Source organism: Falsiroseomonas frigidaquae (assembly GCF_012163145.1).
GTDB lineage: Bacteria > Pseudomonadota > Alphaproteobacteria > Acetobacterales > Acetobacteraceae > Falsiroseomonas > Falsiroseomonas frigidaquae.
Map to the genome: position 1 here is coordinate 1 of NZ_JAAVTX010000008.1, position 110,447 is coordinate 110,447.

The window sequence follows — 110,447 nt, forward strand, 5'->3', positions numbered from 1 at the left end:
CGTCCGCCAGGTCAAACCGCGCCATCCCAAGGCTCCCACCAATCAGGAGCCTTGAATCAACCTGGCCGCCGCGCCGCAAGCTTTATGAGTGCAGAGCCTAGCGCGCGGTTTGCGCGCCCGCCTCACCCAAGCCCGTCAGCGGACCGGCGGCGCGTACATCAGGCCGCCGCGGGTCCACAGATCGTTCAGCCCGCGTTCCAGGCCGATCGGCGTGTTCTCGCCCAGATGGCGGGCGAAGATCTCGCCATAATTGCCCACGGCCTTGATCGCGTTGTAGGCCCAGCGGCGATCCAGCCCCATGAACGGGCCATGGTCGCCGGTGACGCCGAGCAGCCGGCGGATGTCCGGGCGCGGGCTTTCCAGCATCTGGTCCACATTGGCCTGGGTCACGCCCAGCTCCTCCGCCTCGATCAGCGCAATGACGGTCCAGCGGACGATGTCGAACCACTGGTCGTCGCCCTGCCGCACCGCCACCGCCAGCGGCTCCTTCGAGATGCGGTCGGGCAGGATTACATGCTCCCGCGGGTTCTGCATGGCCGAACGCGCGCCGGCGAGCTGCGAGGCATCGGTGGTGAAGACATCGCAGCGGCCGGACTGGTAGGCCAGCCGGGTCTCGTCATTCTGCTCGAAGACGACGGGACGGATCGTGACGTTGTTGGAGCGCGCCCAGTCCGCCAGGTTCAACTCGCTGGTGGTGCCGGAGGTGACGCAAAAGCTGGCGCCGTTGAGGTCCACGCCGCGCGTGACGCCCAGGCTGCGGCGCACCAGGAAGCCCTGGCCATCGTAGAAATTCACCGCCGTGAAGTTCAGCCCGTTGGCGGTGTCGCGGCTATGCGTCCAGGTGGTGCTGCGCGGCAGCACGTCGATCTGGCCCGATTGCAGCGCCGTCATGCGCGATGCCGAGTTCAGGATGGTCCAACGCGCGGCGCCGGCATCGCCCAGCACGGCGGCGGCGACGGCGCGGCAGGTATCGGCATCCAGCCCGGTGAAGATGCCGCGGCTGTCCATCACGCCGAAGCCGGGCGCGCCGGGGTGCCCGCCGCACAGCACGGTGCCGCGGCTACGCACGGCCTGCAGCGTTGGGCCGGGTGCCGCCACGCTCTGCGCCATCGCCGTGCCGGCCAGCGCCAGCAGCAGGCCGGCGGCCGCCATCGTCCTGGTGATCATGCGTTCTCTCCCCGAATGCGGCGCGCGGTTCGTGCCGTCGCCATTTGCCAGGCCGCCACCGCACCCAAGGACAGGAAGGCGATGGCGAAGCGCCCGGCATCAGGGATCGCATGCAGGAAGGCCACCGCCAAGCCCAGCGCCCCGAGCAGAAGGCGCAGCGGCCTGCCCATCGGCGCCAGCAGGAAGCCCGCATAGGAGGAGGTGAACAGCACCAGCGCACCGGCCATGATGCCGACCGAGCCGATGATCTGCACCAGCCCGCCCCGCATCATGATCCCCGGATCGTAGATGAAGGCGAAGCCAACCGCGAAGCCGGCGATGGCGAAGCGGGAGGAATGCAGCGCCGTCATCAGCGGGCTGGAGCGCGCGATCGCCGCCGCGGCGAAGGCGGCGGCCGCCACGGGCGGCGTGGTATCCGCCAGCACCGCGAAATAGAAGACGAACATGTGCGCCTGCAGCATGTCCACATCGAGGTAGGAGCCGAGTTCCAGCACCTGCGGCACGCCGATGGCGGCGGCGATGATGTAGCTCGGCGTGGTCGGGATCCCCATGCCGAGGATCAGCACGGTGATCGCCAGCAGCAGCAGTAATATCGCCAGGTCGCCGCCGGCGAGTTCCTTGATGATGCCGCCGAAGGCCACCACCATGCCGGTGGCCGTCAGTGCGGAGACGACGATGCCCGCCCCCGCGATGGTCGCCGCCAGCGGCGCCATGGTGAGCCCCGCGCTCGCCAGGCTGTTCAGGATCTGCATCGGCGTCATCCGTGTCCGCCGCCGCAGGAAGGCCACGGCCACCATGGACAGCGTGGCGCAGAAGGCGGCGAAATTGCCGGACCAGCGTTCGGTCATCAGCCAGACCAGCACGCCGATCGGGATCACCAGATGCGCGTCGGCCAGCACCTCCCGCCACGCCGGGATGTCCTGCGCCGGCACCGGCTCCAGCCCGAGCTTCTTCGCCTCGAAATGCACGGCGGACAGGATGGCGAAGTAGTACAGCACCGCCCCGGCGGCGGCGGCCACCAGGATGTCGCCGTAGGGGATGTTGGTGATCTCCGCCATGACGAAGGCGGCCGCGCCCATCACCGGCGGCATCAGCGCGCCGCCGACGCTGGCCGCGCTTTCGATGCCGCCCGCCACCGCGGGGCGGTAGCCGACGCGGATCATCAGCGGGATGGTCATGGAGCCGGTGGTGATGACGTTGGAGACGGAGGACCCGCTCATCGTGCCGAACAGGCCGGAGGTCACCACCGCGACCTTGGCCGGCCCGCCGGAATAGCGCCCGGCGACCGCGGTGCCGAAATTGGAGAACAGCCGGCCGGTGCCGCTGCCCTGCATGAAGCTGCCGAACAGGATGAAGACGGCGATGATGGTGGCGACGATGCCGGTCAGCGGGCCATAGACACCACCCGCCGTCGGGACCAGCCAGGCGGCCTCGACGATTTCCTCCGGGCTGAAGGGCCGGGCATTGAGCATGCCGGGCACCAGCCAGCCGAATTGCATATAGGCCAGCGAGACGGCGACCATGATCGCCAGGCCGGGTTCCACCGCGCGGCGGATCGCCTCCAGCAGCGTGACGATGGCGACGACGCCGAGCGCCATCATCGTCGGCGTGAAGGGGTCGACATATTCCATGCGGTCGGCGACCGCCATCCAGTTCCACATCACCCAGGCATGCGGCACGCCCGACGCCACCGCCCAGATCCAGTCGAGCACCGAGGGCCGGTGCCGCGGCGACCGGGTCTTCGATGCCGGGTACAGGATGAACAGCAGCGGCGTGAACACCAGCAGGTGAAAGCCGCGCATCTGGATCGGCTCGGGAAAGCCCGTGCCACCGAAATACAGGTGGACCGCGGCAGCCGCCGCGGCCCAACCCCAACAGACCCACTTCAGCGGGCCGGCGAGTTCACGCATTCTTCCGCGCCAGCCTTCCCGACATCGGCAATACATCGAAACCTGCGGCCGGCAACACCGGCCGAGGCCGCGAACGCGGCCCGCCGCTTATGCGGCGAGCCAGGCGAAGCGCCGGCGACTGAGGCGCGGATCGCCCAAGATCCGCGAGACCGGACATCACTCTTCAGGCCGGCATCACGCCGGCTTCACGGAAGGCGCGCGCGGCGCCCGGGTGCAGCGGCACGCCATTGTACTTCCAGGCCACCGCCGGGTCGAAGGCGCCCATGCTGGCATGGATCTGCGTCAGCCGCGTGCCGCGGTTCTTGATCAGCGTTCTGGTGATGCCGTAGGCGACCTCGTCCGGAACCGATTCATGCGCCAGGATGACGCTGTCCATCGTCGTCACCTTCAGGTCCGTGCTCTGCAGCTGCGGATAGGTGGCGGCGGGCAGCACGCCCTCGGCGTAGGCGTAGGTGTCGATCAGGTGCTTGCGGACATCGTCGGGGAAGCCGACGAGCTGCGACGGGCGGCGGCCCTGGCCGATCTCGGTCAGGATCGCGGCCGGCTTGGCGAGCGCGGCATACAGGTAGTCCACCTGGCCATCGGCATAGGCGGCGCCGATATCGGCGTAGCTGCCGTTCAGGTAGCGGCCACCCTCGCTGCGGATCTTGTCCGGGCTGGTGCCGAGGAAGCGCAGGATGCGCTGCAGCGTCATCTCATCCGTGGAAGACCGCTGCGGGCAGGCGATCTTCAGGCCGCGCTGGGTCAGGATCTCCCGCATCCCTTCCGGCCCGGTGCCGACGGCGCGGACCAGATTGTGCTCGGTCGGGCTGTAGCCGGAGCCGAGGCTCCGCAGGTTCTCATGCTTCGCCCGGTAGGGCTCCTCGCCCCGGGCGGCCGCGGCGGTGAAGGCATCGATGCCCCAGCCGAGCTGCGACTGGCCGTTGTTCACGCGGGTGGAATTGGCCAGCCCGCCGCCCGGCACCACGCGGATGCGGATGTTGGGGTTCTCCTCCCCGATCAGCGAGGAAAGGCCGGCGGCCATGGTGTACCAGCCGCCGCCGACCGAACCGGCGACCCATTCGAAGGTCTGCTGGGCCTGGGCGGTGCGGATCGCCGGCGTGGAAAGTGCGGCGGCACCGAGCAACAGCGCGCTGCGGCGCGGAATCATGATGGCCATCGAGGGCCTCCCCGTTTGTCTGCCGGGGGATCATGCGCGCCGCGCCGCCCGGCTTGCAACCGGGCCGGCACCGGGTTTTGCCGGTCGCCGTGCGGCGCCTGCTCAGCTTCGCAGCAGAAACGGTCGCGCCGCCTGCATCGCCGGGCCGCAACGGGGCGCCGCCTCGCCCAGCACGGCGTCGGGCTGGACGGTGCCGATCCAGGCGGCGAATCCGGTGCGGATCGCCCACCAGGGGTCCTCCGTCGCGCGCTGCAGCAGCACCGGCGCCGCCGCCGCGCCGCAGGCCGCGACCTGGGCCACCACGGCCGGGGGCGCATTCGCCTCCGCCAGGCGGGACTGCACCTCCGCGGTCAGCGGGTTGACCAGGAAGGCGACGACCAGCCAGGCGATCAGGTCCCCGAACATGCGGGCCTGCTGGCGATGGGATGGGACGGCATGGGCTGAAACCTCCGCGCGGGGAGGTCCGACATCACGCGGCTGCGTCAGAGGGGCCCGGACCTCCGCCGCATCTGGCCGCACGCGGCATCTCCTGCAAGATGCGCACCCACTTCAACTACGGTTGCATCGCATCCGCGCCCGACCGCATGCTGCGGCGACCGCAATCGATTGCCGGAGAGAATCATGCACCGCCGCAGCCTGCTGACCGGGATGGCCGCCGCCGCCCTGCCCGTCTCGCTTCCGGCTCCTGCCCTCACCCAGGGCACGGCCGCGCACACGCTGCGCTTCATCCCGCAGGCGGATGTCACCAGCCTCGATCCGATGAGCACCACCAGCTACGGCGTCCGCAACCACGGCCACATGTGCTGGGACACGCTGTACGGGCCGGACACCAATTTCGTCATGCGACCGCAATTGGCCGAAGGCCATGTGGTGGAGGATGACGGGCTGCGCTGGGTCTTCACCCTGCGCCCCGGCACGAAGTTCCACGACGGCACGCCGATCCGCGCGCAGGACGCCATCGCCTCCATCGCTCGCTGGTCGGCGCGGGATACGCTGGGCCAGACGCTGCGCGCGCGGACGGAGGCGATGACCGCGCTGGACGACCGCCGCTTCGAGATCCGCCTGAAGCAGAAGTTCGGTCCCATGCTGGAGGCATTGGGAAAACCCTCATCCTACCCCTGCTTCATCTTCCCCGAACGCTTCGCCACGGTCGATCCGACCACCCCCTTCACCGAGGTGGTGGGCAGCGGCCCCTATCGCTTCGTGGCGAGCGAGCGCCTGTCCGGTGCCCGTGTGGTCTACCAGAAGTTCGCCGACTACGTGCCGAACCCGAACCCGCCCAGCCTGCTCGGCGGCGCCAAGCACGCGCATTTCGAGCGGGTGGTGTTCAACATCATGCCGGATTCCGGCACCGCCGCGGCCGCCATCCAGGCCGGCGAGATCGACTGGTACGAGCAGGTGGCCCCCGACCTGCGCCCGGTGCTGGCGCGCAACCGGGACATCACGGTGGAGCGGGTGGATTTCGGCGGGCTGATGGCGCATCTCCGCTTCAACCACCTGCATGCACCCTTCGACGATGTGCGGGTGCGCCGCGCCCTGCTGCATTCGATCAACCAGGCCGATTTCATGACCTCCATCATGGGCACCGACCGGGCGCTATGGTCGGATGGCATGGGGGTCTTCCCGCGCAGCTCTCCGCTTGCGAATGATGAGGGGCTTTCCGTGCTGACCGGCCCGCGCAGCTTCGACCGCGCACGCGCCGCGCTGCGGGAGGCCGGCTACGCCAACCAGCCGGTGACGGTGCTGCACCCGACCGATGTGGTGAACAACAACACCATGACCACGGTGCTGACCGATGCGCTGAAGCGCTCCGGCCTGAATGCGGAGAGTGCGACCAGCGACTGGGGCACGGTGCTGCAGCGCCGCGGCCGGATGAACCCGCCAAGCGAGGGCGGCTGGAATGCGCTGATCGTGCTGTTCGGTGGCGTCGACCTCGGCAATCCCGGTGTGCACCCGCTGCTGCGGGCCAATGGCCGCCAGGCCTGGTTCGGCTGGCCCACCAGCCCGGCGCTGGAAAGCCTGCGCGACGAATGGCTGGAAGCGCCGGACCTCGACACGCAGAAGGGCATCGCAAGGCGGCTGCAGGCGCAGTTCTGGCAGGACGTGCCCTTCATCCCGCTCGGCCAGTATTTCGTGGACAGCGCCTGGCGGAAGGATATCTCGGCACCGCAGAAGGGCATGGCGCTGCCGATCAACGTGCGGCGCGTCTGATGCCGTGATGGCCGCAGGTATCGCGGCCAGCTGAGAACCGTTTGCAGCTTGGGCATGGGGTGGTGTATCGCCGCCCCATGCTCCGACAATTCCTCCGCTTCTATCGCCCGCATCTGCGCCTGGCGCTGATCGCCTTCGGCTGCGCCGCGCTGTCCGGCGTGCTGGAGCTCGGCTTCCCCATGGCGGTGCGCGCCTTCATCGACCACCTGCTGCCGCAGCAGGACATGGGCATCATCGGCTTGGCCGTGGCGGTGCTGCTGGCCATCTACCTGGTCAATGCCGGGCTGATGGCGGTGGTCACCTATTGGGGCCACGTGCTCGGCATCGCCATCGAGACGGAGCTGCGGCGCAACGCCTTCGACCAGCTCATGCGCCTGTCCTTCCGCTTCTACGACAACCAGAAGACAGGCCACCTGGTCGGCCGCGTCACCAAGAACCTGGAGGATATCGGAGAGGTCGCGCATCACGGGCCGGAGGATCTGCTGGTCGCGGTGCTGACCTTCCTCGGCGCCTTCGCCCTGATGCTGCTGGTCAGCCCGGCGCTGGCCCTGCTGACCGCGGCGATCGTGCCACTGGTGGCCTGGGTGGTGGCGCATTACGGCGGGCGGATGACGCAGAACTGGCAGGCGCAGTTCGGCCGCGTCGGCGCCTTCAACGCCCGCATCGAGGAAGCCGTCGGCGGCATCCGTGTGGTCAAGGCCTTTGCCAACGAGGCGCATGAGCGGCAGCTTTTTGCGGCCGACAATGCGCAGTACCAGCGGACCAAGCTGGAGGCCTACCGCATCATGGCCGTCAGCATGACGCTGAACTACCTGGGCATGCGGCTGGTGCAATTGGTGGTGATGCTGGCGGGTGCCGGCTTCATCGTCGCCGGAAGCCTGTCCATCGGCGACTTCGTCGCCTTCCTGCTGCTGGTCAACGTGTTCTACCGGCCGCTGGAGAAGATCAACGCAGTGATCGAGACCTACCCCAGGGGCCTCGCCGGCTTCCGCAGCTATCTCGACCTGATGGCGACGCAGCCGGACATCGCCGATGCGCCGGATGCCACCGCCGCCCCGCCGCTGCGGGGCGCCGTGCGGTTCGAGGGCGTGACCTTCGGCTACACGCCGGACCGCCCGGTACTGCGCGACCTGGAGCTGGAAGTGGCGCCGGGGCAGACCGTGGCGCTGGTCGGGCCCTCAGGGGCCGGCAAGACCACCATCTGCTCGCTGCTGCCGCGCTTCTATGAGGTGCAGGCCGGGCGCATCACCATCGACGGCATCGACATCCGGTCCATGACCCTCGCCTCGCTGCGCGGGCAGATCGGGCTGGTGCAGCAGGATGTGTTCCTGTTCGCCGGCAGCATCCGGCAGAACATCGCCTATGGCCGCCTCGGCGCCAGCGAGGAAGACATCCGCGACGCGGCCCGCCGCGCCCGGCTGGACGCCTTGATCGCCGACCTGCCGGAGGGGCTGGACACCGTCATCGGGGAGCGTGGCGTGAAGCTCTCCGGCGGCCAGAAGCAGCGCCTCGCGATCGCCCGCATCTTCCTGATGAACCCGCCCATCCTGATCCTGGACGAGGCGACCAGCGCGCTGGATACGGAAACGGAGCGGGCAATTCAGCAGGCGCTGGCCGAACTCGCCCGCGGCCGCACCACGCTGGTCATCGCGCACCGCCTGGCCACCATCCGCGACGCGGACCGCATCCTGGTGGTGACGGAGCAGGGCATTGCGGAACAGGGCAGCCACGCGGAGTTGCTGGCGGCCGACGGCCCCTATCGCCGGCTGCACGCCGCGCAATTCGCCGCCGCGGCCGAATGAGGCTCAGCGCCAGCCGGAACGGCGCTCGCAGGCTTCGCGGGCGCGCGGGTTGGCGCGCTCCCACTGGGTGATGGACCGGGTCTCGTTGTTCGACATGCGGTCGTTCATGCAGCTGCAGTAGGCGTGGACCACCCGCTGCGACACCCGCGCATCGCGGTTGTCGCGCAGGCACTGGTTGATCCAGCGGCGGTCATCCGAAGACGCCGACTGCGCCGTGACGCAGCCAGGCGCCAGCAACGCCACCATCAGCAACAGGCCCATCTTCCCGACCACGGCGCCACTTCCCCAGCAACCCAGGGGAGCGTTGCACAGCCGCAACAGACCGGCAATCCGCCGGCCCGGCGTCAGCGCAGGCGGCGGCGCTCCTCCTCGATGCGGCGCTGCTGTTCCTCCAGCCGGCGCTGCTGTTCGGCCAACTGGCGGTCCCGGTCACGCAGCTCGCGGCGGCGGTCGCCACGGCCGCGCCGGTCGTCGTCCTCGCGCGACAGGCGCTCCCGCTCCCGCTCCCGGCCGCGCTCATAGGCCTCGCGCTCCCGCTCCCGCTGTTCGCGGCGGGATTCCTCCTCGCGCCGCCGGGCCTCGTTGGGGTCGCCGCCCTGGAACTGGCGCAGCACGTCCCCGATCACGTCCTGCTGGGCCTGGGCCGGGGCGGCCAGGATGGGGGCGGCGGCCAATAGCGCGCCCCAGGCAAACAGGGCGCGGCGCGGATGGCGAGGCTCGGTCATGGCAGGGATCTCCCAATATGCGGGAGAAACGCGCCAGGTCGCGCGTCGTTGCGTCAGCAGGCCTCGACGCGGAAAACGCGGGAGGGGGTGACGAATTCCTCCTGCGCCGCGACCGTCAGGATCTCCCGCGACCCGGCCTCGGCGGTGCGCCGCAGCAGGCCGTGGATGGAGGAGGCGGCGGCGGACAGCGCGACCGAGGGCTCGCCCCAGCGCAGCCGGTGGAACAGGAACAGCGCCGCGATCGCATCGCCCGCGCCATTGACGGAAATCGGCAGCAGCGGCGTGCGGATGCGGTGGAAGCGCCCGCCCTCCCCCACCAGCATGTCCATGGCATCCGCCGGCGTATCCTCGACATGCAGCGAGGTGACCATGACGCAGCGCGGCCCCTTGGCCTGCAGCGCGGCAATCGCCGCCTTGGCGCTGTCCAGCGTGGTGATGGTCAGGCCGGTCAGCCATTCCAGCTCGAACTGGTTCGGCGTCAGGATATCGGCGGCCGGCACGGCGCGGTCGCGCATGAATTCAGGGATGCCGGGGCGGACGAAGACGCCGCGGCCGACATCGCCGATCACCGGGTCGCAGCAATACAGTGCCGCCGGATTGGCCGCCTTCACCTTGGCGGCGGCGGAGAGAATCGCCTCGCCGATTTCCGCCGCGCCCATGTAGCCCGACAGCACCGCATCGCAGCGCGGCAGGGCGCCGCGTTCGGCGATGCCCTCCACCAGCTCATGGATCAACTCGGCCCCGAAGACCTGGCCGCGCCAGGCGCCATACCCGGTGTGGTTGGAGAACTGCACCGTGTTCAGCGCCCAGACCTCCGCCCCCAGCCTTTGCAGCGGGAATACGGCGGAGGCGTTGCCGACATGGCCGTAGGCGACCCAGGACTGGATCGACAGGATGTTCAACGGCCGGCCGGCATCGGCCGGGGAAACCGCCTGGTTCACGCGCAGCGCCCCCCATCCACGGGCAGCAGCACGCCGGTGATGAAGCTGGAGGCATCCTCGCCCAGCCAGACGCAGGCATTGGCGATGTCGGCGGGTGTCGACATGCGGCCGAGCGGGATGGTGGCGGTGAATTTCTGGCGCGTCTCGGGCGTATCCGGCCCGCCCATGAATTCGGTCAGCAGGCCGGTGGCGCTCATCACCGGGCAGACGGCGTTCACCCGGATGTTGTCCTTGGCGAATTCCTGCGCCATCGCCAGGGTCGCCGTGTTCACCGCGCCCTTGGTCGAATTGTACCAGGTCAGCCCCGGCCGCGGCCGGATGCCGGCGGTGGAGGAGATGTTGATGATCGACCCGCCGCGACCCTGCTTCTGCATCACCGGCACCGCGGCGCGCACCATCCAGAAGATGGATTTCACGTTCACGTCGTAGACGCGGTCGAACTCCTCCTCCGTCACCTCCAGGATCGGCTTGTTGCGGTGCGTGGTGCCGGCGTTGTTGACGACGATGTCGAGCCCGCCGAATTCCTCCACTGCCTTGGCGACCAGCGCCTCGACATCGGCCTGGCGGGACACGTCACCGCCGATCGGCGTGCCGCCGATTTCCTGGGCGACCCGGTTGGCGCCCTCCAGGTTCATGTCGGCGCAGATGACCCAGGCGCCTTCTGCGGCGAAGCGGCGGGCAATACCTTCCCCGAAGCCGGAGGCGGCGCCGGTGACGATGGCGGATTTTCCCTGCAGGCGCATGCGGCTTGTCCCCTCGAAACCACCGCCTTGCTCTAGGCGGCGACCCGGGAAGGGTCAATCAAACGGCCCGGCGCCTCAATGGGCGTGGCCCGCATGGTCGCCATGCGTGCCACCGGACGGGCGCGCCCCGCGCAGCTCCGCCAGCGCGGTGCGGGCGGTCAGGAAGCTGGTCTGCAGGAACAGCGCGGACATCACGACGGCCACCGCCAGGTCCGGCCAGCGGGTGCCGGTGCCGAAGACGCCGGCGGCGGCGGCCAGCACCAGCAGATTGCCGAAGGCGTCGTTGCGGCTGCACAGCCAGACTGAGCGGATATTGGCGTCCCCTTCCCGCCACTTCCACAGCAGCAGGACCGAGAGGAGGTTGGCGGCGAAGGCGGCGATGGCGATGCCGCCCATGGTGAAGGCTTCCGGCACGCCGCCGCCGGCCACGCGCCACAGCGCCGTGCCCAGCACCCAGGCCGCGATCAACCCAAGCGAGGCCGCCTTCAGCAGCGCCGCCCGCGCCCGTGTCGCCGCCGCCATGCCGATGACGGCCAGCGACAGCCCGTAGGTTGCCGCATCCATGGCGAAGTCCAGGCTGTCCGCCTGCAGGGCGAGCGACCCGGCGATGGCGCCGGCGACGAACTCGACAAGGAACATCCCGCCATTGAGCAGGATGATGATCCAGAGCACGCGCCGGAAGGCCGGGTCGTCGCCGGTGAATGTGTCGGAATGGCCGCAGGCATCATGGGGCATGCCCGCCATCTTCGGCCGCCGGCCCGGCGCCACAAGCCGCCGGGCTGCATTCGGTTATACAATAGCGGCATTTGGTTATGTCGTAACGCTGCGCCCCAGGCGTCGTGACGCCGTTGCGCCCCAGGGGTCGTAACGCGGTTGCGCCGGCGGGGGGTGTCCTCTATAGCCCGCTTTCCCGCGCCTGCCGGTCGCTGTCGGTGGGCCCATATGCGCGAGCACAATGCGATGAAGCCCGACATCCACCCCGAGTACCACACCATCAACATCATCATGACGGATGGTACGACCTTCACCACCCGGTCCTGCTACGGCAAGGAAGGCGACACCATGCGCCTCGACATCGACCCCAAGTCGCATCCGGCCTGGACCGGCCAGCAGCGGGTGATGGACACCGGCGGCCAGATCGCCAAGTTCAACAAGAAGTTCGCTGGCCTGGGCATTCGCAAGCCGGCCTGATCCGGCGCGGGTTCCCGATGTTCTGAACAGGCGCGCCCCGGTCCTCCGGGGCGCGCTTTTTCACGTCTGGAGCCCTCTTGAACCAGCCTGCCGCTTTCACCAATTCCTGCGCTGCCGTCGGTGCCCGATCGGGGCCGACGGCGCGGAGACCGGACCATGTTGCCCGCCTGGCGGGGACGAAAACCCGGTGATCCGCCGTGCAACGACCTTGCTATCGCAGGAGGTCTTCCGTGAACGCTCTCGACTTCTCTCCCCTGTTCCGCTCCGCCATCGGCTTCGACCGCATGGCCCGCCTGGTGGAAAATGCCCGCGCCGCGGCGGATGGGCCCAGCTATCCCCCGTACAACATCGAAAAGACCGGTGAGGACAGCTACGTGCTGACCATGGCCGTCGCCGGCTTCGGCCCGGACGACATCGAGGTCACGGCGCATGACAACACGCTGACCGTCGCCGGCAAGGCCGCCCCCGCGGCGCCGCAGGACAATGGCCGGGTGCTGTACCGCGGCATCGCCGGGCGTGCCTTCGAGCGTCGCTTCGTGCTCGCCGACCACATCGTCATCGAGGGTGCGCAGCTTGAGCACGGCCTGCTGCACGTGGCGCTGAAGCGCCAGGTGCCGGAGGCGCTGAAGCCGCGCCGGATCGAGATCCAGGCGCCCAAGTCCCAGCGGGTGCTGGAGAGCGAGGCGCCGCAGGCCCAGGCGGCCTGATGGCGGGCGGGTAGTCCCGCGACGCAAGGGGGCCGGCGGTGCGAGCCGCCGGCCCTTCAGGATTCAGCGCGGCGGCTTGAAGAACAGGTCCGCTGCGGCGCGGCCGGCTTGGCGCTTGCCGATCTCGGCCTCGGCGCGGGCGATCTCGGTCCGCAGCTCGGCGATATAGGCGCGCAACTCGTCCACGTCCCAGCGGTCCATCACCGGCCTTGTGAAGCGCGCCACCGGGCGCGGTCCCTCTTCCTCCATCATCGTTCTTGCCCCTTTCTCCTGGCTTCAAGGCTTTGACCCGGCCCCGGCCGCTCTCTATATCCGATCCGACGAGGCGCGGGCGCCCCGGCGGACGGTTGCCTGCCCGGGTCGCGGGCCGAACCACCGAAGGGTCCCATCATGAAGACGCCCCTGATGCCGAAGGCCACCGCCGTGTGGCTGATCGAAAAGACGTCGCTTTCCTTCGAGCAGATCGCCGATTTCGTGGGGATGCACCCGCTGGAAGTCCAGGCCATCGCGGATGGCGAGGTCGCGCAGGGTATCGTCGGATACGATCCCGTGGCGAACGACCAGCTGACGCGGGAGGAGATCATCCGCTGCGAGGCCAACCCGGCCGGACGGCTGGTACTGACCGAGCGCTCCACGCCGCTGCCAAAGCAGCGCAACAAGGGTGCGCGCTACATCCCGGTGGCGAAGCGCACGGAGCGGCCGGACGCGATCGCCTGGCTGCTGCGGAACTACCCGCAGCTTTCGGACCCGCAGATCGTCAAGCTGCTGGCGACCACCAAGGAAACCATCGCCAAGGTGCGGGACAAGACCCATCCGAACACGGCGAACATCAAGCCGCGCGACCCGGTGACGCTGGGGCTGTGCACGCAGACTTCGTTGAATGAGGCGGTGGGGACCGCCAATGACCGGGCCGGCGGCCCGGTTCCCCCGCCGCAGCCGATGGACGACGCGGCCGCTTGAGCCGGGCCTCCCGCGGCCACTGGCCGCGGGAGGGCGGCGGCCCTACCGGGCCGCCAGGTCCTGATAGACCGTACCAGCTACGCGGTCCTAATGGACCGTCTCACTGTGCGGTCCTAATGGACCGACGCACCCTTCAGCTTTTCCATCTCTTCCTTGAGGCGCAGTTTCTCGCGCTTCAGGCGCATCAGCGCCAGATCATCGGGGCGGGGTCGTCCGCCTTCCTCCGCGATTCGCGTTTCGAGCGTGGCATGCCGCGCCTCAAGGGAGCGGATACGGGCAGCCTCGGCCATACGCAATCATCCTTGTCCGTTGCCTTGCGGGGCAGCGGCGGCACGATCCACGCCGGGGGCGGGCGCCGCAGGGAAACACAGGCGGCATAACCAGCCCCGGGCGCGCAACCGTCCCTTCTGCGCCCGCGCATGTCATGTTATGCGGATGATCGGCGCATTCCAGCGCCAAGTTTGAGACACCCAACCGTAATTTTCTGGGGGCGCATGCAGGCCGACCGCGACAGCCTCCTCCGCCGTCTGCACGAACTCCGCAGCGAGCACCGGGACCTGGATACCGTGATCGCCCGCCTCGATGAGGCCGGGACCGACGCCCTGCAGCTTCAGCGCCTGAAGAAGCGCAAGCTCAAGCTGAAGGACGAGATCGCCTGGCTGGAAAGCCAGATGGTCCCCGACATCATCGCCTGACCACGCTGCCCGACCTGACCGTGAGACCGCCGAGGTACCGATGAACGAAGTGAACGACCCGCAGCCGCGCGTGGGCGTCATCATGGGCAGTACCTCGGACTGGGAGACGATGCGCCACGCGGCGGAGATCCTGGTCCGCCTGGGTGTGCCGCATGAGACACGGGTTGTCTCCGCCCACCGCACGCCCACCCGCATGTATGACTACGCCCAGGCCGCCGCCGGGCGCGGGCTGAAGGTGCTGATCGCCGGCGCCGGCGGGGCCGCGGCGCTGCCGGGCATGGTCGCCTCCCTCACCGCGCTGCCGGTGCTCGGCGTGCCGGTGGAAAGCCACGCGCTGAAGGGCATGGACAGCCTGATGTCCATCGTCCAGATGCCGGGCGGCATCCCGGTGGGCACGCTGGCCATCGGCAAGGCCGGCGCCATCAATGCCGGGCTGCTCGCCGCCGCCATCCTGGCGCTGGAAGACCCGGCCCTGGCCGGCCGGCTGGCCGCCTTCCGCGCGGCGCAAACGGATTCCGTGGCGGAGTCGCCGACTTGACCCACCCGCTCCCCCCCGGTTCCACCATCGGCATCCTGGGCGGTGGGCAGCTTGGCCGCATGTCGGCGCTGGCCGCCGCGGCGCTCGGCTATCGCTGCCACGTCTTCGCACCGGATGATGACAGCCCCGGCATGCAGGTGGCCGCGGCGCGCACCGTCGCCGCCTATACCGACCGCGCGGCGCTGGCGGCCTTCGCCGCGGCGGTGGATGTGGTGACCTTCGAATTCGAGAATGTGCCGGCCGAGACGCTGGACGCGATCGCGCCACTGGTGCCCTGCCGGCCCGGCGTCGCCGCGCTGCGGATCGGCCAGGACCGAATCGCGGAGAAGCGCTTCCTGGAACAGGCGGGCGTCCCCGTCGGCCCCTGGCGCGCGGTGCACAGCCTGGCGGAGCTGGAGGCGGGCATTGCCGAGCTCGGCCTGCCGGCGGTGCTGAAGACCACCCGCATGGGCTATGATGGCCGCGGCCAGGCGGTGCTGCGCAGCCCCGCCGACGCGGCCGAAGCCTTCGCCCGGCTGGCACCCCATCCGCTGATCCTGGAAGCCTTCATCCCCTTCGCGAAGGAGGTCTCGGCCATCGCCGCGCGCGGCGTGGATGGGCAGGTGGTGACGTTCGACGCGGTGGAGAATCGCCACGCCCACCACATCCTGGATCTGAGCTTCGCCCCGGCCCCGGTGCCGGACCAGGTGGCGCTGCAGGCCCGCGCACATGTCGCGGCGCTGGCCGCGGCGCTGGAGCTGGTGGGCGTGCTGGCGCTGGAGATGTTCCTGCTGCCGGATGGCACGCTGCTGGCGAATGAGATGGCGCCCAGGCCGCATAATTCCGGCCACTGGACCATGGATGCCTGCCACCACGGGCAGTTCGAGCTGCATATCCGCGCCGTGGCCGGCCTGCCCCTGCCGGAGCCGGGGCGGCACGCCGATTCGGTGATGAAGAACCTGGTCGGGCCGGAAAGCTACGCCGCCTGGCCGGCCTTGGCGGCCGCGGCCGATGTGGCGCTGCATCTCTATGGCAAGAAGGACGTGCGCGTGGGCCGGAAATTGGGCCACGCGACCCGCCTGCTGCCGCCTGGCACGCTCCGGGACACCGCCGAGGTGGAGAGTCTTTCCCCACTGTGACGGCAAAGCCACACTCTGCTGTGGTGCTGTGGTCACAGTGTTGGGAACACGCCGCTGCGAGGCTGGATGCCTGCGTAAACCCGTGTAGAAGGCGTTCATGCACTTGGCGTTGCGGAGTTTGACCCGCCTCGGCACAAACTCACGCCTCCGGTGCCAGTATTTGTCTTTGAGGAGATTGTCATGAGCCTGAGGAAGATTCTTCTGGCCGCCACGGTGCTGGCGCTGCCGGTCGCCGCGAACGCCCAGCCCATCAGCGGCCTCTATGTCGGCGCCGGCGCCGGTGTGAACCTGCGCCAGGAATCGGACGCGACGCTGTCCAACAACATGCTTGGCCCGCGCAACGGCACCGCCGAGTTCAACTACGGCTATGTCGGCGTGATCAGCCTGGGCTACGGCTTCGGCAACGGCGTCCGCGCCGAGATCGAGGGCTCCTACCGCCACAATGAAGTGGACGACGTCTCCGGCTTCGGCCTGGCCGGCAATGCCCGCTCCCTCGGCAGCGCCACCACCTACGGCGTGATGGCCAATGCCCTGTACGACTTCGACCTCGGCCCGGGCAGCTTCGTCACCCCCTATGTCGGCGTCGGTGCCGGCTACCAGTGGGTGGACAACGACATCCGCGGCAACGTGAGCGCCCCCGGCACCGTGCGCATCGATGGCACCGATGGCCGCTTCGCCTACCAGGCGATCGTCGGCGCCGCCTTCCCGATCGCGCAGGTCCCCGGCCTGGCCATCACCACCGAGTACCGCTTCATGGGCACGCTCGACAACGAGGTCGATGCGCGTCGTGACTTCTCCGCGCGCGGCACCGCCGAGCAGGACAACATGAACCACAGCCTGCTGATCGGCCTGCGCTACGCCTTCGGCGTGACGCCGCCGCCGCCGGTCGTGGCGCCGGTTGCCCCGCCGGCCGCCGCCCCGCAGGTCGCCCGCACCTACCTGGTGTTCTTCGACTTCGACCGCGCCGACCTGACGGACCGTGCCCGCCAGATCATCGGTGAGGCCGCGACGAACAGCCAGAGCGTCGGCACCACCCGCATCGAGGTCTCCGGCCACGCCGACCGCTCCGGCACGCCGCAGTACAACCAGCGCCTGTCCGAGCGCCGCGCCGCCGCCGTGGCCGCGGAACTCGAGCGCCGTGGCGTGCCGCGCGCCGCGATGGCCATCCAGGCCTTCGGCGAGAGCCGCCCGCTGGTCCCGACCGCCGACGGCGTGCGCGAGCCGCAGAACCGCCGCGTGGAAATCGTCCTGCGCTGATCGCAGGACGCTCGACGCAGCAACCGGAACGGGGGGTGCCGCAAGGCACCCCCTTTTCTTTTGCCGTTTCCTCGCCGGGTGCCTCTTTCCTTTTGCCCTGGCGCGGGGAAGTCTGCGCGCATGATTCTCATCGGCCGCAACCTGTCCCCCTTCGTCCGCCGCACCGCGGCCAGCCTCAACCTGCTCGGCCTGCACTACGTGCAGCGGCCCTTCAGCGTGGCGCAGAACGCGGAGGAGATCCGCGGCTTCAACCCGCTGGGCCGCGTACCCGCCCTGGTGATGGAGGATGGCGAGGTGCTGGTGGACAGCAGCGTCATCCTGGATGCGCTGGACGAGTTGGCCGGCCCCGATCGCGCCCTGGTGCCGCGTTCCGGCACGGCGCGGCGCGCGGTGCTCCGAGCGGTGGCGATCGGCGTCGGTGCGACGGAGAAGGTGGTCGGAGCCTATTACGAGTCGCGCCGCCCCGATGCGGTGCGCTGGGAAGAAGCGCAGGCGAAGCTCACCGCACAGGCCCAGGCCGGCTTCGCCGCGCTTGACCGCCTGGCCGAAGCGGGCGGCTGGCTGTGTGACGAGAACCTGACGCAGGCCGATGTAACGGCCGTCACCGGGCTGGATTTCGCTGACCGGGTGCTGCCGGACCTGGCGGCCGGGCGCTTCCCCGCGCTGGCAGCGCTGCGCGATCGCGCCAATGCCATCCCGGCCATCGGCGACACCCGCTTCAAGGACTGAGCCTCGCAAACGGGCAGGCCCGGCGGAGGCGGCTCGTTCCGGGTCATCTTTTGGGCAGACCGCCTCGAATGTCGCCAAAATTCATGTTGCAGCGCAGCATTTTCACCGCTAGGAAAGTTGCCGGGAGTACCGCTTCAGACACGGCCGTGAAGGCTGCGAAGGAGCGCGCGCACCATGAGGATCGGATCACCCACTCGGCGAGGCCTGATTGGCGGGGCACTTGCCGCCCCGCTGATTCTGCGCCCCGCCCCAGCCCGGGCGATGGAGCCGGTCGATATCGAGCTGGTTCTCGCCGTGGATGTCAGCCGCTCCGTCGATGAGGAGGAGCAGGAACTGCAGTTCCGCGGCTATGCCGCCGCCTTCCGCGACCCAAGGCTGATCGAAGGCATCGCCGGCGGCCCGCTCGGCCAGATCGCGGTGACGCTGTTCACCTGGTCCGACTGGCACATCCAGGAATTGCTGGTGCCCTGGACCCGGGTGGATGGCGCTGCCACCGCGGAGGGGCTGGCCCAGGCCCTGGATGCCGCGCCGCGCCGCACCTGGCTCTATACCTCGATCTCCGGCGCCATGGACTATGCGGCCGGGCTGTTCGGCCAGGGCTACGAGGGCACGCGGAAGGTGGTGGACATCTCCGGCGACGGCATCAGCAATTCCGGTCGTCCGGTGGCCGAGGCGCGGTCCGATGCGCTGGCGAAGGGCATCGTGATGAACGGGCTGGCGGTACTCGACCGCTCGCCACAGCCATGGACCGCCGGCATGCCACCGCTGGACGACTATTACCGCGACGAGGTGATCGGCGGGCCCGGCGCCTTCCTGATGGTGGCGGAGGGCTTCAACGCCTTCGAAACCGCGGTGAAGCGCAAGATCATCCGCGAGATCGCCACCGCCCCGCCACCTGGCCCGCTGGTCGAGCGAGCCTATGCCTGATTGCGGCCGCGCCCGGTCCTTGCCTGCAGCTCATCGATGCGTATCGAGGCTTCAGCCTTCGACAGCGAGGGATCGAATTCCTCCTTCGCCTCCTCGCTCAGCGTCTTGAGGTAGGAGGCCTGGGCGCCAGTCATCGGCTCCTCCCCCGTGGTCCAGTCCGCGGGGTCCTTGATGGTGTTGGAGCCCGGTTCCGGATTGGTCTTGGGGTTGTCGTCCTCGGGCGCGTTCTGGTCGGACATGCTGCTGTGCTCCGGCGTGGAGTTGCCAGAACGTTCACGGCGCCGCCGGGTTGCAGCGGCCTGCCCGAACATATTTCCGACACGAAACGTCCTTGGCGTGGGCATGACTGGCGTGCAGGGTTTGCGCCTGGGTTCAACCAGGGAGAAACGCCATGCGCCGCCTGCTGCTCACCGCCCTCGTCGCCGCCTGCCTGTCACCTGCCGCCGCACAGGCGCAGGGCCGGCAGGATTTCAGCATGATCAACCGCAGCGGCTACCAGATCGACCAGATCTATGTCGGTCCGTCCTCCAGCCCGAACTGGGGCAGCGACCTGCTGGGCAGCAACGTGCTGCGCAACGGACAGACCTTCAACGTGACCTTCCCGAACCGGTCACCGGAATGCCTGTGGGACATCAAGGTGGTCTATAATGACGGCGACCAGTCGGAGCTGCGCCAGGCCAATCTGTGCCGGATCAGCCGCATCACCATCCACTGGGACCGCAACCGCAACGACTCGCGTTTCGTCGCGGAATAGGCGCGGATCAGTTCCGCGCCTTGACCAATAGGAAGGTCGGCCGGTCGCGTTCCTTGGCCAGATTGGGCTGGGCGGCGATCTGTTCGTCGCTCGCCCCCCATTCCTGCAATCCGGCCAGGGTGAAGCCAGCGCCGATCAAGGCGTTCAGAAGCGTGGCCATGCAGCGATGCTGCTTCACCACGCTGGCCTCCAGCCATTCCGTGTTGCGCGGCCCGTCCAGCAGATAGCGGTCAAGCGGCCAGATGCGACGTCCATCCGCCAGGGTCTCCCAGCCCTGGCGGCTGGGCGCGGTGCGCAGCGGGTGTTCCTGCGAGAAGACCAGCATTCCACCTGGTGCCATGGCCGCATGCACCTGGCGGAGCATCCCAGGCAGATCCTCCACATAATGGAAGGCGAGCGAACTGAAGACCAGGTCGAAACCGGCCACCGGCAGGTCCAGAGCATCCAGGTCGCCCTGACGGTATTCGATGTCTTCGCCCGAAGTCAGTTCCCGCGCCCGCGCCAGCATGCGCTCCGAGATATCGATGCCCAGAACGGATTGCGCGCCCTGCCCGATCGCCCAGCGCGCAAACCAGCCATAGCCGCAGCCGAGATCCAACACGCGCAGATTGGCCATCTCCGGAATCATCGGCCGCAGCGCCGGCCATTCCGGCGCGGCATCCAGCCCCTGCTCGGAGCGCGGCTTCCGCGCATATTCGGCGAAGAAGCCCGGATCGTCGTAGATGTTCTGCGCCACGGCCTACCGCCCGTGTTGCTTCCGCCAGGCGGCGAAGCGCTCCAGGTTGCTCTCATCCGTCGGCGGATACAGGCCGAGGATGGACTGGCCACCGGCCACCATCTCCTGCACGAAATCCTCGAAGGCGGTCATCTCGACGGCCTCGGCGGTGACTTCCTCCGCGATATGGGCCGGGATGACGATGACGCCGTCATTGTCTCCCACCAGCACATCGCCCGGGAACACCGGCGCGTCGCCGCAGCCGATCGGCACGTTCATCTCGATCGGCTGGTGCAGGGTGAGGTTCGTGGGGGCGGATGGCCGGGCATGAAAGGCCGGGATCGCCAGCTTCGCGATATCCGCCGCATCGCGGAAGCCGCCATCGGTCACCACGCCGGCCACGCCGCGCACCATCAGCCGCGTCACCAGGATGCCGCCGGCCGAGGCCGCGCGCGGGTCCTTGCGGCTGTCCACGACGAAGATGTGGCCGGGCGGGCAATCCTCGACGCCCTTGCGCTGCGGGTGGGACCGGTCGCGGAAGGCGGAGAGCGGGTTCAGATCCTCCCGCGCCGGAATCGTCCGCAGCGTGAAGGCCTCCCCCACCATGCTCTCGCCGAGCGGCGCCAGCGGCAGCACGCCCTGGATCATCTGGCTGCGGAAGCCGCGCTTGTAGAGCGCGGTGGCGAGTGTGGCGGTGGAGACGCGCTTCAGCGCGGCGCGGGTCTGTTCGTGCAAGGCCATGGTCAGCAGCGCCAATCCGTGCGGTCGCCCTCGATCAGGCGCAGGCTGGCTTCCCAGGCGAGCTTCAGGGTCGGGCTGTTCGGGTCGCGGCCATACTGGCTGGCGGTGCGCAGGCGCACTTCCTCCGGCGGCAGGATCAGCTTGGCGCCACCGGACAGGGCGGCGACCTGCGCCTGGCAGGCGCGCTCCAGGTAGTAGATCTGGTTCCAGGCTTCCGGGATGCTGCGGCCGGTGACCAGCAGGCCGTGGTTCACCAGGATCATCGCCGAATGCTGGCCGAGATCGGCGACCAGCCGGTCCCGTTCCTCCAGATCCAGCGCGATGCCCTCATAGCCGTGATAGGCGAGGCGGCCGTAGAATTTCAGCGCGTGCTGGCTGATCGGCAGCAGCCCGTGTTCCTGCGCGGAGACGGCGATGCCGGCGGCGGTGTGGGTGTGCACCACGCATTGCGCATCCTCCCGCGCCGCATGGATGGCGGAATGGATGACGAAGCCGGCCTTGTTCACCGTGGTCGGGGCGGCCGGGTGGTGCGGGTCCACCACATTGCCGTCCAGGTCGATCTTCACCAGGTCGCTGGCGCGCATCTCATGGAACAGCACGCCGTAGCGGTTGATGAGGAAATGGTGCTCCGGCCCCGGGATGCGGGCGCTGATATGGGTGTAGATCAGGTCCGTCATCTTGTGATGCGCGACCAGGCGATACAGCGCCGCGAGGTCGCAGCGGATCGCCCATTCAGCCTCGTCGATACCGGTGGGAATGCGGGAGGGGGCGTTGATGTCCATGGGATCCTCGGGACCGTTCAGGCGACAGTATTGGACAGGATGCCGAGGCCGGAAACCTCGAACTCCAGCGCATCGCCGGAGACCAGGAAGCGCGGCGGCTTCTGGGTGGCGCCGGTGCCTTCGGGAGAGCCCGTGGCGATCACGTCGCCGGGCAGCAGCGGGGTGATGGTGGAGAGATAGGCAATGATCTTCTCGAGTCCGAAGAACATCGCGCCCGCCTTGCTGTCCTGCACGGTGCGGCCGTTCAGCCGGGTCTGCAGGCGAAGCTCGCGCCAATCGCTGACCTCGTCCGAGGTCGTGACATAGGGCCCCCAGCTGCCCGACTCGCAAAAATTCTTGCCGGCGGTGACGCTGTGCGCCTGCCAGTCGCGCACCGAGCCATCGTTGAGGATGGTGTAGCCGCCGACATGCGCCAGCGCGTCAGCCTCCGCTATGCGGTGGCCGGCCTTGCCGATCACCACGGCCAGCTCGCATTCATAGTCGAACTGCACCGAGACACCCGGCGGCCGCAGCGCCGCGCCATGCGCGACCAACGCCGCCTGGTGCTTGATGAAGTAGGAGATGTTGGCCGGCCCCTTCACCTCGCCGCCCAGCGGGTGCGGCTTCGGGTAGTTCAGGCCGATGCAGAACAGCCGGGCGGCGGGTAGCGGCGCGGTGATGGTGACAGCGGCAAGCTGCCAGCGCCCGTCCTCGTCCGGCGGACCCTCGCGCAGCACGGTGGAGAGGTCCGGGCTGCCGGCGAAGCCGATCACCGTCTCCCCCTCCAGCCGCCCCGTGCGGGCCAGGCCATCGGCGGTGAATGCGAGGAGTTTCATGCGGCTGGTCCCATGAGTCTGGCGGGACCGGAGGCGGCCCGGCTTTCGCGATTACGGCAGGCCGCCCGGCCCGGCAACCGCTACACCACCGCGGTCATCCCGCCATCGACATACAGCAGGTGGCCATTGACGAAATCCGAGGCGCGGGAGGCCAGGAACACCGTCGCGCCCACCAGCTCCTCCACATTGCCCCAGCGCCCGGCCGGCACGCGCTGGCACAGCCATTCGGTGAATTTCGCATCATCGACCAGCGGCTTGGTCAGGTCGGTGGCGAAGTAGCCCGGCGCCACGGCATTCACCTGGATGCCGCCCTTGGCCCATTCGGCGCAGAGCGTGCGCGTCATCATGCGCACCGCGCCCTTGCTGGTGGCGTAGGGGGAGATGGTGGCGCGGCCGAGCTCCGACTGCACGCTGGCGATGTTGATGATCTTGCCATGGCCGCGTTCCAGCATCCGCTTGCCGACGGCCTGGGCCATGAAGAACACCGCCTCCACATTGGTGGACATCACCTCCCGGAAGGTCTCCGGCGTCACGGATACGGCGGGGAAGCGGCGGTTGATGCCGGCATTGTTCACCAGCACCTCGATCGGGCCGAGACGGGTCTCGATCTCGGCCACCGCGGCATCCAGGGCATGCGGGTCGGTCACGTCGAAGCCGGCCTCGGTCACGTCCAGCCCTTCCGCGGCCAGGGTGCGGGTGGCCTCGGCCAGCACCTTGGGGTCGCGGCCGTTCAGCACCACGCTGGCGCCGGCCTGGCCGAGGCCGCGCGCCAGGGCGAAGCCGATGCCGCGGCTGGAGCCGGTGATCAGCACCCGGCGCCCCTTCAGGTCGAACAGCCCTTGCGTCATTCTCGTCTCCTGCCCTTCATTCGGGGGCGAAGGTGCGGGGAAACGGGATGTCGGACAAGCCGGGGCTGCTGGTGGTGGGCGAATTGCCCGATTGGGATCTTGAGGCCCTCGCGAAGCGCTTCACCCTGCACCTGTACTGGCAGGCGGCCGACAAGGCGGCGATGCTGGAAGCCGGGCGGGACAGCATCGTGGCGATCTCCACCAAGGGCGAGATCGGCGCCGATGCCGCGCTGATGGATGCGCTGCCGCGCACGCGGATCATCGCCTGCTACGGCGTCGGCGTGGATGCCATCGACCTGGAAGCCGCCCGCGCGCGCGGGATCCGCGTGACCAACACGCCGGATGTGCTGACCGAGGAAGTGGCCGACATGGCCATGATGCTGATGATGGCCGCGGCGCGGAACCTGCGGCTGGGCGAGGCCTGGATCCGCGACGGATCCTGGCAGGCGAAGGGCGCCATGCCGCTGACCACGCGGGTCTGGGGCAAGCGGCTGGGGATCGTCGGCCTGGGGCGCATCGGCAAGGCCATCGGGAAGCGGGCGGCGGCCTTCGGCATGGACATCGCCTATTCCGGCCGCTCACCGCAGCCGGGGCTGCCCTATACCCACTACCCGACGCCGGCGGCGCTGGCGCCGCATGTGGATGTGTTCTGCGTCTCCGCCGCCGGGGGGGCCGCCACGCGCGGCCTGGTGGATCGCGCGGCGATCGAGGCGCTGAACCCCGGCGCGATCTTCGTCAACGTCTCCCGCGGCACGGTGGTGGATGAGGCGGCTCTGCTGGAAGCGCTGCGGGATGGGCGGATTGGCGCCGCCGGGCTCGACGTGTTCCTGAACGAGCCGGCGATCGACCCGGAATTCCTCACCTTCCCCAACGTGGTCCTGCAGCCGCATGCCGCCAGCGGCACGGTGGAGACGCGGAAGGACATGGGCCGGCTGATGCGGGAGAATCTGGAAGCGCAGATCGATGGCCGCCCGCTGCTGACGGCCATCGTCTGAGCCGCGGCGGCCCCGTCAGCAGAACTGCTCGGCGCCCGCCACGACAAAGACATTGGCGGCGCTGCGAATCCAGGTCTGGTACCAGAACTGCCAGCCCGCCCCCGTGCGGAAGCCCACCACGGTCGTGCCCAGTGCCAGGACCGGGGTATTGGCGAAGCGCGCGACATTGACCGCCGCCGCAGCGTTGGCGTTGTAGCGGTCCTTGAACAGCGACCCCACTGACACCGCGCCGGCATAGTGCCGCGCCGCGTTGATGTGGTACTGGCGCTTCACCGCAACGGCCAGTTGGCGCTCATAGCGCACGTTCAGCGACTGCTCCTCGGTCGGGCGATAGGCGCCGCCCTGCACATTCGCGTGGTAGACAACCATGTTGCCGTTCGGCAGCCGGTCCACGAAGACCGAACACCCCGAGAGGTTGTCGGTGAAGAACCGGTTCACCGAGCTGTCGAAGGTGATGGAGCTGATGTTGTTGTCGCGATACAGCAGGTAGGCGGCATTGTTGTGCGTGCCGGCCGCCCGGAAGCTGATGAGCTGGCTGCCTGGCTGCGCTGCCGGCCCGTTGGTGTAGCCGACGATGCCGTTATGCGCGACCAGATGCTCATTCTCCGGAGGTATTCCGGTACCGAGCGCGCTGCCATCCGTGCGGCGCAAAAGCGGCATCCCGGCGCCGGCCGGCGCGTAGGTGCCGACCTGGAACGGCGTCGTCCGCAGGTCGGCAATGCTGATCGGCATGGCTGTCTCCGGTCCGTGCTCCCCGGACAGCCTCGCCCGGATGGGCGAGGCCGGCAAGATGGACCGCGGCCGGAACGGTCGCTCAGCCCTCCAGCGTCGCGTCCAGCGTGATCTCCGCGTTCAGCACCTTGCTGACGGGGCAATTGGCCTTGGCCGTCTCCGCCAGCTTCTGGAAGGTCGCCTCGTCGCAGCCCGGCACCTTGGCCTTCAGCGTCAGCGCAACCCGGGCGATCTTCCAGCCGCCCTCCACCTGGTCCATGCCGACCTTGGCGGAGGTATCCATGCTGGTCGCGGTCAGGTTGGCGCCGGCGAGCTGGAACGCCAGCGCCATGGTGAAGCAGCCGGCATGGGCGGCGGCGATCAGTTCTTCCGGATTCGTGCCGCGGCCTTCGCCGAAGCGGGCGTTGAAGCCATAGGGCGCTTCCTTCAGCACGCCGGACTGGGTCGAGACATGCCCCGTGCCGTCCTTGCCGCCACCTTCCCAATGGGCGGAACCGCTGCGCGAAATGCTGGCCATGGGCCGTCTCCTGTTGTTGCCGCCCCGGCAGATGGGAGGCGATGGCCGCGATTGCGATGACAAAGCCGCGCGCAGCCACCTTGCCGCCGCCGCGCCCCACCTGTAGGCGAGGAAAAAGTCCTGCCTGGAGAGACGCCCATGCCTGTCGGTTTCCGCATCCTGCCCCGCACCCGCGCCGTCGCCCCCGCGCTGGTCGAGCGCTTCCGCAAGCTGCCCGTCGCCAATGTCTCCGACAGCATGTCCCGCATCTTCGCCGCCGGCCCGCGCCTGCGGCCGATGCATGCCGGCGCCGTGATGGCCGGCCCGGCCTTCACCGTGCGCTGCCGCCCCGGCGACAACCTGATGGTCCACAAGGCGATCGACATGGCGGAGGCCGGCGACGTCATCGTGGTGGATGCCGGCGGCGACCTGACCAACGCCATCATCGGGGAGCTGATGCTGGCGCAGATGGTGCGCCGCAAGCTCGGCGGCATCGTCATCAACGGCGCGATCCGCGACAGCGGCGCGCTGGCGAAGCAGGATTTCCCGGTCTACGCCGCCGGCATCACCCATCGTGGCCCCTACAAGGACGGCCCGGGCGAGATCAACGTCGCCATCGGCTTCGAGGGCCTGGTGATCGAGCCGGGTGACATGATCCTGGGCGACGAGGATGGCTTCGTCTCCATCCCCTATGCCGATGCCGAGACGGTCTGCGTGGCGACGGAGGCGAAGCACGCCGCCGAGGGCAAGCAGATGGCGGAGATCGAGGCCGGCACCATCGACCGCAGCTGGGTGGACGCCACGCTCCGCAAGCTGGGCTGCGAGGGCGTCTGAGACATGACTGCGGCGGTGCAGGTGCCGGTGATCGGCCCTGCAGCGCCGCGCGGCTTATGCACGGATTGCGGCATCTCCCGCATGGCGGATGCCAAGGCCTGCGGGCGGGCCTGCCAGTTCATCCGGCCCGATTATGCGCGCCTGGAAGCCCAGGTGCATGGCCGGGCGCGCGACCCGGCCCGGCCGGATGAGCTGCATTTTGGCCCCTTCCGCCAGATGCTGCGGGCCAGGCTGGCGGCCCCTCGCCCCGGCGCGCAATGGACCGGCATCACCACCCGCATCGCGGAGAAGCTGCTGGAGGCCGGCGCGGTGGATGCCGTGCTGACCATGGCGCCCGACCCGGACGACAAGTGGCGCCCCGTTCCGGTGCTCGTGACCAAGCCGGAGGGCATGGCCGAATGCCGCGGCATGCGGATGGGCTACGCCCCCCTGCTGGCCCTGCTGGAACCCGCCCGCGAGGCCGGCCACAAGCGCCTGGCCATCATCGGCATCCCCTGCCAGGTCTATGCGCTGCGCGCACTGGAGGCGGCGCTGGGGCTGGAGCGGCTGTTCGTCATCGGCACGCCCTGTTCCGACAACACCACGACGGAGAATTTCCACCAATTCCTGGCGCTGCTCGACGCCGACCCGGACAGCATCACCTACCTGGAATTCCGTGCCGACTATCATGTGGAGCTGCGCTTCGCCGATGGCAGGCGGCGGGAGATCCCCTTCCTGCAATTGCCGATCAGCCAATTGCCCGGTGACTTCTTCCCGCTGACCTGCCGCACCTGCGTGGACTACACCAATGTCCTGGCCGACATCACCGTGGGCTATATGGCCGGCGAGGGCGAGCAATGGCTGCTGGTGCGCAACCCGCGCGGGGCGGAGCTGCTGGCGCTGCTGGGGGATGAGGTGGTGAGCCGCGCGCCCGGCAGTGCCGGCAAGCGCGCCGGCGCCGTGCGCGGCTTCCTGGCGAATACCGAGCGTGCGGCGGGCGGCCTGCCGTTGCGGCGGATGCCCGGCTTCCTGCGCGGCCTGGTCGGCTGGCTGATGCCGCGCATCGGCCCGCGCGGCCTGGAATTCGCCCGTGCGCGGGTCGAGATGAAGGCGGTCGAGACCGTGCTGCATCTACGCCGCCGGCTACCGGCTCGCCTCAAGCATATGGTCCCGCCGCATGTCTGGGAGCTGGTTGCGCCCTATGGCCTGCAGCCGGCCGCCGAGGAGGTCCTCAAGCCACCGGCGGCGGCATCTGAGGACCGGGCGGGGTGATGCTCGGCACCTCCGGATACTGGCCTGGATAGGGCAGGTCCGGCCCCGGGTTGGGATTCTCCGGAGTAACGTCGGGCGGCGGGCCGGGCATGGTGTCCGGCTCCGGCGGGGGCAGTTCCCGATCCGGCGAGGGCGGGTTCACCGGCGGCAGGCCGGGCAGTTCGGGCGGCGGCTGGTTCGGGTCGGAAAGCTGGGTCATGCCACCTTAACGCGCCATCACGCGCAACGTTCAGTGCGCCTTTCGCGCAACGTTCAGTGCGCCCTGGCCGCCGCATTGCGTTTGCGCGTTGCCGCCGCCTTGCGGGCGGAGGCGGAACGCTGCTCCGGCGTGCGGCTGGCGGAGGCTTTGCCGCCCTTCTTCGCCGAGACCTTCGTATCCTTGTGGCCGCGGCCGGAGCCGCTGCGGTTGCCGCCGCCGGTCTCCTTGTTCACCGTGGCCCAGGCGCGGCGCTCCGCCTCATCCTCCGGCACGCCGCGATCCTCATAGCCATCCGCGATATGCGCCGCCTGGCGCTTCTGCTTGTCGGTGTAGCTCGATTTGTCTCCACGGGGCATCGGCATGTCCTCCGACGCGGCAACGCCGGATGGGCGCAGCGGTTTCGCGGCGGCGCGGACTCTCGGTCCTGCAGCGCAACAGCGCGCTTGCCACGCCACGCGACGCGTGACTACGCTCGCTTCAATGGTCCGTTTCCTCCTGCGCCGGTTGACCGTCGCGATCCTGGTGGCCCTGACGGTGCTGACGTTGAGCTTCCTGCTCACGCGGCTTTCGGGCGACCTCGCCATCTCCATCGCCGGGCCGAATGCGACGCAGCAGGATGTGGAGATGATCCGCCAGGCCTATGGGCTGAACCGGCCGCTGGCACAGCAATACCTGGATTGGCTGGTGCGTGCCGTGCAGGGCGATTTCGGCGAGAGCTTCTTCTTCAAGGACCGCGTCGCCAACCTCATCGCGCACCGCCTGCCCATCACGCTGACGCTCGGACTTGTCGGGCTGGCGCTGGCGCTTGTCGTGGCGCTGCCGCTCGGCATCATCGCCGCGGTGCGGGAAGGCAGCTACGTGGATCGGGGCGTGATGCTGGTGGCGCTGATCGGCCAGGCGATGCCGTCCTTCTGGCTCGGGCTGATCCTGATGGTGGTGCTGGGGCTGAACCTCGGCTGGCTGCCGATCTCGGGTACCGGCGGCTGGGAATACTACGTGATGCCCGGCATCGTACTTTCCTTCTCCGCCATCCCGTCGCTGATGCGCCTGACGCGCAGCGGGATGATCGAGGCGCTGTCGTCGGACTACATCCGCACGGCGCGCGCCAAGGGGTTGTCCCGAATCTCCATCCTGGTGAAGCACGGCTTCCGAAATGCGGCGATCCCGGTGGTCTCCATCGCCGCCGTGCAACTGGGTTTCATGCTGGGCGGGTCGATCGTGATCGAGACGGTCTTCGCCATGCATGGCGTCGGCTACCTGGCGTGGGAGAGCATCAGCAAGAACGACTTCCCCGTCGTGCAGGCGGTGATCCTGGTGCTGGCGCTGATCTACATCGCGCTGACCCTGCTGGCGGATCTGCTGAACGCCGTGCTCGACCCGCGGCTGCGCACGTCATGAGCGGGGCCGTTCTTCCCGGCAGCGGCGCCACGCGGCGGCTGCTGCGCAACGCCACCTTCGTGATCGGCGCGCTGATCGTGGGGCTGGTAGTGGTGGTGGCGATACTCGCGCCCTGGATCGCGCCCTATGATCCCTACGCCATCGATCTCGGCCGCCGCCTGGTGCCGCCCGCCTGGATGGAGGGCGGCACGCCGGCCAACTGGCTCGGCACGGACCAGCTGGGGCGGGACTACCTTTCCCGGCTGATCTATGGCGCGCGGATTTCGCTGATCATCGGCGTGGCCACCGTCATCACCTCCGGCATCATCGGCACCACGCTGGGCGTGCTGGGCGGCTTCTATGGCGGGCGGATCGATGATGTCGTGATGTTCCTCATCACGGCGCGGCTTTCGATTCCGGTGGTGCTGGTGGCGCTGGCCGTGGCGGGGCTGTTGGGGACCAGCTTCACTCTGGTGATCCTGGTGCTCGGCCTGCTGCTGTGGGACCGCTTCGCCGTCGTCGCGCGATCCACCACCATGCAGCTGCGGACGCTGGATTACGTCAGCGCCGCCTGGTGCGCCGGGTCCTCCCACGCCAGCGTGCTGCTGCGCGAAATCCTGCCCAATATCGCGACGCACCTGGCCGTGGTGGCGACGCTGGAAATGGCGCTGGCGATCCTGCTGGAGGCGGCGCTGTCCTTCCTCGGCCTCGGCGTGCCCGCCCCCCTGCCCTCCTGGGGCCTGATGATCTCGGAGGCGAAGGAATACATGTTCTTCACCCCCTGGGTGATCCTGGTGCCGGGCGTCGCGCTCTTCGTGCTGGTCTTCGGCGTGAACCTGCTGGGCGATGCGCTGCGCGACATGCTCGGCACGGATTTGTCCCGATGACCGCGCTGCTCGAGGTGCAGGACCTGCGCGTGACCTTCGGCGGCACCGCGGCGGTGCGCGGGGCATCGCTGGCGGTGGCAAAAGGCGAGACGCATTGCCTGGTCGGCGAAAGCGGCTGCGGCAAATCCGTCACCTCGCTCGCCATCATGGGGCTGCTGGCGCGCGGCGGGCGGCGCGAGGCATCGGCGCTGCGCTTCGCGGGGCTGGAGATCGGCGGGCTGAATGAGCGCGAGATGTCGCGCCTGCGCGGCGACCGCATGGCGATGATCTTCCAGGAGCCGATGACCAGCCTGAACCCCGCCTATACGGTGGGCAGCCAGATGACGGAGGTGCTGCGCCGGCATCGTGGCGCGACCCGCGCCCAGGCGGTGGACCGCGCGGCGGAATTGCTCGGCCGCGTCGGCATCACCGCGCCGGGGCTGCGGCTGGGGCAGTTTCCGCACCAGCTTTCGGGCGGCCTGCGGCAGCGGGTGATGATCGCCATGGCGCTGATGTGCGACCCCGAATTGCTGATCGCAGACGAACCCACCACGGCGCTGGACGTGACGGTGCAGGCGCAGATCCTGCGGCTGCTGGCCGGGCTGCAGCGCGACCTCGGCCTCGGCATCCTGCTGATCACGCATGACCTTGGCGTTGTGGCGCGCATCGCCGACCGGGTTTCCGTCATGTATGCCGGCGAGGTGGTGGAATCGGCACCGACGGCGGAGCTGTTCGGTAATCCGCGCCACCCCTATACGCGCGGGCTGCTGGCCTGCGTGCCGGTGCCGGGCAAGGTGAAGCGGGGCGATCCGCTGGGCAGCATCCCCGGCGTGGTACCGCGCATTCCGCCCGGTTTTCGGGGTTGCGCCTTCCGCGATCGCTGCGAATACGCCCATGCCGAATGCAGCGGGCCGATCCCACGCCAGCAGGCGGGGCCGGGGCATGAGGTGCTGTGCACCCTGGCCCTCGCCGCATGACGCCCGCCATCGAGGTGCGCGACCTGCGCCGTATCTTCAATGTCCGCCAGGGGCTGTTCGCGCCGCCGCGCCAGGTGCGCGCGGTGGATGGCGTGTCCTTCGCCGTGCCGCCGGGCAGCGTGCTCGGCGTGGTGGGGGAAAGCGGCTGCGGCAAATCCACCCTCGCTCGCATGATCCTCGGCCTGCTGCCGCCGACATCCGGGGAGGTGCTGGTGGATGGCCAGCGCCTGTCATCGATGGACCGCAAGGCCCGCGCCCGGCTGATCCAGCCGGTGTTCCAGGACCCCTTCTCCTCGCTCAACCCGCGCCGCCGGGTGCAGGACATCGTGGCGATGCCACTGGTGGCGCAGGGCAACATCGACCGCGCGACCGTTGCGCGAAGGGTGGCGGAGGCGCTGGAGCGCGTTGGCCTCTCCGCCGAGCAGGGCGGGCGTTTCCCCTCCCAGCTCTCGGGCGGCCAGCGGCAGCGTGTGGCGATCGCGCGCGCGCTGGTGCTGCGGCCGCGCATCGTCATCTGCGACGAGCCGACCAGCGCGCTGGATGTCTCAGTGCAGGCGCAGATCCTGAACCTGCTGGACGAGCTGCGCCGCGACCTCGGCCTGACCTACCTGTTCATCAGCCACAACCTCGCGGTAGTCGAACACGTCGCGAGCGAGGTCGCCGTGATGTATCTCGGCCGCATCGTGGAACGCCAGGAATCGGAGGCGCTGTTCCACAACCCGCGCCACCCCTACACTCAGGCGCTGCTCGCCAGCGTGCTGACGCCGGAGCCGGGGCTTGGCGTGCCGGATGTGGGCCTCGGCGACATCATGCCGGACCCGGCGAACGTGCCGCCCGGCTGCCGCTTCCACCCGCGCTGCCCGAGGGTCTTCGCGCCCTGCGCCACGCAGGAACCGAGGCCCACCACCTCCGCGGCGGGCCTCGTGGAATGTCACCTGGAAGGGTGAGTTATTTCCACTTCGCCAGGTAGAAGCGCGGCAGCTCGTCCGGGAAGGCCTTGAAGTCGAGCGAGCGCGTGAAGGCGTAGGTGTTGACGTAGGTGTGCAGCGGCACCCAATACGCCTGTTCCGTGATCCGCTTGATGGCGGCGGAATAGGCGGCGTTGCGCACCGCCTCATCGGCGGAGGAGCCACCTTCCACCAGCAGGCGCTGCAGCTCCGGGTCGCGGGCGTAGTCGTCGTTGGTGTCGCCGAAGAAGTTCGGCAGGATGGCGGAGACGTCGTTGATGGAATAGCTGCCCCAGCTGCCCATCGACATCGCCAGTTCCCCACGCCAGGCGCGCTGGATTTGCGCTGCCACCTGCAGCAGGTTCAGCCGGGCGCGGATGCCGACGGCCTGCAGGTAGCTCTGCACCGCCTCGGACCATTGGCGCGGCTGGACATAGCTGGTCAGCTCGATGTCGAAGCCGTTCGGGTAGCCGGCCTCGGCCAGAAGCTGCTTCGCCTTCTCCGGATTGTAGTCGTACTGCACCGCGGCATCGGCATTGCAGCCGAACTGGCTGGGGTAGCAGGGCGCCACCGGCACGCGGGACCCGCCGGTGACCAGGCGCTCCGCGATCGTCTTGCGGTCGATCGCGTGCCACACCGCCTGGCGCACCTTCAGGTTCTTCATCGGCGTGTCACCGCTGCGACCGGCCGCATCCAGGCTGAGATAGCCGATGCGCATGGATTCCTGGCGCAGCGTCTGCAGGAAGGGAATGCGGTTGACGTTGGGCACCTGGTCCGGGTTCATGTTCCAGATCCAGTCGACGCGCTGCGCCAGCAGCTCCGTCAGCTCGGTCGCGGCGTCGGTCACGAAGCGCACGGTGATGCGGCGGATGGCCGGCTTGCCCTTGGGGCCACCCGCATAATAATCGTCGAAGCGTTCGTATTCGACGCCGCTGGAGACATCGAACTTCGTGATCTTGTAGGGCCCGGCGCCGACCGGCGCGCGGCTGTAGCCCTCCGCGCCCACACGCTCCCGATAGGCCTGCGGCCAGATCGGCGTGACCAGCGCCAGGTAGTCCAGCGCCGCCGGCGTCGGGCGCTTCAGATGGATGCGCAGCTTGAAGTCGCCATCCGCTTCGGCGCGCTCGATCCAGGCATAGTTGCTCGGCGTCGCGACGCGGGTTTCAGGGTTGGAGACGGTGTTGAGGGTGTAGACCGCATCCTTCGCCGTGAAGGGGCTGCCATCATGGAATTTCACGCCCTGGCGCAGCGTGAATTCCAGCAGCAGGGGGTTCACCCAGCGCCATTCGGTCGCCATGGCCGGCACCACGCGGAAGGTCTCCGGGTCCCGGTGCACCAGCCCGTCCCATGCCTGGTGGCCGAGGATCAGGCCGGTGCGCTGGCTGTTGAAATAGGCGTCGATATTCGGCACCGCGTCGCGGAACACCAGGCGCAGCGTGTCCTGCGCCTTCTGCGCCTGCGCCTCGCCGCCGAGCAGCGTGATGCCGCCCGCGGCGGCCAGCCCTTTGCCGAGCGTCCTGCGTCCGATGGTCATGTCATTGCTTCCCCGTTTGAACCCGGGGGAGCGTAGGAACCACGCGCCCCCGATGGCAAGCGGAGAGAGTGTGCGTCAGGCCTTTTCCACGTTCCAAAAGATCGGGAAGGACGATTCCATCAGGCCCGTCAGCGAGGTGCGGTATGCGGCCGGGATGGTGAACTGGCCCCACATGACGGACGGCGTCAGCTCATAGGCCAGGCGCTGGATTTCCGCCGTCAGGCGCTGGCGTTCCGCCGGCGTTTCCGCATTGGCGAATTCCTGCGTCAGGCGCGGAATGCGTTCGTCGCAGGACCAGCCGGGGTAATCGGCGCAGGTGCTGGCGACGTAGAAATGGGTCAGCGGCGTCAGCATATCGACGCCGTTGGAATAGACGGCGAACATGCTCCAGCCATCGCGGCGCGCACGGCGTGCGAGGACGGTGCCCCAATCCATCTGCTGCTCATCCACCGTGAAGCCGGCTTCCTTCATGTTCTGCACCAGCACCTGCGCCGCGGTCTGGGAGATGGAGCCCGCCACCTGCAGGAACTGCACCGGCTGCCCGCGATAGGATGTCTTCGCCAGCTCCGCCTTCGCCTCCGCAATGGAGAACTTGGCACCCTCCGCCCCCGCATCCGTGCTGTAGGGCGCATCGCACATCCAGAAGCTGGTGCATTGCGGCGCACGGAAGCGCGGCGGCACGCCGATGGCCTGCAGCACCGTGTTCTGGTCCACCAGCTTCCACAACACGCGGCGCACGGCGGGGTCATCGAAAGGCGGAGCCGCGTGATTCAGCCGAAAGTTGCCCTGGAACTGGTGCAGCCCGCCGAGCGACAGCAGCTTGATGTCGCGCGAGCGTTCGAGGCGCGGGATCCAGTCGAAGGGCACGTATTGCTGGTAGTCGATCTCATTCGCCAGGAGCGCCGTGGCGCCCGTCGCCTGGTCCGGCATGACGCGCAGCGACAGGCTGTCCACCTTCACCACCTTGCCGCCGGAGAGGAAATCCGGCGCCTCGCTGCGCGGCACGTAGTCCGCGAATTTCTCCAGCACCATGTAGTTGCCGGGGCGGTACTGGTCCGGGCGGAAGCGGAAGGGGCCGGAGCCGATGATCTCCGTGATCCGCGTATCGCCGGAGGTGCGCGCCAGGCGTTCCGGCAGGATGAAGGGTACCGGCGCGTTCGGCTTGCCGAGCACGTCCAGCACCAGCGGGAAGGGCCGCTTCAGCACCAGCTCGAAGCCCAGCGTACCCTTGGTGGTCAGGCTGGCATGTGCATCCCGCAGCATGCGCCCCAGCGCATCCTTCGGCATCCAGCGCTGCAGCGACAGCACCACATCGGTGGAGGTGACGGGCGTGCCGTCGTGGAACTTCATCCCCGGCCGCAGGGTGAAATTCCAGGTCAGCCGGTCGGCGGAGGTGGTATGGCTTTCCACCATCTGCGGCTGGATGCGGCCCTGGCCATCCATCGCATAGAGCGTGTCGAAGATGTGGAAGCCGAAGGTGCGCGTGATGGCCGCCGTGGTCATATAGGGGTCGAGGATCACCACCTCCGATTCCAGCACCAAATTGAGCTGGCTGGCGGCGCGGGCGCCCTGCGGGCGGATGATGCCGGCGGCGGCGAGCGCCGTGCCGCCCGCCATCAGTCCTCGGCGGCCGATCAAGCTCTGGGGCATGCCTCGATTTCCTCTTCCCCGGGCGGGGTTGGCCCCTCGCCGTTCGATATATCCTATGCCAGCATGACCCCCAGGAAGCGGAATGCGCAAGAAGGAAACGGGCGATGGACGACTCCGAATTGCTGTTCATGCCGGCGACGCAGGCCGCCGCGCTGATCCGCCGGCGCCGGCTTTCGCCGGTGGAACTCACGCAGGCGATGCTGGCGGCGATCGACCGGGAGCAGCCGCGGCTGAACTGCTTCGTGACCGTGCTGCACGAGCAGGCGATGGACAGTGCGCGGCGCGCCGAACAGGCGGTGATGGAGGGTGCGGCGCTCGGCCCTCTGCACGGCGTGCCGCTGCACATCAAGGACCAGGTGGATACGGCGGATGTGCTGACGACGCACGGCTCCGCCATCTTCGCCAGCAATGTGCCGACGCGTGACGATGCGACCGCGGCGCGGCTGAAGGCGGCGGGCGGCATTCTGGTCGGCAAGACCACCATGCCGGAATTCGGTCACAAGGGTCTGACGGATGGGCCCAGTTTCGGCACCACGCGCAATCCCTGGGACCTGTCACGCACCACCGGCGGCTCCTCCGGCGGCGCCGCGGCGGCAGTGGCTGCCGGGCTGGGGCCGCTCGGGCTGGGCACGGATGGCGCGGGGTCCGTCCGCATTCCGGCGGCCTGCTGCGGCATCGTCGGGCTGAAGGCGACACTCGGCAGCGTGCCGTGGGAAGCCTCCGCCGACACTTTTGCGAATAACGTCTATGCCGGGCCGATGACGCGCACCGTCAGCGATGCCGCCGTCATGCTCTCCGTCATCGCCGGGCCGAGCGAGCGCGATGCGCAGAGCCTGCGCGGACCGGGCATCGCGCCGCTGCCGCCGGGGCTGGTGGGCGGCGACCTGCACGGGCTGCGCGTGGGCTATATAGCGCGCGCCTGCAACGCGAAGGTGCAGGCGGAGATGGCCGACAACACGCTGGCCAGCCTCGATGCGCTTTCCGCCCGCGGCGCCTTCGTGGAGGAGGTGACGGATGCCATCGACTGGATGGAATTCCCCGGCCGCATCATGTACCAGGCCGGCTTCTTCGTCAGCTGCACGCCGCACCTGGCGCAGTGGCACAACCAGATGGACCCGGTGCTGCTGGCCTTCATGGAGCGCGGCGCGGGCTTCTCCCTGACCCAGTTCCGTGAGGCGCAATTTGCCCGCACGCAGCTGTTCCGCACCATCCAGGGCCTGTTCAGCCGCTACGACGTGCTGGTGACGCCGACGCTGACGCGCACCGCTTTGCCCGCCGACTTCGACGCCGCCGATGGCCAGATCGAGATCGAGGGCGAGCTCTGCGGCATCACCCGCCAGGGCTGGTCCAGCTACATGTACCCCTTCAACCTGACCGGCCACCCGGCGCTGACCATCCCCTCCGGCTTCGCGAAGGACGGGTTGCCGACGGCGGTGCAGCTGGTCGGGCCCTGGGGGACGGATATGAGCCTGCTGCGCCTCGGCGCGATCCTGGAACAGGACCGCCCCTGGGCGCAGCACAGGCCCCCTTCAGCCTGAAAGCCTTGCGACGGCGGCGAAGCCTTCCTCCGCCGCCTCCAGCCCACGATCCACCGCGGCGGCATCATGGGCGCAGTTGAGAAACATGTTGTGGCGCGGGTGGAAATAGGCCCCCGCCGCCAGCGCCGCGGCGCAGAAGGCCTCGCCGAGGCGGAAATCCGCGTCACCCGCGAATTGCAGCAGCGGCATCTGCGGCGGGCCGGACTGGATGATGCGCAACCCGTGCCGTTCGGCGCCCGCCGCGAAGCCATCGCGCAGCCGCTGCCCCATGGCGCGCATCCGCGCCGGCCCGTCGATGCGCTGCAATTCCTCCAGCGTCGCCAGCGCCGCCGCCATCGGCACGGCGCCGCACCAGAAGGATCCGGTGGTGAACACCTCCGTCGCCGCGCGGCGCAGCCATTCGGCGCCGGTCACCGCGGCCAGCGGATGGCCATTGGCGATCGCCTTGCTGTAGGCGGCGAGGTCCGGCCGCACGCCCACCGTTTCCCACGACCCGCCGAGGTGCAGCCGGAAGCCGGCGCGCACATCATCCAGGATCAGCGCCGCGCCGGTCTCGTCGCAGATGGCGCGCAGCGCGCGGGCGAAGGCGGGGTCGGGCAGGTCCAGGGTGCGGGACATGTCGTGCCGGAAGGCGGTGACCAGGATGCCGGCGAGGTCGCATTTCGCCGCCTCCGCCGCCGCGCGAACCGAGGCCACGTCGTTGTAGTCGTAGAAAACCAGATGCGCCCGATCCTCCGCCGTGACGCCGGCGGTGGAAGGCGAGCACCAGGGCACCGCGCCGTGATAGGACCCGCGCGCCACCAGCACCTTGCGGCGGCGTGTCGCGGCACGGGCGATGGTGACGCAGGCAGTGGTCGCATCCGTGCCGTTCTTGGCCAGCAGGCACCATTCGGCATGCGGGATGGAGGCGACCAGGCGCTCCGCCAGTTCCACCAGCACCGGGGCCGGGCCGTTCATGCAATCGCCCAGCTGCGCCTGGCGCCGCGCCGCTTCCTCCACCACCGGGTCATGGTGGCCCAGCACGATCGGGCCCCAGGAGGACATGAAATCCACCACCTCCCGCCCATCCACGTCCCACAGACGGCAGCCCTCCGCGCGGCTGTAGTATTGCGGGTAGCCGGCGGGCAGCTTCGCGGCGTTCAGGTGTCCCCAGAGGCCACCGGGGATGACCCGCGCCGCACGCTCGCGCAGCACCGCGTCGCGGCTGAGATTGGTGGTGTGCGAATCAGGCATCCGGCGCTCCATCGGCTCGGCGTCGATATATCATATGGTGACAGCGCGCGAAAACCATTCAAGGATGCGCGTGCAGAAACGGAGAAACCGGCATGCGACCACTCCTCGCCGCCCTTGTGGGCCTGACCCTGGCCTTCCCCGCCGCAGCGCAGACCCTGCGCATCGGCATCGCCTCGGACCCCGATGTGCTGGACCCCACCCTGTCGCGCAGCGTCGCCGCGCGGCAGGTCTTCATGGCGATGTGCGACAAGCTGATCGAGGTGGATGAGCAGGGCGCGCTGGTGCCGCAGCTCGCCACCGCCTGGGAATGGCAGGAAGGCGGCCGCGCCCTGTTGCTGACACTGCGCCCCGGCGTGACCTTCCATGACGGCGTGGCGCTGGATGCCGCCGCCGCCGTCGCCGGGTTGAACCGCCACATCACCGCCCAGGGCTCCACCCGCCGGGGCGAGCTGGGCCCGGTGACGGCGGTGGAGGAAGCCGGGCCGATGCAGGTCCGCATCCGCCTGTCGGAGCCCTTCGCGCCACTGCTGGCGGCGCTGTCGGATCGCGCCGGCATGCTGGTCTCGCCGCGCCAGGCCAATGTGCTGGGTGCCGATTTCCAGAAGGACCCGGCCTGCGCCGGCCCCTATCGCCTGACGCGGCGCGTGCCGCAGGACCGCATCGAGTTGGAGCGCTTTCCGGGTTATTGGAACGCCAACGCGCTGCATTTCGACCGGGTCGTGTACCGGCCGATCCCGGACACCACGGTGCGCGCCGCCAATCTGCGTTCGGGCACGCTGGATGTGATCGAGCGGGTGAACCCCTCCGACGTCACGACGCTGCGGCGCGATGCCCGGGTGAAGCTGCTGGAGGGGCCGTCGCTCGCCTCCGTCTACATCGCCATCAACGTCGCGCATGGCGCCAGCGCCCAGACGCCGCTCGGCCAGGACCCGCGGGTGCGGCAGGCGCTGGAGCTGGCGATCGACCGCAACGCGCTGAACCAGGTGGCCTTCGAGGGGCTGTACCGCCCCGGCAACCAATCCACCCCGCCCGGCCACCCGCACCACATCGCCGCCCTGCCGGTGCCGGGCCGCGACCTGGCCCGCGCCCGGGCGCTGCTGAAGGAGGTCGGGCATGAGCGGGTGCGGATCAAGTTCTCCGTCCCCAACACCACCGAATACGTCCAGGCGGCGGAGGTGATCCAGGCCATGGCGGCGGAGGCCGGCATCGCGCTGGAGATCCAGGTGATCGAGGTTGCGACCCTGCTGCGCGCCTGGACCGCCGGGGATTTCGAGGCGCTGATCATCGCCTGGTCCGGCCGCACCGATGTGGACGGCAACCTCTGGGGCTTCAACGCCTGCGGCCAGAGCCTGAATGGCGGACGCTATTGCAGCGAACAGGCCGATGCGGCGTTGCGCGCCGGCCGCACCAGCGTGGAGCCCGCCGCGCGCCTGGCCGCCTATGGCCGCGCCATGGAGGTGCTGCTGCGCGACCGCCCCTACATCTACCTGTGGCACCCGCAGAGCTTCTTCGGCACCACGGCCGCGGTCAGCGGGTTGCGGCTGATCCCGGACGGCCTGATCCGCATCCAGGGCCTGCGCGGGAGCTGAAGCGGCCAAAAGCCCTCCCCCGCACTGCGGGGGGTTGCGGCACTGCCGCAACGCCTGCGGCTGGTTGGGTGGGGGCTGCGTCACCGCGACACGCTCACGCCCCCCCTCACCCCATCCCTCTCCCCCCAAGCGGGAGGAGAGGGTGCCGCTACCGCATCAGCCGCCGCAGCCCCTCCGCCACCTTCGCCGCATCCGCCAGCGCCGCCGCATTCAGCGGACGCGACACGACCGGCGCCGCCCGGCTGCCATGCACGCGGGTGATCTCCGCATCCAGCCAGTCGAAGCAGCGGCGCTGGATCTCATCCACCCAGCGCGCACCATGCGCCGTGCCATGCGCCGTCTGCTCCGCGATCAGCACCCGGTTGGTGCGCTTGATGCTGGCCTCGATGGTGGGCCAGTCCATGCCCTCGATATCCAGGCAGCGCAGGTCGAGGATCTCGGCATCGATGCCGGTCGCCGCCACCGCCGCCTCCGTCTCCGGCACCATGGCGCCATAGGTCAGCACGGTGCAGGCCGTGCCGTGGCGGACCACCCGCGCCTTGCCGAAGGGCACGATGTAGCCGAGGTCCTGCGGCACCAGGCCGCTGGTCTGGAACAGGCCCTGATGCTCGATCATCAGCACCGGATCCTCGCAGGCCAGCGCCGCATTCATCAGCCCGACGTAATCATGCGGCGTGGAGGGATGCAGGATGCGCCAGCCGGGATAGGCGGCGAACAGCCCGGACGGGTCCATGGAATGCTGCGAGCCATAGCCCGCCGCCGGCGAGACACGCGCCCGCACCACCAGCGGAATGCCGAAGCCGCCGCCGAACATATGTGCGAACTTGCCGATGCCGTTGAACATCTGGTCGGCGGCGACGATGGTGAAGTCGCCGAACATGATGTCCACCACCGGCCGCAGCCCGCACAGCGCGGCGCCCAGCGCCATGCCCGTGAAACCGTTCTCGCAGATCGGCGTGGCGAAGACGCGTTCGGGGAAAGTCTCCATCACACCCTTGGCGGAGCCGGAGACGCCGCCGCGCAGCCGGTGGATGTCCTCGCCGATCAGCACGATGCGCGGGTCGCGTTGCATGTTGTGCAGCAGGGTGGCGGCGATGGCGTCGATGTATTTCATCGGCTGCGCCGGCACCGCGGCACTGGCTTCCTGCACCTTCAACCCGCGCAATTCGGAGAGGTCGCCGCGGATGCCGCGTTCGAGATCCGCCACCTCCGACAGCAGGCCCTCGCGCAGTTGCGGGGCATTGGCGCCGGGCGGGGTTTCCACCAGCGCCGCCGCGGCCTGCTCCACCACCGCCCGCACCCGCGCCTCCAGCCGCGCCAGGCCTTCGGCATCCAGCACGCCCAGCCGGTCCAGCACCACCGGCAGCGTGGTAACGGGATCGCGGGCGCGCCATTGCTCCTCCTCCGCCTTGTCGCGATAGCCGAACTGGCTGCCGAGCATCGGGCCGGACTGGTGCAGGAAGCGGTAGCAGATCGCCTCGACGAAGACCGGGCCGCCGGTTTCCGCGATCTGGTCGCGCGCCCATTGCATCGCCCGCCGCACCGCCAGCACGTCCATGCCGTCGCATTCGACCGAGGGCACGCCGAACATGGCGCCGCGCGTCGTCAGCCGCGTCTCCCGCGTCTGCTCCCGCACATGGGTGGAGACGGCGTAGAAATTGTTCTCCAGGAAGAACACCACCGGCAGCCGGTACAGCGCCGCCAGGTTGATCGCCTCCAGCGTCTGCCCGGCCATCAGTGTGCCGTCGCCGAAGAAGGCGACCGAGATATTGTCCCGCCCCAGCACCTTGTCGGCCAGGCCATAGCCCACCGCATGCGGCACGTTGCCGCCGATGATGGCGGAGGAACCCACCACGCCGGCCTCGGCGATCCGCATATGCATCGACCCGCCGCGGCCACCATTGTAGCCCTGCGCCAGCCCCATGATCTCCGCCATGGTCCGCCGCACATGGTCCTGCGCGGCCTCCGGCACGGAATCACTGCGCGGGTCGTAGCCCTCCGGCGTCGCGGCGTTCAGCAGCTTGGCCAGGATCTGGTGATGCGCGCGATGCGTGCCGTTGATCTTGTCCTCGGTGCCGAGCACGGACAGCGCGCCGACCGCGCCACCCTCCTGCCCGATCGAGGCATGGGCGGGGCCATGGATCAGCCCGGCGCCGTGCAGGTCAAGGATCTTCTCCTCGAAGCGGCGGATCAGCAGAAGCTGTTCCATCCAGCGGGCGAGGTCGGCCGGGTCCTCCGCCGCCCAGTCTGTCGCCTCGACCTCCAGCCGGAACCAGGGGGTCGCGGTGGCGATGGGGTTGAGCTTCACGCGGCGTTTCCCTTGCTTTGGGCGGCCTGTTCCATCGCCGCCAGATGGCGCAGCAGGCCCGCGCCGCCTTCCTCCATATCCGCCTGCACCGCGGCCCGGGTCGCCGCGCCGTCGCGGGCGCGCAGCCCGTCCAATATGTCCAGGTGCCGGTGGCGGCCCGGATAGGTCGGGTGGGCGTCGGGGTAGAGGTAGGTCAGCATCGGGCCGTTGCGCAGCCAGATGCCCTCGATCACCGCCAGCAACTCCGGCATGGCGGCGGCGCGGTACAGGCCGTGATGGAAGCGCCAATTGGCGCGGATGGCGGGCGCTGCCTCCCCGGCCGCCTCGGCGCGGACCAGCTCCGCATGGATGCGTTCCAGGGCGCGGATTTCGGCGGGCGTGATGTGGCGGGCGGCGGCCTCGGCGGCCAGGCCTTCCAGCGATGCGCGCACCAGGCGCAGCTCCTGGTACTGCGCCAGCGTCAGGCCGGCGACCGTGATGGCCTTGGCCTGTTCCATCCGCAGCGCGCGTTCCCGCACCAGCTGCATCACCGCCTCCCGCACCGGGGTTTCGGAGGTGCCGAGCTGCTGCGCCAGTTCGCGGATCTTCAGGCGCTGGCCGGGCCGCATGCGGCCTTCCATCAGCGCATCGCGCAATTCGCCATAGACGCGGCCGGTCAGGTTCTCCCGCCCCACGGGGGACAGGAAGGCGATGTCTTCGGAGGTGGGGACGCTTGCGCTCATCGCTCCATCGTATTTGATATATCCAGCCCGCGGCAATCCCGGCCGCGCAGGAGGGACCGCCGATGCCGCCCACCCCCGGATACGAGGCCCTGCGCGCCGCCCTGCCGCCGCTGGACGGCACGCTGCCCCTGCCCGGGCTGCGCCAGCCTGCGACGGTGCTGCGCGACCGCTGGGGCATCCCGCATATCCGGACCGAAGGCGGCGCGGAGGATGCCTTCCGCGCCCAGGGCTTCGTCCATGCCCAGGACCGGCTGTTCCAGATGGAGCTGAACCGCCGCCGCGCCCTCGGCCGCAGCGCCGAATGGATCGGTGCGCCGGCGGCGGAGGGCGACATCCTGGCCCGCCGCCTGGGCGTGGAGGAAGCCAGCCGGCGCGACTTCGCTGCATTGGGGGCGGAGGCGCAGGCGATGCTGGCCGCCTACGCGGCGGGCGTGAACGCCTTCCTCGATTCCGGCGCGCCCCTGCCCATCGAATACACGCTGCTGCAGGCGGTGCCGGAACGCTGGGAGGGCTGGCACGCGATCGCCGTGATGCGCCGCCTCGGCCTGCTGATGGGCTCCGTCTGGTTCAAGCTGTGGCGCGCCGCGGCGCTGCCGCTGCTGGGCGCGGAACAGGCGGCGAAGCTGCGCTACGATGATGGCGGGAAGGATCTCCTGCTGGTGCCGCCGGGGGCGGAGGCACAGCGGCTGGAAGCGGACCTGGCCGCGCTGCGCCCGGCGATCGAGGCGCTGCTGGGCGGCGCCCCGCCGGATGCGACGGGCGGCGGCAGCAACAACTGGGCCGTGGCCCCGGCGCAATCCTCCACCGGCCGCCCGGTGGTGGCCGGCGACCCGCACCGGGTCTTCGAGATCCCCAACATGTACGCCCAGGGCCATCTGGCCTGCGCGGATTTCGACGTGGTGGGGCTGACGGTGCCCGGCGTGCCGGGCTTCCCGCATTTCGCCCATAACGGCCAGGTCGCCTACTGCGTCACCCATGCCTTCGTGGACATCCACGACGTGTATCTGGAGCGCTTCGACGCGGATGCGCAGAACGCGCTCGGCCCGGATGGCTGGGTGCCGGTGCGGCGGCGGCAGGACCGCATCCAGGTGCGTGGCGGCGCGGCGCGTGATTTCGAGGTGGTGGAGACCCGCCACGGCCCCGTCATCGCCGGCGACCCGGCCAGCGGCACGGCGCTGGCGCTCCGCTCCGTCCAATTCGCCGAAACCGATTTGTCCTTCGACTGCCTGCCCCGCATGCTGCGCGCACCCACCGTGGAGGCGCTGTTCGAGGCGACGCGGGGCTGGGGGCTGATCGACCACAACCTGGTCGCTGGCGACCTGGACGGCCATATCGGCCACCAGATCCGCGCCCTGGTGCCACGGCGGCCCCGCGCAAATGGCTGGCTGCCCGTGCCGGGCTGGCAGGCCGAGGCGGATTGGCAGGGCATGATCGCGCATAAGGACATGCCGCGCGTGATGGACCCGGCGGAGGGTCTGATCGTCACCGCCAACAACCGCGTCGCGGCCGATGGCGGGCCGGACTACCTCTGCACCGATTGCCACCCGCCCTACCGCGCCCAGCGCGTGCTGGCCCGGCTGCGCGCGGCGCCGGAAGCGCGCAGCGTGGAGGGTGCGGCGAGCCTGCATGGCGACACGCTGTCGCTGAACGCGCTGCTGTTCCGGGAGAAGCTCGCTGGCCTGCCCGCCCCCGCCGAGCCCGAACCCGCCGCGCTCCGCCAGCGCCTGCTGGACTGGGACGGCCGGATGAGTGCCGAGGCCAGCGCCCCGGCCGCCTATGTCGTCTTCCGCCGGGCGCTGACGGCGATCCTGGTGGAGCGCAGCGGGTTGGGCGGGCTGGCCGGCCACCCGATGCTGGCGGTCAGCCCCGGCGTGCCGCCCATCAACCAGCTCTGGTGGACCCTGCCGACCCTGCTGCGCGAGGACGATGCGAGCCTTTTGGACGGCCTGAGCTGGTCCGAGGCCCTGGCCGAGGCGCTGCGCCGCGCGGCGCCGGAAGCGGCAGGCGCGCGCCCCTGGGGCGAGGTGCATCGCCCGCACCTGACCCACCCGCTCTCGCCCCTGTTCCCGGATTGGGCGGCGCTGCTGGACCCGCCCTCGCTGCCCATCGGCGGCGACATGGACACGGTGCTCGCCACCGGCTTCTTCGCCGCCGGCGGCAATGCCGCGGGCTATGGTGCGCTGGCGCGCTACGCCTTCGATGTCGGGGCCTGGGAGAACAGCCGCTGGTCGGTGTTCCACGGCACCTCCGGCCATCCCGGCAGCCCGCATTACGCGGACCAGCACCCGGTCTGGGCCGGCACGGCGATGGTGCAGATGCTCTATGGCTGGGAGGGCATCCAGGCGCAGGCGGTTTGGCGCCAGATGCTGGCGCCGTAGGTCACTCGGCCACGCCCACCATCGCATCCAGCTCCCGCCAATCCGGCGCCGTCGCCTCCAGCACGCGGCCAGCGCGCAGCACCACGCGGTCCGCTTGCGGGCGGGACAGCAGCTCCGTCATGAAGCGGGCGCCATACAGCACCAGGTCGGCGCTGGCGCCGACGCGGATGGTGCCGTGCTGCGCGGCCACACCCATCGCCTCCGCCGGCCGCGCCGTGGCTGCGGCGGGCCAGGTGGCGAAGGGGTGGTCGAGGTGCAGGATGCGCGCGGATTCCCGGAACACCTCGGTCATGTCGAGGTCGCCATAGGCGTAGAACGGATCGCGCGTATTGTCGGAGGCGACGGAGACGCGGATGCCCGCCGCCCGCATCTCATGCACCAGCGTCACGCCGCGCCAGCGGGGCGTGCGGTTCGCCACGCGGTCCTGCAGGTACATGTTGCACATCGGCAGCACGACGATGTCGATGCCGGCCTCGGCCACGCGGGCAATCGTCTCCCGCGCGAAATCCTCCGGCTGGATCGAGAGCGAGCAGCAATGGCCGCATTGGATCTTACCGCGAAAGCCGCGCTTCAGCGCCGTCAGCGCGATCTCCCGCAGGGCACGCGCGCCGCCTTCGCCGCTCTCATCCACATGCAGGTCGAGATCCAGGCCGCGCGCTTCCGCAAGGGAGAAGAAGTGGTCCAGCTCCGCCTGGAAATTTGCGGGCAGCGCGTCATGGATGCCGCCGGTGTGGCGCGTGACCATGCCGAGCACGCCGCCCGATTCCGCCACCATATCGGCCAGCGTCTCGCCATTCGGCCCCGCGAAACGGTCCAGCGGGCAGATCGAGGACATCTGCAGCGTGATGCGCCCGGCCCATTCCTCCCGCAGCCGGCGGAAGACGCGCCAGGTGGTCACCCCGTGCGGCAGGTAGGTGTCCAGATGCGTGCGGATCGCCACCGTGCCATGGGCGTAAGCGCAGCGCAGGGCGAAATCGGCGCGGGCTTCGATATCCGCCTCGCTCCAGGCGGCGCCGCGGTCGCCCATCACGGCCTGGATCGCGCCGGCGAAATCGCCGGTCGGGTTGCGGGTGCGCGGCCAGATATGGCCCTTGTCGAGATGCGTATGGGCATCGACGAAGCCGGGCCACACTTGGCCGCCGCGCAGGTCGATGCCATCCGGCGCGGTGCCGCGCGGCGCCAGGGCCGCGATGCGGCCATGCTCGATGCGGATATCCAGCCGCAGCAGCCCGTCCACATCCTGCGGCACGTCCAGCCCCTGGATCAGCGCGGCATGGGTGCGGGCATTGCGCAGCCAGAAGCTGGAGCCGGCTGCAGAAATCTCGGCCTTCATCGACGGTCCTTGAGGGCGCTTTCGTGCCAGTGGCGCAGCGCGAGGTGGGAGATCAGGCTCATCGCCAGGAAGATCGCGATGCCGGTGAGGGAGACCAGCACAAGCGCAGCGAACATCTTCGGGATCTGCAACTGGTAGCCGGCTTCCAGGATGCGGTAGGCGAGGCCCGAAGCCCGCCCGCCCGTGCCGGCGACGAATTCCGCCACGATCGCGCCGATCAGCGCCAGCCCGCCGGAGATCCGCAGCCCCGCCAGGAAGTACGGCATCGCCGTCGGCAGCCGCAGGCGGCGCAGCACCTGCCAGCGGCTGGCGCGGTACAGGCGGAACAGGTCGGTCAGGTTCTGGTCCGCGCTGTTCAGCCCCAGCGTGGTGTTGGACAGGATCGGGAAGAAGGCGACGATCCAGGCGCAGATCAGCAGCGCCAGGCGGATGTCATCCACCCAGATGATGATCAGCGGCGCGATGGCGACCACCGGCGTGACCTGCAGGATCACCGCATAGGGGAACAGCGACATCTCGATGATGCGCGACTGCGCGAACAGCACCGACAGCAGCAGGCCGAGCGTCGCCGCCACGAACAGCGCCGCGAAGGTGATCTGCAGCGTGACCAGCAGCGAGACGGACAGCGACGGCCATTCGCGGATCAGCGCGCGCCACACCTCCAGCGGCCCGGGCAGCAGGTAGGGCGGAATCTCGTTGATCCGCACCACCGCTTCCCAGCCCACCAGCGCCAGCACGCCGATCAGCGTGGGCGCGAGGATGCGGAACCAGCCCTCCGCCGTCAGCCCGGCATAGCGGGCCGCGCGATTCTCCTCCGGCGCATCGGCCGCCTCATTGGCGGAGAGGGTGACCGTCATGTGCCCATGGCCCTGTCGAGTGCCTGCGAAATGTCGCGGCAATGCGCCGCATATTCGGCGGATGTCCGGAAGGACTCGCCCCGCGGATAGGGCGCATCCACCGCCAGGTCCTCCACCACCCGCCCCGGCCGCGCCGCCATCACCACGATGCGGCGGGACAGGTAGACGCTTTCGAACACCGAATGGGTGACGAAGACGGCGGTGAAGCGCTCCGCCTCCCACAGCTTCAGCAGGTCGTTGTTCAGCTTGTGGCGGGTGATCTCATCCAGCGCCGCGAAGGGCTCGTCCATCAGCAGCAGCCGCGGCTTCGTCACCAGGGCGCGGGCGATGGAGACGCGCATCTTCATGCCGCCGGAGAGCGCACGCGGATAGCTGCCCTCGAAGCCCGCCAGCCCGACCGAGTCCAGCGCCGCCCGCGCGCGCCGCTCCGCCTCCGCCCGCGCCATGCCGGCCAGCCGCAGCGGCAGCATCACGTTCTTTAGCGCGGAGGACCAGGGCATCAGCGTCGGCTCCTGGAAGACGAAGCCGATATCGCCGGTCTCCCCGCCACCGGCGACCTCGATGCGGCCGGAGGATGGCGCGATGAGCCCCGCCATCATCCGCAGCACGGTGGATTTCCCGCAGCCCGAGGGGCCGAGCAGCGAGACAAAGTCGCCCCGCTGCACCGCCAGATCCACGCCCCGCACGGCGAGCGTGCCATTGGCGTAGCGCTTGGTGACGCCTTCCAGCGAGGCGACAGTCGCAGGAACCACTCAGGTCAGGCCGACGCGCTTGTTGACGAATTCCAGGCTGTAGGCGCGCGCGGGGTCCAGGCCGGCCGGATACAGGCCGACATCGCGCATGCCCTCGTAGAAGGATTTCCAGCGCGCATCCGTCATCGCGCCGATGCCGAGCTGCAGCGCATCGCCGGATTGCACGATGCCGGCCTCCTTCATCACGCGCACGGCGTAGGCGATCTTGGCGTCGTCCATCTCCGGGTTGTCGCGCTTGATGGCGCCGTTGGCGGCGCCGACATCCTCGCCCTTCATGTAGGCGGTCCAGCCCTCGATCGTCGCGTTGACGAAGCGCTGCACCAGGTCCTTTTTCTCCGTCACTATGCGGCGGGAGGCGTCGATGGTGGTCTGGTAGTTCTGGTAGCCGGCATCGGCGATCAGAAAGACGCGCGGCGTGGCGCCGGCCTGCTGGGCGGCGAAGGGCTCGGAGGAGATGAAGCCCTGCTGGATCGCCATGCGGTCCGCCATGAAGGGGCCGACATTGAAGGTGTAGGGGCGGATCTGTTCATCCGTGAAGCCGAACTTCGCCTTCAGGAACGGCCAGTAGGTGACACGGCCGGAGGCGCCGATCAGGATCGGGCGGCCCTTCATGTCCTCGAAGGAATTGATGCCGTTGCCCGCATGGGTCATCAGCACCTGCGGGTCCTTCTGCATGATGGCGCCGATGGTCAGGAAGGGCAGGTTCTCCCGCGCATAGTTCAGCGCCTGGAAGCCGTTGGACATGATGAAGTCCACACGGCCGGCCAGCAGAAGCTGAGACGGGTTCTGCTGCGGCCCGCCCATGCGGATTTCGCACTCGATGCCGTGGCGGCGATAGATGCCGGCGGCGACGGCCTGGTAGTAGCCGCCGTGTTCCGCCTGGGCGCGCCAGTTGGTCTGGAAGGAGACCTTGTCCAGGCTCTGCGCCAGGGGCACCCTCGCGCCGGGCACCGCGGCCAGTGCGAGGCCGATGCCGCCTGTCAGCAGGGTCCGCCGCTCGAATCGATACCGAGTGCGCATACGCCGATCCCTCCATCCCAATGCCAGCGGCCCCCTGGGCCGCAACCAGGTTGGTATCAGGTGCGGGGGCTCGTTGTGACAAGGGGGCAGCAAGGGCCATGCCACCACGCCCTGCCACGCCCCCCCGACACAGCAGCAGGCTGCGGCGCCAGACCTCGCCCGACGCTGCCGCAAGCCGCGGCACCAAACATCGCCTCAAGCGGCGGCAGTCGCAAGTTTTTTGGGCATTGAGGGCCGGTACTTCGGCATCGTGGCCCCTGATCATGGTGCCCCCCTGCCCTGGCGCCGTGGCATCGGGTTTGCCTAGACTGGCGCGTGACCGAACCCCGCCCCCATCTGGTGCTCGACCGCCTGACCAAGCGCTACGGCGCCCAGGCGGCGGTCGATGGCGTCTCGCTTTCCGTCGCGCGTGGCGAATGCATCGCGCTGCTCGGCCCCTCCGGCTGCGGCAAGACCACCACGCTGCGGCTGGTCGCCGGCTTCATCCTGCCGGATGAGGGCCACATCCTGCTGGATGGCAAGGCGATCGAGCGGGCGCCGCCGCATCGCCGGCAGATCGGCATGGTGTTCCAGAACTACGCCCTGTTCCCGCACCTGACCGCCGCCGGCAATGTCGCCTTCGGGCTGGAGATGCGGGACGTGAACCGCGCCGAGCGCGACCGGCGGGTGACGGAGGCGCTGGCCATGGTCGGCCTGGCGCATCTGGCGGATCGCTACCCGGCGCGCATGTCCGGCGGCCAGCAGCAGCGCGTCGCGCTCGCGCGCGCCCTCGTCATCCGCCCCGAGTTGCTGCTGCTGGACGAGCCTCTGTCGAACCTCGATGCCGGGCTGCGCGTGGAGATGCGGGAGGAGATCGCCCGGCTGCGCGACGCCGCCGGCATCACCACCCTGTTCGTGACGCATGACCAGGAGGAGGCGCTGGCGCTGGCCGACCGGGTGGCGGTGATGGATCGCGGCCGCATCGTCGAATGCGCCGCGCCGGCGGAGCTGACGGAGCGCCCGCGCCACCTGTTCACGGCGGGCTTCCTTGGCGCCCGCAGCGTCATCCCTGGCCGGGCCGAGGCTGGCATCTTCGAGGCGGAGGGCCTGGCGCTGCCGCTGCCGCCCGAAGCGCCGGACCGCCCGAGCCACCTGGTGCTGCGTGCCGCGCGGCTGCAGCTGCTGCCCGCCACCGCGCCGACACCGCATCTGGCGCTGCCCGGCCTGGTGGAGGCGGCGACGCGCCTCGATGACAGCATCCATTACGAGGTCTCGGTCGGGCCGCACCGCCTGCGCGTGCACCGCCCCAGCGCCGAGCCCGCCTTCGCCCCGGGTGCCGCCGTGACCCTGGCCGCGCCGCCCGAGGCCATCGCCTGGATCGAAGACTTCACCGCCACGACCGGAGCCCTGCCATGACGATCGCCCTCACCCGCCGTGGCCTGCTGGCCACCGCGGCAATTGCCGCACCCGCCATCTGGGGCCGCGACGCCGTCGCCCAGATCCGCCGCGGCGACGAGCTGACCGTCGGCATCTGGGGCGGCGCGCAGGAACGCATCACCCGGCAGTACTGCGCGACACCGCTGGAACAGCAGCATGGGGTGAAGATCAACTACGTGCTCGGTGGCACCCCGGAACGCCGCGCCCGCGCCTATGCGGAACGCGGCCGGCCATCCTTCGACCTGCTGTACCTGAACATCTTCGAAAGCCGCCAGGCGGTGAAGGACGGCGTGACGCAGGCGCCTTCCGCCAGCGTGCCGAACTTCGCCAACCTGTACCCGCTGGCCCGCATCGGCGGCTATGGCGTGGCCTTCAACCCGGTCACCATCGTCTATGACCGCCGCATGGTCGCCGCACCGATGACCTCCTGGAAGGATTTCTGGCGCGACGACCTGAAGGGCAAGGTGATCTGGCCGACCTATCCGGGCGCGCAGGGCACCGCCGGGCTGCTGATGGCGGCCAAGGTCTGGGGCGGGTCGGAGAACGACATCGACCCGGCCTTCCGCAAGATCGCGGAGCTGAAGCCCTTCGCCGCGATCCAGGGCAGCCAGGACCAGCTCTATGGCATGTTCGACCAGCAGGTCGGCGCGGCCAGCGTGGAGTTCGGCAGCTTCACCCGCAGCTACGCCGAATCGCGCAACCCCAACATCGTCATCGCGGAGCCGGTGGAAGGCCAGGCGGTTGCCGCCAATTTCGCCTGCATCACCACCGGCACCCGCAACCAGGCACTCGCCGAGGCTTTCGTGAACCTGCATCTCAGCCCGGAATGCCAGACCGCCTATGCGCAGCAGACCTACTACAGCCCGACCATCCGCAACATCACCCTGCCGCCGGACCTCGCCGCCAAGCTGATCATGGGTGAGGAGGCGGTGTCCAAGCTGATCGACTTCGACTGGGATGTGGTGATCCGCAACCAGGGCCGCTGGTCCAGCCGCTTCACCCGCGAGATCGCCGGCTGAAATATCGCAGGGCGCTTGGCTGATGCAGGGTTCCCCCCGCGCGGGCTGGTTGGCCGCGCCCTATGTGCTGTGGCTGCTGGCGGCCTTCGCCGCGCCGTTGGGCGCCGTGGCACTTCTGTCCGTGCAGGAGAGCAGCGAGATCTTCGCACCGATCTCGCTGCTGCCTTCCGCGGCGCAATATGCGGAGATCCTGGGCGACACCTTCTTCCTGCGGCTGCTGCTGAATACGGGGCTGCTCGGCCTGGCGGTGGCGGCGGCTTCCGCCGTGCTGGCCTATCCGCTGGCGCTGTGGCTGACACGGCTTTCGCCGCGCGCGAAGCCCTTCGGCTTCGCCATCATCCTGGTGCCGCTGCTGACCAATGTGGTGGTGCGCTCGCTCGGCATCATCCTGCTGCTGGCGCCGCGCGGCGTGGTCTCCAACGCCGCTCAAGCCTTGGGCTTCCCGCCGCTGAACCTGCTGTTCGGCTGGTTCGCCGTCGGGCTTTCGCTGGTGCAGGTGTTCCTGCCCTTCATGGTGCTGGCGCTGTACGATGTGCTGGACGGGCAGGAGAAGCGGCTGGAGGAAGCGGCGGCCGGCCTCGGTGCCGGGCCGGCGCTGCGCTTCTGGCGGGTGATCCTGCCACTGTCCCTGCCCGGGCTGCGCGGCGGGCTGACGCTGGTCTTCCTGATGGCGTCGACCGCCTATGTCTCCGCCACGCTGGTCGGCGGGCGCAAGGTGCAGGTCACCGGCATGGTGGTCCTGCGGGAAGGCATGGAAATCCTGAACTACCCGCTGGCCTCCGCACTCGCCATGCTGATGCTCGCCACCTCCATCCTCGTCACCTTCGTCTTCGCCCGCGCCATCGGCGGCCTGACGCCCTGGGTGAATGCCCGCCCGCCACGGCGCTGGCCCGGCCTGCCGCCGGCGCTGCGGCGTGGCGTGGTGCAGGTGGCGGAGGCGGTGGCGCCCGCCCTGTCCCGCATCCTGCTGCTGGCCGCCATCGCCATCCTGCTGTTCCCGCTGCTGCTGGTGGCGGTGGCATCCGTGAATGACAGCCCGCAGGCGACGGTCGCGCAATTCGTCGGCTTCACCTGGAAATGGTACGCCGCGGTGCTGGAGAATGAGCGCTACCTCTCCGATGCCTGGACCAGCCTGCAGATCGCGGCCTGCTGCGTCGTCATCTCCCTGGCCCTCGCCCTGCCCGCCGCCTTCGCCCTGGTGCGCGCCGGCTTCGCGGGGAAGGAGGCGGTGGGCGCCTTCCTGATGCTGCCGCTGGCGCTGCCCGGCATCGCCATCGGCCTCGGCATGCTGCGGCTGCTGCAATGGTTCAACCAGATTCCGCCCTTCCTCGGCGTGCTGGCGGTGCATGTGGTGCTGGTCGCGCCCTTCATGCTGGCGCTGCTGCGCGCCTCCGTCGCGCAGCTCGAACGGGGGCTGGAGGAGGCGGCGGGCGGGCTGGGGGCGACGCCGTCGCGGGTCTTCCGCCGCGTAATCCTGCCGCAGCTGGCGCCGGGCATCGCCGTGTCCTGCGTCATCGGCTTCCTGCTGTCCTTCGGCGAGGTGACGGTCACCGCCTTCCTCACCACCGCGCGGCTGCAGACCCTGCCGGTGCGGATCTATGCGGAGGCGACCTTCAGCCTGGAGAACACGGTGAACGCCATCTCCACCATCTTCATCCTGGTGACGGTGGCGCTGCTGGTGCTGGTGAATCGGCTGATGCCGCTCGACCGGGTCTGGAAGCGGTAGGCCCCTTCCCCGTCTGAAATCGGGTTGACGCCGCCGCGCTTTCGCGCGCACCCTTTCCTCAAGAAGGACGTCGTCCTGCATTGCGAGACACGCATCTCGCAGGATGAGGGAAGGAAATCGTGGTGCCGGATGATGTGCGAAGCGCGAGCATGCGATCCGTAGCCGTGGGCACGGGCTACGCGCTGGCCGTCGATATCGGCGGCACCTTCACCGATGTGGTGCTGCGGCATGGCAGCGGCCTCGCCTTCACCGACAAGACGCTGACCACCCACCAGAACCTGCTGGAGGGCTTCTTCCGCGCCGTGGACCTGGCCCTGTCGCGCGCCGGGGTCGGTGCGTCGGCGGTGACGGAGGTGACGGTGCACGCCACCACCCTGGTCACCAACGCCGTGATCGAACGCCGCGGCCCGCCGACCGCTCTGCTCGCCACCAAGGGCTTCCGCGACGTGCTGCGCATCCGCAACGAGCATCGCTACGACATGTTCGACCCGCAGATCGAATTCCCCGATCCTCTGGTGCCGGATGCGCTGGTCTTCACGCTGGACGAACGCATTCTGGCCGATGGCAGCGTGGCGAAACCGGTGGATGCGGCGGAGGCGGCCAATGTGGCCCGCGCCATGCATGCGGCGGGCGTGCAGGCGGTGGGCATCTGCCTGCTCAATGCCTACCGCAACGGCGCGCATGAACGCGCGGCGCGGGATGCCATCCGGGCCGCGGCGCCGGGCATGGCGGTGACCCTGTCCTCCGAGGTCTCGCCGCAGATCCGCGAATATCCGCGCGCCTCCACCACCGTGATGAACGCCTATACCCAACCGATCGTCGCGCCGTATCTGGAGGCGCTGTCGGCGGAGCTGCTGCGGCGCGGCTTCCCGAACCGGCCGCTGATCATGCTGTCCAATGGCGGCGTCGTCGGCACCAGCGTGGCGGGTGGTTTCCCCGTGCGCATGATCGAAAGCGGCCCGGCCGCCGGTGCGCTGGCCGCGGCGCATTTCGCCGAGGTTATGGGCTTCGAAAAACTGCTGTCCTTCGACATGGGCGGCACCACGGCCAAGGCCTGCCTGATCCTCGATCGCCGCCCGCTGGTGGCCGGCGAGTTCGAGGTGGATCGCCGCTATCGCTTCAAGCCCGGCAGCGGCTTTCCCATCACCATCCCCGCCGTAGACATGATCGAGATCGGCGCCGGTGGCGGATCCATCGCGCGCATCGACAATCTCGGCCTGCTGAAGGTAGGGCCGCGCAGCGCGGGGTCGGAACCCGGCCCAGTCTGCTACGGCCGCGGCGGCACGCAGCCGACGGTGACGGATGCCGATGTGGTGCTCGGCCTGCTGGATGCCGAACGCTTCCTGGGCGGTGACATGAAGCTGGACCATGCAGGCGCCACTGCGGCACTCGGCGCGCTGGGCCAGAAACTCGGCGTCGATGCGGTGACGGCGGCGCGTGGCGTGTTCGAGGTGGTGTGCGAACAGATGGCCGGCGCCGCCCGCGCCCATGCCACGGATCGCGGGCTGGATTGGCGCGGCCTGCCCATGCTGGCCTTCGGCGGCGCCGGGCCGGTGCATGCCTGCCGGGTGGCGGAGCTGCTGGAATGCTCGCAGGTGGTGTTCCCGCCGATGGCCAGCGTGCTGTCCGCCTTCGGCACGCTGGTCTCCCCGGTTCGGCTGGATCTGGTGCGCTCCGCCCTCTCGCCGCTGGCGACGCTGGACTGGCCGGCGACGCGGGCGCTGGTGGATGCCATGGCGCATGAAGGCCGCGCCGCTTTGGCCGAGGCCGGGGTGAAGCCGGAGGATGCGACGCTCGAGCTTGCGGTGGATTGCCGGTATCGCGGCCAGCAGAACGAGGTGACGGCGGAGCTGCCGCTGGCCGTGCTGGAATCCGGCGACGCCGCCGCACTGCGCCAGGCTTTCGAGGCCGCCTACCAGGCGCTGTACGGCATCACCCTGCCCGAGGTGCCGGTGGAGGTGGTGACCTGGCGGCTTGCCGCGCGCGGCCCGATTCCGCAGGCCAGCCCGCCGCCGGCCGAGGGCGGCACCGCGGCCAGCCCGCGCACGCGGCGCCGCGTGGCGGTGGAACAGGCCGTGCCGGATGTCCCGGTCTATGACCGCGCGGCGCTGGCGGTGGGCCAGGTGGTCGCCGGCCCGGCGATCATCGAGGAACGGGAAACCACGCTGGTGGTGCTGCGCGGCTGGACGGCCCGCGTGCATCCGACCGGCGCCGTGGTGGCGGAGCGCGCGGCATGAGCAAGCTGGATGGCATCGCGCTGGAAATCCAGTGGTCGAGCCTGATCGCCACGGTCACCGAACAGGCCCGCGCGCTGCAGCGCATCGCCTTCAGCCCGATCGTGCGGGAGGCCGGCGACCTCGCCACCGCGCTGTTCGACCGGCAGGGGCGCATGGTGGCGCAGGCGGTGACGGGCACGCCCGGCCACATCAACAGCCTGGCCGCCGCCGGCCAGCATTTCGTGCACGAATTCCCGCCGGATACGCTGCATCCGGGCGATGTGCTGATCACCAACGACCCCTGGCTGAGCGCGGGGCATTTCTTCGACATCACGGTGATGACGCCGGTGTTCCGGCTTGAGCGTTGCATCGGCTTCTTCGGCAGCACCATCCACCACACCGATATCGGCGGCTACGGCGTCGGCGCCGGGGCGCGCGACGTGCATGAGGAAGGCCTGTGGATTCCGCTGGCCAAGCTCTACGAGAAGGGCGTGCCCAACGCGCTGCTGCACAGCATCATCCGCCGCAACGTGCGCACGCCGGAACACGTCTCCGGCGATCTGGCCGCACAGGTCGCGGCCGGACGCGTCGGCGCGGAACGGCTGAACGCGCTGTGTGACCGGACCGGCATGGAGGACATTCAACTTCTCGCTGAGGCGATTCTCAACCGCTCGGAACAGGCCACTCGAGAAAGCATCCGCAAGCTGAAGCCCGGCACCTACCACGGCGAAAGCACCTTCGACGTGCCCGGCGGTGCGCGAATCACGCTGAAGACGGCCGTCACCGTGGATGCGCGGGCCGGGGAGCTGGTCATCGATTTCGCCGGCAGCAGCCCGGAAGCGCCGATCGGCATCAACGTCGTGCTGAACTACACGGCGGCCTATGCCAACTTCGCCGTGCGCGCCTGCCTGGACCCGGACCTGCCGAACAATTTCGGCTCGCTGCTGCCGGTCAAGGTCGTGGCGCCGGAAGGCTCGATCGTGAACTGCCGCTACCCGGCACCGGTCAATGCGCGGCATGTGGTGGGCATGTATGTGCCGATGCCCGTGCTGAAGGCGCTGCACCAGGTGATGCCGGATCGCGTGCTGGCGGAAGGCTCCGGCGCGGTCTGGACCATCCAGATCCAGGGCCGCGCGGAAGACGGCACGCCCTTCACCTCGTCGATGTTCAACTACTCCGGCGGCATGGGCGCGCGGCGGGACAAGCCAGGGCTGGACGCCACCTGCTACCCGACCGGCGTCGCCGCCGTGCCGGTGGAAGTGCTGGAAGCCGCCATGCCCATCGTCTTCACGCGCAAGGAACTGCGGCCGGGCTCCGGCGGCGCCGGACGGCAGCGCGGTGGCGACGGACAGTTCATCGGCTTCCGGATGCGCACGAAGGAGTCCTGGCTGCTCAACGTGGTCGCCAGCCGCACCGAACTCGGTCCGGAGGGGCTGGAAGGCGGCGAGGGCGGCAAGCCCGGCCGCTTCCTGGTGAATGGCGAGCCGGTCAACAAATCGCAGAAAATGGCGATGGCGGCGGCCGACGAGGTGATGATGGAAACGCCAGGTGGCGGGGGCTACGGTCCCCCCACCTGAACGCGAAATTCGGGGAGGAAACAAGAAAATGCTCGGAACACAGGCGCAACCCCGCAGGCTGCGAAAGCCGTGAGCGAAGCCGAGGCCGCGCTGAAGCAGGATCTGCTGCATGCCTACCACATTCTCGATGCGGATGGTCAGGCGAGCGGCATCGCCGGCCACCTGACGGCGCGGCTGCCCGGTGCGGATCGCTTCTGGTCGCATCGCTGGGGCATCGGCTTCGACGAGGTCCGGGCCGAGGGATTGATCGAGGCGGATTTCAACCTCGACACCATCCGCGGCGAGGGCCGCGTGAACCCCACCCTGCACATCCACACGCGCATCTACCGCGCGCGGCCCGATGTGCGCTGCATCATCCACACGCATGGCAAGGCGGGCGTCGCGCTCGGCTGCGCCGGCATGGGGCTGGAGACCATCACCCAGACCGGCGCCATCTTCCACGACGACATCGCCCTGTTCGACGAATTCCACGGCATCGTGCTGGGAACGGAGGAGGGCGACGCCATCGCGGCCGCACTCGGCGCAAGGCGCGGGCTGCTGCTGAAGAACCACGGCGCGCTGGTGGTCGGCGCCAATGTGGCGGAGGCCTGCATCGGCATGACGGTGCTGGAATGGGCCGCCGATGTGCAGCTTCGCGCCGCCGCCGCGGGGCCTTTGCAGCGTCTCGACCCCGCGGCGGCCCTGCATTCTAAGGGCTTTCTGCTCGACCCGAAGAATCTCGGACTTCGCTGGGATTTCCTGAAACGCAAGATCGGCCGCAGCCGACCCTTCCTGGGAGCCACGTCATGAAACGCATCCTGCTCGCAGCCCTGATGGCCTGCGCCTCGCTTCCTGCCCTGGCGCAGGAGAACTTCCCGAACCGGCCGCTGCGCTGGGTCGTCGGCTTCGGCGCCGGTGGCGTCGGCGACATGACGGCGCGGCTGGTCGGCCAGAAACTGTCCGAGGCGCTGGGCCAGCCGGTGGTGATCGAGAACCGCCCCTCCGCCGGCGGCATCGTGGCGACGGAGACGGTGGCGCGCGCGGCACCGGATGGCCACACGCTGCTGCTGGTGACGGCCACCGCCGCCACGGCGCCGCATCTGTTCCGGCAATTGCCGTATCACCCGATCGACGATTTCGAATTCGTCAGCCAGATCGCGTCCTTCCCGCAGATCATCGTCACCAGCGCCACCTCGCCCTATCGGACCTTGCAGGACCTGATGAATGCGGCGCGGGCGCAACCGGGCAAGATCAATCTGGGCTCGGTCAGCGTCGGCACGGCGCTGCACCTGTCGCTCGCGCTGTTCCAGTCCATGGGGCAGTTGCCGGTGGAAGTCGTCACCTATCGCACCACCGGCGAGCTGCTGAACGCCACGGCGACGGGCGATATCGGTGGCGCGATGGAGGTGGCCGCGACCACGCTCGGGCAGATTTCCGGCGGGCGGCTGCGGGCGCTCGCGGTGACCTCGCCGCGCCGCGCCTCGGTGCTGCCGGATGTGCCGACCGTCGCCGAAAGCGGCCTGCCCGACTATAATGTCGTCACCTGGAATGCCATGGCCGCGCCGCGCGGCACGCCGCGCCCGGTGATCGACCGGCTGAACGCCGAAGTGCGGCGCGTGCTGGCGATGCCGGAGGTGCGCGACCGGCTGTTGCCGCTGGCCGTCGAACCCAACCCCACCACGCCCGAGGCGATGCGGCAAATGCTGGTGGACGAGACCGCGCTCTGGGGTCGCGTGATCCGCGCGGCCAATATCGAGAGGCAGTGATCAGCTGCCCTCAGGCGCCGGGCGCGCACTCCGCGCGCCTGGCTCGCCGCAGGGGCGGCGGCGGCCATTCGGCCGCTCGGCCCACTTCCTGGGCCGCTGGAATCAAGACGTGATGAGGCTCGCCCGATGAAGATCCCGACCATCGACTGGAACACCATCCCCTGGACCCCGGTGCGCGAAGGCGTCGAGCGCAAGGGCTTCACCGGGGATGGCGCGACGCTGGCGCTGCACAGGCTGATGCCGGGGCATGAGCCGCGGCCGCACAGCCACCATTTCGAACAGATCGTCTATATCCTGGCCGGCACCATCGACTTCCACATCGAGGGCACGGTGCACCGGCTGTCGGCCGGTGGCCTGCTCGTGGTGCCGCCGAATGCGCTGCACCACGGCGTGGTGGTGGGGGATGAGCCGGTGCTGAACCTCGATGTCTTCACCCCGGCGAGGCCCGAATATGCCTGATCTCTCGGTCCGCATCGGCGGCATCACCCTGAACAACCCGGTCATCATCGGCTCCGGCGACCATGTGATGACGGCCGGCGGCCTGGCCGCCGCGCGCGCCACGGGCGCCGGCGCCGTGGTCGCCAAGTCGATCAACGAAAGCGAGGCGGCAAAGCGCCAGCTCGATGGCAGCGACCATGTGCTGCTCGACAGCCGCTGGCGGCCCCTGCCCTGGGATTTCACACCACCGGAGGATGCCATGCTGTTCGGCCGCTCCGGCCTGCAGCAGACGGCCAGCGCCGACTGGATCGCGGAGGCCGCGGCGCAGGACCGAGAGGCCGCGAAGACCGGGCAGTACGTCATCGGCTCCATCATCCTGGCCAATCTCGACGTGGCCTGCGACCTGGCGCGCCAGTACCAGGCCGCCGGCATCCGCATCCTGGAGCTGAACATCGGCGCGCCGCATGGCGACGAGGCGGTGCCCGGCGCCATCATCCAGGAACGCGCGGCAGGACGGGTGCGGGAGATCACGGCGCGACTGCGCGCCGCCGTCGCCATCCCGCTCTGGATCAAGCTGACCGGGCAGAGCGAGGATGTGGCGGGGCTCGCCGCTGCCGCACGCGATGGCGGTGCGGATGCTGTCATCGTCATGGGCCGCTTCATGGCGCTGGTGCCGGATATCGAGACGCGCGCGCCGATGCTGGGCACGGCCGGTGCCATCGGCGGGCCCTGGTCGCTGGCGCTGACCTGCCGCTGGCTGGCGCAGGCACGCAAGAAGCTGGGGCCGGACTTCCCCCTGCTCGGCACCAATGGCGCGCGGGATGGCCTGGATGTGGTGCGCTTCCTGCTGGCCGGCGCGCGGGCGGTGGAGATGACCAGCGCGGTGATGTCGGGCGGCTTCGCCGTGGCGCGGGATGCGGTGGCGGCGATCGACGCCTACCTCGCCCGCACCGGCGGCAGCGTGGAGGACCTCATCGGCCTCGCCGCGGACCGCCAAGTCGGCTACGGCGTGCAGCCGGACCGGCCCGGCTACTGGCGCGACTTCGTGCCGCCGGAAGCGCGCGGGCCGTAGCGCGCGGCGCCGAGCCGCAGGCTGATCTCGCCTGCGGCTTCATGCAGCGCCGCCAGCATCGCCGCATCGGGCGGGTCCTGCACGAACTGCACGGAGCCCACGATGCCGAGCGAGCCGACCAGCACCTCCCCCGCCGCGAAGATCGGCGCCGCGAGCAGGTTGATGCCGAGCAGCGCCTCGGACGGCGCGGTTTCCCACAGGCGCTGGCGCACCAGCTCCAGCCGGTCGCGCAGCTGGCCGGGGTCGGTCAGCGAATGCGGCGTCAGCGCCTCCAGCGTCCCGCCCAGCGTGCGGGCCAGCGCCTCGGCCGGGCCGAAGGCGAGCATGATGCGGCCCTGGGCGGAGCAATGCGCCGGCGGGCGGTTGCCGGGCTGGACCGAGATCAGCACCTTGTTCGGCGCCTCCAGCGCATGCACCACCAGCGGATCGCCGCCGGTCGGCACGGCCAGCAGCACGGATTGCCCCACCGCATCGCGCAGCCGGTGCATGGCCGGTTCCGCCACGCGCTTCAGATCGAACTGCTCGCCCGCTGCCTGGCCGATCTGGAACATGCGCCAGGTCAGGTGGTAGCGCTCCGTCGTTTCCTCCTGCGCCACCAGGCCGGCCTGGCGTAGCGTGACCAGATGGCGGTGGACGCGGCCCTTCGGTTCCGCCAGGCGGCGCGCCAGGTCCGAGACGCGCAGTGGGCCGCCGGCCAGGGCCATCGCCTCCAGCACCCGCACGGCCATCAGCACGGAGCGGACGGCGGCGGTGCCGTCCCCGCTTGCCGGATCCTCGGTCGCATCCTCCCCGGACGTCGCTTTTGTTTGGCTTGTCATTCGCGCCAGCCTGCGGCCCATGGGGGCCAGTGTCCATCCCCACAGGAGTCGCCGCATGGCCGGAACGCCCACCTATGCCACCCCGCCCGGCTTCCTCGGCGTCACCCGCCAGGATGCCTCGGGCGGCACCGGCATCGCCGGCATTCCCATGGATATCGGCACCACCAACCGCGCCGGCACGCGGGACGGACCGCGGGCGATCCGTGCGGCGTCGCGCATGCTGGTGGATGGGGCGCATCCGGGAAGCTGGGTGGACCCGGCAGAGCTGCCGCTGGCCGATCTCGGCGATTTCGAACTGGCTTTGGGCGACATCCAGGGCAGCCTGGCGCGGATCGAGCAGCAGGCGGCCGCCATCGACCATCTGGTGGCACTCGGCGGCGAGCATGGCGTGACGCTGCCCTTGCTGCGGGCGCTGCGGAAGAAGCTGGGCGCGCCGCTCGGCCTGCTGGTGTTCGACGCGCATGTGGACACCTGGACCGATAATTTCGGCCAGGCCTATGCGCACGGCTCCGTCTTCTACCACGCCATCAAGGAAGGCCTGGTGGACCCGGCGCGGATGATCCAGCTCGGCATCCGGTCTCCGGTGCAGCGGGAGGTCTGGGACTGGACCCTGGGCCAGGGCGTGACGGTGGTGACCGCGCAGCAATTCCATGAGGCCGGGCCGCAGGCGGTGGCGGCGCAGGTGCGTGAGGTGCTGGGCACCGCCCCCGCCTACCTCTCCTTCGACATCGATGCGCTGGACCCCGCCTTCGCCCCCGGCACCGGCACGCCGGAGATCGGCGGACTGGCAAGCTGGCAGGCCCAGGCGGTGCTGCGGCGGCTCGGGGGCTTGGATTTCCGCGGGATGGACGTGGTGGAGGTGGCGCCCGCCTACGACCATGCCGAGATCACCGCCCTGGCGGCCGCCGGCATGGTTTGGGAATACCTCTGCCGCGGCTGAAACGCTTCCGGCCGATCGCGGGAGCGGCAGGCAGTCCCCCCCGACGTTTTCGAATATGCCCGAAAAAACCTCTTGCACTTCCCCGGGGTCGCCGCTATTTATCCGGCCGTGGCGACGCCCTGTTGCTTCGCCACGCAGACCCTGACGCCATCGCACGTGCCGCGAGCCCTGCTCTAGCGGGGCACAGCAACGACGGGACGCGTCCTTTGTTCACGCCAGCTCGCAAGGGCTGGAAGGTTCGAGGGAACCGCCTGTGTCGCCTGATCGCCGCCGCGCGAAGCCGGGACTCCTCCCGTACTGACCGCGTGACCGCGCCCGAAGCGCCGCATTCCGCCCGTCCAGGCCCGAGGGTCTGAGACGCCGGAATGGCGACGCTTCCGCCGCCCGCGTCCCGTTCCCCACCGCAAGGTGGCGGGCGTGCCGTGCGCGGCGAACCAAGGACGCGCGCCGATCCGGCCCCGGTTCCCTCCTTCCCGCCGCCGCGCCCGCCCTCTCCCCAGGGCCCGTGGCGCGGCGGCGGGCCAAATTCAGGGGCGACCGATTCAGACCTACGGGCCCTACGGCCTTCGGTCATCGGACGCCAAAACCCCGGCCCTCAGGGAGTCCGCCATGACCGAGTTCCGCTTCCGCGGCGCCGTCGCGCCGCTCCGCCGTCCCGCCGCCCCCGCCCTGCCGAGCAATGTTGCCGGCGTGGTCGCGGCGCTGCGGCCGGAGGATCCGCTGCACTGCCTGCGGCCGGCCACCATCAGCGCGGCCGGCGCGACCTTCCAGGCCGCCTTCCCGGGCACCACCATGTACGCCGTGAAGTGCAACCCGGACCCGACCGTGCTGCGCGCCCTCTGGGCCGGCGGCCTCCGCCATTTCGACTGCGCCTCGGCTGGCGAAGTGCGCCTGGTCCGCAGCATGTTCCCGGAAGCCGTGATCCACTTCATGCACCCGGTGAAGGCGCGCGGCGCGATCCGCGAGGCCTATGCGACCCATGGCGTGCGCGACTTCGTGCTGGATTCCACGGCGGAGCTCGCGAAGATCCTGGAGGAGACGGGCGGGCAGGGTCTGAACCTGATCGTCCGCCTCGGCCTGCCGAAGGGCAGCGCCGTGTATGACCTTTCCGGGAAATTCGGCGCGGAGCCGGCGGAAGCGGTGGCGCTGCTGCGCGCGGCGCGTTCCCATGCCGGCAAGCTCGGAGTGTCCTTCCATGTCGGCTCGCAGTGCCTGGACCCATCCGCCTATGCCCGCGCCATCGCGCTGGCCGCTTCCGTGATCCGGGAGTCCGGCGTGGCGGTGGAGGTGCTCGATGTCGGCGGCGGCTTCCCGGTGGCCTATCCGGATGTCGTCCCGCCGCCGCTGTCGGCCTTCATGGACAGCATCGCCACGGCCATGGCCGAGGCGGCGCTGCCGGGGGTGGAGCTGTGGGCGGAGCCCGGCCGCGCACTGGTGGCGGGCGGTGCCTCCATCGTCGTGCAGGTGCAGGCGCGGCGCGACGGCATGCTGTTCATCAATGACGGCGTCTATGGCGCGCTGTCCGATGCCGGCGTGCCCGGCTTCCGCTTCCCGGTGAAGCTGATCCGGCCCGGTTCCGCCAGCACGGCGGAGACGGTGCCCTTCAGCTTCTTCGGCCCCACCTGCGACACGGCGGACCGCATGGAAGGCCCCTTCCTGCTGCCCGCGGATGTGGCGGAGGGCGACTGGATCGAGGTCGGCCAGCTCGGTGCCTATGGCGCCTGCCTGCGCACCGCCTTCAACGGCATGGACCGCGCCGGCGTGGTGGAGGTGGCGGACCTGCCTCTGCTGGAGACCCCGGGCTATGTGCAGGCCGTGCAAGCGGCCTGACGGCCGGCCATCTGAAGACGGGAAGGCGGCGCGGCCGCCTTCCATCCGAGAAACCTGAACGGAGTGCCTGGACGATGAAGCACGCAGAATTTTCCGGCCGCCTGGTGATGCTGGGCTTCGGCTCCATCGGCCAGGGCGTGCTGCCCCTGATCCTGCGGCACATCGACATCCCGGCCGACCGCATCACCATCGTCACCGCGGAAACCCGTGGCGAGGAAGTGGCCGCCGAATACGGCATCCGCTTCATCCTTCAGGCGGCGACGCGCGAGAATTTTGCCGACCTGCTCTCGCCGCTGCTGGCGAAGGGCGACTTCCTGCTGAACCTGTCGGTGGACGTGTCCTCGGTGGAGCTGATGAAGCTCTGCCAGAAGCTGGACGTGCTGTACCTGGACACGGTGGTGGAGCCCTGGGCCGGTGGCTATACCGACACCTCCCTAACCCCTTCCCAGCGCTCCAACTATGCGATGCGGGAGGCGGCGATCGCGCTGCGCGAGACGGCGCAGGGCGGCCCCACCTCGGTCACCGCACATGGTGCGAACCCAGGGCTGGTCAGCCACTTCGTCAAGCAGGCGCTGCTGAACATCGCCCGCGACACCGGCGCGCCGGTGGCCAACCCGCCGCCGGCCAGCGACCGCGCGGCCTGGGCCGGCATCGCGGCGAAGCTGGGCGTGAAGGTGATCCACATCGCGGAACGGGACACCCAGGTCGGCGACACGCCGAAGAAGCCGGGCGAATTCGTCAACACCTGGTCGGTCGATGGCTTCGTCGGCGAGGGCTGCCAGCCGGCGGAACTTGGCTGGGGCAGTCATGAGAAGGCGTTGCCGCCGGATGGCCACCGCCACGGCTTTGGTTGCGATGCGGCGATCTACCTGATGCGCCCCGGCGCTTCCACCCGCGTGCGTACCTGGACGCCGCTGGAGGGGCCGATGCATGGCTTCCTCATCACCCATAATGAGAGCATCTCGCTGGCCGACTACTACACGCTGCGCGATGCGGACGGCGCCGTGACCTATCGCCCGACCGCGCACTACGCCTACCACCCCTGCGACGATGCGGTGCTGTCGGTGCACGAACTCGCCGGCAAGAACTGGGAGATGCAGCCGGAGAAGCGGCTGATGACGGATGAGATCACCAAGGGCATGGATGAGCTCGGCGTGCTGCTGATGGGCCATGCCAAGGGCGCCTATTGGTTCGGCTCCCGCCTGACCATCGAAGAAGCGCGCCGCGCCGCCCCGCACAACAACGCCACCTCGCTGCAGGTGACGGCGGCGGTGCTGGCCGGGGTGATCTGGGCCATGGAGAACCCGCGCCAGGGCGTGGTCGAATCCGATGAGATCGACCACGCCCGCGTGCTGGAGATCTGCGCGCCCTATCTGGGCGACGTCGTCGGCGAATATTCCGAATGGACTCCGCTGGAGGGCCGCGGCGTGCTGTTCCCGGAGGAGGTCGATGCGGCCGATCCCTGGCAGTTCCGCAACTTCCGGGTGACCTGACGCGGTGCCCGCCGCCGCAGCGCCGACGGTTCCAATCCCAACAGCGCGACGGCGGCGGCCAGCGGGTTTGCCGCCACGTGCATCGGCGGCATGATTGCCGCCGGCTGAGGGATGCACGGCATGAAGCGGATTCTCCTGGCAGGCGCCGCCTGTCTGGCACTGGGTGTGGGCGAGGTACGGGCGCAGACGCTGCGCATCGGCATGGCGGCGGAGCCGACCTCGGCCGATCCGCAGCAATATGCGGCGGCGCCCAACTCCACCCTGCACAACCATGTCTTCGAATCCCTGGTGGCGCTGGATGCGCGGCTGAAGGCGGAACCCTCGCTCGCCACCGCCTGGTCGCGCCGCGACGACACCACCTGGGTGTTCGACCTGCGGCAGGGGGTGAAGTTCCATAACGGGCAGGATTTCACCGCCGCCGATGTGGTGTTCTCCTTCTGCCGCATGCTCAACAATCCGGGCGAGCTTGCCGTCTCCTACTCCTCCATGGTGCGGCGGCTGAACCGGGTGGAGGCGGAGGGGCCGCATCGGGTCGTCATCGGCACAAGGCAGCCGGAACCGCTGCTGCCGGCGGATCTGTCGAGCCTGCGGATCATCCCGGCCGGGCTGGTGCCGGCGCGGCCCATCGCCTTCAGCCTCGATGATAATTGCGCCGGCAACGGCCAGCACTGGCCGAGCCTCGCGCAGTTCAATGACGGCTCCGCCGCGATCGGCACCGGCCCCTTCCGGATGCGCCAGTTCGGCCGCAGCGGCGTGACGGAACTGGTGCGCCACGACGCCTATTGGGGCCCGAAGCCGCATTGGGCGGAGGTCCGACTGCAGCCCGTGACGGCGGCGGGGCCGCGGCTGGCCGGGCTGCTGGCCGGCGACCATGACATCGTCGAGGCGCCAGCGACCGGCGACATCCCGCGCCTGCGCAACAACGCCGCCATCGGACTGGCCATCGCGCCGACCACGCGGCTGATCTTCCTGCAGCTCGACCAGCGCAACCCGGCGCCCTTCGTCAATGGCGGCGCCGCGCCGAACCCGCTGCAGGATGTGCGGGTGCGCCAGGCGCTGTCGCTCGCCATCGACCGCAACGCCATCGCCAGCCGGATCATGGACGGCCTGGCCCTGCCCGCCGGGCAGTTCCTGCCGGAGGGCATGTTCGGCACCATCCCCGGCCTGCCCGTGCTGCCCTACGACCCGGCCCGCGCCCGCGCCCTGCTGGCCGAGGCTGGCTATGCCGAGGGCTTCAGCCTGACCCTGCACGCCACCAACAACCGCTACGTCAATGATGCCCGCGTGATCCAGGCCATCGGCCAGTATCTCAGCCGCATCGGCGTGCGGGCGGAGGTGGATGCGATGCCCTCCAACGTCTTCTTCGGCCGCCGCGCCCGGCGCGAATTCTCCGCGCCGATGGGCGGCTGGGCGGCAAGCGCGGAGGAGACGCTGCTGTTCTTCCGCACCTGGATGGCCAGCACGGACCGGGAGCGTGGCATCGGCGGCAGCAATTACGGCAACTGGTCCCACGCCGCCTTCGACGCCGCCGCGGTCGCCGCGCTGACCACCATGGAGGATGCGGAACGCGGCCGCCTGCTGCGCGAGGCCAGCCGCATCGGCCTGGCCGAAATGCCGATCCTGCCCATTCATTTCGAGAGCGCCGTCTGGGCCTTCCGCCGCGGCCTGGCCTATGCCGGGCGGATGGACCAGCAGACCCTGGCGCAGGAGATCCGCCCGCAATGAGCCCGCCACTCGGCCCCCCCTTGGCCCCCCTGGCCCTCGCCTTCGCCCAGACCGGCCGCAGCGCCATCCCCTGGGCGGATGCCGCCTGCGACCTGGCGCGGCCGCTGACCCTGCATGGCTATCGCCCAGCCAGCCACCGGCCGGAGAATCCGGTGGTGATCGTGCAGCACGGCATGCTGCGGAATGGCGACGACTATCGCGACTTCTGGATTCCGGCGGCGGAGAAGCACGGGCTGCTGATCGTCGCCCCCACCTATGGCAAGCAGGCCTGGCCGGAGGCCGAGCACTACAACAACGGCCTGGTGCTGGATGATCTCGGCCAGCCGCGCCCGGCCGAAAGCTGGGGCTATGCCATCCCGCAGCGCGTCTTCCAGGCGCTGCGCGAGGCCGGCGTCACCACGCGCGAGAAGGCGCATCTGTTCGGCCATTCCGCCGGCGGGCAGTTCGGCCACCGGCTGCTCTCGACCCAGCCGCATGGCTGGCTGGAGGCCGCCACCATCGGCAACCCCGGCTGGTACACCCTGCCGACGCTGGACAGGACCTTCCCCGAGGGGCTGGGTGGCATCGGGCTGGGGGAGGATGCGCTGCTGGCGCTGCTCGCCTTTCCGATGACCATCCTGGCCGGCGACCAGGATATCGAGACGGATGGCCCCTCCCTCCCCTCCCAGCCCACGGCGCTGGCGCAGGGGCCGCATCGCTTCGCCCGCGCGCACAACTACCTGGCGGCCGGACAGGCGGAGGCGGCGCGGCGTGGCGTGGCCTGCAACTGGAAGCTGGTGCCGGTGGCCGGCGTCGGCCATGACGGGCGGGCCATGTCCGCCATCTGTGCAGCGCTGTGGTTCGAGGGGCGGCTGATCTCGGCGGCAGAGGCGGGGGTCTCGGCGGAGAAGGTGGCCTGACGGCCTCACGTTGACGTCCGGCGGCCGGGCTTGTCATATCATATGATGACCGAGACCCGCCGGACCCTTCTGCCATGATGCGCCGCGACATCGGCATGGCGCCGCTGCGCCCTGCCGCCAACCTCACCGGCGCGCTGGTGCACCGGCTGGCCGAGGAAATCCGCTCCGGCCGCCTGCCGCCCGGCGCCCGGCTGCCGACCGAGCAGGACCTGATGCGGGAGGCCGGCGTCAGCCGCACCGTGGTGCGGGAGGCGGTGGCGGCGCTGCGGGCGGAGGGGCTGGTGGTGACCCGCCAGGGCGTCGGCGCCTTCGTCACGGAGCGCCCGGGCGAGGGCATCTTCCGCCTCACACCCAGCGAGGCCGAAGGCCTGCAGCAGGTGATCCAGGTGCTGGAGCTGCGCCTGGCGCTGGAGGTGGAGGCCGCGGGCCTGGCCGCCGAACGCTGCAGCGCCGAGGCGCTGACCCTGATCGGCGAGGCCGAGGCCACTTTCGATGCCGCGGTGGCTGCCGGCGGCGATGCGGCGGAGGCCGATTTCGCCCTGCACCGCGCCATCTTCATGGCCACCGGCAACCCGCATTTCCTGCGCTTCCTGGAGGTGCTGGGCCGCCACGCCATCCCCCGCCGCGCCCTCGGCCTGGTCGAGCGCAGCGAGGCGGAGCGGAGGCAGTACCTAGCGCAGGTCCGCGGCGAGCACCGCCTGGTGGCGGAGGCGATCGCGGCGAGTGACCCGGAGGCCGCCCGCGCGGCGATGCGCCGGCATCTGGAGGCAGCGCGCGAACGCTATCGCCGCCTCGCCGCGCAAGCGGCGGCCTAACGCCGCCAGGGCCGCGCAGGCGGCGGCCTAACGCCGCCAGGGCCGCCCAGGCCGCCGCCTAACGCCGCCAGGGCCGCCCAGGCCGCCGCCTAACGCCGCCAGGGCCGCTCCCGCCACAGCGCGCGGTGCGTCGCATCCACCTGCTGCAGGAAGGCGACGTAATCCGCGGAGTTCAGGTAGCGCAGCGGCTGGAAGGCGCGCTCGCTGCTGGCGCGGAAGGCGGGGTTGGCCAGCACCTTGTCCAGCGCCGCCGAAATCCGCGCCACCACCTCCGCCGGCATCCCCTTCGGCCCGCCCAGGCCCCGCAGCGACCCGCCGCGAATGTCGTAGCCGGCTTCCTTGAAGGTCGGCACATCGGGCGCCAGCGCGTGCCGCGCATCGGACATCACACCCAATGTCCGCCAGGGCTGGCGCTGCGCGAAGGTCAGGCTCTCGCCGAGATTGGCGGTGGCGGCCTGGATTTCCCGCGTCATCAGCGCCTGCGCGCCGGGCGCGGTGCCGGCATAGGCCACCGGCTCGAACCGCACGCCGGCCGCCTGTTCCAGCAGCATGACGCTGATGCTGCCGGCCGAGCCCGGCCCCTGGTCCCCCACCGTGATCCGCCCCGGCTCCCGCCGCGCCGCGGCGACCAGGTCGGCGATGCTGCGGATCGGGCTGTCCGGATGCACGGCGATGGTCGCCGGGTCGTCCACCACGCCGGCGATGAAGGTGAAGCTGTCCATCGACCAGCGCGGGCTGCGCTCGATCGGGATGGTGACGATGCCGGGGGTGTTGATGATGCCGAGCGTATAGCCATCCGGCCGCGCATCGGCGATGGCGTTCAGCCCGATCTCGCCGCCCGCCCCGCCGCGATTCTGCACCACCACGGGCTGGCCCAGTTCCACTTCCAGGAACTGCGCCATGACGCGGGCAGAGATATCCGTGCCGCCGCCGGCGGCGAAGGGCACAATGATGGTCAGCAGCCGTTCGGGCCAGGCGGCACGCGCCGGGCGCGCGGCGGCCAGAAGGCTCGCGCCAAGGGCAAGGCGACGGGTGAGGATCATGCGGCAAGTCCTGTCTCGGCGGTTCAGCCGCGCCAGCCTTCCTCGCGCCGCCTCCCGCTCTCCGGCGGGTGCGTCTGGCGCCTGGCCTGGATACCACCTGCATGTCGTTTTGCCCACGGCATCGCCGGCGCGGGCTGGCGCCAGGCGGCACAGGATGCATGCTGGCCGCAAGAGTCGCGGGGTGGGCCGCGCAGGGAAGAGGGACCGAAGGCATGGACAATCCACTGATCCGCCTGGCCGCGCATGCGGCGAGCTGGCGCGACCGGCCGCTGCCCGTGGATGTGGCGCATCATGCCCGCCGCGCGCTGATCGACTGGTTCGCCGCCCTGCTGCCCGGCTGCTCGCAGCCCCCGGCCAGCCTGATGGCGCGGGTGCTGGCGGACCAGCGCGGCAGCGGGCGCGCCATCTGCTACGTGGATGGCCAGGCGGGCGGGCTGCGCCATGCGGCGCTGCTGAACGCGACGGCCAGCCACACGGTGGAATTCGACGACATCTACCGCGACGCCGGCTACCACCCGGGCTGCCCGACCATCCCCGCAGCCCTCGCCGCCGCCCAGGCGCAAGGTGGCGACATGGACCTGCTGCTGCGGGCCATCACCGCGGGGTATGAGGTGGGCTGCCGCATCGGCGTCGCGGTGCAGCCCAGCCATTACCGCTACTGGCACACCACCGGCACCGTCGGCACCTTCGGCGCGGCGGCGGCCGTCGGCGTGGTGCTCGGCCTGGACGAGACGCGCATGGCCCATGCCCTGGCCACCGCCGCCACCATGGCCGGCGGGCTGCAACAGGCCTTCCGCGGCGAGGGCATGAGCAAGCCGCTGCACCCCGGCCATGCGGCGGAGGCCGGTGCGCTGGCTGCGCTCGCGGCCTCGGCCGGGGTGACGGGGGCGCTGGACGTGCTGCACGGCCCGGTCGGCTTCGCCGCCGCCACCAGCGAGGACACCGGCAAGTGGGACAAGGCGCTGGCGGGGCTGGAGGAACACGTCGCCATCACCAGCATGACCTTCAAGAACCATGGCTGCTGCGGCCACATCTTCGCGGGCCTCGACGGGCTGGCCGCGCTGCAGGCGCAGCATGGCTTCGGCGCGGAGGATGTCGCCGCCATCCATCTCGGCGGCTATTCCGCCACCAAGGATGTCTGCGACCGGCCGGAGGTGACGACGGAACAACAGGCACGCTTCTCCGCGCAATACTGCCTGGGCGCGCTGCTGGTCCTCGGCGGCGTGCGGATCGCGGCCTTCACGCCGGAGAGCCTGGCCGATCCGCGCATTCGGGCGGTGATGCCGAAGGTGACCGTCAGCCTGGACCCGGCGCTGGCCGCCGACTACCCGGCGCGGCGCGCGGCCAATCTGGAGGTGCGGCTGACGGACGGGACGGTGCTGCGGCACCACCAGCCCACCCGCAAGGGCGACCCGGATGCGCCGCTGAGCGATGCGGAGCTGGCGGCGAAGTTTCTCGAGTTGACGGAGCCGGTGATCGGCGCCGCCTCGGCCGGGGCGCTGCTGGCGCGGCTGCGGGAGGGGGCGGAGCTGCCGGGGGCGCTCCCTTAACCACCAACAACAATCGTGCATTGTTCAATATTGCAAAGCGCGATGATGATGCGTAATTACTCCCGGCCGGCGTGGATTGCCGGCTGGGGAATCCATCATGCCGAAGCTGTCCCGCCGACCCTTCCTCACCCTCGCCGCCGGGCTGCTGGCCGCGCCCTGCATCGCCCGTGCCGCCACCTGGCCGGACCGGCCGATCCGCCTGATCGTCCCGGTCGCCCCGGGCGGCAGCCAGGACATCGTCGCGCGGCATTCCGCCCGGGCGCTGACGGAGATCCTCGGCCAGCCGGTGCAGGTGGAGAATCTGGCCGGTGGCGGCTCCAACATCGGCTATGCGGCAGCGGCGCGCGCGGCGGCGGATGGGCACACGCTGCTGGCCGGCGCCGATACGCTGTCCATCACCGGGTCCCTGACGCCACGCCTGGCCTTCGACCCGCTGGATTTCGCGGCCATCCACCGTTCCGTGCGCGTGCCGCAGATCCTGGTGGTGCGGGCGGATGACCCGGCGCCGGATTTCGCCGCCTGGTTCGCCGCCAGCCAGCGCCGGCCGCCGGCCATCGGCACGCCGGGCCACGGCCAGCTGGCGCATCTGCTGGTCGAGCAGCTCGCGCGCGCCTCCGGCAAGGCCTGGACCCATGTGCCCTATCGCGGCGGCGCGCTGGCGCTGAACGATCTGATGGCCGGCCTGCTGCAGGGCGTGATGATCAATATCGGCGCGGTGACGGACCATGTCCGCGGCGGCCGCCTGCGCGCCCTGATGGTCAGCCCGGAAACCCGCGCCGCCGCCCTGCCCGACGTGCCCACTTTGCGCGAGCTGGGTTTTCCCGAGTTGACCAGCGTGGGCTGGCACGGGCTGCTGGCCCCGGCCGGCACCGACCCCGCGATCATCGCCCGGCTGAATGCCGCGAGCCGCGAGGCGGTGAAGCGGCCGGAGGTGGCGCCGCGCCTGGCCGCCCTCGGCGTGGAGGCGACGGATGAGGCGCCGGAGGTGCTGCAGGCCGCGATGCGGGCGGATGCGGCGCGCTATGCCGAGATCATCCGCCGCTTCGGCATCACGGCGGCCTAATCACCACCGCGCGGCGCGGTTTCAGGCGGGCACCGCATATCCCGCCGCCACCGCCGCGCGGTCCCAGTCCAGCGTCGTCGCGAAATCCGCCTGCTCCACCGGGGCGAAGCCCTGGATCAGCAGCGCCGCGGCGTGCTGCGCGAACCAGGGCCGGGCGGCCGCCGCCGCGAAGGCCGCCCGCAGCCGCGCCACCGCCGCCGCCGGCAGGCCAGGGGATGCGACGAAGGCGGGGATCGGCGCCAGCGCCGTGCTCTCCAGCACCCGGATCCCGGCCGTCAGATCGGGGCGGTAGCGGGCGATCAGCGCGTGCCAGTAGCCATCGAGCGGCCCGATCTCGATGCGCCCCTCCAGCACCGCATCCAGCACCGCCCGCGCCGTCACCAGATCGCCGACGCTTTCCGCATAGAGATCACCGCCACGCGCCTGGCGATGCGGCAGCAGATGGTGGCGCAGCGCGTTGAAGCCGGAATGCGAATGCGCCACGGTCCAGCCGATGCGGTGGCCGAAGCTGTCCTCCAGCCGCCGGAACGGGCTGTCCGCCCGCACGATCAGGTCGGAGCGATAGGCGGCGCGCCCCTGCGCCCACTCGGCCGCCGGAATCGGCGCCGCGATCGGCACCACATCGGCGATGCGCAGCGCGATCGGGTAGCCGCACATCTGCACCAGGCCGAGATCGGGCCGGCGCCACAGCACCTCCAGCGGCTGAGGCGCCGGGTAGGGTTCGTAGTCCAGCGCCACCTCGGCCTCCGCCGCCACATGCGCGATCAGCGCCTGCCAGGCGGCCTCCGCCTCCGGCGCCACGGCATACATGCGGGCATTGGCGATGAAGCGGCTCATGGCTTCCCCACCAGGGGCAGGCGCGCCGGCAGTTGCAGCATCAGCGCCCGCCGCGCGGCGGGGGAAAGCTGGGTCCATACCGCGATCTCCACCGTGCTGCGCCCGCAGCCGCGGCAGAGGCCGGTGCGCGGGTCGATCTCGCAGACCTTGTTGCAGGGGCTTTCGATCATCGCGCCGCCGCCCGCCCGGCGCGCAGGCCGAGCGCGAAGGACTGCGCCAGCCCATTGCCCGGCACATAGCCCGCCGCCCCCCGGCCGGAGATGCCGCAGGCCACGCCGCCGGCGGCGAACAGATTCGCAATCGCGCTGCCATCGGCGCGCAGCACCCGCGCATCCGCATCCACCCGCACGCCGCCCTGGGTATGCGCCAGCGCGCCCGTCACCTCGGCTGCGTAGTAGGGCGGCTGCGGCGGCCCGTCCCAGCTGCGGCGGCCGAAGCGATCCGGCGCCGCGAAGGTCTCGGCCAGCGCCGCCTCCGGCAGGCCGAAACGCGCGGCGAGTTCGGCCAGATCCGCGCAGCGGGCCACGGCGCCAAGCTCCACCGCGCGGCGGAACGGCCCGCCGGCCAGCGCCGCCTGCTGCGCCGCCTCCGCCCACACCTCCACCGCCACCCCGCCGGGCTGCGCCAGCAGATGCGCGGTGAGTTCGGAGGGGCCCATATCCTCCGCCACGAAGCGCTGTCCCAGCCGGTTCACCAGCACCGCCCCCAGCGCGGGCAGGGACGCGCCGAAGCGCGGCCGCACACCCTCCACCAGATGCGGCGAGACATGCGGCTGGCCCTGGTAGCTGTCCATGCAGAGCAGCTCCGCCCCCAGCGCCGCCGCCCAGCCGATGCCGGCGCCATCCGCATGCGTGCCGCCGACATGCACCGCCTGCGCGGCCTTCGGGCAATAGCGCGCCACCAGCCCCGGCGCGCCGCCGAAGCCGCCGGTGGCGAGCACCACGGCGCCGGCATCGATCGCCCCGGCGCTGGTCGCAACCCCCTGCGGCCGCAGCGTCCGCACCACCACGCCGTCGCGGAAGGTGATGCGCGGGTTGCGCGCCACCGCCTGGCGCAGCAGCGCCTGCAGTTCCGCCCCGCTTTCGGCCGGCGTCGCATGCAGCCGCATGGCGGAATGGCCCGGCCAGCGGGAGGCTGTGTGCAGGTGGATCGGCAGGCCGGCGACATCGGCCAGGAAATCCACCGCCTCCGCCGCGCCATGCGTCACCGCCTGCAGCAGCACGGCATCCACCGCCGCACCACTTTTCGCCCGCACATCGGCGGCGAAGTTTTCCGGCGAGTCGGTCTCCCCGGCCGCCTGTTGCCAGCGCGTGCCGGCGGCGGAGACCAGGCCGCCGGAGACGGAGAGCGTGCTCGGCGCCGCCGCATCGCGTTCCAGCAGCACGATTCGCGCGCCCGCTTCCGCCGCCACCAGCGCCGCCATCATCCCCGCCGCGCCGGCCCCGGCCACGACCACATCGAAGCTCTGCATGCATCCGGTATGGCCCGCGCCGCACGGCCTGCCAATCCGGCGCTTGACACGGGCGCAGGCTCGGCATGTCGTTGTATCCCGTTGGACACATTCGGGGGCTCTCGATGCTCACACGCCGCCACCTGATCGCCGCCGGCCTCGCCCTGCCGGCGCTGCCCGCCTCCGCGCAGGGCTATCCGGATCGTCCGGTGCGCTGCGTGAATCCCTTCTCCGCCGGCTCCGCCGTGGATGTGGTGATCCGCCTGGTGGCGCAGGATCTGTCGGAGCGGATCGCCACGCAGTTCATCGTGGAGAACCGGACCGGCGCCTCCGGCAATATCGGTACGGAATTCGCCGCGAGATCGCGGGCCGATGGCTACACGCTGCTGGTGGGCTCCCCGGGCACCATGGGCATCAATCCCTTCCTGTTCCGCAGCCTGCCCTACAAGGTCGAGGATTTCGTGGCGGTCAGCCACCTGGTCTCCTTCCCCCAGGTGATGGTGGTGAACCCCGCCAGCCCGATCCGCAGCCTGGCCGACCTGGTGCAGGCGGCGAAGGCACGGCCCGGCGGGCTGAACTACGCCACCTCCGGCGCCGGCTCCACCAGCCATCTGGCCTTCGAGCTGGTGCGCGCCGCCACCGGCATCGAGATGACGCATATCCCCTTCCGCGGCGGCTCGCTCGCCATCCAATCGGTGATGCAGGGGGAGGTGCAGGTGGCGATCGAGGGCCTGCCCTCCCTGCCCGGCTTCCTCTCCGCCGGGCAGTTGCGCGCCATCGCCGTCACCTCCGGCGACCGGGCGGCGAAGCTGCCCGAGGTGCCCTCGGTGGCGGAGACGGTGCCGGGCTTCGATGCGGCGGCCTGGATCATCGTCTTCGCCCCCGCCGGCACGCCGGGCGAGATCGTGCGGAAGCTGTCGGCGGAGATGCAGATCTCCCTCGCCCGATCCCAGGTGCGGGATAGGTTGCAGGAACTCGGCGCCACCGTCATCGGCACGGATGCAGCGGCCACCGCCGCCTTCCATGCGGCGGAGTTGCAGAAGTGGCAACGCGCCGTGCAGCTTTCCGGCGCGCGGGCAGACTGATCGATCGGATCATTTGCAACCGCGCGCGCAGGATCCATCTCAGCCGCCTGGAAAGGAGCCTGTGCCATGCGCGCCGTCGCTTATCTCAAGAGCCTGCCCACCAGCGACCCCGATTGCCTGCAGGATGTGACCCTGCCCGATCCTGCGCCCCCCAGCGGCCGCGACCTGCTGGTGGAGGTTCGCGCCATCTCCGTGAATCCGGTTGATGCCAAGGTGCGGATGCGCGCCGATCCGGTCGGCACGCCAACGCTGCTCGGCTACGACGCCGCCGGCGTGGTGCGCGCCGTGGGGCCGCAAGCCACGCTGTTCCGCCCCGGCGATGCGGTGTTCTACGCCGGCGACATCACCCGCCCCGGCACCAATGCCGAGTTGCACCTGGTGGATGAACGCATCGTCGGCCCAAAGCCGCGAAAGCTGTCCTTTGCCGAGGCTGCGGCCGTGCCGCTGACCGCCATCACGGCGTGGGAAGCGCTGTTCGACCGCCTGCGCATCAAGCGCGACACGACGCCGCGCGACGAAGCGGTGCTGATCATCGGCGGTGCCGGCGGCGTCGGCTCCATCGCCGTGCAGCTGGCCCGCCAGCTGACCGGCCTGCGCGTGGTCGCCACCGCCAGCCGGCCGGAGACGATGGACTGGGCGCGGGAGATGGGCGCGCATGACGTGCTGGACCATTCCGGCAACCTGGCGGCGCAGGCCAAGGCGCTGGGCGTGCCGGTGGGCTTCATCTTCGTCACGACGCATACCGAGGCGCATTGGCCGGCGATCTGCGAGATCATCGCGCCACAGGGCGCCATCTGCCTGATCGACGACCCGACGACCTCGCCCGATTTCCGCATGCTGAAGCTGAAGGCGGCGTCGCTGCATTGGGAACTGATGTTCACCCGGTCCCGCTTCAGGACGCCCGACATGCAGGCGCAGCACGACCTGCTGGTGGAGGTCAGCCGGATGCTGGACGAGGGCCGGCTGCGGACCACCCTGGCCGAGCATCTGGGCCCGATCAACGCCGCCAACCTTCGCCGCGGCCATGCCGCCGTGGAAAGCGGCACGGCGCGCGGCAAGATGGTGCTGGAAGGTTTCCCCGGAGCCTGATCAGCCGTGCAGGTAGCAGGCGACGCCGCCCTGGCCCTCGCCGGCCGAGGTCCAGCGCGGCATCTCCTGGCTGCATTGCGGCATGGCGTGCGGGCAGCGCGGATGGAAGGGGCAGCCCGGCGGCGGGTTGGCCGCCGACGGGATCTCCCCGATGATGCGCGGCAGCACGCCGCGCCGCGACGGGTCCGGAATCGGCGAGGCGTCGCGCAGCATCTGCGCATAGGGGTGCAGCGGGTTGGCCAGCACGCGGCCCGCCGGCCCCTCCTCCACGATGCGGCCGAGATACATCACCGCGACCCGGTCGCAGAACCAGCGCACCACGGAAAGGTCGTGGCTGACGAACAGGAAGGACAGGCCGCGCCGCTTGCGAAGGTCCTGCATCAGCAGCAGCACCTGCGCCTGCACCGAGACATCCAGCGCGGAGACCGGTTCGTCCGCCACGATCAGCTCCGGCTCAACCGTCAGCGCGCGGGCGATGCCGATGCGCTGGCGCTGGCCGCCGCTGAATTCATGCGGGAAGCGGTCCAGCGCCGCGGGCGGCAGGCCCACCTCCTCCAGCAGCGCGCCGGCGCGGCGGCGGGCTTCCTGGCCCTCCGCCAGGCCATGCACATGCATCGGCTCCATCAGCGCGCTGCCGATGGATTGCCGCGGGTCGAGCGAGGAATAGGGGTCCTGGAAAACGATCTGCATGCGCCGGCGCAGCGCCTTCAGCGCGGCCCCCTTGGCGGTCAGCACGTTCTCACCCTTCCAGGTGACGGTACCGGCATCGGGCTCGATCAGCCGCAGCAGGGCGCGGGCGGCGGTGGATTTGCCGCAGCCGGATTCGCCGACCAGGCCGAAGGCCTCGCCGGCATTGATGGTGAAGGAGATGTCCTCGACGGCGCGCACGCGAACGGTGCGCGGCGTCGGGAAACCCTTCTTGGCGACGAAGTGCTTGCGCAGCCCGTCGACGACGAGGACGGGTGCGGTCATTCGTTCCTCAGCTTCGGGTCAGTGGCGTCGCGCAGGCCGTCGCCCACCATGTTCAGCCCCAGCACCAGGAACAGGATCGCCAGGCCCGGAAACACGGCGAGCCATGGTGCATCCAGGATGTTCTCGAAGCCGTCCCGCGTCATGCCGCCCCAGGTCGCGGTCGGCGGCTTCACGCCGAGGCCGATGAAGGACAGGGACGCCTCCACCCGCACGGCGGTGGCCAGCCACAGCGTGCCCATCACCATCACCTCCGACAGGATATTGGGCAGGATGTGGCGGAACAGCACGCGGGTGTGGCTGAAGCCGAGCGCGCGGCCGGCCTCCACGAAGGCGCGTTCCTTCAACGCCAGCGTGGGTGCGCGGGCAACGCGGGCGAAGGGCGCGATGGCGGTGAGCGCGATGGCCACCACCAAGTTCACCAGCTCCGGCCCCAGCAGCGCCACCACGATCAGGCCGAGGATGAGCGAGGGGAAGGACAGCAGCACATCCATCACCTGCATCACGAACAGGTCGAACTTGCCGCCGATATAGCCGGAGACCAAGCCGATGGCGCCGCCGATGATGGCGGCGGCGAAGATGGCACCGAGCGAGACCGTCAGCGAGATCTGGCCGCCCCACATCAGGCGCGAGAGGATGTCCCGCCCGAACTGGTCGGTGCCCAGCCAGAATTCAGCGGAGGGCGCTTGCAGCCGGTTGAAGATGTCCTGTTCCGCCGGATCATAGGGCGCGATCCAGGGGGCGAGGATGGCAGACGCCATGATGACAAGGCAGATCACCACCCCCACAGCCGTGGTCGGATTGCTGCGCGCCTTGCCCAGCGCGCGCTTCCAGCCGGCCTGCGCGGGTGGCGCAACCAGTTCCTGTGTCGCGCTCATTCCGCCTTCACCCGTGGATCGATCACGCCGTACAGCAGATCGGTGATGAGGTTCACCACGACGATCAGGAAGCAGTAGATCACCATCAGCCCCTGCAGCATCGTGTAGTCCCGCTGGTTCAGCGCGCCGACGATGATCTTGCCCAGACCCGGCCGGTTGAAGACGATCTCCGTCAGCACCGAGTTGCCGAGCAGGATCCCGACATAGAGCCCCACCACGGTGACGATGGGGATCGAGGCATTCCGCAGGCCATGCACCCAGACCACGCGCCGCCACGGCACGCCCTTGGCGCGCGCGGTGCGGATATAGTCCTCACTGAGCGAGGCCAGCATGGCGCTACGCGTCACCCGCGTGATGTAGGCCGCCATGATCAGGCCGAGCGCCACGGTGGGCAGCACCAGCTTGTGCAGCCGGTCGCCATAGTCGGCGAGATCCGCGCCGCCGATGACGGGGAACCACCGCCAGTGCAGCGAGAAGGCCAATAGAAGAAAAATGCCGGAGACGAAGACCGGGAAGGACAGGCCGAGCAGCGACAGCACCCGCGCCGCCACATCCACCACGCCGTTGCGGTTCAGCGCCGCCCAGATGCCGACCGGCACGCCGATGACGACGCCGAAGATCATCGAGGCGATGGTCAGGTCAAGCGTATGCGGCAACACCGCCGCGACCTCTGCCGTGATCGAACGGCCGGTGACCATGGAGACGCCGAAATCGCCGACCAGCGCGCTGGTGATGAAGCTGAAATACTGCGCCCACAGCGAGCGATCCAGGCCGAGCCTGGTGCGCAGCGCCGCAATCGCCTCCGGCGTCGCCTGGTCGCCCAGGATCACCAGCGCCGGGTCGCCGGGCACGATGCGGACGATGATGAAGACCAGCGTCAGCACCGCGATCAGCGTCGGCACGGCGGCCAGCAGGCGGCGGATGACGAAGCCGGTCATGCCGTGGCCCCCAGCCCGACCCTCCCCCGCTCCGCGGGAGAGGGGAAAGACGGCCGCTCCTCCCTACCCCGCCTGCGGGGGGTTGCGGCGCTGCTGCAACGCCGAAGGCTGGCCAGGGTGGGGGCCAGGCTCCTCACCGCAGCCGCGTCGCTTCGGTGATCAGCGGGCCGAGGCTCATCGAGCCCTTCAGCTCATAGCCATAGTCAAGGTTGTCGCGGCGGGCGAAGACCAGCAGGGTCTCGATCAACGGCACGCCGCAGACATTCTGCACCAGGATGCGCTGTGCCTCCGCCCAGAGCCGCTTCTGCTCCTCGATGTCCGTGCTGACGCGCGCCGCATCGATCTGGCTGTCCGCCTGGCTGCAATGCGAGAAATTCGTCACCGCCGTCGGCGTGCGGACACGCGACCGGCCATGGAAGAACTGCGTCATGTAGATATCCGCCACCGGGAAACGCGCCGCGGAGTAATACACCATCGGCGACAGATCCTGCCGGATCTGCTGGTGGAAGGTGGCGTGCTCCACGACCTGCAGGTCGAGCGTGATGCCGGACCGGCGCAGCTGCTGCTGCACCACCTGCATCATGTTCAGCATCTCCGGCAGCTGCGTGTGGATCACGCGGATGGTGATGCCGTTCGGATGCCCCGCCTCCGCCAGCAGCGCCCGCGCCCGCGCCGGGTCCGCCGGCAGCAGGCCATTGTCGTTGGTGAAGCCGAGGTAGCCGCGCGGCACCACGGATTGCGCCTCACGCGCCACATCCTGGCCGCGGAAGCGCACCAGCTCCGACCGGTTCACCGCATGCGCCATCGCCTGGCGGATGCGGATGTCGTTGAAGGGCGGCTGGTTGGTGTTGAGGTGCAGGATCGCCAGTTCACCCGGCTCGAACACATCGACCACCGTGTTCGGCACCTGCCGCGTGCGGTTCACCCAGGTCTGGTCGCCGCGGCCGTAGTTCAGATCCAGCTCCCGGTTCTGGAAGGCCAGGTCGCGGGAGGCGTCGGAGGGGATGAAGCGGTAGCTGATGCGCCCGATCTGCGGCGCGCCCCGGTAGTACTGCGCATGCGCCACCAGCTCCGCCGACTGGTTCGGCGTCACGCGGTCCAGCGCGAAGGGGCCGGTGCCAATCGGCGAGCGCACGAAATTGTCGCCCCGCTCCTCCACCGCCCGCTTCGAGACGATGTAGCCGCCCGAGTAGTTGGTCAGGATGCCCAGCATGCTCGGGATGTTTTCCCGCAGCACGATGCGGACGGTGTGGCTGTCCACCGCCTCGATGGTCTCGATCGCGCGGTAGTCGGCGGCGAAGGCGCTGGTCGCGGCGGTGCCGGATTTGCGCAGCGAGAAGACGACATCCTCAGCCGTCAGCTCGCCATATCCGCCATGGAACTGCACGCCGCGGCGCAGATGGAAGGTCCAGGTCTTGCCATCCGCGCTGCTCTCCCAACGCTCGGCGAGATCGGGCTCGATCTCGGCCGGGTTGATGGAACCGGGCTTGAAGCGGACCAGCCCGTTGAACATCCACGCCACCACGACACGATCGATGGTGGAGACGGCGAAATGCGGATCGAGCCGACCCACATCCTGCGCCGCCATGCCGACGCGCAGCGTCTGGCCTTGCGCCATGGCGGTCGTGTTGAACCCGATGGCGGACGCAATGGCCAGGGCGCTGCCAAGCAGCGCCGCCCGAAATCCCCGCATGAAATTATTCCCCGTTTGCCTTGGGCGGAAGCTTAGACCGCTCCGGAGGCCGCCGTGAAGCGCCCGATATCGAATGCATCGAGCGGCACGTCCGTCGCGCCATCCATCACCAGCTCCGACAGCACCGCGCCGACGCCCGGGCCGGTCTGGAAGCCCTCGCCGCAGAAGCCGAAGGCATGCAGCAGGCCGGGCGTGGTGTGGGACGGGCCGAGCACCGGGAAATGGTCCGGCATCTCGCCATCCGTGCCGGTCCAGCTTCGGATCACCATGGCATCCGCCAGGCGCGGGATGACCGCGATGGCGCGCTGCATCGCACCAAAAGCCGCATCGGGGCGCGGCCGCGTCACCCGGATTTCCGCATCGCTCTCGCCGCGCCCGCCGCCGAAGATGACGTTGCCGCGCGGGATCTGGCGCAGATACAGGTCGCCGCCGACCACGCCGAGGCTCTCGCGCAGAAAATAGGGCAGCGGCTCCGTCACCAGCATGTTCGGGTGCAGCTTCTCGATCGGCACCGCCTCCCCGAACCGCGCCGCAATCTCGCCGCCCCAGAAGCCGGCGCAGTTCAGCAGCCAGGGTGCGGTGAAGCCCTGGCCATTCGCCAGCACCTCGAAGTTGCTGCCGTCATGCGCGAAAGCCGTGACCGCATGGTGTTCCCGGATATCGGCGCCGGCCGCACGCGCCGCACGTGCCAGCGCCGGGGCCAGCAGGCGCGGATTGGCGGAGCCATCCTCCTCCATCAGGCTGCCGGCGATGACGACATCGCTGAAATACGGGTGCTGTTGCCGGATCGCGTTGCGGCCGATCATGCGCGGGCGCAGGCCGTGTTCCGCGGCCAGCGCGTTCCAGCGCAGCAGTTCCGCCTCATCCGCCGCACTGCGAGCGAGCTTCAGATGCCCGCAGGGATCGAATTCCACATCCGCGCCGGTGAGTTCAGTGATGCGTGACCAGATTTCCCGCGACTTCCGCGCCAGCGGCAGGCCGGCCGGGTCGCGGCCCTGCTGGCGCACGCCGCCATAATTCACCCCGGTCGCCTGCCCGCCGACCAGCCCGCGTTCCAGCAGCACCACGCGCACGCCACGCCTTGCCAGGTGCAGCGCCGCGGAACACCCCGCGCCGCCGCCACCGACAACCAGCACATCCGCCTGGACCATCAGCCCACCTGTTGCAGCGGCACCGGCTTCACCGGCGGCTGGCCGCGCAAGCGCCCCACTTCCGGCACCTCCACCTGCAGCGCACGCGCCAGCACGGCCGCCGCCGGCGTGCCACACAGGCGCCCCTGGCAGCGCCCCATGCCGATGCGGGAGAAGGCCTTGGCCCGGTTGAGCTCCGGCGCATCCGCCGCCGCCGCGGCGCGCAATTCGCCGGCCGTGATCACCTCGCAGCGGCAGACGGAGGTACTGTCCTCCATCCGCGCGGCCAGCCGCGCCGGATAGGGGAAGGCCTGTTCCAGCGCCGCGCGGAAGCGGCGCTCGGTGCGCAGCCTGCCATCCAGATGCTTGCTCAAGGCCATGTCGGAGGGCAGCTTCGCATCGGCCAGCAGCGCCAGCGCCGCGCGCGCGCCGCCGAGTTCCGCCACATCCACCCCGCCGATGCCGGCGCCATCGCCCGCCAGGTACACGCCCGCCATCGGAGACCGCCCGGCGGCATCCTTGCGCGGCACCCAGTTCTGCTGCGTCGCATCATAATCGAAGGGCACGCCGGCGAGGTCGGCCAACTGCGCCTCCGGCTTCAGCCCCCAGCCCATCGCCACCGCATCGCAGGGGGTGACGTGTTCCTTCCACGCCGCGTCGCGCCAATGCACGGCGGTGACGTTGTCGACCCCCTCGATCGCCAGCGGCGTGATGTCCTCATGCAGCTTCACGCCACGCAGCTTGAGCTGGGCGTACAAACCCATGCCGCGCAGCAGCGTCGGCACGTTCCACAGCATGCCGGCGCCGAAGCGCGCCTTGGTGAGAAAATCCGTGGTGTCCAGCACCGCCGCCGGCTTGGCGCCGGCCTTGGCGTATTGCAGCGCGGTCAGCCACAGCAGCGGGCCCGTGCCGATCAGCACCGGGTTGGCACCAACCCCCACCCCCTGCGACTTCAGCGCCACCTGCGCGCCGCCGAGCGTGGTGGCGCCGGGCAGGTTCCAGCCGGGCAGCGGCAGCACGCGGTCCATCGCGCCGGTGCACAGGATCAGCGCACCATAGGCCACCTCATCCTGCGCCGCGCCATTGGCCAGGATATGCAGGACCTTGGCGTCCGGCCGGATGTTCCAGACCAGCGTGTCCGGCCGCCAATCGACCCGCGCCTTCAGCGCATCCAGCGTGGCGTGCAGGCGCTTGGCGCGACCGGCATCGGCGCCGTACAGCGCGGCATGGCTGCGGCTGAAGCCGGCTGGCGGGCGCTGGGTGATGCGGCCGCCGCCATCGGCGCCCTCCTCGATCCAGATCGGCGTGACGCCGGCCCGGACAAGCTGCTCCACCGCGCGGATACCGGCAGGGCCGGCGCCAACCACCACAACCTTCATCGCCTGATCACCTCAATCCCGGGTTCGACCAATGTCGTGCAGGCACGCCGGACGCCCTTCCCCGCCACCACCACCCAGCAATCCTGGCAGGCCCCCATCCAGCAGAAGCCGGCGCGGCCGCCATCGCCGAATTCGCTGGTGCGGACATGGCCGAGCCCGGCCGTCAGCATCGCCGTCAACAACGTGTCGCCCTGCTTCGCCGGCACCGCCACGCCATCGACGCTGAACATCAGGTCGGGTCGGTTTTGGTCAAGCAGGCGCGTTGCTGTCACAGCAGCGCCTCGAACCGGCAATTCACCTTCAGCTCGCCGACGCTGGCGGTATTGGGCAGGCGCATCACCATCTCGGCCAGCGCCGCCACATCCTCCGGCCGGCTCATCGCCTCGCGCGGGAATTTCGCCGCCATGGTCATTTCCGTCGCGACGAAGCCGGGGCAGATCGCGGTGGCGCGGATGCCATGTTCCCAGCCGAGCCGCCGCACTTCCTGCGTCAGCGCCACCACGGCGAATTTGCTCATCGCGTAGCCGAGATTCTCATTCGCCACGCGCTTGCCGGACAGCGAGGACAGGTTCACCACCCTGCCCTCCCCGCCCGCGACCAGATGCGGCCAGGCGGCGCGGATGAGGCGCATCGGGGCCTTCACATTGACCCGCCACATGGCGTCGTGCTCGGTCTCGTCTTCATCCAGCAGGCGCGCCTTGGGGTTGATGCCGGCGGCGTTCACCACCGCGTCGATCCGCCCGAAGCGCGCCATGGTCGCGGCCACCCAGGCCTCGGAACTGCCCGGCTGCTCGGCATCCCAGCGATGCAGCATCAGGTCCGGCCCGGCCACAAGCTTGCCGGGGCTGCGGATGCCGGCGCTGATCAGCCAGCCGGAGCCATGCAGGCGGCGCAGGACTTCGCGCCCGATACCGCGCGAGGCGCCGGTGATGAGGACGACGCGACCGACCGGATCAAGCATGCATCAAGGCTCCCGTTGCGACATGGCAGCGCGCGGCGTGCACCGGGGTCACCTCCGCCAACACCTGCTCCCGCTCGCAGCCCGCCTGGGCCAGCGGGCAGCGCGGTGCGAAGCGGCAGCCCTCGGGCATCGCGTCCAGCGGCGGCACCCGGCCGGGAATGGCCGACAGCGCCTGGCCGGGCTGATCCAGCCGCGGAATCGCGGAGAACAGCGCGCGGGTATAGGGGTGCTGCGGATTGGCGAAAATCGCCTCGACCGGGCCCTGCTCGACGATCTCGCCGGCATACATCACCGCCACCCGGTCCGCGATCTGCGCCACCACGCCCAGGTTGTGGGTGATGAACAGCACCGCCATGCCGAAGCGGGACCGCAGATCGGCCAGCAGGCCCAGCACCTGCGCCTGGATGGTGACATCCAGCGCCGTGGTCGGCTCATCCGCCAGCAGCACGGCAGGCTCGCAGGCCAGCGCGATGGCGATCATCACGCGCTGGCGCATGCCGCCGGAGAATTGGTGCGGATACTCGTCCAGCCGTTGCGCGGCGGAGGGGATCTTCACCTCCTCGAACAATTCCAGCGCGCGGGCGCGGGCCGCCTTGCGGTCCATGCCGCGATGGATGCGCAGCGCCTCCGCCACCTGTTCGCCCACGGTCATCACCGGGTTCAGGCTGGTCATCGGTTCCTGGAAGATCATCGCCATGCGGTCGCCCCGCACGGATTCCAGCGCCTGGTCGGACAGCCCCGCCAGGTCCCGCCCATCCAGCAGGATGCGCCCGGCGGCGACCCGGCCGAAGGGCGGCTGCACCAGCCCCATGACGGACAGCGCGGTGACGGACTTGCCGCAGCCGCTTTCGCCGACCAGCGCCAGGGTCTCGTCCCGCATGAGGGTCAGGGACAGGTCGCGCACCGCGGGGTGCCAGCGACCGCCGATGCGGAACTCCGTCCGGAGTCCCACCAGTTCCAGGGCAGGTTTCGTCATCATGGCCGAGCCTGCGCCAGCCAGCCGCGCGCATCAAGCCGGAACGGTAAAGCGGTCCTGCGTGAAGGGCGCGATCGGCAGGTTCGTGGCGCCACGCGCCATCAGCTCCGCCACCGCGGCGCCGGCGGCGGGGGAAAGCTGGAAGCCGTGGCCGGAGAAGCCGAAGGAATGGAACAGGCCGGGCAGGCTGCGGCTTTCACCGATCACCGGCATGTCGTCCGGCGGCCGCGCCTCGGTGCCGGTCCAGGTGCGGATGATCCGCGCGCCGGCGACGCAGGGGAAGATCTGCGCCGCGATCTGGGCGGCGAAGGCCAGGCTGCCGAACAGGACGGAGGAGGTCTCCGCCACCTTGTCGTTGCGTCCCTGATGGCCGCCACCGATCACCACCGTGCCGGCCGCCGTCTGCTTGAAGGACAGCGCCCGGGCCGTCGCGCCCACGGTGGGATCGACGAAATGCGGCAGGCGCTCCGTCACGATCATCATGCTGGCCTTGGTGCCGCAGGGGATGGTCTCGCCGGCCAGCGCGGCGAGATCGGGCGCCCAGGCGCCGGCGCAATTGGCCACGCGCTCGGCCTCGAATTCGCCCTGGTCCGTCTGCACCCGGATGCTGCCATCGGCGGTGCGGTCGAGCCCGGTGACGGCGACGCCTTCGCGGATCACCACGCCCGCCTGCTCCGCCGCGCGCCGGAAGGCCATCACCGTCCGCATCGGATCGGCCGAGCCGTCATCACGCGTGACGATGGCGCCGACCACATGGCGGGACACGGCGGGCAGCAGGCGGCGGACCTCCGCCTGGTCCACCACCTCCTCATGCGTCCAGCCAAGCGCGCGGACCTGCGCGACGCGGGCGTGGTTCTTCGCCATGTCGGCCTCGCTCTCGGCCACCTTCACCTGGCCGGTGGCACGGAAGCCGCAATCATCGCCGACCAGCGCCTCGATGCCGTGCCACATCTCGGCCGCGATGACGGAGAGCGCAATCTCCGGCAGCGCCCGGCCGAGGCGCCGCACGCCGCCCGCATTCACCCCGCTGGAATGCCGCCCGACATGGCGGCGCTCCAGCAGCGTGACCTGCCAGCCGGGGGTGCGTGCCAGATGCAGGGCGGTGGACAGCCCATGCAGCCCGCCGCCGATGACGAGCGCCTTCTTCATGGGTGCGCCATGAAGCCCTCCCCCCCCGTGGGGGGGAGAGGGCTTCTTCGGCCAAGCCGATACGGGCGTCATCATCCCGCCAGCGCCGCCAACTCGCCCAGCGTCAGCGGCTTGGTCGGGAAGCGGGTGCGGAAGGGCTCCACCTCGCCCCCCTCCACGCCGCGCGCCGCCGCGATCACCCCATGCACCGCCGGCCCGCATATCCGCCCCTGGCAGGGTCCCATGCCGGCCCTGGTAAAAGCCTTGGTCTGGTTGGCGCCGAGGCAGCCCAGCCCCACCGCCTGCCGCACCCGCCCGGCCGTCACTTCCTCACACCGGCAGAGGATGGTCTCGTCCGGGATGGCGGCTTCCGGCAGGGGCGGGAACATCGCATCCAGGAACGGGCGCGGCGCCAGTTGGCGGTCGCGCAGCAGGCGCAGCGGCCCGGACCTGGCGTCGCGTTCATCCGTGGTGATGCGGCCCAGCGCGCGCGCCGCTTCCAGCGCCGCGATGCGACCGGATAGCGCCGCGGCGCGGGCGCCGCCGATGCCGCCCGAATCACCCGCCACCATCACCCCGGCCACCGCCGTATTGCCCCAGACATCCAGCCCCGGCCGCCAGCAGCGCTGCACCGGGTCCCAGCCATGGGTCACGCCGGCGATGGCGCGCGTAACCTGGGTATTCGGCACCACGCCATCATGCAGCAGCAGCAGATCCGCCGCATGCGCCACGCCATCCACCAGGATGCGTTCCAGCCGCCCCTCGCCTTCGGCCCGCAATTCCCGCGCCGGAGTCACCTGCACCGCGCGCTTCACCTGGCGCTGCCAGACAAGGCCGCGCCAGAGATATTCCGGCGCCTTCAGCGCCCGCATCAGATAGGGCCGCGCCCGCGCAAAGCCGCCGGGCGGCGACAGGTCGATGATGCCGGCGATGCGCCCGCCCTTGGCCAGCGCCTGGACCGCATAGAGCCACAGCAGCGGCCCCTGCCCGGCCAGCCAGACATTCCCCTCCGGCACCAGCCCGGCCGTCTTCAGCGCGATCTGCGCGGCGCCGACGCTCATCACCCCCGGCAGGGTCCAGCCCGGGATGGGCAGCGGCCGCTCCGTGGCGCCGGCGGCGAGGATCAGCCGCTCCGCCTGGATGGTCCGGGCCGCGCCACCCTCGGACCAGAAGACCTTGCCGCCGGGTTCCACGGCCCAGAGCGTGGCGTTGGGCCGGTACTGCGCGCCGGAGGCCCGAAAGGCGGCGGCGAGCTTGGCGCCGTCCTTGTCCTGGTCGTCCGACACAGCGCCCTTTGCCAGACGCGCCTCGACGGCGCCCTTTGCCAGACGCGCCTCGACGGCGCCCTTTGCCAGACGCGCCTCGACGGCGCCCTTTGCCAGACGCGCCTCGACGGCGCGATGCACCTGCCCGCCCGGCGCCCCATTCTCATCCAGCACCAGCACCCGCATGCCATGCGCGCGCGCCTCGGTGGCCGCCGCCATGCCGGCGGGACCGGCGCCGAGCACCAGCAGGTCTACGCTCTCCGCCACCGGCGCCGTGGCCTCCTGTCCGGCGGTCCATTCGTCGGCGACGCTCATGCCGCCTCCTCCTCGAAGCTGCGGGCGCCGTGCTGGATCCCGGCGACCAGGCCAGGCGTCACCGGCACCAGGCAGGCCTGCATGTTCTGCGTGCCCGCCACCTGCACCAGGCAGTCGAAGCAGGCGCCCATCAGGCAGAGCGGGCCGCGTGCCGCGCCCGTCACCGGCGTCTCCCGGAAGCTGGTGATGCCGGCGGCCAGCAGCGCCGCGGCCAGGCTTTCGCCGGCGCGTGCAGGAAGCTCCCGCCCCTCCCAGACAATGGTGCAGTCGGTGGGCTCAGTGCGACGAAACATGGGTCATCCCAAGGAAGCGGTCCGGGTGCAGGTCGCGCGCGTGGTCCGGCAGCGCGCCGGTCAGGATCGCCTCCGCCAGCGGGCCGGCATGCACCGCGGCGAGCGTGACGCCGGAATGGCAGGTGGCAACGAAGCAGCCGGGATGCGTCGCGCTTTCGGCATAGGCCGGAAAACCATCCGGCGTCATCGGCCGCAGCGCCGCCCAGCTGCGCACCATCCGCGCCTGGCCGAGCACCGGCAGCACCCGCAGCGCGCGGGCGGCCATGCGGGCCAGGGCGGCGGTGGTGGTCGCGGCCTCGAAGCTGCCGTCATCCTCGCTGGTCACGCCGATCTGCACCGTGCCGTCGCCGGTCTGGCGGATGGCGCTGGCCGGCAGCGGCAGGATCGGCGCCAGGCGCTCGGTCACGATGTTCTGGCCGCGCACCGGACGCACCGGCACGTCCAGGCCAATCATTTTCCCGAGTGGCGTCGTCTTCACGCCGGCTGCGATCACGATGCGCCGCGCCGCCACCTCGCTGCCATCCTCGCGCAAAATCCGGTAGCCGCCCGCCACGGGTTCCACCGCCTGCACCGCCGCACCCGGCAGATGCGTGCCGCCGGCCCCGCGCATGCCGGCCTGCAGGCCGCGCAGCAGGGTCAGCGGATCGACATGGCCATCGGCCGGCTGGAAGCTGGCGCCGCGCACCTCCGGCCCCAGCGGACAGCCGGGCATCAGTTCGGCCAATTCCCGGCGGTCCAGCATCCGCAGGCCTTCCTGGCCCTGGTTGTGCATGCGCTGCACGAACTGGCTGCGGGCGGCGAATTCCCCCTCATCCAGGCAGAAGGTCAGCCCGCCCACCGCGCGGTACTGCACGTCCCGCCCCGCCAGCGCCGAGGCGCGTTCCGCCAGCGCCGGCCACAGCGCCACGCTGCGGCGGGTCCAGGCAGCATAGGCGGGCATGCCGTCGCCCTTGGATTGCGACCAGACCAGCCCGAAGTTACCGCGCGCCGCGCGCAGCGCCACATCGCCCTCATCCAGCACGGCCACCCGCGCGCCGCGTTCGGCGCAGCCGAAGCCGATGGCGGAACCGACCATGCCGCCGCCGATGATCGCCACGTCAAACATATCAGGGGAAGACATGCTTGCGAGGGTGGCGCGGCCGGGACCATCCTGCAAGCCGGGAAGGCTCTCGGAAGGACAGAACAGATGCGAAGCACGCTGCTGGCGATGGCGCTGGCGCTGACGTTGCCGCTCGGGGCCCAGGCGCAGACGCTGCGGGTCGGGCTGATCGCGCAGGACATGGGCACCACGGACCCGCACCGCGCCAGCGCAACGCAGGACAAGGCACCACTCGCCTGGGCCTATGACGGGCTGGTGCGCTTCCCGCCCGGCTCCGCCGACCCGGCGAAGCTGGAGCCGGATCTGGCGGAGCGCTTCACCCGCAGCGCCGACGGCCTGACCTACACCTTCCACCTGCGCCCCGGCGTGCGCTTCCACGATGGCAACCCGCTGGAAGCCGAGGATGTGGCCTATTCGCTGCGCCGCGCCGCGGACAGCGCCCGCAGCGCCTTCGCCGGCAGCTACGCGCCGATGACGGCGGTGGAGGTGGTGGACCCGATGACGGTGCGCGTCACGCTGAAGGAAGCGGTGGCCGGCGCGCTCGGGCTCTTCGCCAACTACCATGGCGGCATGATCGTCTCCCGCCGCGCCGATGCCGGCGGGCAGCCGCCGGGCACCGGGCCGTTCCGGCTGGAGCGCGCCGGCGGCGGCGCGGCACGCATGGTGGCCTTCGACGGGCATTGGCGCGGCCGCCCGGCGATCCGCGCCATCGACCTGCGCTTCATCACAAGCGATGCGACGCGGGAGCTGGCCTATACCGCCGGCGAGCTGGACCTGATCATCGGAAGGCGGGAACAGCGCTGGGTGGCGCGGATGCAGGCGCATCCGAACACGGTGGTGGAGGTATTCTCCCCCGGCGAGTTCCGCACCCTGCTGATCAGCAGCCGCAGCGCGCCGCTGAACGATGTGCGGGTGCGCCATGCGGTGCAGCATGCGATCGACACGCAGGGCATCGCCCGCTTCGTCGGGCTGGATGTCGCCACCCCCTGGGCCAGCCCGGTGCCGCCCGGCTACCTCGGCGCGACGGAGGATGTGCCGCGCTTCCCGCACGATGTCGCCCGCGCGCGCGCCCTGCTGGCGGAGGCCGGGCACCCGGATGGCGTGACGATCCGCGCCGTCGTCTCCTCCAACTCCGCCCAGCTTCCGGTGATGGAAGTGATCCAGGCGCAGCTGCGGCGCGCCAATATCCGGCTCGACATGGATGTGGTGGAACACGCCACCTACCATGCCCGCATCCGGCAGGACCTGTCGCAGCTCACCTTCTATGGCGCCGCGCGCTACCCGGTGGCGGACAGCTATCTCAGCCAGTTCTACCATTCCCGCAGCGCGCCCGGGCAGCCGACCATGTCGCTGAACTTCGCCCATTGTAGCGCAGCGGATACCGAGATCGACGCGGCGCGGGCCGAGCCGGATGAGGCGAGGCAGCTGGCGCTTTGGGCCACGGCGCAGCGCAAGGTGATGGAGGCCGGCTGCAGCCTGCCGCTGTTCGACCTGAAGCAGGTCTGGGTGCGCCGGGCCGGGCTGAACCTGGGCTACCGGCTGGAGGGCGCGCTGAACCTCGGCCCGGCCATCACGGCCGCCACCCGCCTGGAATGAGGGCGGGCCGGTTGCCCGGCCCGCCGCCTTCGCTAAGGTCACGCCCGCAAACCGGGGCGACTCCATGACCGATATCGCGACACGTGTGGACCAGGCAGCCGAAGCGGGGGGTGAGGCGGCCGTGGTCTTCCTGCGCGACCTGATCCGCCTTCAGGCGGGCGGCGAGGAAGCGGTGCAGGCGCGCGTCGCCGCCGCGCTGGAGGATCTCGGCTGCATCGTCGAGACCCGCCGCTACCAGCCCGCCAGCATCGTGCTGCGGGAGGAATTCGCCAGCGAGACCGCCATGGCGACGGAGGAACGCGCGGCCGTCATCGCCCGCTTCCCCGGCAGCGGCGGCGGTCGCAGCGTGATCTTCTTTGCCCATCCGGATGGCGAGGCGTTCCAGCCGCAGCATGGCTGGCTGCATGACCCGATGGCCGGCGAGATCGACAATGGCCGCATCCATGGCTGGGGCGTGGCCGATGACCTGGCGGGCATCGCCACGATGGTGGAGGCGCTGCGCGCCGTGCGCGCCGCCGGGCTGATGCCGAAGGGTGATGTCATCCTCACCTCCACCCCCTCCAAGCGCCATGCGCGCGGCGTGCATGCGCTGCTGCATGGCGGCATCACCGCGGATGCGGCGGTGTATCTGCATCCGGCAGAATCCGGCATCGGGATGCGGGAGGTGAAGGCGCTCGCCTCCGGCCAGCTGGTCTTCCGCATCGTGGTGAAGGGGCGCCTGCCGGCGACGCAGGAACCCGGCCACGCCGCTTTCGCGCATACCGCCATCAACCCGATCGACAAGGCGATGTCCGTGCTGGCGGCGCTGAAGGCGCTGGATGCGCGGCGCGGCGCGCGGGTGCATCACCCGGCGCTGGATGCCGCGGTCGGCCGCAGCACCAATCTGCTGGTCGGCGACTTCAAGACGCTCGGCGATGGCCGTGCCGCGCGCATCGCGCCGGCGGTGCAGCTCTCCTGCGCCCTGTCCTTCCCGCCCGGCGAGAAGTTGGCCGATGTGCAGGCCGAGGTGGAGGCGGCGCTGGCCGAGGCCGTGGCCGCAGATGCGGATCTGATGCTGGAGACCAGCTTCCTGTCCGGCGTCACCGGCGCCGAGGTGCCGATGGACCACCCGCTGTGGATCGAGACCTGCGAGGCGGTGCGCCGCGGCACCGGCACGCTGCCGGAAATCAACCCGATGCACACCTCCTCCGACATCCGCAACCCGATGGTGCAGTCGGGCATTCCCTGCGTCGGCCTCGGCCCGCTCTGCGGCGACCTGACGCAGAATGGCGGGCGGGATGAATGGGTGGATGTGGCGGATTACCGGCGCGGGGTCGCCGTGGTGGCGGCATTGATCGCCGGCTGGTGCGGCGCGGACTGAGAGCCTGACCCAAAAGATCGGCGGGTCGGTCCAGTGCAGCTTTTCCGCCCTGGCGGCGTCCGACAACTTGCCGATGCAGTCAGCATCGGCGGCGTTGCCGTCCTGGCCAGGACGAAAAATCCGCGACTGGCCCTCAGCCGCCGACCTTATGGGTCAGGCTCTGAGCGGGCCGCGCGCGGTATTTTGCATGGCGCGGCGCCGCGTGGCGCCGCACCTTGCCGGCCTTTGCAGGAGCGCTAAATGAAATCCCCGATCACGATCAACGAGCCGGCCTGGCTGAGCGAGTTCAAGGCCTTCATCATGCGCGGCAGCGTGGTGGACCTCGCCGTCGGCATCGTCATCGGCGCCGCCTTCACCGCCATTGTCGGCAGCCTGGTCGAGGATCTGATCAACCCCGTGATCGGCCTGCTGATCGGCGGGATCGACTTCTCCAACGTCTTCATCGTGCTCAGCGGCGAACGCCAGGCGACTTTGGAAGCGACGCGGGAGAGTGGCGCGGCCGTGCTCGCGGTGGGGCGCTTCATCAACGCCATCATCAAGTTCCTGATCGTGGCGATGGCGATCTTCTGGCTGCTGAAGGTGCTGACCCGGCTGCGCGTGCGGCAGGAGGCCGTGAAGGGCCCGAGCTCCACCGACAAGCTGCTCGCGGAGATCCTGGCGGAGCTGCGCGCGAAGCCGCTGGCTACGTCGCCCGCTGGGGCGCCCACTCCGCCCCCTGCCACGTCTCCGGCACCCTGACCGCGCCATCCAGGACCGCCGCGCGCAGCACAGCCAGGCGCGCGGCGAGTTCCGCCGGCACATCGGCCGCGAGCGCCAGCCGCACCGCCTGCGGCACCTCCAGCCCGATGCGGCGGTCGGCGAAGGCGCCGGCCAGGAAGGCCTCGATCGCCGCCAGCATCGCCACGCCATTATCGGCGATGGCGGAGGCGAGGAAGACCGGGTCCTCCACCGTCCAGTCGCGCACATTGCCGATGGCCCGCATGCCCGCCGCCTTGCAGGCCGCGATCGCCCCGGCGCGGCCGCCATCCAGCATGGCGAAGTTCAGCGTGGCGCCCGCCGCCGCCTGGCCATCGATCCAGCGCGCCGCGAGGTCCGGGTCGTGCTGGTTGCCGCAGAAGCCGCTCAGCAGCCGTGCCGTGGGGTTGGCATGCGCCAGGCCGGCCGCAAAGCCGGCGCGACCACGCAGGCCGGGCGGCACCGGCTCGCCGGATAGATGCGCCGCGATGCCGCCGGGGGCGATCCACCAGCCGGCCAGCGCGCCAGCCAGGAAGGCCGATTGTTCCTGCAGCACCTCGAAGCCCGCGATATTGGGGCCGGTGATGCGCCCCTGGGTGACGGCGAAGGCGACATCCGGGAATGCGGGTGCGACCGCGGCAACGGCCGCCTCCCCCTGCCCGCCATGCGCCACCACCAACTCCGCCCGCGCGGCCGCGGCCTCGATGGTGGCGGTGCGGCGGGCGGGGTTGGGTTCCCAAACCGTCTCCAGCCGCACCGGCAGATGCGCGGCGCGGGACAGGCCCTGCACGCCGGCGGCATTGAAGGCGCCAATCTCCAGCGGGTCCGTGCCTGGCCGCCCGAACAGGACGGCGACGACCCGGGGCTTGCTGCTCATTGCGCGGTGAGGCCCAGCGCCTTCACCGCGCCGCCGACCACACGCACCTCCTCCGCTACGAAGCGGGTGAAATCCGGCTGTGTCATCGGCCGGACGGCGATGCCGTGTTCCAGGATGCGGCTTTTCATCAGCGGGGAGTCGAGCGCCGCCGCGACCTCCGCATGCAGCGTCGCCACGATCGGCGCGGGCAGGCCGGGCGGGCCGGCCAGGCCGAGCCAGTTCTCGGCCAGCAAGCCCGGGAAGCCGGCCTCGGCCGTGGTCGGCACGTCCGGCGCCATCTCCTGCCGCGCAGGGGCGGTGATGGCGATGGCGCGCAGCCGGCCGGCGCGGATGTGCTCGACATTCTGCGGCAGCGTGTCGAAGGACAGCGGGATGGCGCCGCCCAGCAGATCCGCCTGCATCGGCGCGCTGCCGCGATAGGGCACATGCGTCAACGCCGCGCCGGTGCGACTCGAGAAAGCCTCGCCGAAGATGTGGGCGACGGAGCCGGCGCCGGAGCTGCCATAGCCCGGCGGCCCGGACTGCGCCTTGATCCAGGTGACCAGCCCGGCGAGGTCCGTCGCCGGCACCAGGCGCGGGTTCACCATGATGACGAGCGGCGTGGCGCCGAGATAGGCGATGTGCGTGAAGCCGGTCACCGGATCATAGGGCACGTTCGCATAGATGGGCGGGGAGGTGACGATCGGCGCGGTGTTGGACAGCAGCAGCGTCAGCCCATCCGCCGGCTGCGTCGCCACATAGGCCGCGCCCAGGGTGCCGCCGGCGCCGGGCCGGTTCTCCACCAGCACGCGCTGCGGCAGGCGCTGGGACAGTACCTCCGCCAGCACGCGGGCGACGATGTCGGAGGACCCACCGGGCGGGAAGGTGACGATGATGCGGATGGGGCGCGACGGCCAGGCTGGCTGCGCCAAGGTGGCCCTGCTGGCGGAGAAGGCGGCGAGTGCCGCGATAACGGGCAGGTTGCGTCGGCGCATGGGCATCATCCTCGGTAGGACCTGGGCCGAGGCAATTGCCGTGCCGCGCGAGGCCGGTGCAGGCTGCGCGGATGGACGCCCAGACCCTGATGCCGGAGGCCCCGCGCCTGCTGGCCACCATCCTGCCCTCCGCCAATACGGTGGTGGAGCGCACCACACAGGCGCTGCTGCGCGACCTGCCCGGCGTCGTGCCGATCTTCACCCGCGTCGCCAAGCGCGGCGCCGTGGACCCTTTCCCGGACAGCTATGACTGGGAGGCGATGATGCAGGCGGCCGAGTTGCTGGCGGATGCGAAGCCGGATGCGCTCATCTGGTCGGCCAGCAAGGGCGCGGTGATCGGGCTGGAGCATGACCGGGCGCTGGTGCGGCGGGTGCGGCAGGAAACCGGCCTGCCCTGCGCCACCTCCGGCCTCGCCTTGCTGCGGGCGCTGGAGCTGCTGGGCGCCAGCCGGGTGGCGCTGATCGGGCCACATACGCGGGACTACAACCTGCGCGCGGCTCGCGGCCTGGCGGCGGAGGGGGTGGAGATGGTGGCGGAGGCCAGCATGGGCATCACGGACAACCTGGCCTATGCCTCGGTCGGCCAGGCGGCGGTGGCCGGGCTGGCGCGGCAGGTCGCGCGACCGGGGGTGCAGGCCATCATCGTCTGGAACACCAACTGCGCCGGCGCGCCGATCGCCGCGGCGCTGGAGGCCGAGACCGGCATCCCATTGCTGGATGCCACGGCGCTCGGCGTCTGGGGCGGGCTGGGCGCGGCAGGCATCGCGGAAAGCCCTGGCCGGGAGTGGGGGCGGTTGTTTACGCTGCCTGCAAAGGGGAATGCGTGATGTCGGCTGGGATCTCGGTGCATGCGGTGGATGTGGCCAGCGGCCGGCCGGGCCTCGGGATGAAGGTGGAGATCCACCGCATCCTGCCCGATGGCAGCCGGCAATCCGTAGCGGAGGGCCGGCTTTCGGCCGATGGCGCGCTGCACCACCCGGTGACCAAGGGCGAGGGCGTGCAGGAAGGGCTGCATGAGGTGCTGTTCCATATCGGCGACTTCTTCGCCGAATCGGCCAGCCCGCCGCCCCCCTTCCTCGAACTCGTGCCCTTCCGCTTCCGGGTCTTCGACGCCACGCTGCACTACCATCTGCCGATCAAGTTCACCCCCTGGGGCTTCTCGCTGTATCGCGGCGCATGAGCGACCTTAAGGGCGGCATGCCCCCGGCCAGCCGCGACCTGGCCGGGCGCGCCGGCGCCGCTTCGCCCGCCAGCTGGCCGGGTGCTGCGAAGCTGGCGCTCTCCTTCGTCGTGAATGTGGAGGAAGGGGCGGAGCTGTCGCTCACCTCCGGCGATGCGCGCAACGAGGCGGTCTATGAGGCGCGGGAGGAAGTGGCGGGCCACCCCGACCCCTGCATGGAAAGCCACTTCGGCTATGGCAGCCGCGTCGGGCTGTGGCGGATTTTGGATGCCTTCGACGCGCATGGCGTGAAGGCCACCTTCTCCAGCTGCGGCCGGGCCGTGGCGGCGACGCCGGTGCTGGCCGCCGCGCCGCATGCGCGCGGGCACGAGATCTCGGCGCATGGCTGGCGCTGGGAAAGCCATGCCGGGATGCCGGAAGCGACGGAGCGCGCGGTGATAGCGGCGACGGTCGCCGCCATCCGCGACGCCACCGGGGAACGCCCGGTCGGCTGGCACACGCGCAGCGCCTCCTCCGTCAACACGCGGCGCCTGCTGCTGGAGGAAGGCGGCTTCCTCTACGACAGCGACAATTACGACGACGACCTGCCCCGGCGGCACGGCGCCACCCATGTGCGCCTGCCCTATGCCTTCGACACCAACGACATGCGCTTCGCCCCCGGCGGCGGCTTCGTGCAGCCGGAGGATTTCTCGCGCTACTGCATCCACGCCATCGACTGGCTGCTGGCGGAGGGCGCGCCGCGCATGCTCTCCATCGGCCTGCATCTGCGCATCATCGGCCGCCCGGCGCGCATGCCGGGGCTGGCCGCCGTGCTGCGCCATGTGGCGGGGCGGGAGGATATCTGGGTGGCGCGGCGCTGCGACATCGCGCGGCACTGGCTGACGCAGGAGACGCGGCGGTGAGACTGCTGGTGGTCAACAGCAACACGACGGAGAGCGTCACGACGCGCATCGATGCCGCGGCCCGCGCGGCGGCCTCGCCGGGGACGGTGGTGGAGACGGTCTCCGCGCCCTTCGGCCTGCCGCTGATCGTCAGCCGCGCGGATTGGCTGGTGGCGGGGCCGGCGACGCTGGCGGCCCTCGCGGCACGGCGCGGGCAGTATGATGCGGCGGTGATCGCCTGCTTCGGCGATCCGGGCCTCGATGCCGCGAAGGAATTGCTGGATGTGCCGGTGCTCGGCATCAGCGAGGCCGCCTTCCATGCGGCCTCCATGCTCGGCCGGCGCTTCGGCGTGGTGTCCTTCACCGCGGCGCTGCGGCCGATGTTCGAGGAGTGCCTGGCGCATCACGGCCTGGTTGGCCGCTGCGCCGGTTTCCGGATGGGCCCGGCCTTCGCCGGCGACCCCGGGCTTGTCGCGGAACAGCGCGCCGACTTGCTGGTCGATCTCTGCCGCCAGTCGGTGGAGCAGGATGGGGCGGAGGCGGTGATCCTGGCCGGCGGGCCGCTGGCGGGCCTGGCGCCGGTCATCGCGGATCGCGTGCCGGTGCCGCTGGTGGATGGCACGGCGGCGGCGGTGCGGATGGCGGAGGCGCTGGTCGGCCTGGCGCCGGCGCCACGGCCGAAGCGCGGCCGTGCGCTCACCGGCTTCGCGCCGGAGCTCGCCGCGCTCTACGCCGCGGGCTGAGATGCGGCGCCTTCTGCTGCTGGCGGTGTTGGCCGCGCCGCTCGCCCAGGCCGAGACGCTGGCCGCCTTCCACATCACGCCGGCCGGCCGCGACGCGCCGCAATCCCTGCTGATCCCGGGCTCGCACCAAGGCGAGGCCGGGCTGCCCTCCCCCGCGCCGTCCATCCTCGATGGTCGCGACGCGCTGCTGCTGGAATCGGTGCCGGAGACGGAGGATGTCAGCGACCTGCTGCGCGCCCCGCGCGGCTTCGATGTGCTGGCCCCCTTCCCGCCCGACCAGCGCCGCCTGCTGGAGGCCGCCAGCGCCTGCGCCCGCCTGGGCGTCGAGCCGCTGAGCCCGGTCGGCCTGTTCCTTTCGCTGCTCGCCGCCACCGCGCCCCGCGACGAGCCCTGCCCCGGCCTGCCCGCGCCATCCGCTGCGACGGGCGAGGCGCCATCCGGCGGCGACCCCTCGCTGCGCGCCCTGGCCGAGGCGCGCGGCATTCCGGTGCAGGGGCTGGAGACCCGGCGCGAGCAATTGACCGCGCTGCGGCAGATGGGCGGCGATGCGCTGCTGCGGATGGTGGCGCTGATGCTGCGGGAGATGCAGCGCGGCGGGCCGCCGGCCGGCCTGTCCGGCCTGGACGCGGCGATGGTCTCGGCACTGCGGGAAGGCGATTTCGCGGCGCTGCGCGAGCGGACGCTGGCGACGCTGGCCGCCGACCCGCCGCTGCGCGCGGCCTTCGCCCGCTTCATGCTGGATGCGCGCAGCGCGCTGATGGCGCGGCAGCTGGCGGCCAGGCTGCCACGCGAAAGCCTGGTGATCGGCATCGGCGGCGCCCATGCCAGCGGGCCGGGCGGCGTGGTGGCGCGGCTGCGCCAGGCGGGCTTCACGGTGGAGCCCATCCGCATCCCCGCCCTGGCGCCGCCGCCGTAGTCCCAGGCACGGCGTTTGCATCCGGTTTCGATACAGAACCGGAGAGACGAGATGATCCCCCGCCGCCAGCTCCTCGCCGCCGCCCTCGCCAGCCCCCTCGCCGCCCCCGCCCTGGCGCAGGGCGCATGGCCGAACCGCCCGGTCCGCATCCTCAACCCCTATGCCCCCGGCGGCACCAGCGACCTGATCATCCGCCCGCTGACGGACCGCCTGGAACGCGCCTTCGGCCGGCCCTTCGTCATCGAGAACAAGCCCGGCGCCGGCGGCACCGTGGCCACCGCGGAAGCGGCGCGGGCGGCGGCGGATGGGCATACGCTGCTGGTCTCCAACACCGGGCCGCTGGCTGTCGCGCCGTCCCTGTTCCGCAGCCTGGCCTATGACCCGGGCCGTGCCTTTTCCTGGGTCAGCATGCTCGGCGGCGCGCCGATCGTCTGCGCGGTGAAGGGCGACAGCCCGCTGGCGACGCTCGCCGACTACAAGGCGATGGCCGCCCGCGCGCCGGAGACCGTCTCCTTCGGCTCATCCGGCGTCGGCTCCGTCGGCCACCTGACCGGGGTGATGTGGGGGATGGAGGCCGGGGTGCAGATGCTGCACGTGCCCTTCCGCGGCGCGGCGGAGGCGCAGCAGAACGTGCTCGGCGGCAACACCACCTCGCTGTGGGATACCTCCGGCGCCAATGCGGCGGCGATCCGGGCGGGCACGCTGAAGGCGCTGGCAGTCTCCTCGCCGGAACGTGTCTCCGCGCTGCCGGAGGTGCCGACGCTGGTGCAGGCGGGCTTCCCCGGCTCCGTCTCCACCAACTGGTTCGTCATGGCGGCGCCGGCCGGGCTGGACCCGGCGATCGCGGCACGGCTCAACACGGAATTGCAGGCCGGGCTGGCGGATGCCGCCATCAAGGCGCGGCTGGAGAGTGTTGGCGTGGTGTCACTCGGCGATCTCAGCCCGGCGCGCATCGGCGCCTTCGTCGCCGCCGAGGCCGCGCGCTGGGCACCGGTGGTGCGCGCGGCGGGCGTGCAGCCGAGCTGACCGCATCGGCATCGGCATCGGCATCAGGGGCGCCGCGCATCGGCATCGCGCGGCCCCCTTCGCGCCGCAGCATCGGGGTGCCAGCATGTCAGGGCATATCGAAGAGGGATAACGGATGCCCCAGCTTGCTCGACGCAGCCTGCTCAGCCTGGCTGCCTTTGCGGCCCTGCCCGCCCGGGCCCAGACGCCGGCCTGGCCCAGCCGGACCCTGCGGATCATCGTGCCCTACCCGCCCGGCGCCGGCACCGACCTGCTGGCCCGCGCCTATGGCCAGAAGCTGACGGAACTGCTCGGCCAGCCGGTGGTGATCGAGAACCGCGCCGGCGCCAGCGGCATGATCGGCACGGAAGCCGCGGCGCGCGCGCCAGCCGATGGCTACACCATCCTGATGGCCAATTCCTCCGTCCTCGCCATCAACCCGGCGATCCGCGCCAGCCTGCCCTACGACCCGGTCCGCGGCTTCGATCCGGTGGCGCTGGTCGGCGCCAATGACGCGGCCCTGGTGGTGCGCGCCGACTCGCCCTTCCGCAGCGTGGCGGATCTGCTGGCGGCGGCGAAGGCGCGGCCTGGGGCGCTGAGCTATTCCTCCGCCGGCACCGGCACCTCCACCCACATGGCCGCCGAATTCTTCAAGCAGATGGCGGGCGTGGACATCCTGCACGTGCCCTATCGCGGCAGCCCCCAGGCGGTGACGGACATGCTGGGCGGCCAGGTGGACATGACCTTCAACACGGTGAATTCGGTGATGACCCCGGTGCGCGACGGCGCGGCACGCGCCCTGGCCACCACCGGCGCCACGCGCGACCCGCTGCTGCCGGATGTGCCGACCTTCGCCGAGGTCGGGCTGACCGGCTACCGCGCCAGCGGCTGGCTGGGCTTCGTCGTGCCGGCCGGCACGCCGCCCAACATCATCAGCGAGCTGGCCTCCGCCATCGCCCAGATCGCGGCCCAGCCGGGCTTCGCCGAACGCATCGCCAGCATCGGCATGAAGCCCATCATCAGCACCCCGGCCGAGTTCCGCGCCATCATCGCCCCCGAGATCGCCCGCTGGACCGAGGTGGCGCGCCTGGCCGGGGTGCAGGTGGAGTGATGCTGACGCGGGAGACGGTCAGCGGCACCCGCCACGCGGTCTCCGCCGGGCATTACCTGGCGAGTGCCGCGGGCTTCGCCGTGCTGCAGGCCGGCGGCAATGCGGTGGATGCGGGCTGCGCGGCGGGCCTGGCACTCGGCGTGCTGCATCCGGACCTGGTGAGCGTGGCGGGCGTCGCGCCGATCATCCTGCGCACGGCCAGCGGGCAGGTGGAGACGATTGCCGGCGTCGGTCCCTGGCCGGCGGCGACCGATGCCCGGTACTTCCAGCGCGAGCATGGCGGCAAGATGCCGGCGGGCGTGCTGCGGACGGTGGTGCCGGCCGCGCCCTGCGCCTGGATCACCGCGCTGCAGCGCCACGGCACGAAGGGATTCGGCGAGATCGCCGAACACGCCATCCGCTTCGCGGCAGAAGGCTTTTCGGTGTACCCGCTGCTGGCGGAAAACCTTGCGAACCACGCGGCAGAATATCGCCGCTGGTCGCAGAACGCCGCGATCTATCTGCCGAACGACAAGCCGCCGGAGGAAGGCGCGCTGTTCATCCAGGCGGACCTCGCCGCCACGCTGCGCTTCATGGGGGATGAGGAACGCGCCGCGCGCGCCCGCGGCGCCGACCGCGTGGCGGGGCTGGAGGCGGCGCGGGATGCCTTCTATCGCGGCGACATCGCCCGGCGGATGGTCGATTTCATGCAGGGCGAAGGCGGCTGGCTGTCCCGCGACGATCTGGCGGCCTTCCGCTGCCCGGTGCTGCCGCCGGCGGGTGTCACCTGGCGCGGCCAGCAGGTGTTCACGGGCGGCGCCTGGTGCCAGGGGCCGACGCTGTTGCAGGCGCTGCGCATGGCGGATCGCGCCGGGCTGGCGGACCTGCCGCACAACTCGGCCGACTATCTGCATCTGCTGGCGGAGGTGCTGAAGATCGCTTTCGCCGATCGCGAGCACCATCTGGGCGACCCGGATTTCGTCGATGTGCCGTTGGACGCCCTGCTGTCCGACGCACACATCGCCGCGCGCGTCGCGCAGATCGACCTGGCGCGGGCGCATCCCGGCATGATGGCGCCGCTGATCGGCACCGGGCGCGGCGTGCCCGAAGCCTCGGCGGCTGCGGCGCCGCCGGTGGAGGCGGGCACCTCCTATGTCGCGGTCGTGGATCGCTGGGGCGGGGCCTTCTCCTCCGCGCCGTCGGACGCCTCCTGGTCCAGCCCGGTGGTGCCGGGGCTGGGCTTCGTTCCCTCCAACCGCGGCTCCCAGAACCGCACGGACCCGGCGCATCCGGCGGGCCTCGCGCCCGGCAAGCGGCCGCGGCTGACGCCGATGCCGGCGCTGGCGGTGGGGGCGGATGGCGGGGTGATGCCCTTCGGCTCGCCGGGCAATGACGTGCAGCCGCAGGCGCTGCTGCAGGTGCTGATGAACCTGTTCGTGCATGGCATGTCCGCGCAGGCGGCGGTGGAGGCGCCGCGGGTGGCCAGCTACGCCTTCCCCGGCACCTCCGCGCCGCATGACCATTTCCCGGCGCGGCTCGCCGTGGAATCGCGGATTCCGGAGGCGGTGCGGGAGGCGCTGGCGGCGCGCGGGCATGACATACGCCTGTGGCCGGAACGCACCTGGCTGGCCGGCTGCGTCGAGCTGGTGCGGAAGGCGCCTGGCGGCCTGCTCTCGGCCGCCGCTGATCCCCGCCGGCCCGCCGCGGCCATCGCGATATGATCGCCGCGCGGCTGCGCCGGATCGGCGCGCTGGCCGCGCCCACCGCGCTGGTCGCGCTGCTGCAGGTGTTCGGCCAGCTGTTCGAGACCTGGCTGGCCGCGCGGCAGGGCACGGCGGCGCTGGCCGGCTGGGCCACGGTGCTGCCCTTCGCGCTGCTGATGCAGATGATGTCCACCGGCGCCATGGGCGGCGGCGTGGTCTCCGCCATCGCCCGCGCGCTGGGCGGCGGGCGGCGGGAGGAAGCCTCGGCCATGGTGCTGCATGCGGGGCTGATCGCGCTGGCCGCCGGGCTGCTGTTTGCCCTGCCGCTGGCGGTCTTCCCGCGCGGCATCTTCGGCGCCATTGGCGGCGCCGCGGTGGCGGAGGCCGCTGCGCCCTATGCGATGTGGCTGTTCGGCGCGGCGGCGGTGCCGGTCTGGATGACCAATACGCTGGCCTCCGTCCTGCGCGGCGGCGGGCGGCATGCGCTGGCGGCGCGGGTGCTGGTGCTGGCCTGGCTGGCGCTGCCGCCCACGAGCTGGGCGCTGGCCGAGCCATTCGGCATGGGGCTGGCCGGGCTCGGCGCGGCCATGGCGCTGGTGTTCTGGGTGGCGACGCTGGCGATGGGGCTGGTGGTGCTGCGCGGTGGCGCCGGCTTCGTGCCCAGGCTGCGGATGCGGCCCCAGGCGGCGATCTTCGGACGGATCCTGTCGGTCGGGCTGGTGGCGAGCGGGCTGGCGGTGGTGGCGAACCTCGCCACCATCCTGGTGACGGCGCAGATGGCGGCGCATGGCGCCGTGGCGGTGGCCGCCTACGGCATCTCCGCGCGCCTCGAATTCCTGATGATCCCGCTCGCCTTCGGCATCGGCTCCGCGCTGACCGCCCTGGTCGGGCGCGCCGCCGGTGCGGGCGATTGGGCGGAGGCGCGGGCGCTGGCCTGGACCGGGGCGGCGATGGCGCTGCTGCTGACCGGCGCGGCGGGGCTGGTGGTGGCGCTGTGGCCGGTACAGGTGGCGTCGCTGTTCACGGGCGATGCGGCGGTGGTGGCGATCGCGGCGCGGGGGCTGGCCTATGTCGGCCTTGCCTTTGGCGGCTTCGGGCTGGGCATGGCGCTGTACTTTGCGAGTCAGGGCGCAGGCCGCATGGCCTACCCGGTGGCCGGCGCGCTGTCCCGGCTGGCGCTCGCCGTGGGCGGCGGGGCGGTGCTGGCGGGGCCGCTGGGCATGGGGATCGAGGGGCATTTCCTCGGCGTGGCGCTGGGCATCACCGCCTATGGCGCGGTCACCGCGCTCGGTGTGCGCCGGGCGGTCTGGCCGGGCGGCGCCTGACGCGGCAGGATGGCCCCCAAGAAGTTGGGGGAAACGCATTGGCCGAATCAGGGGAACTCGCCGCCCTGCGGGAGACGGCGCGCCGCTTCGCGGATAGCGAGGTCGCGCCCCGCGCGGCGGAGCTGGATGAGACGGAAGCCTTCCCGGCGGATATCTACCGGGCGCTGGGCCGCCTCGGCCTGCTTGGCATCACCGTGCCGGAACGCCTCGGCGGGGCGGAGGCCGGGGTGCAGGCCTATGCCATCGTCATGGAGGAATTGTCGCGCGGCTATGCCAGCGTGGCGGACCAGGTGGGGCTGGTGGAGCTGCTGGGCACGCTTCTTTCCGAGCACGGCACGCCGGCCCAGCAGGCCCGGTACCTGACGCCGCTGCTGCGCTACGAGACCAGCTGCGCCTATGCGCTGACCGAGGCCGAGGCCGGCTCGGACCTCGCCAATCTGAAGACCACCGCACGGCGGGACGGCCCGGACTGGGTGCTGAACGGCGAGAAGATGTGGATCCACATGGCGCCGCGCGCGGATTTCGCCGCGGTGCTGGCGCGCACGGACCCCGCCGCCGGGCATCGCGGCATGTCGATCTTCCTGGCCGATCTGAAGGCGCCGGGCGTGGAGCGGCTGCGGGCGGAGCACAAGATGGGCCAGCGCGCCTCCCCGGTCGGCGGGCTGCGTTTTTCGGATCTGCGGCTGCCAGGCGAGGCCCTGCTGGGGCCGGAGGGCCGCGGCTTCCACATGATGATGTCCGTGCTGGACAAGGGCCGCATCGGCATCGCCGCGCTGGCACTCGGCATCCTGCAACGCGCGCTGGAGGAAAGCGTGGGTTATGCGAAGCAGCGTGTGCAATTCGGAAAACCCATTGCCGAACAGCAGGCGATCCGCTTCCTGATCGCGGACATGGCGAAGGACGCGCATGCGGCGCGCCTGCTGGTGCGCGACGCCGCGCAGGGCATGGATGAAGGCCGCCGCGTGACGCTGGAGGCCAGCATGGCGAAATGCTTCGCGAGCGACGCCGCCGTGGCCCGCACCGCGGATGCCGTGCAGATCCATGGCGGGTCCGGCTATATCCGCGGCGTGACAGTGGAGCGGCTGTATCGCGACGCCAAGATCACGCAGATCTACGAAGGCACCAACCAGATCCAGAGGGTCATCATGGCACGCGAGATTCTTTCGTGAATCGCCCCGTCGCACTCGTCACCGGCGCGCGCCGTGGCATCGGCCGGGCCAGCTGCGTGGCGCTCGCCGCCGCGGGCTATGACGTGCTCGGCTGCGACATCGGCGCCGACGGCTTCGACGAAACCGCGCAGGCGGTGGAGGCGGCGGGCGGGCGCTTCGCCTGGCATCTCTGCGACGTCTCCGACCTCGGCCAGATCGAGCTTCTCGTCGATTGGGCCTGGCAGATCTGGGGCGGGGTGGAGGCGCTGGTGAACAATGCCGGCGTCGGCGCCCTGCAGCGCGGCGACCTGCTGGAGGTCTCGGTGGAGTCCTGGGATCGCTGCCTCGACATCAACACCCGCGCGCCCTTCTTCGTCTCCCAGCATGTGGCGCGGCGGATGGTGGCGGAAGGCGCGCCGCAGCGCGGCAACCGGGCGCTGGTCTTCATCTCGTCGGCCAATGCCGCGCTGGTCAGCGCCGATCGTACCGAATACAGCGCCAGCAAGATCGCCGTCAGCATGGTGGCGCGCTGCTTCGCCGTGCGCATGGCGGAGGAAGGCGTGCCGGTCTACGACATCCGCCCCGGCGTCATCCGCACCGACATGACGGCCGCCGTCACCGCCCGCTACGACAAGCGCATCGCGGAGGGGCTGTCCCCCGTGAAGCGCTGGGGCGAGCCGGAGGATGTGGGCCGCGCCATCGCCGCGCTGGTCACCGGCGCCATTCCCTTCTCCACCGGCGATGCCTTCCACATCGACGGCGGCCTGCATCTGCATCGCCTATGAAGATCGATCCCGCGCTGCTGCGCTACGAACAGGTGGAGCCGGGCCTCGTCATCGAGACCGGCGGCATCACGGTGACGGAGGCACATATCGTCGCCTTCGCCGGGCTGACCGGCGATTTTTACGACATCCACATGGATGACGATTACGCGCGCGACCTCGGCTACCCCGGCCGCGTCGCGCATGGGCTGCTGGGGCTGGCGCTGTGCGACGGCCTGAAGAACCGCGCGCCGACGCGGTTCGCCGCAATCGTGTCGCTGAACTGGCGCTGGTCCTTCACCGGGCCGATCCTGGTGGGGGACCGCATCGCGGCGCGTATCACGGTGCTGTCGAAGCGGCTGACGAAGAACCCGGCGCGCGGCATTCTCACCATGGGCTTCGACCTGACCAATCAGAAGGGGCAGGTCGTGCAGAAGGGCGAGAACGACATGATGGTGCACACCCTGGCGTCTGATCGCTGAAGGCCGGAACGGCCGGAGGCGTGAATCAGCGCCCCTATAACTCGACGAAGGCGCCTGATTCGGCGCTGCGCAGGATCGCCTCGATGGCGTGCAGCACGGGCAGGCCCGTGGCGCCGTCATTGCTGGGCGTGCGGCGCTGCGTGATGGCGTCGCAGATCTCGGCGATCATGGCGCGGTGCGGGCCGTGGTCGAAGGCCATCGGGTCGGCGCCACCGCCGCCGGCCATGGCGCCGTCCACCACCTCCACCGGGCGGCCCTTCACATGCAGTTCGAGGCGTTCCGCCACCAGGGACGCGCTGCCGCCGGTACCGGCGATCTCCACGCGCTCGGGGTAGCCGGGCTCCGCGACCGTCGTCGCATCCAGCGCACCGATGGCGCCATTGGCGAATTGCAGCGCGGCGGCGGCCATGTCCTCGGTATCGATGGCGCGCAGCCCGCTTGTCTTCGCCAGCGCGCCGACGCGCGCCAGTGGGCCTGCGATGTGCAGCAAAAGGTCCAGCGTGTGGATCGCCTGGGTCAGCAGCACGCCGCCGCCGTCGCGCGCCTTCATGCCGCGCCCCGGCTGCGCGAAATACGCCGCATCGCGCCACCAGCGGATGGAGGCGGAGCAGGACAGCAGCGTGCCGAGCTCGCCGCCCGTGACCGCCTGCTTCAGCCGCAGCGCCGCCGGGCGGAATCGGTGCTGGAAAACCACGCCGAGCGTGACGCCGGCCTCCCGCGCCACCTGCACCAGCGCCGCGGCTTCCGCCGCATTGCGTTCCAGCGGCTTCTCCACCAGCAGGTGCTTGCCGGCCGCGGCGGCAGCGCGCGCCACCGGCAGGTGCTGGCCCGGCGGGGTCAGCACCAGCACCAGGTCGAGCCCCGGCGCGGCGAGCAGCGCCTCCAGACTGTCGAAGATAGGCGCCTTCCAGCGCAGCGCGAATCCCGCGCGCCGTTCCGCGCTCGGCGAGAAGCCGCCGATCAGCCGTGCGCTGCCCGCTGCCTCAAGGTCCCGCAGCGCCAGCATGTGCGGCTGCGTCGCCATGCCCAGCCCGACGATCCCGATGCCGATCATGCCCTGTCCCCTTCCCGCAGCGCCGCCAGGCACAGCACGTTCAGCTCGTTCTCATAGGCCAGGCCCGCCGTCAGCGGCGCCTCCAGCGATTGCCGCACCGCCGCCTTCACCGCCTGCACCGCGACCGGCGACAGGCTGGCGAGGCGCGTGCAGAGCGCGCGCGCCGTGTCCTCCAGCGCCGCATCCTCCACAAGCTGTTCCACCAGCCGCAGCCGCAGCGCCTCCGCGCCGTCGATCTGCTCGCCGGTCAGCAGCAGGCGCATCGCCTGGCCGAAGCCGGCGATGCGCGGCAGCATCTGGGACGCGCCGCCGCCGCCGACCCAGCCGCGTGTCACCTCCGGGAAGCCGATGCGGCTGGAAGTCGCGGCGATGCGGATATCGGCGGCCATCGCGATCTCGAAGCCGCCGCCCAGCGCCCAGCCCTTGATGGCGGCGACCACCGGCTTGCGGATGGCACGGATGGCGCCGGGATAATCCGGCCGGTGCCGAAAATCCCAGGCGGTGCGGAAGGCCTCGATGGCGCGCAGATCCATCCCGGCGCAGAAGGCGCGCTCGCCGGCACCGCGCAGCAGCACGGCGCGCACCGCCTCATCGGCATTGATGGCGCGCGCATGGCCGGCAAGTTGTTCGGCCATCGCGTTCGTGATGGCGTTGTGCTTCGCCGGGCGGTCCAGCGTCAGCACCGCCACGCCCTCCGCCACTTCCAGCGTCACCTGGCCGTCGTCCATCCGGTTTCCTCCCACGCGTCTCGCCGGTACAGTAGCGGCAACAACGGTTGGGGAAACGGGCGCGATGCGCAAGGTCACGGCGCAACAGGCGGCTTCGCTGGTGCGGGATGGCGATACGCTGCTGATCGGCGGCTCAGGCGGCGGGCATGCCGTGCCGGATGCGCTGCTGGCGGCATTGGGCGCGCGTTTTTCCGAGTCAGGCGCACCGCGAGGGATAACGGCGCTGCATCCGGTGGGCGTCGGCGATGGCGGGTCGCGCGGCCTCGGCCATCTGGCGCAGAAGGGTTTGCTGCGCCGCAACATCGCCGGCAGCTATGTGAACAGCCCACCGATCGGGGCCATGGCGCTGGCCGATGAGATCGAGGCCTGGTCCCTGCCGCAGGGCGCGCTAAGCCAGTTGATGCGCGAAATGGCCGCCGGCCGCATGGGCCTGTTCACCAAGACCGGCCTGCACAGCTTCGTCGATCCGCGCTTCGGCGGCGGCCGCCAATCCCCCTCCGCGAAGGAGGATCTGGTGGAGTTGGTGACGCTGCGCGGCGAGGAGATGCTGTTCTTCAAGCCCTACCATGTGGACATCGCCTTCCTGCGCGGCACCACGGCGGATGAGGATGGCAACGTCTCCATGGAGCAGGAGGCGGTGACGCTGGAAATGCTGTCGGAGGCACAGGCCACGAAGCGCTGCGGCGGCATCGTCGTGGTGCAGGTCAAGCGCATGGTCCGCCGCGGCAGCCTGCACCCGAAGATGGTGAAGATCCCCGGCATCCTGGTGGATCTGGTGGTGCTGGCGCCGGACCAGGAACAGACTTTTCTTACTCCCTACTCCCCATCTTATTCCGGCGAATTCCGCGTGCCGCTGGATGACATTCCGCGGCTGAAGCTGGATGCGCGCAAGATCGTCGCACGGCGCGGCACGCTGGAGTTGTTCCCCGGCGCCATCTGCAACCTCGGCTCCGGCATCTTCACCGGAATCGCCAATGTGGCGGCGGAGGAAGGCTGCCTGGATGCGATCTGCCTGACCAATGAACAGGGCAATATCGGCGGCGCCCCGGCCTCGGGCGGGGAAGCGGGGGCGGCGATGAACCCCGACGCGCAGGTGGACCAGCCCTACCAGTTCGACTTCTACGATGGCGGCGGGCTGGACCTAGCCTTCCTGTCCTTCGCGGAATTCGACGCGGCGGGCAATGTGAATGTCTCCCGCTTCGGCGGCCGCATCATCGGGCCGGGCGGCTTCATCAACATCAGCCAGAATGCGCAGCGCGTGATCTTCGGCGGCACGCTGACCGCCGGCGGCAAGCCGAAGGCGGTGGCGCAGGTGGAACAGGTGACATTCTCCGGCGCCTTCGCCCGCGAACGTGGCCAGCCCGTGCTGTATGTGACGGAAGCGGCGGTGTTCCGCCTGGGCGAGTCCGGCCCCGAGATGACGGAAATCGCGCCCGGCCTGACGGTGGAGGAGGTGTGCGGCCGCATGGGCTTCCGCCCCGCCATCGCGCCGGATCTGCGGGAGATGGAGGCGCGGCTGTTCGCGGAGGCGCAGATCGGCCTGGCCGCGCGTATCGCCGGCCGTCCGGCCAAGGCGCAATCGCCGCGCCTGGCCGCGCTGTGAGCCTCGGCCTCGAGATCGGCGCGGAGGCGCGCTTCACCAAGACGGTAACGGAGCGCGACCTGCTGCTGACGGCGGAGATCACCGGCGACCACGATCCGCTGCATGTCGATGCCGACTACGCCGCCGGCACCGCCTATGGCCAGCGCATCGCGCATGGCGCGCTGGTGCTGGGCGTGCTGTCCGCCACCGCATCGGAGATCGCGCACCGCGCCATCGCCGCAGGCTGCACGGGCGTGCCGGTCTCGCTCGGCTATGACCGGGTACGCTTCCTGGCCCCGGTCTTCATCGGCGATGTGCTGGCGGCGCAGTACCGGGTGGAGGCGCTGGATGCGGCGCGCGGGCGCTCGGAAGCCGCTTGCGCGGTCGTGAACCAGCGGGGGGAGACATGCCTGG

110 protein-coding genes (1 of these 110 running past the window's edge) are annotated in these 110,447 nt (G+C 70.5%); 58 read left to right on the top strand and 52 right to left on the bottom strand.

Annotation, left to right across the window (positions count from 1 at the left end):
- Window positions 1–135: 135 nt before the first annotated feature.
- The 4 genes from HB662_RS24930 to HB662_RS24945 form a co-directional block, all read right to left on the bottom strand.
- Window positions 136–1,167: an amino acid ABC transporter substrate-binding protein gene (locus tag HB662_RS24930; protein WP_168054057.1), complete on the bottom strand. Its 1,032-nt coding sequence runs from the start codon at window positions 1,165–1,167 to the stop codon at window positions 136–138.
- Window positions 1,164–3,077 (bottom strand): TRAP transporter permease, encoded by a 1,914-nt coding sequence (locus tag HB662_RS24935; RefSeq protein WP_168054058.1) that lies wholly within the window; start codon window positions 3,075–3,077, stop codon window positions 1,164–1,166. Before HB662_RS24935 ends, HB662_RS24930 begins: the two co-directional genes overlap by 4 nt.
- A gap of 163 nt (window positions 3,078–3,240) precedes the next feature.
- Window positions 3,241–4,236, bottom strand: a complete 996-nt coding sequence (locus HB662_RS24940) for a TAXI family TRAP transporter solute-binding subunit (RefSeq protein ID WP_168054060.1) — start codon at window positions 4,234–4,236, stop codon at window positions 3,241–3,243.
- Window positions 4,237–4,338: 102 nt separating this feature from the next.
- Window positions 4,339–4,641 (bottom strand): hypothetical protein, encoded by a 303-nt coding sequence (locus HB662_RS24945; RefSeq protein WP_168054062.1) that lies wholly within the window; start codon window positions 4,639–4,641, stop codon window positions 4,339–4,341.
- A gap of 216 nt (window positions 4,642–4,857) precedes the next feature.
- Between HB662_RS24945 and HB662_RS24950 the strand changes: the two genes are divergently transcribed.
- On the top strand, window positions 4,858–6,447 hold the full coding sequence (locus tag HB662_RS24950; protein WP_168054064.1) for an ABC transporter substrate-binding protein: 1,590 nt from the start codon (window positions 4,858–4,860) through the stop codon (window positions 6,445–6,447).
- 77 nt (window positions 6,448–6,524) lie between these two features.
- Window positions 6,525–8,249 carry an ABC transporter ATP-binding protein gene (locus HB662_RS24955; protein ID WP_168054066.1) on the top strand — a complete coding sequence of 575 codons (1,725 nt, stop codon included), beginning with the start codon at window positions 6,525–6,527 and terminating at the stop codon, window positions 8,247–8,249.
- 3 nt (window positions 8,250–8,252) lie between these two features.
- Here the strand turns inward: HB662_RS24955 and HB662_RS24960 are convergent, their stop codons facing one another.
- From HB662_RS24960 to HB662_RS24980, 5 genes are all read right to left on the bottom strand, one after another.
- Window positions 8,253–8,522, bottom strand: coding sequence for a hypothetical protein (locus tag HB662_RS24960; protein ID WP_342449582.1), 270 nt, complete (start codon window positions 8,520–8,522; stop codon window positions 8,253–8,255).
- A 71-nt stretch (window positions 8,523–8,593) separates the two neighbouring features.
- Window positions 8,594–8,974 carry a hypothetical protein gene (locus HB662_RS24965; protein WP_168054068.1) on the bottom strand — a complete coding sequence of 127 codons (381 nt, stop codon included), beginning with the start codon at window positions 8,972–8,974 and terminating at the stop codon, window positions 8,594–8,596.
- A 53-nt stretch (window positions 8,975–9,027) separates the two neighbouring features.
- Window positions 9,028–9,915, bottom strand: a complete 888-nt coding sequence (gene pdxY / locus HB662_RS24970; protein WP_456305489.1) for a pyridoxal kinase PdxY — start codon at window positions 9,913–9,915, stop codon at window positions 9,028–9,030.
- Entirely contained in the window at window positions 9,912–10,658 is a 747-nt protein-coding gene (locus HB662_RS24975) for an SDR family oxidoreductase (RefSeq protein ID WP_168054070.1), read from the bottom strand. The genes pdxY and HB662_RS24975 overlap by 4 nt, the downstream gene beginning before the upstream one ends.
- A 75-nt stretch (window positions 10,659–10,733) precedes the next feature.
- A complete protein-coding gene (locus tag HB662_RS24980; RefSeq protein ID WP_168054072.1) occupies window positions 10,734–11,393 on the bottom strand; it encodes a cation transporter in 660 nt (219 codons plus the stop codon).
- Window positions 11,394–11,618: 225 nt separating this feature from the next.
- Between HB662_RS24980 and rpmE the strand changes: the two genes are divergently transcribed.
- On the top strand, window positions 11,619–11,849 hold the full coding sequence (rpmE, locus tag HB662_RS24985; RefSeq protein ID WP_168054502.1) for a 50S ribosomal protein L31: 231 nt from the start codon (window positions 11,619–11,621) through the stop codon (window positions 11,847–11,849).
- A gap of 230 nt (window positions 11,850–12,079) precedes the next feature.
- Complete coding sequence (locus tag HB662_RS24990) at window positions 12,080–12,556, top strand: Hsp20 family protein (protein ID WP_342449583.1); 477 nt, start codon at window positions 12,080–12,082, stop codon at window positions 12,554–12,556.
- 63 nt (window positions 12,557–12,619) lie between these two features.
- Here HB662_RS24990 and HB662_RS24995 read toward each other — a convergent pair whose 3' ends face one another.
- Complete coding sequence (locus HB662_RS24995; protein ID WP_168054074.1) at window positions 12,620–12,808, bottom strand: DUF1192 domain-containing protein; 189 nt, start codon at window positions 12,806–12,808, stop codon at window positions 12,620–12,622.
- 138 nt (window positions 12,809–12,946) lie between these two features.
- Here HB662_RS24995 and HB662_RS25000 point away from each other — a divergent pair, with 138 nt between their 5' ends.
- Entirely contained in the window at window positions 12,947–13,516 is a 570-nt protein-coding gene (locus tag HB662_RS25000; RefSeq protein WP_168054076.1) for a cell cycle transcriptional regulator TrcR, read from the top strand.
- A gap of 113 nt (window positions 13,517–13,629) precedes the next feature.
- On the opposite strand, the gene HB662_RS25005 is transcribed toward HB662_RS25000, so the two are convergent.
- Entirely contained in the window at window positions 13,630–13,806 is a 177-nt protein-coding gene (locus tag HB662_RS25005) for a YdcH family protein (protein WP_168054078.1), read from the bottom strand.
- A gap of 204 nt (window positions 13,807–14,010) precedes the next feature.
- Here HB662_RS25005 and HB662_RS25010 point away from each other — a divergent pair, with 204 nt between their 5' ends.
- From HB662_RS25010 to HB662_RS25035, 6 genes are all read left to right on the top strand, one after another.
- Window positions 14,011–14,211: a YdcH family protein gene (locus HB662_RS25010; protein WP_168054080.1), complete on the top strand. Its 201-nt coding sequence runs from the start codon at window positions 14,011–14,013 to the stop codon at window positions 14,209–14,211.
- A 40-nt stretch (window positions 14,212–14,251) separates the two neighbouring features.
- On the top strand, window positions 14,252–14,749 hold the full coding sequence (gene purE, locus HB662_RS25015) for a 5-(carboxyamino)imidazole ribonucleotide mutase (RefSeq protein WP_168054082.1): 498 nt from the start codon (window positions 14,252–14,254) through the stop codon (window positions 14,747–14,749).
- On the top strand, window positions 14,746–15,867 hold the full coding sequence (locus HB662_RS25020; RefSeq protein ID WP_168054084.1) for a 5-(carboxyamino)imidazole ribonucleotide synthase: 1,122 nt from the start codon (window positions 14,746–14,748) through the stop codon (window positions 15,865–15,867). The genes purE and HB662_RS25020 overlap by 4 nt, the downstream gene beginning before the upstream one ends.
- 180 nt (window positions 15,868–16,047) lie before the next feature.
- Entirely contained in the window at window positions 16,048–17,124 is a 1,077-nt protein-coding gene (locus HB662_RS25025) for an OmpA family protein (RefSeq protein WP_168054087.1), read from the top strand.
- A gap of 120 nt (window positions 17,125–17,244) precedes the next feature.
- Complete coding sequence (locus HB662_RS25030) at window positions 17,245–17,853, top strand: glutathione S-transferase family protein (RefSeq protein WP_168054089.1); 609 nt, start codon at window positions 17,245–17,247, stop codon at window positions 17,851–17,853.
- A 174-nt stretch (window positions 17,854–18,027) separates the two neighbouring features.
- Window positions 18,028–18,780 carry a DUF1194 domain-containing protein gene (locus tag HB662_RS25035; protein ID WP_168054091.1) on the top strand — a complete coding sequence of 251 codons (753 nt, stop codon included), beginning with the start codon at window positions 18,028–18,030 and terminating at the stop codon, window positions 18,778–18,780.
- Here HB662_RS25035 and HB662_RS25040 read toward each other — a convergent pair.
- On the bottom strand, window positions 18,771–19,019 hold the full coding sequence (locus HB662_RS25040) for a DUF3072 domain-containing protein (protein ID WP_168054093.1): 249 nt from the start codon (window positions 19,017–19,019) through the stop codon (window positions 18,771–18,773). The genes HB662_RS25035 and HB662_RS25040 overlap by 10 nt on opposite strands.
- 152 nt (window positions 19,020–19,171) lie before the next feature.
- Between HB662_RS25040 and HB662_RS25045 the strand changes: the two genes are divergently transcribed.
- Complete coding sequence (locus tag HB662_RS25045; protein WP_168054095.1) at window positions 19,172–19,534, top strand: hypothetical protein; 363 nt, start codon at window positions 19,172–19,174, stop codon at window positions 19,532–19,534.
- Window positions 19,535–19,541: 7 nt separating this feature from the next.
- Here HB662_RS25045 and HB662_RS25050 read toward each other — a convergent pair whose 3' ends face one another.
- The 5 genes from HB662_RS25050 to HB662_RS25070 all read right to left on the bottom strand — a co-directional run bounded on the left by HB662_RS25050 (window position 19,542) and on the right by HB662_RS25070 (window position 23,435).
- The gene (locus tag HB662_RS25050) at window positions 19,542–20,270 is read right to left on the bottom strand and encodes a methyltransferase domain-containing protein (protein ID WP_168054097.1); all 729 of its coding nucleotides are present in this window, start codon (window positions 20,268–20,270) and stop codon (window positions 19,542–19,544) included.
- Between the two features lie 3 nt (window positions 20,271–20,273).
- A complete protein-coding gene (locus HB662_RS25055) occupies window positions 20,274–20,990 on the bottom strand; it encodes a ribonuclease activity regulator RraA (protein WP_168054099.1) in 717 nt (238 codons plus the stop codon).
- 2 nt (window positions 20,991–20,992) lie between these two features.
- The gene (locus HB662_RS25060) at window positions 20,993–21,772 is read right to left on the bottom strand and encodes a class II aldolase/adducin family protein (RefSeq protein ID WP_168054101.1); all 780 of its coding nucleotides are present in this window, start codon (window positions 21,770–21,772) and stop codon (window positions 20,993–20,995) included.
- Between the two features lie 17 nt (window positions 21,773–21,789).
- On the bottom strand, window positions 21,790–22,587 hold the full coding sequence (locus HB662_RS25065) for a fumarylacetoacetate hydrolase family protein (RefSeq protein ID WP_168054103.1): 798 nt from the start codon (window positions 22,585–22,587) through the stop codon (window positions 21,790–21,792).
- A gap of 80 nt (window positions 22,588–22,667) precedes the next feature.
- On the bottom strand, window positions 22,668–23,435 hold the full coding sequence (locus HB662_RS25070; protein ID WP_168054105.1) for an SDR family oxidoreductase: 768 nt from the start codon (window positions 23,433–23,435) through the stop codon (window positions 22,668–22,670).
- Between the two features lie 47 nt (window positions 23,436–23,482).
- On the opposite strand from HB662_RS25070, the gene HB662_RS25075 reads away from it, so the two are divergent.
- Window positions 23,483–24,430 (top strand): 2-hydroxyacid dehydrogenase, encoded by a 948-nt coding sequence (locus HB662_RS25075; RefSeq protein ID WP_168054107.1) that lies wholly within the window; start codon window positions 23,483–23,485, stop codon window positions 24,428–24,430.
- 15 nt (window positions 24,431–24,445) lie between these two features.
- Here HB662_RS25075 and HB662_RS25080 read toward each other — a convergent pair whose 3' ends face one another.
- Both HB662_RS25080 and HB662_RS25085 read right to left on the bottom strand, forming a co-directional pair.
- Window positions 24,446–25,162: a hypothetical protein gene (locus HB662_RS25080; RefSeq protein WP_168054109.1), complete on the bottom strand. Its 717-nt coding sequence runs from the start codon at window positions 25,160–25,162 to the stop codon at window positions 24,446–24,448.
- A gap of 82 nt (window positions 25,163–25,244) precedes the next feature.
- Window positions 25,245–25,679: an OsmC family protein gene (locus tag HB662_RS25085; protein WP_168054111.1), complete on the bottom strand. Its 435-nt coding sequence runs from the start codon at window positions 25,677–25,679 to the stop codon at window positions 25,245–25,247.
- 138 nt (window positions 25,680–25,817) lie between these two features.
- Between HB662_RS25085 and HB662_RS25090 the strand changes: the two genes are divergently transcribed.
- Both HB662_RS25090 and HB662_RS25095 read left to right on the top strand, forming a co-directional pair.
- The gene (locus tag HB662_RS25090; protein ID WP_168054113.1) at window positions 25,818–26,492 is read left to right on the top strand and encodes an RraA family protein; all 675 of its coding nucleotides are present in this window, start codon (window positions 25,818–25,820) and stop codon (window positions 26,490–26,492) included.
- Window positions 26,493–26,495: 3 nt separating this feature from the next.
- Window positions 26,496–27,743 (top strand): Coenzyme F420 hydrogenase/dehydrogenase, beta subunit C-terminal domain, encoded by a 1,248-nt coding sequence (locus HB662_RS25095; RefSeq protein ID WP_168054115.1) that lies wholly within the window; start codon window positions 26,496–26,498, stop codon window positions 27,741–27,743.
- Here the strand turns inward: HB662_RS25095 and HB662_RS25100 are convergent.
- Together HB662_RS25100 and HB662_RS25105 are read right to left on the bottom strand one after the other, a co-directional pair.
- Window positions 27,703–27,942: a hypothetical protein gene (locus HB662_RS25100; protein ID WP_168054117.1), complete on the bottom strand. Its 240-nt coding sequence runs from the start codon at window positions 27,940–27,942 to the stop codon at window positions 27,703–27,705. The two genes, HB662_RS25095 and HB662_RS25100, sit on opposite strands and share 41 nt — an antisense overlap.
- A 53-nt stretch (window positions 27,943–27,995) precedes the next feature.
- Window positions 27,996–28,298: a plasmid stabilization protein gene (locus HB662_RS25105; RefSeq protein WP_168054119.1), complete on the bottom strand. Its 303-nt coding sequence runs from the start codon at window positions 28,296–28,298 to the stop codon at window positions 27,996–27,998.
- Between the two features lie 124 nt (window positions 28,299–28,422).
- Between HB662_RS25105 and HB662_RS25110 the strand changes: the two genes are divergently transcribed.
- The 4 genes from HB662_RS25110 to HB662_RS25125 are packed head-to-tail and all read left to right on the top strand — an operon-like array spanning window position 28,423 to window position 32,109.
- Window positions 28,423–29,340 (top strand): ABC transporter permease, encoded by a 918-nt coding sequence (locus tag HB662_RS25110; RefSeq protein ID WP_168054121.1) that lies wholly within the window; start codon window positions 28,423–28,425, stop codon window positions 29,338–29,340.
- Window positions 29,337–30,206, top strand: coding sequence for an ABC transporter permease (locus HB662_RS25115; RefSeq protein ID WP_168054123.1), 870 nt, complete (start codon window positions 29,337–29,339; stop codon window positions 30,204–30,206). The genes HB662_RS25110 and HB662_RS25115 overlap by 4 nt, the downstream gene beginning before the upstream one ends.
- Window positions 30,203–31,162, top strand: coding sequence for an ABC transporter ATP-binding protein (locus HB662_RS25120; protein WP_168054125.1), 960 nt, complete (start codon window positions 30,203–30,205; stop codon window positions 31,160–31,162). The genes HB662_RS25115 and HB662_RS25120 overlap by 4 nt, the downstream gene beginning before the upstream one ends.
- Window positions 31,159–32,109, top strand: coding sequence for an ABC transporter ATP-binding protein (locus tag HB662_RS25125; protein WP_168054127.1), 951 nt, complete (start codon window positions 31,159–31,161; stop codon window positions 32,107–32,109). The genes HB662_RS25120 and HB662_RS25125 overlap by 4 nt, the downstream gene beginning before the upstream one ends.
- 1 nt (window position 32,110) lies before the next feature.
- On the opposite strand, the gene HB662_RS25130 is transcribed toward HB662_RS25125, so the two are convergent.
- Entirely contained in the window at window positions 32,111–33,643 is a 1,533-nt protein-coding gene (locus tag HB662_RS25130; protein WP_168054129.1) for an ABC transporter substrate-binding protein, read from the bottom strand.
- Between the two features lie 75 nt (window positions 33,644–33,718).
- Window positions 33,719–35,293, bottom strand: coding sequence for an ABC transporter substrate-binding protein (locus tag HB662_RS25135; RefSeq protein ID WP_168054131.1), 1,575 nt, complete (start codon window positions 35,291–35,293; stop codon window positions 33,719–33,721).
- A gap of 104 nt (window positions 35,294–35,397) precedes the next feature.
- On the opposite strand from HB662_RS25135, the gene HB662_RS25140 reads away from it, so the two are divergent.
- Window positions 35,398–36,831 (top strand): amidase, encoded by a 1,434-nt coding sequence (locus HB662_RS25140; protein ID WP_168054133.1) that lies wholly within the window; start codon window positions 35,398–35,400, stop codon window positions 36,829–36,831.
- Here HB662_RS25140 and HB662_RS25145 read toward each other — a convergent pair.
- A complete protein-coding gene (locus HB662_RS25145; RefSeq protein WP_168054135.1) occupies window positions 36,823–38,064 on the bottom strand; it encodes an aminotransferase class III-fold pyridoxal phosphate-dependent enzyme in 1,242 nt (413 codons plus the stop codon). The two genes, HB662_RS25140 and HB662_RS25145, sit on opposite strands and share 9 nt — an antisense overlap.
- 92 nt (window positions 38,065–38,156) lie before the next feature.
- On the opposite strand from HB662_RS25145, the gene HB662_RS25150 reads away from it, so the two are divergent.
- Entirely contained in the window at window positions 38,157–39,653 is a 1,497-nt protein-coding gene (locus HB662_RS25150; protein WP_168054137.1) for an ABC transporter substrate-binding protein, read from the top strand.
- Between the two features lie 148 nt (window positions 39,654–39,801).
- Here the strand turns inward: HB662_RS25150 and HB662_RS25155 are convergent, their stop codons facing one another.
- Together HB662_RS25155 and HB662_RS25160 are read right to left on the bottom strand one after the other, a co-directional pair.
- Entirely contained in the window at window positions 39,802–41,961 is a 2,160-nt protein-coding gene (locus HB662_RS25155; RefSeq protein WP_342449584.1) for an alpha-ketoacid dehydrogenase subunit alpha/beta, read from the bottom strand.
- Entirely contained in the window at window positions 41,958–42,683 is a 726-nt protein-coding gene (locus HB662_RS25160) for a GntR family transcriptional regulator (protein ID WP_168054139.1), read from the bottom strand. The genes HB662_RS25155 and HB662_RS25160 overlap by 4 nt, the downstream gene beginning before the upstream one ends.
- Window positions 42,684–42,745: 62 nt before the next feature.
- Between HB662_RS25160 and HB662_RS25165 the strand changes: the two genes are divergently transcribed.
- On the top strand, window positions 42,746–45,061 hold the full coding sequence (locus HB662_RS25165; protein WP_168054141.1) for a penicillin acylase family protein: 2,316 nt from the start codon (window positions 42,746–42,748) through the stop codon (window positions 45,059–45,061).
- 1 nt (window position 45,062) lies between these two features.
- On the opposite strand, the gene HB662_RS25170 is transcribed toward HB662_RS25165, so the two are convergent.
- The 4 genes from HB662_RS25170 to HB662_RS25185 are packed head-to-tail and all read right to left on the bottom strand — an operon-like array spanning window position 45,063 to window position 49,023.
- On the bottom strand, window positions 45,063–46,394 hold the full coding sequence (locus tag HB662_RS25170; RefSeq protein ID WP_168054143.1) for a cytosine deaminase: 1,332 nt from the start codon (window positions 46,392–46,394) through the stop codon (window positions 45,063–45,065).
- Window positions 46,391–47,251 (bottom strand): ABC transporter permease, encoded by an 861-nt coding sequence (locus HB662_RS25175; RefSeq protein ID WP_168054145.1) that lies wholly within the window; start codon window positions 47,249–47,251, stop codon window positions 46,391–46,393. The genes HB662_RS25170 and HB662_RS25175 overlap by 4 nt, the downstream gene beginning before the upstream one ends.
- Entirely contained in the window at window positions 47,248–48,003 is a 756-nt protein-coding gene (locus HB662_RS25180) for an ATP-binding cassette domain-containing protein (protein ID WP_168054147.1), read from the bottom strand. The genes HB662_RS25175 and HB662_RS25180 overlap by 4 nt, the downstream gene beginning before the upstream one ends.
- Complete coding sequence (locus HB662_RS25185; protein WP_168054149.1) at window positions 48,004–49,023, bottom strand: ABC transporter substrate-binding protein; 1,020 nt, start codon at window positions 49,021–49,023, stop codon at window positions 48,004–48,006.
- A 315-nt stretch (window positions 49,024–49,338) separates the two neighbouring features.
- Here HB662_RS25185 and HB662_RS25190 point away from each other — a divergent pair, with 315 nt between their 5' ends.
- The 9 genes from HB662_RS25190 (at window position 49,339) to HB662_RS25230 (ending at window position 60,232) form a co-directional block, all read left to right on the top strand.
- Complete coding sequence (locus tag HB662_RS25190) at window positions 49,339–50,418, top strand: ATP-binding cassette domain-containing protein (RefSeq protein ID WP_168054151.1); 1,080 nt, start codon at window positions 49,339–49,341, stop codon at window positions 50,416–50,418.
- Window positions 50,415–51,458, top strand: a complete 1,044-nt coding sequence (locus HB662_RS25195; protein ID WP_168054153.1) for an extracellular solute-binding protein — start codon at window positions 50,415–50,417, stop codon at window positions 51,456–51,458. The genes HB662_RS25190 and HB662_RS25195 overlap by 4 nt, the downstream gene beginning before the upstream one ends.
- Before the next feature lie 22 nt (window positions 51,459–51,480).
- Complete coding sequence (locus HB662_RS25200; RefSeq protein ID WP_168054155.1) at window positions 51,481–53,184, top strand: ABC transporter permease subunit; 1,704 nt, start codon at window positions 51,481–51,483, stop codon at window positions 53,182–53,184.
- 149 nt (window positions 53,185–53,333) lie between these two features.
- Complete coding sequence (locus tag HB662_RS25205; protein WP_168054157.1) at window positions 53,334–55,421, top strand: hydantoinase/oxoprolinase family protein; 2,088 nt, start codon at window positions 53,334–53,336, stop codon at window positions 55,419–55,421.
- Window positions 55,418–56,977, top strand: a complete 1,560-nt coding sequence (locus HB662_RS25210) for a hydantoinase B/oxoprolinase family protein (RefSeq protein ID WP_168054159.1) — start codon at window positions 55,418–55,420, stop codon at window positions 56,975–56,977. The genes HB662_RS25205 and HB662_RS25210 overlap by 4 nt, the downstream gene beginning before the upstream one ends.
- Window positions 56,978–57,046: 69 nt before the next feature.
- Window positions 57,047–57,766 (top strand): class II aldolase/adducin family protein, encoded by a 720-nt coding sequence (locus HB662_RS25215; protein ID WP_168054161.1) that lies wholly within the window; start codon window positions 57,047–57,049, stop codon window positions 57,764–57,766.
- Window positions 57,763–58,722, top strand: coding sequence for a Bug family tripartite tricarboxylate transporter substrate binding protein (locus HB662_RS25220; RefSeq protein WP_168054163.1), 960 nt, complete (start codon window positions 57,763–57,765; stop codon window positions 58,720–58,722). The genes HB662_RS25215 and HB662_RS25220 overlap by 4 nt, the downstream gene beginning before the upstream one ends.
- 126 nt (window positions 58,723–58,848) lie before the next feature.
- A complete protein-coding gene (locus tag HB662_RS25225; protein ID WP_168054165.1) occupies window positions 58,849–59,181 on the top strand; it encodes a cupin domain-containing protein in 333 nt (110 codons plus the stop codon).
- The gene (locus HB662_RS25230) at window positions 59,174–60,232 is read left to right on the top strand and encodes a beta/alpha barrel domain-containing protein (protein WP_168054167.1); all 1,059 of its coding nucleotides are present in this window, start codon (window positions 59,174–59,176) and stop codon (window positions 60,230–60,232) included. Before HB662_RS25225 ends, HB662_RS25230 begins: the two co-directional genes overlap by 8 nt.
- On the opposite strand, the gene HB662_RS25235 is transcribed toward HB662_RS25230, so the two are convergent.
- Window positions 60,190–61,050 (bottom strand): IclR family transcriptional regulator, encoded by an 861-nt coding sequence (locus tag HB662_RS25235; RefSeq protein ID WP_168054169.1) that lies wholly within the window; start codon window positions 61,048–61,050, stop codon window positions 60,190–60,192. The two genes, HB662_RS25230 and HB662_RS25235, sit on opposite strands and share 43 nt — an antisense overlap.
- A 55-nt stretch (window positions 61,051–61,105) precedes the next feature.
- Between HB662_RS25235 and speB the strand changes: the two genes are divergently transcribed.
- The 6 genes from speB to HB662_RS25265 all read left to right on the top strand — a co-directional run bounded on the left by speB (window position 61,106) and on the right by HB662_RS25265 (window position 68,752).
- Window positions 61,106–61,990 (top strand): agmatinase, encoded by an 885-nt coding sequence (gene speB / locus HB662_RS25240; protein ID WP_168054171.1) that lies wholly within the window; start codon window positions 61,106–61,108, stop codon window positions 61,988–61,990.
- 609 nt (window positions 61,991–62,599) lie between these two features.
- Window positions 62,600–63,820 (top strand): type III PLP-dependent enzyme, encoded by a 1,221-nt coding sequence (locus tag HB662_RS25245; protein ID WP_168054173.1) that lies wholly within the window; start codon window positions 62,600–62,602, stop codon window positions 63,818–63,820.
- A 74-nt stretch (window positions 63,821–63,894) separates the two neighbouring features.
- On the top strand, window positions 63,895–65,313 hold the full coding sequence (locus tag HB662_RS25250) for a homospermidine synthase (protein WP_168054175.1): 1,419 nt from the start codon (window positions 63,895–63,897) through the stop codon (window positions 65,311–65,313).
- A 120-nt stretch (window positions 65,314–65,433) separates the two neighbouring features.
- Window positions 65,434–67,038, top strand: coding sequence for an ABC transporter substrate-binding protein (locus tag HB662_RS25255; protein WP_245185908.1), 1,605 nt, complete (start codon window positions 65,434–65,436; stop codon window positions 67,036–67,038).
- The gene (locus tag HB662_RS25260; RefSeq protein WP_168054179.1) at window positions 67,035–67,937 is read left to right on the top strand and encodes an alpha/beta hydrolase; all 903 of its coding nucleotides are present in this window, start codon (window positions 67,035–67,037) and stop codon (window positions 67,935–67,937) included. Before HB662_RS25255 ends, HB662_RS25260 begins: the two co-directional genes overlap by 4 nt.
- A gap of 74 nt (window positions 67,938–68,011) precedes the next feature.
- Window positions 68,012–68,752, top strand: a complete 741-nt coding sequence (locus HB662_RS25265) for a FadR/GntR family transcriptional regulator (RefSeq protein WP_209443473.1) — start codon at window positions 68,012–68,014, stop codon at window positions 68,750–68,752.
- A gap of 89 nt (window positions 68,753–68,841) precedes the next feature.
- Here the strand turns inward: HB662_RS25265 and HB662_RS25270 are convergent, their stop codons facing one another.
- The gene (locus HB662_RS25270) at window positions 68,842–69,795 is read right to left on the bottom strand and encodes a tripartite tricarboxylate transporter substrate binding protein (RefSeq protein WP_168054181.1); all 954 of its coding nucleotides are present in this window, start codon (window positions 69,793–69,795) and stop codon (window positions 68,842–68,844) included.
- 212 nt (window positions 69,796–70,007) lie between these two features.
- Between HB662_RS25270 and HB662_RS25275 the strand changes: the two genes are divergently transcribed.
- Window positions 70,008–71,345 (top strand): MmgE/PrpD family protein, encoded by a 1,338-nt coding sequence (locus HB662_RS25275; RefSeq protein ID WP_168054183.1) that lies wholly within the window; start codon window positions 70,008–70,010, stop codon window positions 71,343–71,345.
- Between the two features lie 97 nt (window positions 71,346–71,442).
- Entirely contained in the window at window positions 71,443–72,408 is a 966-nt protein-coding gene (locus tag HB662_RS25280) for a Bug family tripartite tricarboxylate transporter substrate binding protein (RefSeq protein WP_168054185.1), read from the top strand.
- Between the two features lie 21 nt (window positions 72,409–72,429).
- Here HB662_RS25280 and HB662_RS25285 read toward each other — a convergent pair whose 3' ends face one another.
- From HB662_RS25285 to HB662_RS25295, 3 genes are read right to left on the bottom strand one after another with little or no spacing between them, the layout of a single operon-like run.
- On the bottom strand, window positions 72,430–73,245 hold the full coding sequence (locus tag HB662_RS25285) for a phosphate/phosphite/phosphonate ABC transporter substrate-binding protein (protein WP_168054187.1): 816 nt from the start codon (window positions 73,243–73,245) through the stop codon (window positions 72,430–72,432).
- Complete coding sequence (locus HB662_RS25290) at window positions 73,242–73,415, bottom strand: DUF1289 domain-containing protein (RefSeq protein WP_168054189.1); 174 nt, start codon at window positions 73,413–73,415, stop codon at window positions 73,242–73,244. Before HB662_RS25290 ends, HB662_RS25285 begins: the two co-directional genes overlap by 4 nt.
- A complete protein-coding gene (locus HB662_RS25295) occupies window positions 73,412–74,716 on the bottom strand; it encodes an FAD-dependent oxidoreductase (RefSeq protein ID WP_168054191.1) in 1,305 nt (434 codons plus the stop codon). The genes HB662_RS25290 and HB662_RS25295 overlap by 4 nt, the downstream gene beginning before the upstream one ends.
- Window positions 74,717–74,820: 104 nt before the next feature.
- Here HB662_RS25295 and HB662_RS25300 point away from each other — a divergent pair, with 104 nt between their 5' ends.
- Window positions 74,821–75,780 (top strand): Bug family tripartite tricarboxylate transporter substrate binding protein, encoded by a 960-nt coding sequence (locus tag HB662_RS25300; RefSeq protein ID WP_168054193.1) that lies wholly within the window; start codon window positions 74,821–74,823, stop codon window positions 75,778–75,780.
- A gap of 66 nt (window positions 75,781–75,846) precedes the next feature.
- Window positions 75,847–76,869 carry a zinc-binding alcohol dehydrogenase family protein gene (locus HB662_RS25305; protein WP_168054195.1) on the top strand — a complete coding sequence of 341 codons (1,023 nt, stop codon included), beginning with the start codon at window positions 75,847–75,849 and terminating at the stop codon, window positions 76,867–76,869.
- On the opposite strand, the gene HB662_RS25310 is transcribed toward HB662_RS25305, so the two are convergent.
- The 13 genes from HB662_RS25310 to HB662_RS25370 all read right to left on the bottom strand — a co-directional run bounded on the left by HB662_RS25310 (window position 76,870) and on the right by HB662_RS25370 (window position 89,890).
- Complete coding sequence (locus HB662_RS25310; RefSeq protein ID WP_168054197.1) at window positions 76,870–77,841, bottom strand: ABC transporter ATP-binding protein; 972 nt, start codon at window positions 77,839–77,841, stop codon at window positions 76,870–76,872.
- The gene (locus tag HB662_RS25315) at window positions 77,838–78,716 is read right to left on the bottom strand and encodes an ABC transporter permease (protein ID WP_168054199.1); all 879 of its coding nucleotides are present in this window, start codon (window positions 78,714–78,716) and stop codon (window positions 77,838–77,840) included. Before HB662_RS25315 ends, HB662_RS25310 begins: the two co-directional genes overlap by 4 nt.
- Complete coding sequence (locus tag HB662_RS25320; protein ID WP_168054201.1) at window positions 78,713–79,654, bottom strand: ABC transporter permease; 942 nt, start codon at window positions 79,652–79,654, stop codon at window positions 78,713–78,715. Before HB662_RS25320 ends, HB662_RS25315 begins: the two co-directional genes overlap by 4 nt.
- Before the next feature lie 133 nt (window positions 79,655–79,787).
- Window positions 79,788–81,347, bottom strand: a complete 1,560-nt coding sequence (locus tag HB662_RS25325; protein ID WP_168054203.1) for an ABC transporter substrate-binding protein — start codon at window positions 81,345–81,347, stop codon at window positions 79,788–79,790.
- Between the two features lie 32 nt (window positions 81,348–81,379).
- Window positions 81,380–82,498, bottom strand: a complete 1,119-nt coding sequence (locus HB662_RS25330; protein WP_168054205.1) for an NAD(P)/FAD-dependent oxidoreductase — start codon at window positions 82,496–82,498, stop codon at window positions 81,380–81,382.
- Window positions 82,498–83,856 carry an FAD/NAD(P)-dependent oxidoreductase gene (locus tag HB662_RS25335; RefSeq protein ID WP_168054207.1) on the bottom strand — a complete coding sequence of 453 codons (1,359 nt, stop codon included), beginning with the start codon at window positions 83,854–83,856 and terminating at the stop codon, window positions 82,498–82,500. Before HB662_RS25335 ends, HB662_RS25330 begins: the two co-directional genes overlap by 1 nt.
- Window positions 83,853–84,086, bottom strand: a complete 234-nt coding sequence (locus tag HB662_RS25340; protein WP_168054209.1) for a (2Fe-2S)-binding protein — start codon at window positions 84,084–84,086, stop codon at window positions 83,853–83,855. Before HB662_RS25340 ends, HB662_RS25335 begins: the two co-directional genes overlap by 4 nt.
- Window positions 84,087–84,124: 38 nt before the next feature.
- Window positions 84,125–84,817 carry an SDR family NAD(P)-dependent oxidoreductase gene (locus HB662_RS25345; protein WP_168054211.1) on the bottom strand — a complete coding sequence of 231 codons (693 nt, stop codon included), beginning with the start codon at window positions 84,815–84,817 and terminating at the stop codon, window positions 84,125–84,127.
- Window positions 84,810–85,796 (bottom strand): ABC transporter ATP-binding protein, encoded by a 987-nt coding sequence (locus HB662_RS25350; RefSeq protein ID WP_245185909.1) that lies wholly within the window; start codon window positions 85,794–85,796, stop codon window positions 84,810–84,812. The genes HB662_RS25345 and HB662_RS25350 overlap by 8 nt, the downstream gene beginning before the upstream one ends.
- A 30-nt stretch (window positions 85,797–85,826) precedes the next feature.
- Window positions 85,827–86,942, bottom strand: a complete 1,116-nt coding sequence (locus HB662_RS25355; protein WP_168054213.1) for an NAD(P)/FAD-dependent oxidoreductase — start codon at window positions 86,940–86,942, stop codon at window positions 85,827–85,829.
- Between the two features lie 71 nt (window positions 86,943–87,013).
- On the bottom strand, window positions 87,014–88,501 hold the full coding sequence (locus HB662_RS25360; RefSeq protein WP_168054215.1) for an FAD/NAD(P)-dependent oxidoreductase: 1,488 nt from the start codon (window positions 88,499–88,501) through the stop codon (window positions 87,014–87,016).
- Window positions 88,498–88,794 (bottom strand): (2Fe-2S)-binding protein, encoded by a 297-nt coding sequence (locus HB662_RS25365; RefSeq protein ID WP_168054217.1) that lies wholly within the window; start codon window positions 88,792–88,794, stop codon window positions 88,498–88,500. The genes HB662_RS25360 and HB662_RS25365 overlap by 4 nt, the downstream gene beginning before the upstream one ends.
- The gene (locus HB662_RS25370; protein WP_456305490.1) at window positions 88,778–89,890 is read right to left on the bottom strand and encodes an NAD(P)/FAD-dependent oxidoreductase; all 1,113 of its coding nucleotides are present in this window, start codon (window positions 89,888–89,890) and stop codon (window positions 88,778–88,780) included. Before HB662_RS25370 ends, HB662_RS25365 begins: the two co-directional genes overlap by 17 nt.
- Window positions 89,891–89,980: 90 nt before the next feature.
- Here HB662_RS25370 and HB662_RS25375 point away from each other — a divergent pair, with 90 nt between their 5' ends.
- From HB662_RS25375 to mscL, 3 genes are all read left to right on the top strand, one after another.
- The gene (locus tag HB662_RS25375; protein WP_168054221.1) at window positions 89,981–91,489 is read left to right on the top strand and encodes an ABC transporter substrate-binding protein; all 1,509 of its coding nucleotides are present in this window, start codon (window positions 89,981–89,983) and stop codon (window positions 91,487–91,489) included.
- Window positions 91,490–91,553: 64 nt separating this feature from the next.
- Window positions 91,554–92,849 carry a M20 family metallopeptidase gene (locus HB662_RS25380; protein ID WP_168054223.1) on the top strand — a complete coding sequence of 432 codons (1,296 nt, stop codon included), beginning with the start codon at window positions 91,554–91,556 and terminating at the stop codon, window positions 92,847–92,849.
- Between the two features lie 240 nt (window positions 92,850–93,089).
- Entirely contained in the window at window positions 93,090–93,587 is a 498-nt protein-coding gene (gene mscL, locus HB662_RS25385) for a large conductance mechanosensitive channel protein MscL (RefSeq protein ID WP_168054225.1), read from the top strand.
- Here the strand turns inward: mscL and HB662_RS25390 are convergent.
- The gene (locus tag HB662_RS25390; protein ID WP_168054227.1) at window positions 93,532–94,461 is read right to left on the bottom strand and encodes a BMP family ABC transporter substrate-binding protein; all 930 of its coding nucleotides are present in this window, start codon (window positions 94,459–94,461) and stop codon (window positions 93,532–93,534) included. The two genes, mscL and HB662_RS25390, sit on opposite strands and share 56 nt — an antisense overlap.
- Window positions 94,458–95,435 carry a Bug family tripartite tricarboxylate transporter substrate binding protein gene (locus HB662_RS25395; protein ID WP_168054229.1) on the bottom strand — a complete coding sequence of 326 codons (978 nt, stop codon included), beginning with the start codon at window positions 95,433–95,435 and terminating at the stop codon, window positions 94,458–94,460. The genes HB662_RS25390 and HB662_RS25395 overlap by 4 nt, the downstream gene beginning before the upstream one ends.
- Before the next feature lie 71 nt (window positions 95,436–95,506).
- Between HB662_RS25395 and HB662_RS25400 the strand changes: the two genes are divergently transcribed.
- The 12 genes from HB662_RS25400 (at window position 95,507) to HB662_RS25455 (ending at window position 106,669) form a co-directional block, all read left to right on the top strand.
- Window positions 95,507–96,262: a maleate cis-trans isomerase family protein gene (locus HB662_RS25400; protein WP_168054231.1), complete on the top strand. Its 756-nt coding sequence runs from the start codon at window positions 95,507–95,509 to the stop codon at window positions 96,260–96,262.
- Window positions 96,262–96,615, top strand: coding sequence for a hydroxyisourate hydrolase (locus HB662_RS25405; RefSeq protein ID WP_168054233.1), 354 nt, complete (start codon window positions 96,262–96,264; stop codon window positions 96,613–96,615). Before HB662_RS25400 ends, HB662_RS25405 begins: the two co-directional genes overlap by 1 nt.
- Complete coding sequence (locus tag HB662_RS25410; RefSeq protein WP_209443475.1) at window positions 96,612–97,517, top strand: polysaccharide deacetylase family protein; 906 nt, start codon at window positions 96,612–96,614, stop codon at window positions 97,515–97,517. Before HB662_RS25405 ends, HB662_RS25410 begins: the two co-directional genes overlap by 4 nt.
- Entirely contained in the window at window positions 97,514–98,239 is a 726-nt protein-coding gene (locus HB662_RS25415) for an aspartate/glutamate racemase family protein (RefSeq protein ID WP_168054235.1), read from the top strand. Before HB662_RS25410 ends, HB662_RS25415 begins: the two co-directional genes overlap by 4 nt.
- Before the next feature lies 1 nt (window position 98,240).
- Window positions 98,241–99,155, top strand: coding sequence for a TraB/GumN family protein (locus HB662_RS25420; protein ID WP_168054237.1), 915 nt, complete (start codon window positions 98,241–98,243; stop codon window positions 99,153–99,155).
- Window positions 99,156–99,206: 51 nt separating this feature from the next.
- A complete protein-coding gene (locus HB662_RS25425) occupies window positions 99,207–100,181 on the top strand; it encodes a Bug family tripartite tricarboxylate transporter substrate binding protein (protein WP_168054238.1) in 975 nt (324 codons plus the stop codon).
- 115 nt (window positions 100,182–100,296) lie between these two features.
- Window positions 100,297–101,271, top strand: a complete 975-nt coding sequence (locus HB662_RS25430) for a Bug family tripartite tricarboxylate transporter substrate binding protein (RefSeq protein ID WP_168054239.1) — start codon at window positions 100,297–100,299, stop codon at window positions 101,269–101,271.
- Window positions 101,271–102,971, top strand: a complete 1,701-nt coding sequence (locus HB662_RS25435) for a gamma-glutamyltransferase family protein (protein ID WP_168054241.1) — start codon at window positions 101,271–101,273, stop codon at window positions 102,969–102,971. Before HB662_RS25430 ends, HB662_RS25435 begins: the two co-directional genes overlap by 1 nt.
- Window positions 102,968–104,278 (top strand): MATE family efflux transporter, encoded by a 1,311-nt coding sequence (locus HB662_RS25440; protein WP_168054243.1) that lies wholly within the window; start codon window positions 102,968–102,970, stop codon window positions 104,276–104,278. Before HB662_RS25435 ends, HB662_RS25440 begins: the two co-directional genes overlap by 4 nt.
- Window positions 104,279–104,316: 38 nt before the next feature.
- Window positions 104,317–105,447, top strand: coding sequence for an acyl-CoA dehydrogenase family protein (locus HB662_RS25445; protein WP_168054245.1), 1,131 nt, complete (start codon window positions 104,317–104,319; stop codon window positions 105,445–105,447).
- Window positions 105,444–106,211, top strand: coding sequence for a 3-ketoacyl-ACP reductase (locus HB662_RS25450; RefSeq protein ID WP_168054055.1), 768 nt, complete (start codon window positions 105,444–105,446; stop codon window positions 106,209–106,211). Before HB662_RS25445 ends, HB662_RS25450 begins: the two co-directional genes overlap by 4 nt.
- Entirely contained in the window at window positions 106,208–106,669 is a 462-nt protein-coding gene (locus HB662_RS25455; RefSeq protein ID WP_168054247.1) for a MaoC family dehydratase, read from the top strand. Before HB662_RS25450 ends, HB662_RS25455 begins: the two co-directional genes overlap by 4 nt.
- Window positions 106,670–106,703: 34 nt before the next feature.
- Here the strand turns inward: HB662_RS25455 and HB662_RS25460 are convergent, their stop codons facing one another.
- Both HB662_RS25460 and HB662_RS25465 read right to left on the bottom strand, forming a co-directional pair.
- Window positions 106,704–107,723 carry a Gfo/Idh/MocA family protein gene (locus HB662_RS25460; protein WP_168054249.1) on the bottom strand — a complete coding sequence of 340 codons (1,020 nt, stop codon included), beginning with the start codon at window positions 107,721–107,723 and terminating at the stop codon, window positions 106,704–106,706.
- A complete protein-coding gene (locus tag HB662_RS25465; protein ID WP_168054251.1) occupies window positions 107,720–108,451 on the bottom strand; it encodes an enoyl-CoA hydratase/isomerase family protein in 732 nt (243 codons plus the stop codon). Before HB662_RS25465 ends, HB662_RS25460 begins: the two co-directional genes overlap by 4 nt.
- Window positions 108,452–108,515: 64 nt before the next feature.
- Here HB662_RS25465 and HB662_RS25470 point away from each other — a divergent pair, with 64 nt between their 5' ends.
- Window positions 108,516–110,054, top strand: a complete 1,539-nt coding sequence (locus HB662_RS25470; RefSeq protein WP_168054253.1) for an acyl CoA:acetate/3-ketoacid CoA transferase — start codon at window positions 108,516–108,518, stop codon at window positions 110,052–110,054.
- Window positions 110,051–110,447, top strand: the 5' portion of a protein-coding gene (locus HB662_RS25475; protein WP_168054255.1) for a MaoC/PaaZ C-terminal domain-containing protein. The gene runs 41 nt beyond the window's last position; only the first 397 of its 438 coding nucleotides appear in the window; its start codon is at window positions 110,051–110,053; its stop codon lies beyond the right edge, outside the window. Before HB662_RS25470 ends, HB662_RS25475 begins: the two co-directional genes overlap by 4 nt.

Coding starts and splice junctions, on each gene's coding strand:
- HB662_RS24930 (WP_168054057.1), bottom strand. CDS start 1,167: ATGATCACCAGGACGATGGCGGCCGCCGGCCTGCTGCTGGCGCTGGCC.
- HB662_RS24935 (WP_168054058.1), bottom strand. CDS start 3,077: ATGCGTGAACTCGCCGGCCCGCTGAAGTGGGTCTGTTGGGGTTGGGCC.
- HB662_RS24940 (WP_168054060.1), bottom strand. CDS start 4,236: ATGGCCATCATGATTCCGCGCCGCAGCGCGCTGTTGCTCGGTGCCGCC.
- HB662_RS24945 (WP_168054062.1), bottom strand. CDS start 4,641: ATGTTCGGGGACCTGATCGCCTGGCTGGTCGTCGCCTTCCTGGTCAAC.
- HB662_RS24950 (WP_168054064.1), top strand. CDS start 4,858: ATGCACCGCCGCAGCCTGCTGACCGGGATGGCCGCCGCCGCCCTGCCC.
- HB662_RS24955 (WP_168054066.1), top strand. CDS start 6,525: ATGCTCCGACAATTCCTCCGCTTCTATCGCCCGCATCTGCGCCTGGCG.
- HB662_RS24965 (WP_168054068.1), bottom strand. CDS start 8,974: ATGACCGAGCCTCGCCATCCGCGCCGCGCCCTGTTTGCCTGGGGCGCG.
- HB662_RS24975 (WP_168054070.1), bottom strand. CDS start 10,658: ATGCGCCTGCAGGGAAAATCCGCCATCGTCACCGGCGCCGCCTCCGGC.
- HB662_RS24980 (WP_168054072.1), bottom strand. CDS start 11,393: ATGCCCCATGATGCCTGCGGCCATTCCGACACATTCACCGGCGACGAC.
- rpmE (WP_168054502.1), top strand. CDS start 11,619: ATGAAGCCCGACATCCACCCCGAGTACCACACCATCAACATCATCATG.
- HB662_RS24995 (WP_168054074.1), bottom strand. CDS start 12,808: ATGATGGAGGAAGAGGGACCGCGCCCGGTGGCGCGCTTCACAAGGCCG.
- HB662_RS25000 (WP_168054076.1), top strand. CDS start 12,947: ATGAAGACGCCCCTGATGCCGAAGGCCACCGCCGTGTGGCTGATCGAA.
- HB662_RS25005 (WP_168054078.1), bottom strand. CDS start 13,806: ATGGCCGAGGCTGCCCGTATCCGCTCCCTTGAGGCGCGGCATGCCACG.
- HB662_RS25010 (WP_168054080.1), top strand. CDS start 14,011: ATGCAGGCCGACCGCGACAGCCTCCTCCGCCGTCTGCACGAACTCCGC.
- purE (WP_168054082.1), top strand. CDS start 14,252: ATGAACGAAGTGAACGACCCGCAGCCGCGCGTGGGCGTCATCATGGGC.
- HB662_RS25025 (WP_168054087.1), top strand. CDS start 16,048: ATGAGCCTGAGGAAGATTCTTCTGGCCGCCACGGTGCTGGCGCTGCCG.
- HB662_RS25030 (WP_168054089.1), top strand. CDS start 17,245: ATGATTCTCATCGGCCGCAACCTGTCCCCCTTCGTCCGCCGCACCGCG.
- HB662_RS25035 (WP_168054091.1), top strand. CDS start 18,028: ATGAGGATCGGATCACCCACTCGGCGAGGCCTGATTGGCGGGGCACTT.
- HB662_RS25040 (WP_168054093.1), bottom strand. CDS start 19,019: ATGTCCGACCAGAACGCGCCCGAGGACGACAACCCCAAGACCAATCCG.
- HB662_RS25045 (WP_168054095.1), top strand. CDS start 19,172: ATGCGCCGCCTGCTGCTCACCGCCCTCGTCGCCGCCTGCCTGTCACCT.
- HB662_RS25055 (WP_168054099.1), bottom strand. CDS start 20,990: ATGGCCTTGCACGAACAGACCCGCGCCGCGCTGAAGCGCGTCTCCACC.
- HB662_RS25060 (WP_168054101.1), bottom strand. CDS start 21,772: ATGGACATCAACGCCCCCTCCCGCATTCCCACCGGTATCGACGAGGCT.
- HB662_RS25065 (WP_168054103.1), bottom strand. CDS start 22,587: ATGAAACTCCTCGCATTCACCGCCGATGGCCTGGCCCGCACGGGGCGG.
- HB662_RS25070 (WP_168054105.1), bottom strand. CDS start 23,435: ATGACGCAAGGGCTGTTCGACCTGAAGGGGCGCCGGGTGCTGATCACC.
- HB662_RS25075 (WP_168054107.1), top strand. CDS start 23,483: ATGTCGGACAAGCCGGGGCTGCTGGTGGTGGGCGAATTGCCCGATTGG.
- HB662_RS25080 (WP_168054109.1), bottom strand. CDS start 25,162: ATGCCGATCAGCATTGCCGACCTGCGGACGACGCCGTTCCAGGTCGGC.
- HB662_RS25085 (WP_168054111.1), bottom strand. CDS start 25,679: ATGGCCAGCATTTCGCGCAGCGGTTCCGCCCATTGGGAAGGTGGCGGC.
- HB662_RS25090 (WP_168054113.1), top strand. CDS start 25,818: ATGCCTGTCGGTTTCCGCATCCTGCCCCGCACCCGCGCCGTCGCCCCC.
- HB662_RS25095 (WP_168054115.1), top strand. CDS start 26,496: ATGACTGCGGCGGTGCAGGTGCCGGTGATCGGCCCTGCAGCGCCGCGC.
- HB662_RS25100 (WP_168054117.1), bottom strand. CDS start 27,942: ATGACCCAGCTTTCCGACCCGAACCAGCCGCCGCCCGAACTGCCCGGC.
- HB662_RS25105 (WP_168054119.1), bottom strand. CDS start 28,298: ATGCCCCGTGGAGACAAATCGAGCTACACCGACAAGCAGAAGCGCCAG.
- HB662_RS25110 (WP_168054121.1), top strand. CDS start 28,423: ATGGTCCGTTTCCTCCTGCGCCGGTTGACCGTCGCGATCCTGGTGGCC.
- HB662_RS25115 (WP_168054123.1), top strand. CDS start 29,337: ATGAGCGGGGCCGTTCTTCCCGGCAGCGGCGCCACGCGGCGGCTGCTG.
- HB662_RS25120 (WP_168054125.1), top strand. CDS start 30,203: ATGACCGCGCTGCTCGAGGTGCAGGACCTGCGCGTGACCTTCGGCGGC.
- HB662_RS25125 (WP_168054127.1), top strand. CDS start 31,159: ATGACGCCCGCCATCGAGGTGCGCGACCTGCGCCGTATCTTCAATGTC.
- HB662_RS25130 (WP_168054129.1), bottom strand. CDS start 33,643: ATGACCATCGGACGCAGGACGCTCGGCAAAGGGCTGGCCGCCGCGGGC.
- HB662_RS25135 (WP_168054131.1), bottom strand. CDS start 35,293: ATGCCCCAGAGCTTGATCGGCCGCCGAGGACTGATGGCGGGCGGCACG.
- HB662_RS25140 (WP_168054133.1), top strand. CDS start 35,398: ATGGACGACTCCGAATTGCTGTTCATGCCGGCGACGCAGGCCGCCGCG.
- HB662_RS25145 (WP_168054135.1), bottom strand. CDS start 38,064: ATGCCTGATTCGCACACCACCAATCTCAGCCGCGACGCGGTGCTGCGC.
- HB662_RS25150 (WP_168054137.1), top strand. CDS start 38,157: ATGCGACCACTCCTCGCCGCCCTTGTGGGCCTGACCCTGGCCTTCCCC.
- HB662_RS25160 (WP_168054139.1), bottom strand. CDS start 42,683: ATGAGCGCAAGCGTCCCCACCTCCGAAGACATCGCCTTCCTGTCCCCC.
- HB662_RS25165 (WP_168054141.1), top strand. CDS start 42,746: ATGCCGCCCACCCCCGGATACGAGGCCCTGCGCGCCGCCCTGCCGCCG.
- HB662_RS25170 (WP_168054143.1), bottom strand. CDS start 46,394: ATGAAGGCCGAGATTTCTGCAGCCGGCTCCAGCTTCTGGCTGCGCAAT.
- HB662_RS25175 (WP_168054145.1), bottom strand. CDS start 47,251: ATGACGGTCACCCTCTCCGCCAATGAGGCGGCCGATGCGCCGGAGGAG.
- HB662_RS25185 (WP_168054149.1), bottom strand. CDS start 49,023: ATGCGCACTCGGTATCGATTCGAGCGGCGGACCCTGCTGACAGGCGGC.
- HB662_RS25195 (WP_168054153.1), top strand. CDS start 50,415: ATGACGATCGCCCTCACCCGCCGTGGCCTGCTGGCCACCGCGGCAATT.
- HB662_RS25200 (WP_168054155.1), top strand. CDS start 51,481: ATGCAGGGTTCCCCCCGCGCGGGCTGGTTGGCCGCGCCCTATGTGCTG.
- HB662_RS25205 (WP_168054157.1), top strand. CDS start 53,334: ATGCGATCCGTAGCCGTGGGCACGGGCTACGCGCTGGCCGTCGATATC.
- HB662_RS25210 (WP_168054159.1), top strand. CDS start 55,418: ATGAGCAAGCTGGATGGCATCGCGCTGGAAATCCAGTGGTCGAGCCTG.
- HB662_RS25220 (WP_168054163.1), top strand. CDS start 57,763: ATGAAACGCATCCTGCTCGCAGCCCTGATGGCCTGCGCCTCGCTTCCT.
- HB662_RS25225 (WP_168054165.1), top strand. CDS start 58,849: ATGAAGATCCCGACCATCGACTGGAACACCATCCCCTGGACCCCGGTG.
- HB662_RS25230 (WP_168054167.1), top strand. CDS start 59,174: ATGCCTGATCTCTCGGTCCGCATCGGCGGCATCACCCTGAACAACCCG.
- HB662_RS25235 (WP_168054169.1), bottom strand. CDS start 61,050: ATGACAAGCCAAACAAAAGCGACGTCCGGGGAGGATGCGACCGAGGAT.
- speB (WP_168054171.1), top strand. CDS start 61,106: ATGGCCGGAACGCCCACCTATGCCACCCCGCCCGGCTTCCTCGGCGTC.
- HB662_RS25245 (WP_168054173.1), top strand. CDS start 62,600: ATGACCGAGTTCCGCTTCCGCGGCGCCGTCGCGCCGCTCCGCCGTCCC.
- HB662_RS25250 (WP_168054175.1), top strand. CDS start 63,895: ATGAAGCACGCAGAATTTTCCGGCCGCCTGGTGATGCTGGGCTTCGGC.
- HB662_RS25255 (WP_245185908.1), top strand. CDS start 65,434: ATGAAGCGGATTCTCCTGGCAGGCGCCGCCTGTCTGGCACTGGGTGTG.
- HB662_RS25260 (WP_168054179.1), top strand. CDS start 67,035: ATGAGCCCGCCACTCGGCCCCCCCTTGGCCCCCCTGGCCCTCGCCTTC.
- HB662_RS25265 (WP_209443473.1), top strand. CDS start 68,012: ATGATGCGCCGCGACATCGGCATGGCGCCGCTGCGCCCTGCCGCCAAC.
- HB662_RS25270 (WP_168054181.1), bottom strand. CDS start 69,795: ATGATCCTCACCCGTCGCCTTGCCCTTGGCGCGAGCCTTCTGGCCGCC.
- HB662_RS25275 (WP_168054183.1), top strand. CDS start 70,008: ATGGACAATCCACTGATCCGCCTGGCCGCGCATGCGGCGAGCTGGCGC.
- HB662_RS25280 (WP_168054185.1), top strand. CDS start 71,443: ATGCCGAAGCTGTCCCGCCGACCCTTCCTCACCCTCGCCGCCGGGCTG.
- HB662_RS25285 (WP_168054187.1), bottom strand. CDS start 73,245: ATGAGCCGCTTCATCGCCAATGCCCGCATGTATGCCGTGGCGCCGGAG.
- HB662_RS25290 (WP_168054189.1), bottom strand. CDS start 73,415: ATGATCGAAAGCCCCTGCAACAAGGTCTGCGAGATCGACCCGCGCACC.
- HB662_RS25295 (WP_168054191.1), bottom strand. CDS start 74,716: ATGCAGAGCTTCGATGTGGTCGTGGCCGGGGCCGGCGCGGCGGGGATG.
- HB662_RS25300 (WP_168054193.1), top strand. CDS start 74,821: ATGCTCACACGCCGCCACCTGATCGCCGCCGGCCTCGCCCTGCCGGCG.
- HB662_RS25305 (WP_168054195.1), top strand. CDS start 75,847: ATGCGCGCCGTCGCTTATCTCAAGAGCCTGCCCACCAGCGACCCCGAT.
- HB662_RS25310 (WP_168054197.1), bottom strand. CDS start 77,841: ATGACCGCACCCGTCCTCGTCGTCGACGGGCTGCGCAAGCACTTCGTC.
- HB662_RS25315 (WP_168054199.1), bottom strand. CDS start 78,716: ATGAGCGCGACACAGGAACTGGTTGCGCCACCCGCGCAGGCCGGCTGG.
- HB662_RS25320 (WP_168054201.1), bottom strand. CDS start 79,654: ATGACCGGCTTCGTCATCCGCCGCCTGCTGGCCGCCGTGCCGACGCTG.
- HB662_RS25325 (WP_168054203.1), bottom strand. CDS start 81,347: ATGCGGGGATTTCGGGCGGCGCTGCTTGGCAGCGCCCTGGCCATTGCG.
- HB662_RS25330 (WP_168054205.1), bottom strand. CDS start 82,498: ATGGTCCAGGCGGATGTGCTGGTTGTCGGTGGCGGCGGCGCGGGGTGT.
- HB662_RS25335 (WP_168054207.1), bottom strand. CDS start 83,856: ATGAAGGTTGTGGTGGTTGGCGCCGGCCCTGCCGGTATCCGCGCGGTG.
- HB662_RS25340 (WP_168054209.1), bottom strand. CDS start 84,086: ATGTTCAGCGTCGATGGCGTGGCGGTGCCGGCGAAGCAGGGCGACACG.
- HB662_RS25345 (WP_168054211.1), bottom strand. CDS start 84,817: ATGCTTGATCCGGTCGGTCGCGTCGTCCTCATCACCGGCGCCTCGCGC.
- HB662_RS25350 (WP_245185909.1), bottom strand. CDS start 85,796: ATGATGACGAAACCTGCCCTGGAACTGGTGGGACTCCGGACGGAGTTC.
- HB662_RS25355 (WP_168054213.1), bottom strand. CDS start 86,942: ATGAAGAAGGCGCTCGTCATCGGCGGCGGGCTGCATGGGCTGTCCACC.
- HB662_RS25360 (WP_168054215.1), bottom strand. CDS start 88,501: ATGAGCGTCGCCGACGAATGGACCGCCGGACAGGAGGCCACGGCGCCG.
- HB662_RS25365 (WP_168054217.1), bottom strand. CDS start 88,794: ATGTTTCGTCGCACTGAGCCCACCGACTGCACCATTGTCTGGGAGGGG.
- HB662_RS25375 (WP_168054221.1), top strand. CDS start 89,981: ATGCGAAGCACGCTGCTGGCGATGGCGCTGGCGCTGACGTTGCCGCTC.
- HB662_RS25380 (WP_168054223.1), top strand. CDS start 91,554: ATGACCGATATCGCGACACGTGTGGACCAGGCAGCCGAAGCGGGGGGT.
- mscL (WP_168054225.1), top strand. CDS start 93,090: ATGAAATCCCCGATCACGATCAACGAGCCGGCCTGGCTGAGCGAGTTC.
- HB662_RS25390 (WP_168054227.1), bottom strand. CDS start 94,461: ATGAGCAGCAAGCCCCGGGTCGTCGCCGTCCTGTTCGGGCGGCCAGGC.
- HB662_RS25395 (WP_168054229.1), bottom strand. CDS start 95,435: ATGCGCCGACGCAACCTGCCCGTTATCGCGGCACTCGCCGCCTTCTCC.
- HB662_RS25400 (WP_168054231.1), top strand. CDS start 95,507: ATGGACGCCCAGACCCTGATGCCGGAGGCCCCGCGCCTGCTGGCCACC.
- HB662_RS25405 (WP_168054233.1), top strand. CDS start 96,262: ATGTCGGCTGGGATCTCGGTGCATGCGGTGGATGTGGCCAGCGGCCGG.
- HB662_RS25410 (WP_209443475.1), top strand. CDS start 96,612: ATGAGCGACCTTAAGGGCGGCATGCCCCCGGCCAGCCGCGACCTGGCC.
- HB662_RS25420 (WP_168054237.1), top strand. CDS start 98,241: ATGCGGCGCCTTCTGCTGCTGGCGGTGTTGGCCGCGCCGCTCGCCCAG.
- HB662_RS25425 (WP_168054238.1), top strand. CDS start 99,207: ATGATCCCCCGCCGCCAGCTCCTCGCCGCCGCCCTCGCCAGCCCCCTC.
- HB662_RS25430 (WP_168054239.1), top strand. CDS start 100,297: ATGCCCCAGCTTGCTCGACGCAGCCTGCTCAGCCTGGCTGCCTTTGCG.
- HB662_RS25435 (WP_168054241.1), top strand. CDS start 101,271: ATGCTGACGCGGGAGACGGTCAGCGGCACCCGCCACGCGGTCTCCGCC.
- HB662_RS25440 (WP_168054243.1), top strand. CDS start 102,968: ATGATCGCCGCGCGGCTGCGCCGGATCGGCGCGCTGGCCGCGCCCACC.
- HB662_RS25455 (WP_168054247.1), top strand. CDS start 106,208: ATGAAGATCGATCCCGCGCTGCTGCGCTACGAACAGGTGGAGCCGGGC.
- HB662_RS25460 (WP_168054249.1), bottom strand. CDS start 107,723: ATGATCGGCATCGGGATCGTCGGGCTGGGCATGGCGACGCAGCCGCAC.
- HB662_RS25465 (WP_168054251.1), bottom strand. CDS start 108,451: ATGGACGACGGCCAGGTGACGCTGGAAGTGGCGGAGGGCGTGGCGGTG.
- HB662_RS25470 (WP_168054253.1), top strand. CDS start 108,516: ATGCGCAAGGTCACGGCGCAACAGGCGGCTTCGCTGGTGCGGGATGGC.